This window comes from Ensifer meliloti, assembly GCF_030064585.1.
GTDB classification, from domain to species: domain Bacteria; phylum Pseudomonadota; class Alphaproteobacteria; order Rhizobiales; family Rhizobiaceae; genus Sinorhizobium; species Sinorhizobium meliloti.
Genome location: NZ_CP120365.1, coordinates 2,447,197 through 2,560,654, shown reverse-complemented (window position 1 = coordinate 2,560,654; position 113,458 = coordinate 2,447,197). Strand labels below are relative to the sequence as shown.

General features: G+C 63.9%; 105 protein-coding genes, 1 tRNA gene and 1 pseudogene (1 of these 107 cut by a window edge). 47 read left to right on the top strand and 60 right to left on the bottom strand.

Going from position 1 to position 113,458, the window contains the following annotated elements:
• On the top strand, nt 1-225 hold the 3' portion of the coding sequence (locus PZL22_RS19195) for an HIT domain-containing protein (protein ID WP_003533416.1). The gene continues 222 nt to the left of window position 1, outside the view; only the last 225 of its 447 coding nucleotides appear in the window; the start codon falls outside the window, past its left edge; the stop codon is at nt 223-225.
• A gap of 2 nt (nt 226-227) precedes the next feature.
• A complete protein-coding gene (gene nudC, locus PZL22_RS19190) occupies nt 228-1,208 on the top strand; it encodes an NAD(+) diphosphatase (protein ID WP_284718537.1) in 981 nt (326 codons plus the stop codon).
• A 136-nt stretch (nt 1,209-1,344) separates the two neighbouring features.
• Here nudC and PZL22_RS19185 read toward each other — a convergent pair whose 3' ends face one another.
• The 3 genes from PZL22_RS19185 to PZL22_RS19175 form a co-directional block, all read right to left on the bottom strand.
• Complete coding sequence (locus PZL22_RS19185; protein WP_003533421.1) at nt 1,345-1,482, bottom strand: DUF1127 domain-containing protein; 138 nt, start codon at nt 1,480-1,482, stop codon at nt 1,345-1,347.
• 170 nt (nt 1,483-1,652) lie between these two features.
• Complete coding sequence (locus PZL22_RS19180; RefSeq protein ID WP_284718536.1) at nt 1,653-2,507, bottom strand: prephenate dehydratase; 855 nt, start codon at nt 2,505-2,507, stop codon at nt 1,653-1,655.
• Between the two features lie 24 nt (nt 2,508-2,531).
• Nucleotides 2,532-3,284, bottom strand: coding sequence for a 3-deoxy-manno-octulosonate cytidylyltransferase (locus PZL22_RS19175; protein ID WP_003533424.1), 753 nt, complete (start codon nt 3,282-3,284; stop codon nt 2,532-2,534).
• A 155-nt stretch (nt 3,285-3,439) separates the two neighbouring features.
• On the opposite strand from PZL22_RS19175, the gene PZL22_RS19170 reads away from it, so the two are divergent.
• Together PZL22_RS19170 and PZL22_RS19165 are read left to right on the top strand one after the other, a co-directional pair.
• Entirely contained in the window at nt 3,440-4,219 is a 780-nt protein-coding gene (locus tag PZL22_RS19170) for a c-type cytochrome (protein WP_003533426.1), read from the top strand.
• A gap of 171 nt (nt 4,220-4,390) precedes the next feature.
• A complete protein-coding gene (locus tag PZL22_RS19165; RefSeq protein WP_003533428.1) occupies nt 4,391-5,488 on the top strand; it encodes a branched-chain amino acid aminotransferase in 1,098 nt (365 codons plus the stop codon).
• Nucleotides 5,489-5,710: 222 nt separating this feature from the next.
• Here PZL22_RS19165 and PZL22_RS19160 read toward each other — a convergent pair whose 3' ends face one another.
• Nucleotides 5,711-6,655, bottom strand: a complete 945-nt coding sequence (locus tag PZL22_RS19160) for an AEC family transporter (RefSeq protein WP_284718535.1) — start codon at nt 6,653-6,655, stop codon at nt 5,711-5,713.
• A 203-nt stretch (nt 6,656-6,858) separates the two neighbouring features.
• Between PZL22_RS19160 and PZL22_RS19155 the strand changes: the two genes are divergently transcribed.
• Nucleotides 6,859-7,128, top strand: a complete 270-nt coding sequence (locus PZL22_RS19155; RefSeq protein WP_003533432.1) for a BON domain-containing protein — start codon at nt 6,859-6,861, stop codon at nt 7,126-7,128.
• A 13-nt stretch (nt 7,129-7,141) separates the two neighbouring features.
• Here the strand turns inward: PZL22_RS19155 and PZL22_RS19150 are convergent, their stop codons facing one another.
• Nucleotides 7,142-8,068: a LysR family transcriptional regulator gene (locus tag PZL22_RS19150; protein WP_003533433.1), complete on the bottom strand. Its 927-nt coding sequence runs from the start codon at nt 8,066-8,068 to the stop codon at nt 7,142-7,144.
• Between the two features lie 132 nt (nt 8,069-8,200).
• Here PZL22_RS19150 and PZL22_RS19145 point away from each other — a divergent pair, with 132 nt between their 5' ends.
• Nucleotides 8,201-9,679: an MFS transporter gene (locus PZL22_RS19145; protein WP_033049031.1), complete on the top strand. Its 1,479-nt coding sequence runs from the start codon at nt 8,201-8,203 to the stop codon at nt 9,677-9,679.
• An 86-nt stretch (nt 9,680-9,765) separates the two neighbouring features.
• On the opposite strand, the gene PZL22_RS19140 is transcribed toward PZL22_RS19145, so the two are convergent.
• The 5 genes from PZL22_RS19140 to PZL22_RS19120 all read right to left on the bottom strand — a co-directional run bounded on the left by PZL22_RS19140 (nt 9,766) and on the right by PZL22_RS19120 (nt 16,091).
• Nucleotides 9,766-10,926 (bottom strand): FAD-dependent monooxygenase, encoded by a 1,161-nt coding sequence (locus PZL22_RS19140; protein WP_003533436.1) that lies wholly within the window; start codon nt 10,924-10,926, stop codon nt 9,766-9,768.
• An 11-nt stretch (nt 10,927-10,937) separates the two neighbouring features.
• Nucleotides 10,938-11,168: a TonB-dependent receptor gene (locus PZL22_RS19135; RefSeq protein ID WP_088194600.1), complete on the bottom strand. Its 231-nt coding sequence runs from the start codon at nt 11,166-11,168 to the stop codon at nt 10,938-10,940.
• A gap of 53 nt (nt 11,169-11,221) precedes the next feature.
• Nucleotides 11,222-12,481, bottom strand: a complete 1,260-nt coding sequence (gene ltrA, locus PZL22_RS19130) for a group II intron reverse transcriptase/maturase (protein ID WP_127634456.1) — start codon at nt 12,479-12,481, stop codon at nt 11,222-11,224.
• Nucleotides 12,482-12,993: 512 nt separating this feature from the next.
• Nucleotides 12,994-14,670 (bottom strand): TonB-dependent receptor, encoded by a 1,677-nt coding sequence (locus tag PZL22_RS19125; protein WP_284718534.1) that lies wholly within the window; start codon nt 14,668-14,670, stop codon nt 12,994-12,996.
• Between the two features lie 146 nt (nt 14,671-14,816).
• On the bottom strand, nt 14,817-16,091 hold the full coding sequence (locus PZL22_RS19120; RefSeq protein WP_284718533.1) for an MFS transporter: 1,275 nt from the start codon (nt 16,089-16,091) through the stop codon (nt 14,817-14,819).
• A gap of 86 nt (nt 16,092-16,177) precedes the next feature.
• On the opposite strand from PZL22_RS19120, the gene PZL22_RS19115 reads away from it, so the two are divergent.
• The gene (locus PZL22_RS19115; RefSeq protein ID WP_244422799.1) at nt 16,178-16,735 is read left to right on the top strand and encodes a hypothetical protein; all 558 of its coding nucleotides are present in this window, start codon (nt 16,178-16,180) and stop codon (nt 16,733-16,735) included.
• The gene (locus PZL22_RS19110) at nt 16,732-17,199 is read left to right on the top strand and encodes a helix-turn-helix domain-containing protein (protein ID WP_244422800.1); all 468 of its coding nucleotides are present in this window, start codon (nt 16,732-16,734) and stop codon (nt 17,197-17,199) included. Before PZL22_RS19115 ends, PZL22_RS19110 begins: the two co-directional genes overlap by 4 nt.
• Before the next feature lie 18 nt (nt 17,200-17,217).
• Here the strand turns inward: PZL22_RS19110 and PZL22_RS19105 are convergent, their stop codons facing one another.
• Complete coding sequence (locus tag PZL22_RS19105; RefSeq protein ID WP_017264514.1) at nt 17,218-17,439, bottom strand: hypothetical protein; 222 nt, start codon at nt 17,437-17,439, stop codon at nt 17,218-17,220.
• Between the two features lie 17 nt (nt 17,440-17,456).
• Here PZL22_RS19105 and PZL22_RS19100 point away from each other — a divergent pair, with 17 nt between their 5' ends.
• Entirely contained in the window at nt 17,457-17,621 is a 165-nt protein-coding gene (locus PZL22_RS19100) for a type II toxin-antitoxin system HicB family antitoxin (protein WP_010968426.1), read from the top strand.
• 89 nt (nt 17,622-17,710) lie between these two features.
• On the opposite strand, the gene PZL22_RS19095 is transcribed toward PZL22_RS19100, so the two are convergent.
• A tRNA-Ser gene (locus PZL22_RS19095) sits at nt 17,711-17,800 on the bottom strand.
• Nucleotides 17,801-18,029: 229 nt separating this feature from the next.
• Between PZL22_RS19095 and PZL22_RS19090 the strand changes: the two genes are divergently transcribed.
• From PZL22_RS19090 to PZL22_RS19080, 3 genes are all read left to right on the top strand, one after another.
• The gene (locus tag PZL22_RS19090) at nt 18,030-18,347 is read left to right on the top strand and encodes a membrane protein (protein WP_003533439.1); all 318 of its coding nucleotides are present in this window, start codon (nt 18,030-18,032) and stop codon (nt 18,345-18,347) included.
• 52 nt (nt 18,348-18,399) lie between these two features.
• Entirely contained in the window at nt 18,400-19,053 is a 654-nt protein-coding gene (gene msrA / locus PZL22_RS19085) for a peptide-methionine (S)-S-oxide reductase MsrA (RefSeq protein ID WP_003533440.1), read from the top strand.
• Nucleotides 19,054-19,337: 284 nt separating this feature from the next.
• Nucleotides 19,338-20,330, top strand: a complete 993-nt coding sequence (locus tag PZL22_RS19080; protein WP_003533441.1) for a BMP family lipoprotein — start codon at nt 19,338-19,340, stop codon at nt 20,328-20,330.
• Between the two features lie 75 nt (nt 20,331-20,405).
• Here the strand turns inward: PZL22_RS19080 and PZL22_RS19075 are convergent, their stop codons facing one another.
• Together PZL22_RS19075 and PZL22_RS19070 are read right to left on the bottom strand one after the other, a co-directional pair.
• On the bottom strand, nt 20,406-20,615 hold the full coding sequence (locus tag PZL22_RS19075; protein ID WP_003533442.1) for a SlyX family protein: 210 nt from the start codon (nt 20,613-20,615) through the stop codon (nt 20,406-20,408).
• Between the two features lie 79 nt (nt 20,616-20,694).
• Nucleotides 20,695-21,429, bottom strand: coding sequence for a sulfate transporter family protein (locus tag PZL22_RS19070; protein ID WP_003533444.1), 735 nt, complete (start codon nt 21,427-21,429; stop codon nt 20,695-20,697).
• Nucleotides 21,430-21,814: 385 nt separating this feature from the next.
• Between PZL22_RS19070 and PZL22_RS19065 the strand changes: the two genes are divergently transcribed.
• The 3 genes from PZL22_RS19065 to PZL22_RS19055 are packed head-to-tail and all read left to right on the top strand — an operon-like array spanning nt 21,815 to nt 24,818.
• Entirely contained in the window at nt 21,815-23,176 is a 1,362-nt protein-coding gene (locus PZL22_RS19065) for an amidase (RefSeq protein ID WP_284718532.1), read from the top strand.
• Nucleotides 23,173-24,084: an ROK family protein gene (locus tag PZL22_RS19060; RefSeq protein WP_003533447.1), complete on the top strand. Its 912-nt coding sequence runs from the start codon at nt 23,173-23,175 to the stop codon at nt 24,082-24,084. Before PZL22_RS19065 ends, PZL22_RS19060 begins: the two co-directional genes overlap by 4 nt.
• Nucleotides 24,081-24,818 (top strand): copper homeostasis protein CutC, encoded by a 738-nt coding sequence (locus PZL22_RS19055; RefSeq protein ID WP_003533449.1) that lies wholly within the window; start codon nt 24,081-24,083, stop codon nt 24,816-24,818. The genes PZL22_RS19060 and PZL22_RS19055 overlap by 4 nt, the downstream gene beginning before the upstream one ends.
• Nucleotides 24,819-25,101: 283 nt before the next feature.
• On the opposite strand, the gene nagA is transcribed toward PZL22_RS19055, so the two are convergent.
• The 4 genes from nagA to PZL22_RS19035 form a co-directional block, all read right to left on the bottom strand.
• The gene (nagA, locus tag PZL22_RS19050; protein WP_003533450.1) at nt 25,102-26,262 is read right to left on the bottom strand and encodes an N-acetylglucosamine-6-phosphate deacetylase; all 1,161 of its coding nucleotides are present in this window, start codon (nt 26,260-26,262) and stop codon (nt 25,102-25,104) included.
• Nucleotides 26,259-27,281, bottom strand: coding sequence for an SIS domain-containing protein (locus tag PZL22_RS19045; protein WP_033049033.1), 1,023 nt, complete (start codon nt 27,279-27,281; stop codon nt 26,259-26,261). The genes nagA and PZL22_RS19045 overlap by 4 nt, the downstream gene beginning before the upstream one ends.
• A 93-nt stretch (nt 27,282-27,374) precedes the next feature.
• On the bottom strand, nt 27,375-28,139 hold the full coding sequence (locus PZL22_RS19040; protein WP_003533454.1) for a GntR family transcriptional regulator: 765 nt from the start codon (nt 28,137-28,139) through the stop codon (nt 27,375-27,377).
• Nucleotides 28,136-29,020 (bottom strand): glucosamine kinase nucleotide-binding domain-containing protein, encoded by an 885-nt coding sequence (locus tag PZL22_RS19035; protein ID WP_033049034.1) that lies wholly within the window; start codon nt 29,018-29,020, stop codon nt 28,136-28,138. The genes PZL22_RS19040 and PZL22_RS19035 overlap by 4 nt, the downstream gene beginning before the upstream one ends.
• 199 nt (nt 29,021-29,219) lie before the next feature.
• Here PZL22_RS19035 and PZL22_RS19030 point away from each other — a divergent pair, with 199 nt between their 5' ends.
• From PZL22_RS19030 to PZL22_RS18990, 9 genes are all read left to right on the top strand, one after another.
• Nucleotides 29,220-30,116 (top strand): N-acetylmuramic acid 6-phosphate etherase, encoded by an 897-nt coding sequence (locus PZL22_RS19030; protein WP_003533457.1) that lies wholly within the window; start codon nt 29,220-29,222, stop codon nt 30,114-30,116.
• Nucleotides 30,117-30,171: 55 nt separating this feature from the next.
• A complete protein-coding gene (locus PZL22_RS19025) occupies nt 30,172-31,431 on the top strand; it encodes an ABC transporter substrate-binding protein (protein WP_010968416.1) in 1,260 nt (419 codons plus the stop codon).
• Nucleotides 31,432-31,699: 268 nt separating this feature from the next.
• Nucleotides 31,700-32,647 carry a carbohydrate ABC transporter permease gene (locus tag PZL22_RS19020; RefSeq protein ID WP_003533462.1) on the top strand — a complete coding sequence of 316 codons (948 nt, stop codon included), beginning with the start codon at nt 31,700-31,702 and terminating at the stop codon, nt 32,645-32,647.
• Nucleotides 32,648-32,659: 12 nt separating this feature from the next.
• Nucleotides 32,660-33,499: a carbohydrate ABC transporter permease gene (locus PZL22_RS19015; RefSeq protein ID WP_003533465.1), complete on the top strand. Its 840-nt coding sequence runs from the start codon at nt 32,660-32,662 to the stop codon at nt 33,497-33,499.
• Nucleotides 33,496-34,560 (top strand): Gfo/Idh/MocA family protein, encoded by a 1,065-nt coding sequence (locus PZL22_RS19010; protein WP_003533467.1) that lies wholly within the window; start codon nt 33,496-33,498, stop codon nt 34,558-34,560. The genes PZL22_RS19015 and PZL22_RS19010 overlap by 4 nt, the downstream gene beginning before the upstream one ends.
• A gap of 16 nt (nt 34,561-34,576) precedes the next feature.
• The gene (locus PZL22_RS19005; protein ID WP_003533469.1) at nt 34,577-35,587 is read left to right on the top strand and encodes an ABC transporter ATP-binding protein; all 1,011 of its coding nucleotides are present in this window, start codon (nt 34,577-34,579) and stop codon (nt 35,585-35,587) included.
• Between the two features lie 488 nt (nt 35,588-36,075).
• Complete coding sequence (locus tag PZL22_RS19000) at nt 36,076-37,287, top strand: efflux RND transporter periplasmic adaptor subunit (protein WP_481133378.1); 1,212 nt, start codon at nt 36,076-36,078, stop codon at nt 37,285-37,287.
• A 10-nt stretch (nt 37,288-37,297) separates the two neighbouring features.
• On the top strand, nt 37,298-40,444 hold the full coding sequence (locus PZL22_RS18995) for a multidrug efflux RND transporter permease subunit (protein WP_003531890.1): 3,147 nt from the start codon (nt 37,298-37,300) through the stop codon (nt 40,442-40,444).
• A 61-nt stretch (nt 40,445-40,505) separates the two neighbouring features.
• A complete protein-coding gene (locus tag PZL22_RS18990; protein ID WP_003531892.1) occupies nt 40,506-41,156 on the top strand; it encodes a TetR family transcriptional regulator in 651 nt (216 codons plus the stop codon).
• Here PZL22_RS18990 and PZL22_RS18985 read toward each other — a convergent pair.
• The 3 genes from PZL22_RS18985 to recF are packed head-to-tail and all read right to left on the bottom strand — an operon-like array spanning nt 41,149 to nt 43,554.
• Nucleotides 41,149-41,619, bottom strand: a complete 471-nt coding sequence (locus PZL22_RS18985; RefSeq protein ID WP_003531894.1) for a GNAT family N-acetyltransferase — start codon at nt 41,617-41,619, stop codon at nt 41,149-41,151. The genes PZL22_RS18990 and PZL22_RS18985 overlap by 8 nt on opposite strands.
• 7 nt (nt 41,620-41,626) lie before the next feature.
• Nucleotides 41,627-42,403: a molybdopterin-synthase adenylyltransferase MoeB gene (locus PZL22_RS18980; protein WP_003531896.1), complete on the bottom strand. Its 777-nt coding sequence runs from the start codon at nt 42,401-42,403 to the stop codon at nt 41,627-41,629.
• Nucleotides 42,404-42,429: 26 nt separating this feature from the next.
• A complete protein-coding gene (gene recF, locus PZL22_RS18975; RefSeq protein WP_003531898.1) occupies nt 42,430-43,554 on the bottom strand; it encodes a DNA replication/repair protein RecF in 1,125 nt (374 codons plus the stop codon).
• Nucleotides 43,555-43,788: 234 nt separating this feature from the next.
• On the opposite strand from recF, the gene PZL22_RS18970 reads away from it, so the two are divergent.
• The 4 genes from PZL22_RS18970 (at nt 43,789) to PZL22_RS18955 (ending at nt 47,075) form a co-directional block, all read left to right on the top strand.
• A complete protein-coding gene (locus tag PZL22_RS18970; RefSeq protein WP_003531900.1) occupies nt 43,789-44,433 on the top strand; it encodes a DUF47 domain-containing protein in 645 nt (214 codons plus the stop codon).
• Nucleotides 44,433-45,437, top strand: a complete 1,005-nt coding sequence (locus PZL22_RS18965; RefSeq protein ID WP_003531901.1) for an inorganic phosphate transporter — start codon at nt 44,433-44,435, stop codon at nt 45,435-45,437. The genes PZL22_RS18970 and PZL22_RS18965 overlap by 1 nt, the downstream gene beginning before the upstream one ends.
• A 113-nt stretch (nt 45,438-45,550) precedes the next feature.
• Complete coding sequence (locus PZL22_RS18960; protein ID WP_003531903.1) at nt 45,551-46,186, top strand: DUF1326 domain-containing protein; 636 nt, start codon at nt 45,551-45,553, stop codon at nt 46,184-46,186.
• A 4-nt stretch (nt 46,187-46,190) separates the two neighbouring features.
• On the top strand, nt 46,191-47,075 hold the full coding sequence (locus PZL22_RS18955) for a DUF2182 domain-containing protein (RefSeq protein ID WP_003531905.1): 885 nt from the start codon (nt 46,191-46,193) through the stop codon (nt 47,073-47,075).
• Nucleotides 47,076-47,247: 172 nt separating this feature from the next.
• Here PZL22_RS18955 and dnaJ read toward each other — a convergent pair whose 3' ends face one another.
• The 3 genes from dnaJ to PZL22_RS18940 all read right to left on the bottom strand — a co-directional run bounded on the left by dnaJ (nt 47,248) and on the right by PZL22_RS18940 (nt 53,065).
• Nucleotides 47,248-48,387, bottom strand: a complete 1,140-nt coding sequence (gene dnaJ / locus PZL22_RS18950; protein ID WP_003531907.1) for a molecular chaperone DnaJ — start codon at nt 48,385-48,387, stop codon at nt 47,248-47,250.
• 274 nt (nt 48,388-48,661) lie between these two features.
• A complete protein-coding gene (dnaK, locus tag PZL22_RS18945) occupies nt 48,662-50,587 on the bottom strand; it encodes a molecular chaperone DnaK (RefSeq protein ID WP_003531910.1) in 1,926 nt (641 codons plus the stop codon).
• Between the two features lie 216 nt (nt 50,588-50,803).
• Nucleotides 50,804-53,065 (bottom strand): transglycosylase domain-containing protein, encoded by a 2,262-nt coding sequence (locus PZL22_RS18940; protein WP_003531912.1) that lies wholly within the window; start codon nt 53,063-53,065, stop codon nt 50,804-50,806.
• 502 nt (nt 53,066-53,567) lie between these two features.
• On the opposite strand from PZL22_RS18940, the gene PZL22_RS18935 reads away from it, so the two are divergent.
• Together PZL22_RS18935 and PZL22_RS18930 are read left to right on the top strand one after the other, a co-directional pair.
• Nucleotides 53,568-54,491, top strand: a complete 924-nt coding sequence (locus PZL22_RS18935; RefSeq protein ID WP_033048914.1) for a DMT family transporter — start codon at nt 53,568-53,570, stop codon at nt 54,489-54,491.
• A 98-nt stretch (nt 54,492-54,589) separates the two neighbouring features.
• Nucleotides 54,590-55,081, top strand: coding sequence for a hypothetical protein (locus PZL22_RS18930; protein ID WP_003531916.1), 492 nt, complete (start codon nt 54,590-54,592; stop codon nt 55,079-55,081).
• A 66-nt stretch (nt 55,082-55,147) separates the two neighbouring features.
• Here the strand turns inward: PZL22_RS18930 and PZL22_RS18925 are convergent, their stop codons facing one another.
• The 3 genes from PZL22_RS18925 to PZL22_RS18915 form a co-directional block, all read right to left on the bottom strand.
• Nucleotides 55,148-56,095 (bottom strand): lysylphosphatidylglycerol synthase transmembrane domain-containing protein, encoded by a 948-nt coding sequence (locus PZL22_RS18925; protein ID WP_003531919.1) that lies wholly within the window; start codon nt 56,093-56,095, stop codon nt 55,148-55,150.
• Nucleotides 56,096-56,458: 363 nt separating this feature from the next.
• On the bottom strand, nt 56,459-57,853 hold the full coding sequence (locus PZL22_RS18920) for a M20/M25/M40 family metallo-hydrolase (RefSeq protein ID WP_013844983.1): 1,395 nt from the start codon (nt 57,851-57,853) through the stop codon (nt 56,459-56,461).
• A gap of 97 nt (nt 57,854-57,950) precedes the next feature.
• Nucleotides 57,951-58,394: a MarR family winged helix-turn-helix transcriptional regulator gene (locus PZL22_RS18915; RefSeq protein WP_003531925.1), complete on the bottom strand. Its 444-nt coding sequence runs from the start codon at nt 58,392-58,394 to the stop codon at nt 57,951-57,953.
• A gap of 473 nt (nt 58,395-58,867) precedes the next feature.
• On the opposite strand from PZL22_RS18915, the gene polA reads away from it, so the two are divergent.
• Nucleotides 58,868-61,882: a DNA polymerase I gene (gene polA / locus PZL22_RS18910; protein WP_003531927.1), complete on the top strand. Its 3,015-nt coding sequence runs from the start codon at nt 58,868-58,870 to the stop codon at nt 61,880-61,882.
• 140 nt (nt 61,883-62,022) lie between these two features.
• On the opposite strand, the gene PZL22_RS18905 is transcribed toward polA, so the two are convergent.
• Nucleotides 62,023-63,027, bottom strand: a complete 1,005-nt coding sequence (locus tag PZL22_RS18905; protein WP_003531928.1) for a 2-hydroxyacid dehydrogenase — start codon at nt 63,025-63,027, stop codon at nt 62,023-62,025.
• Nucleotides 63,028-63,279: 252 nt separating this feature from the next.
• On the opposite strand from PZL22_RS18905, the gene PZL22_RS18900 reads away from it, so the two are divergent.
• The gene (locus tag PZL22_RS18900; RefSeq protein WP_227692134.1) at nt 63,280-63,783 is read left to right on the top strand and encodes an SH3 domain-containing protein; all 504 of its coding nucleotides are present in this window, start codon (nt 63,280-63,282) and stop codon (nt 63,781-63,783) included.
• A 20-nt stretch (nt 63,784-63,803) separates the two neighbouring features.
• On the opposite strand, the gene PZL22_RS18895 is transcribed toward PZL22_RS18900, so the two are convergent.
• From PZL22_RS18895 to PZL22_RS18885, 3 genes are all read right to left on the bottom strand, one after another.
• The gene (locus PZL22_RS18895; protein WP_003531930.1) at nt 63,804-64,319 is read right to left on the bottom strand and encodes a P-loop nucleotide/nucleoside kinase family protein; all 516 of its coding nucleotides are present in this window, start codon (nt 64,317-64,319) and stop codon (nt 63,804-63,806) included.
• A gap of 37 nt (nt 64,320-64,356) precedes the next feature.
• Complete coding sequence (locus PZL22_RS18890) at nt 64,357-65,349, bottom strand: adenosine kinase (protein WP_003531931.1); 993 nt, start codon at nt 65,347-65,349, stop codon at nt 64,357-64,359.
• A 140-nt stretch (nt 65,350-65,489) separates the two neighbouring features.
• Entirely contained in the window at nt 65,490-65,915 is a 426-nt protein-coding gene (locus PZL22_RS18885; protein WP_010968401.1) for a VOC family protein, read from the bottom strand.
• A gap of 67 nt (nt 65,916-65,982) precedes the next feature.
• On the opposite strand from PZL22_RS18885, the gene PZL22_RS18880 reads away from it, so the two are divergent.
• On the top strand, nt 65,983-66,576 hold the full coding sequence (locus PZL22_RS18880; RefSeq protein ID WP_003531933.1) for a TetR/AcrR family transcriptional regulator: 594 nt from the start codon (nt 65,983-65,985) through the stop codon (nt 66,574-66,576).
• A gap of 76 nt (nt 66,577-66,652) precedes the next feature.
• Here the strand turns inward: PZL22_RS18880 and nth are convergent, their stop codons facing one another.
• On the bottom strand, nt 66,653-67,444 hold the full coding sequence (nth, locus tag PZL22_RS18875; RefSeq protein ID WP_003531935.1) for an endonuclease III: 792 nt from the start codon (nt 67,442-67,444) through the stop codon (nt 66,653-66,655).
• A 22-nt stretch (nt 67,445-67,466) separates the two neighbouring features.
• Between nth and PZL22_RS18870 the strand changes: the two genes are divergently transcribed.
• Nucleotides 67,467-67,964, top strand: coding sequence for a DUF2244 domain-containing protein (locus PZL22_RS18870; protein WP_003531937.1), 498 nt, complete (start codon nt 67,467-67,469; stop codon nt 67,962-67,964).
• Between the two features lie 76 nt (nt 67,965-68,040).
• Nucleotides 68,041-68,913 carry a methylated-DNA--[protein]-cysteine S-methyltransferase gene (locus PZL22_RS18865; protein WP_003531939.1) on the top strand — a complete coding sequence of 291 codons (873 nt, stop codon included), beginning with the start codon at nt 68,041-68,043 and terminating at the stop codon, nt 68,911-68,913.
• A 429-nt stretch (nt 68,914-69,342) separates the two neighbouring features.
• Here the strand turns inward: PZL22_RS18865 and PZL22_RS18860 are convergent, their stop codons facing one another.
• The 6 genes from PZL22_RS18860 to mepA all read right to left on the bottom strand — a co-directional run bounded on the left by PZL22_RS18860 (nt 69,343) and on the right by mepA (nt 75,408).
• On the bottom strand, nt 69,343-69,978 hold the full coding sequence (locus tag PZL22_RS18860; RefSeq protein WP_003531941.1) for a 2,3-bisphosphoglycerate-dependent phosphoglycerate mutase: 636 nt from the start codon (nt 69,976-69,978) through the stop codon (nt 69,343-69,345).
• Between the two features lie 30 nt (nt 69,979-70,008).
• The gene (dapB, locus tag PZL22_RS18855; protein WP_003531943.1) at nt 70,009-70,827 is read right to left on the bottom strand and encodes a 4-hydroxy-tetrahydrodipicolinate reductase; all 819 of its coding nucleotides are present in this window, start codon (nt 70,825-70,827) and stop codon (nt 70,009-70,011) included.
• A 17-nt stretch (nt 70,828-70,844) separates the two neighbouring features.
• On the bottom strand, nt 70,845-72,650 hold the full coding sequence (locus PZL22_RS18850) for an ABC transporter ATP-binding protein (RefSeq protein WP_003531944.1): 1,806 nt from the start codon (nt 72,648-72,650) through the stop codon (nt 70,845-70,847).
• A gap of 108 nt (nt 72,651-72,758) precedes the next feature.
• Nucleotides 72,759-73,778: a glucokinase gene (locus tag PZL22_RS18845; protein ID WP_003531954.1), complete on the bottom strand. Its 1,020-nt coding sequence runs from the start codon at nt 73,776-73,778 to the stop codon at nt 72,759-72,761.
• 61 nt (nt 73,779-73,839) lie between these two features.
• Nucleotides 73,840-74,220, bottom strand: a complete 381-nt coding sequence (locus tag PZL22_RS18840; RefSeq protein ID WP_003531955.1) for a methylglyoxal synthase — start codon at nt 74,218-74,220, stop codon at nt 73,840-73,842.
• Between the two features lie 120 nt (nt 74,221-74,340).
• Nucleotides 74,341-75,408: a penicillin-insensitive murein endopeptidase gene (gene mepA, locus PZL22_RS18835; RefSeq protein ID WP_284718531.1), complete on the bottom strand. Its 1,068-nt coding sequence runs from the start codon at nt 75,406-75,408 to the stop codon at nt 74,341-74,343.
• A 292-nt stretch (nt 75,409-75,700) separates the two neighbouring features.
• Between mepA and PZL22_RS18830 the strand changes: the two genes are divergently transcribed.
• From PZL22_RS18830 to PZL22_RS18810, 5 genes are all read left to right on the top strand, one after another.
• Nucleotides 75,701-77,560 carry an extracellular solute-binding protein gene (locus PZL22_RS18830; RefSeq protein WP_003531957.1) on the top strand — a complete coding sequence of 620 codons (1,860 nt, stop codon included), beginning with the start codon at nt 75,701-75,703 and terminating at the stop codon, nt 77,558-77,560.
• Between the two features lie 180 nt (nt 77,561-77,740).
• Nucleotides 77,741-78,823, top strand: a complete 1,083-nt coding sequence (locus tag PZL22_RS18825) for a microcin C ABC transporter permease YejB (RefSeq protein WP_003531958.1) — start codon at nt 77,741-77,743, stop codon at nt 78,821-78,823.
• On the top strand, nt 78,823-79,956 hold the full coding sequence (locus PZL22_RS18820; protein WP_003531959.1) for an ABC transporter permease: 1,134 nt from the start codon (nt 78,823-78,825) through the stop codon (nt 79,954-79,956). The genes PZL22_RS18825 and PZL22_RS18820 overlap by 1 nt, the downstream gene beginning before the upstream one ends.
• Before the next feature lie 8 nt (nt 79,957-79,964).
• Complete coding sequence (locus PZL22_RS18815; RefSeq protein WP_003531960.1) at nt 79,965-81,593, top strand: ABC transporter ATP-binding protein; 1,629 nt, start codon at nt 79,965-79,967, stop codon at nt 81,591-81,593.
• A gap of 10 nt (nt 81,594-81,603) precedes the next feature.
• Entirely contained in the window at nt 81,604-82,563 is a 960-nt protein-coding gene (locus PZL22_RS18810) for a 2-hydroxyacid dehydrogenase (protein WP_003531961.1), read from the top strand.
• 192 nt (nt 82,564-82,755) lie between these two features.
• On the opposite strand, the pseudogene PZL22_RS18805 reads toward PZL22_RS18810, so the two are convergent.
• The 4 genes and pseudogenes from PZL22_RS18805 to PZL22_RS18790 form a co-directional block, all read right to left on the bottom strand.
• Nucleotides 82,756-83,919, bottom strand: a pseudogene (locus PZL22_RS18805) (IS4-like element ISRm16 family transposase).
• A 188-nt stretch (nt 83,920-84,107) separates the two neighbouring features.
• Complete coding sequence (locus tag PZL22_RS18800) at nt 84,108-84,962, bottom strand: C40 family peptidase (RefSeq protein WP_003537744.1); 855 nt, start codon at nt 84,960-84,962, stop codon at nt 84,108-84,110.
• Nucleotides 84,963-84,970: 8 nt separating this feature from the next.
• Complete coding sequence (locus tag PZL22_RS18795) at nt 84,971-85,315, bottom strand: MarR family transcriptional regulator (RefSeq protein ID WP_003537743.1); 345 nt, start codon at nt 85,313-85,315, stop codon at nt 84,971-84,973.
• An 88-nt stretch (nt 85,316-85,403) separates the two neighbouring features.
• Nucleotides 85,404-86,795 carry a leucyl aminopeptidase gene (locus PZL22_RS18790; protein ID WP_003537742.1) on the bottom strand — a complete coding sequence of 464 codons (1,392 nt, stop codon included), beginning with the start codon at nt 86,793-86,795 and terminating at the stop codon, nt 85,404-85,406.
• 130 nt (nt 86,796-86,925) lie between these two features.
• On the opposite strand from PZL22_RS18790, the gene PZL22_RS18785 reads away from it, so the two are divergent.
• Entirely contained in the window at nt 86,926-87,735 is an 810-nt protein-coding gene (locus PZL22_RS18785; protein ID WP_003537741.1) for a tetratricopeptide repeat protein, read from the top strand.
• A gap of 280 nt (nt 87,736-88,015) precedes the next feature.
• Here the strand turns inward: PZL22_RS18785 and PZL22_RS18780 are convergent, their stop codons facing one another.
• From PZL22_RS18780 to PZL22_RS18740, 9 genes are all read right to left on the bottom strand, one after another.
• Nucleotides 88,016-88,999, bottom strand: a complete 984-nt coding sequence (locus tag PZL22_RS18780) for a type II secretion system F family protein (protein WP_003536171.1) — start codon at nt 88,997-88,999, stop codon at nt 88,016-88,018.
• A 7-nt stretch (nt 89,000-89,006) separates the two neighbouring features.
• Entirely contained in the window at nt 89,007-90,017 is a 1,011-nt protein-coding gene (locus tag PZL22_RS18775) for a type II secretion system F family protein (RefSeq protein ID WP_003536169.1), read from the bottom strand.
• 58 nt (nt 90,018-90,075) lie between these two features.
• Entirely contained in the window at nt 90,076-91,545 is a 1,470-nt protein-coding gene (locus tag PZL22_RS18770) for a TadA family conjugal transfer-associated ATPase (protein ID WP_003536162.1), read from the bottom strand.
• A 60-nt stretch (nt 91,546-91,605) separates the two neighbouring features.
• Complete coding sequence (locus PZL22_RS18765) at nt 91,606-92,892, bottom strand: CpaE/TadZ family protein (RefSeq protein WP_003536160.1); 1,287 nt, start codon at nt 92,890-92,892, stop codon at nt 91,606-91,608.
• Nucleotides 92,893-92,914: 22 nt separating this feature from the next.
• On the bottom strand, nt 92,915-93,595 hold the full coding sequence (locus PZL22_RS18760; protein WP_164817858.1) for a CpaD family pilus assembly protein: 681 nt from the start codon (nt 93,593-93,595) through the stop codon (nt 92,915-92,917).
• Nucleotides 93,596-93,651: 56 nt separating this feature from the next.
• Nucleotides 93,652-95,187 carry a type II and III secretion system protein family protein gene (locus tag PZL22_RS18755; protein WP_003536158.1) on the bottom strand — a complete coding sequence of 512 codons (1,536 nt, stop codon included), beginning with the start codon at nt 95,185-95,187 and terminating at the stop codon, nt 93,652-93,654.
• A gap of 13 nt (nt 95,188-95,200) precedes the next feature.
• Complete coding sequence (cpaB, locus tag PZL22_RS18750; protein ID WP_003536157.1) at nt 95,201-96,010, bottom strand: Flp pilus assembly protein CpaB; 810 nt, start codon at nt 96,008-96,010, stop codon at nt 95,201-95,203.
• Nucleotides 96,011-96,131: 121 nt separating this feature from the next.
• Complete coding sequence (locus PZL22_RS18745) at nt 96,132-96,644, bottom strand: A24 family peptidase (RefSeq protein ID WP_003536156.1); 513 nt, start codon at nt 96,642-96,644, stop codon at nt 96,132-96,134.
• A gap of 94 nt (nt 96,645-96,738) precedes the next feature.
• The gene (locus tag PZL22_RS18740; RefSeq protein ID WP_003536155.1) at nt 96,739-96,948 is read right to left on the bottom strand and encodes a Flp family type IVb pilin; all 210 of its coding nucleotides are present in this window, start codon (nt 96,946-96,948) and stop codon (nt 96,739-96,741) included.
• Nucleotides 96,949-97,200: 252 nt separating this feature from the next.
• Here PZL22_RS18740 and PZL22_RS18735 point away from each other — a divergent pair, with 252 nt between their 5' ends.
• The 6 genes from PZL22_RS18735 (at nt 97,201) to upp (ending at nt 102,221) form a co-directional block, all read left to right on the top strand.
• Nucleotides 97,201-97,617 (top strand): pilus assembly protein N-terminal domain-containing protein, encoded by a 417-nt coding sequence (locus PZL22_RS18735; protein WP_003536154.1) that lies wholly within the window; start codon nt 97,201-97,203, stop codon nt 97,615-97,617.
• 246 nt (nt 97,618-97,863) lie between these two features.
• A complete protein-coding gene (locus PZL22_RS18730) occupies nt 97,864-98,478 on the top strand; it encodes a TadE/TadG family type IV pilus assembly protein (protein ID WP_003536153.1) in 615 nt (204 codons plus the stop codon).
• A 7-nt stretch (nt 98,479-98,485) separates the two neighbouring features.
• The gene (locus tag PZL22_RS18725; RefSeq protein ID WP_003536152.1) at nt 98,486-99,070 is read left to right on the top strand and encodes a TadE/TadG family type IV pilus assembly protein; all 585 of its coding nucleotides are present in this window, start codon (nt 98,486-98,488) and stop codon (nt 99,068-99,070) included.
• 219 nt (nt 99,071-99,289) lie between these two features.
• Nucleotides 99,290-100,510, top strand: a complete 1,221-nt coding sequence (locus tag PZL22_RS18720) for a phosphopentomutase (RefSeq protein WP_003536151.1) — start codon at nt 99,290-99,292, stop codon at nt 100,508-100,510.
• Nucleotides 100,507-101,481, top strand: a complete 975-nt coding sequence (locus PZL22_RS18715) for an adenosine deaminase (RefSeq protein ID WP_003536150.1) — start codon at nt 100,507-100,509, stop codon at nt 101,479-101,481. The genes PZL22_RS18720 and PZL22_RS18715 overlap by 4 nt, the downstream gene beginning before the upstream one ends.
• Nucleotides 101,482-101,591: 110 nt before the next feature.
• Complete coding sequence (gene upp, locus PZL22_RS18710; RefSeq protein ID WP_003536149.1) at nt 101,592-102,221, top strand: uracil phosphoribosyltransferase; 630 nt, start codon at nt 101,592-101,594, stop codon at nt 102,219-102,221.
• A 103-nt stretch (nt 102,222-102,324) separates the two neighbouring features.
• Here upp and deoA read toward each other — a convergent pair whose 3' ends face one another.
• From deoA to PZL22_RS18665, 9 genes are all read right to left on the bottom strand, one after another.
• The gene (gene deoA / locus PZL22_RS18705) at nt 102,325-103,647 is read right to left on the bottom strand and encodes a thymidine phosphorylase (protein WP_003536148.1); all 1,323 of its coding nucleotides are present in this window, start codon (nt 103,645-103,647) and stop codon (nt 102,325-102,327) included.
• Nucleotides 103,648-104,445: a purine-nucleoside phosphorylase gene (locus tag PZL22_RS18700; protein ID WP_003536147.1), complete on the bottom strand. Its 798-nt coding sequence runs from the start codon at nt 104,443-104,445 to the stop codon at nt 103,648-103,650.
• Nucleotides 104,442-104,861 carry a cytidine deaminase gene (locus PZL22_RS18695; protein WP_153318859.1) on the bottom strand — a complete coding sequence of 140 codons (420 nt, stop codon included), beginning with the start codon at nt 104,859-104,861 and terminating at the stop codon, nt 104,442-104,444. Before PZL22_RS18695 ends, PZL22_RS18700 begins: the two co-directional genes overlap by 4 nt.
• 42 nt (nt 104,862-104,903) lie before the next feature.
• Nucleotides 104,904-105,875, bottom strand: a complete 972-nt coding sequence (locus tag PZL22_RS18690; protein ID WP_003536145.1) for an ABC transporter permease — start codon at nt 105,873-105,875, stop codon at nt 104,904-104,906.
• 4 nt (nt 105,876-105,879) lie between these two features.
• A complete protein-coding gene (locus PZL22_RS18685) occupies nt 105,880-107,013 on the bottom strand; it encodes an ABC transporter permease (protein ID WP_003536144.1) in 1,134 nt (377 codons plus the stop codon).
• Nucleotides 107,010-108,545 (bottom strand): ABC transporter ATP-binding protein, encoded by a 1,536-nt coding sequence (locus tag PZL22_RS18680; RefSeq protein ID WP_088217841.1) that lies wholly within the window; start codon nt 108,543-108,545, stop codon nt 107,010-107,012. Before PZL22_RS18680 ends, PZL22_RS18685 begins: the two co-directional genes overlap by 4 nt.
• A gap of 270 nt (nt 108,546-108,815) precedes the next feature.
• A complete protein-coding gene (locus tag PZL22_RS18675) occupies nt 108,816-111,047 on the bottom strand; it encodes a heavy metal translocating P-type ATPase (protein WP_284718530.1) in 2,232 nt (743 codons plus the stop codon).
• Nucleotides 111,048-111,283: 236 nt separating this feature from the next.
• Nucleotides 111,284-112,573 (bottom strand): Gfo/Idh/MocA family protein, encoded by a 1,290-nt coding sequence (locus PZL22_RS18670; RefSeq protein ID WP_033048964.1) that lies wholly within the window; start codon nt 112,571-112,573, stop codon nt 111,284-111,286.
• Nucleotides 112,574-112,630: 57 nt separating this feature from the next.
• Nucleotides 112,631-113,455 carry a sugar phosphate isomerase/epimerase family protein gene (locus tag PZL22_RS18665; protein ID WP_003532465.1) on the bottom strand — a complete coding sequence of 275 codons (825 nt, stop codon included), beginning with the start codon at nt 113,453-113,455 and terminating at the stop codon, nt 112,631-112,633.
• Between the last annotated feature and the right edge of the window lie 3 nt (nt 113,456-113,458).

Sequence of the window (113,458 nt, the reverse complement as noted above, 5' to 3'; positions counted from 1 at the left end):
TTCGAGACCAATCTGGTGGCGGCGGGCCTGAAGAAGGCGACCGGCGCCGAAAAGATCAATATCGGCGCGCTCGGCAACATCGTCCGGCAGCTTCACGTGCATGTCATCGCCCGCCGCGAAGGCGATCCGAACTGGCCGGGCCCGGTCTGGGGCTTCGGCAAGGCCGAGCCGTGGCCGGAGGAGGAGCATAGGACATTCGCAGCACGCATCATGGAAAATCTCTGAGCATGACGAAAACGATCTTCGATCTTCACAGCCCGCACCCCGAGCCGAGCACGCTCGTCGCCTTCGCGGAGAACCACCTGGATCGCAAGTCCGAGCATCGTCCCGACGATTGCATCGAGGCGGCGCTCAAGCATCCCGGCGCGCATTTCCTGGCTTTCGCCGGGGCGAAGCTGATCGTCAAGCACGACGAGAAGATCATCGATCCGCTTTTCGCGCCCTATGAACTGGCGGGGCTCGAGCCGACCATGGACGATGCGGTCCTGCTCGGCTTTCTGCCGAACGGCGAGCCGCGTCTTGCCGTGCCTTCGGGGCTGACGGAGGAGACGGTGCCGGAGCCCTTCAAGATCGCCGATGCCCGCATGCTCTATCGCCAGCAGATGCTGCCGGAGAACCTGCTGGGACAGTTTGCGCAAGCGTCGAGCCTGATCGTCTGGAACGCCGGCAACCGGTTCTGCGGCCGCTGCGGCGGCCCGATGGACGGTGCGGCCGGCGGCTACAGGCGCATCTGTACGGCCTGCGGGCACATGGTCTTCCCGCGTACCGATCCGGTCGTCATCATGCTGACGATCGATATCGAGCGCGATCAATGCCTGCTCGGCCGCAGCCCGCATTTTACGCCGGGCATGTATTCCTGCCTCGCCGGTTTCGTCGAACCGGGCGAGACGATCGAAAATGCGGTGCGGCGGGAAACGCTGGAGGAGTCCGGCATCCGGATCGGGCGCGTGCGCTATCATGCGTCGCAGCCCTGGCCGCTTCCCCATTCGCTGATGATCGGCTGCTATGCGGAAGCGAAGTCGACCGCCATCAAGCGCGACGAACAGGAACTGGAAGACGTCCGCTGGTTCACGCGGGCGGAAACCGAGGCGATGCTGGAGCGTGCCACGGGCGTCGCCGACACCGGAGACGAGCACATTCCGCCGCCGAAGGGCGCCATTGCGCACCAGCTCATGCGCGACTGGCTCGCCTGGCCCGAGCGCAGCTGAGGGTTCGTATCGCCAAAACAGGCTTGAACGCCCGTAAGCAACCGTGCGTATAAAACGCTCACACCCCCGCACGGAGGCGGGGTGTGGAAGACTTCGGATGTCGCGCGGTCAAATGCGGCGCGCGGTCATCCCGGTATTAGCGGCCGTAAACGGCAGCCTGAATCTGGGAACGGGAAATACCGATATCGCTCAGGGCGTGATCGTCGAGGGCGTTCAGCTCGCGGACCGCACGGCGCATCTTTACGTATTCCGTAATCTTCTGACGGATTTTCATCTTTTTAGCTCCTTCTTTGTACGAGAGCTAAATAGGCATTTGCCCAAGATTTAAGTAGTTCCATGATTGCAAATTAGGCATGCACTGGACGCGTAGCCGGTTAACGAGTTTTGCCATTTTCTTGTGCCGCCCCGAAGGTGGCGTGGGTCGGTCGAAACCGCACCGCGTGGTCAGAGCACGCCGCGCATCGGATGCGCCGGATAGGTGCCGAGGATGCGCACATTTTCCGAGAAGAAGCGCAGCTCGTCCATCGCGTGGCGCACGCCTATATCGTCCGGATGCCCCTCGATGTCCGCATAGAACTGGGTCGCCACGAACTTGCCGCCGAGCTGGTAGCTCTCGAGCTTGGTCATGTTGATGCCGTTCGTCGCGAAACCGCCCATCGCCTTGTAGAGCGCCGCCGGGATATTGCGCACGTTGAAGACGAAGGTCGTGATGATCAGTTCGTCCTTCGAGGTGCGGGCGACCCTGCTCTCCTCTCTGGACAGCACGACGAAGCGCGTTACGTTGCTGTTGGTATCCTCGACGTTCTCGGCAATGATGTCGAGGCCGTAGAGGTCGGCGGCAAGGCGCGGAGCAAGCGCCGCCATCGAGCGGTCGCCCACTTCCTTGACGAGCTTGGCGGCGCCGGCCGTATCGCCCGCGACCACCGGCTTCCACCCGTTGGCACGCACGATCTTGCGGCACTGGCCGAGCGCGTGGATATGGCTGTGCACGGTGCGGATTTCCTCGCGCCCGACGCCGGGCAGCACCATCAGCTGGAAGCGAATCGGCATGAAATATTCGCCGACGATATGCAGGCGCGATTCCGGCAGGAGGTGATGGATGTCGGCGACGCGTCCGGCAATCGTGTTCTCGATCGGGATCATGGCGAGATCGGCCTCGCCGTTTTCCACCGCCAGGAAAGCGTCCTCGAAGGTCTGGCACGGCAGCGGTTCCATCGACGGGAACATGTCGCGGCAGGCCATGTCGGAATTGGCGCCGTAGTCGCCCTGGAATGAAATCCGGTTGGTCTTGGCGGTCACTTTGGTCCCCTTGCTGTCGGAATGTCAGACGCGGGCGGAAAGGATGCGGCGGGCCTTGTCGAGATCGGCCGGCGTGTCGACCCCGAGCGGCACTGAGTCCACGATCTCGACATCGATGCGCATGCCCGCTTCGAGCGCCCGCAATTGCTCCAGCGATTCGCGCTTCTCGAGCGTCGACGGCTTCAGCGAAACGAAAGTCTCCAGCGCCTTGCGACGATAGGCATAAAGCCCGATGTGGTGATAGAGGGGCCCTTCGCCATAGGGTGCGGTGGCGCGGGTGAAATAGAGCGCGCGAAAGCGGCTGTCGGAAAGCGGGGAGCCGACGACCTTGACGACGTTGGGATTGGTCTTTTCGTGTTCGTCGGTGATCGCCACGGTCAGTGTGGCGATGTCGGTCGAGGGATTTTCCAGCGGCTTCAGCGCGGCACGAATCGGACCGGGCTCGATGGTCGGAAGATCGCCCTGCACGTTGATGACGATTTCCGCTTCGCCATGCGGATCGGCCTTCAGGAGCGCCTCGTGGATCCGGTCGGAGCCGGACTGGTGATCGACACGCGTCATGATCGCCTCGAAGCCGGCGCCGGTCACGGCCGCGAAGACATCGGGATGATCGACCGCCACCACGATCCGCCCGACCTCGGCTTCCGCCGCCCGCCTTGCCACCTGCACGATCATCGGCAGGCCGCAAATATCCGCAAGCGGCTTGCCGGGAAGGCGCGTCGAAGCCATGCGCGCCGGAATGAGTACGAGGGTTTTGCCCGATTGTTCACGATTCATCGTCCGGCCTTCAAAAACCCGGAGAAAGTGTCAAAACGTCTCACTCCGGGGTTGATAATCTCTGTTGCAACGCAGAGCCAAAAGACATAGGTTCCGCGCGATTTCAAGATGGGCCGGCTTTTTGTTTGTGCCGGTGGCTAAGGGAGCGTTTGCAGATGAATCCATATGTGAACATGGGTGTGGGTGCCTTGTTGGGTACGGTCTTCGTTCTGATGTCCGTATCCATTGCGTCGGAAGGCATTTTCCATTCCGAAGCTCCCGAGAAGGAAGGGTTCGCCATCGTCGCCGAGGAAACGGCAGGCGAGGCGGGTGCTGCCGGCGGCGAGGAAGCGAAGTCCGAGCCGATCGGGCCGCTGCTCGCCAGCGCCGATGCCTCCGCCGGCGAGGCCGTGTTCAAGAAATGCGCAAGCTGTCACACCGTGGAGAAGGGCGGACCGAACAAGGTCGGCCCGAATCTCTGGAGCGTCGTCAACCGCCCGGTCGCCTCGCATGAGGGCTTCAGCTATTCCGCGGGCATGCAGACCTTCGCAGAAGGCGGCAAGGTCGTGTGGGACTACGATCATCTGAGCTACTTCCTCGAAGCGCCGAAGAAGCACGTGCCCGGCACGGCGATGGGCTTCGCCGGCATCAAGAAAGTCGACGAGCGCGCCAACCTGATCGCCTGGCTGCGTGAGCAGGCGGACAGCCCGGCCCCGCTGCCGGACGCCGGCGCGGCAGGCTCGACCGAGGCGGCACCGGCTGCTGGTCAGGAGGGACAGGCCCCCGCCGCTGCCGAAGGTGCCGCAGCTCCCGCTCCAGCTGAAGGCGGTGCGGCCCCTGCAGCCACTGAAGCCAGCCCGGCCCCGGCCGAAGGCGGAGAAGCTCCCGCCCCGGCTGAAGGCGAGGCTGCTCCGGCAGGTCAGACCGGCGCTCCAGCGCCGGCTCCGGCAAACTGATTGCGGCCAGCACACGGCCAGTCTTCCTGAAAACCCGGTCGGTCGATCGGGTTTTTTCACATCCCGCAGGTGTGATGAGCCTGGCCGCATCATGATATAGAATGGCCTCCACCATTCGACATATGCAATGCGAGCGACACCAACCGCTCGGAACGAAGGAGCAGACGACAGATGACCGGTAGCGGTGAGCAGACTTTCCTGTTCGAGCAGAACCCGACCAGAGTGGCGACCAGCGAGCGCGATGCGCTGCTTGCGAATCCGGGCTTCGGGCGCGTGTTCACCGATCACATGGCGACGATCCGCTATTCCGAGGGGCGCGGCTGGCACGATGCGAAGATCGGCCCGCGGAAGGCGTTCGATCTCGATCCGTCGACACTGGTGCTGCACTATGCCCAGGAGATCTTCGAGGGTATGAAGGCCTATCGCCTGCCCGACGGCGGCGCCACGCTGTTTCGCCCCGATGCCAATGCGCGCCGTTTCCGCAACTCCGCCCTTCGGCTCGCAATGGCGCCGCTGCCGGAGGAGCTGTTCGTCCAATCCGTGCGCGAACTGGTTCGTATCGACCGCGACTGGATACCCGCCGGCGAAGGAGCCGCGCTCTATCTTCGGCCGTTCATGATCGCCACGGAAGTGCTCCTCGGCGTGAAGCCTTCGGCTGAATATCTCTACTGCGTCATTGCTTCCTCGGTCGGTTCCTACTTCAAGGGCGGCGCCCCGGCCGTTACCATATGGGTTTCGGAGAATTACACCCGGGCAGCGCCCGGCGGCACCGGCGAGGCCAAATGCGGCGGCAACTACGCCGCGAGCCTCGCGGCGCAGGCGGAGGCGATGCAGGAGGGCTGCGAGCAGGTGGTGTTCCTCGACGCGGTGGAACGCCGCTTCGTCGAAGAGCTCGGCGGCATGAACGTCTTCTTCGTTTTCCGCGACGGCTCCCTGCAGACGCCGCCGCTGACGGGCACGATCCTGCCGGGCATCACGCGCGATTCGCTGATCACGCTTGCCCGCGATATGGGGCTAACGGTGCGCGAAGAGCCCTATGCCATCGACCAGTGGCAGGCGGATGCGGAAAGCGGCCGCCTCACCGAGGCCTTCGCCTGCGGGACGGCTGCGGTCGTAACGCCGATCGGCAAGGTCAAGGGCCGCGAACACAGCTTCACCATTGGCGACGGCGGAGCCGGTCCGGTAGCCGGCCGCCTGAAGTCAGCCTTGCTCGACATCCAGAACGGCCGCGCGCCGGACCCGCATGGCTGGCTCGACCGGCTGTTCTGAGCGCAGCCTTCGGTCCGGAATGCCGCCCCTCATCCGCCTGCCGGCACCTTCTCCCCGCAGGCGGGGAGAAGGGACAAGCGGCGCCAACTGAACCCCGCATTCGCCGCCCGCCCGAGGGAGCGAGCGAGCGCGGCATATCCCTTCTCCCCGCCTGCGGGGAGAAGGTGGCGGCAGCCGGTTGAGGGGCAGGGGCAGAACTCGAGCAGGCGAGTGGGCACCCAGTCACATCAGCAGATAGGCCCATACCGACACGCTGACGACGCCGAGTGCGGTGGTCAGCGTGATGGTCGAGGAGGCGAGCGCGTGCCCGACATTGAAATGGTTGGCGATCAGCCAGGCGTTGACGCCGGTCGGGACGGATGAGGTGAGAACCAGCGCCGCGGTCCAGCTGTCGTTCAGGCCCAGCAGGTGGCAGGCGGCGAAGACGGCGCCCGGCAGCACCAGGAGCTTGAGGGTGCTCGTCACGGCCGCGAGCCCGGTATTGCCGGCAAGGCCGTATTTGTCGAGCGCCATGCCGATCGAAACGAGCGCTGCGGGCGCTGCCACGCCCGCAAGCTGATCGACCACGATCTTCACCGGCCCGCCGAGGGGTTGTCCGAGGAGATGGAAGAGAGCGCCGAAGGCAAGGCCGATCACGAGGGGATTGCGGACGAGATTGCGGGCAACTCCGCCCATGAGCTTCCAGATGCCCTGCCCCGGTGCACCGGTCGTCTGGCGTTCCGCACGCTCCATCATCACCGTTCCGGCAATCATCATGACCGGCAGATGGACGGAGAGCAGGATCGACAGCGCAACGATCCCGTCTTCCCCGACAAGGCGGGAAACAAGGGGCAGGCCTATGAAGACCGTATTGGCGAACGCTGACGAAACGCCTGCAAGCACGCCCATGCGCGCGTCCCGGGCGAAGCCGAGCGTCGCCGCCAGATGGCCGATGGTCCAGGTCACCGCGACGCCGGAGAAATAGGCGACCCAGAGCGGCCAGGGCGACCCTTCCTTGAAATCCGCCTCGGCGATGGTACGGAAGAGAAGCACCGGCACCGCGACGCGGAAGACGAAATCGCCGAGCGCCTCGCCGACGGCCGGCTTCAGGTAGCCGAGCCGGACGATGAGCCAGCCGGTCAGAATCAGGACGAAGATCGGTAGAACGTTCAGGAAGACGTCGGACATGGAAGAGCCTTGATGGGTTTCCAAGCCATAGCCCTGTTCGAGCCGCGGAAGCAAGGGAGGCGCATGCAGCAGGTCTCCTTGATTCGAGGACAACCCAAGCCAACATGCAGCAATTACAGATGAATCAGCGCGAGCGCGGTCATGCGCGACCGGAACATTCCGGGGCTGCCAAGCGTTGCGATCAAGGACGGGAACGACCAGAAATGCCGAGCGAATACCCGAACTATTCTCACAAGGACGACGATCCTCATCTGACCGATGACGATCTGGCGGAAAAAGTTCTGCACTTCCTTCGCTACGCGACTGCGATCGATACGAGCGATATGAAGGTGATCGCTTTAGGCAACATCGTCGTGCTCTCCGGTACGGTTGGAAGCGAAGCCGACATCGCCTCTGCCGGCGAGGCAGCCGCCTCGGTCATCGGTGTTTCGAGCGTGGAGAACGGCCTAAGGGCGCGCGAAGGTAGAAGTTGAAGCGCGCCGCTTCTCAACTTGCCGAGGCCGGCATGTCTGAGCCTTGCGCAATGCAAACCTCGCGAATGCAGCCGCGCAGCCAGCGATGCGCCGGATCGGCATCGAGCCGCGGATGCCAGAGCAGCGAAACCGTGATCTGCGGTAGGGAGAAGGGCAGCGGAAAGCTGTGCATTCCCTGACGCAGGGCGCTCGTGTGGCGTTCAGGAACGCTGGCGATCAGGTCCGAGGAACGAGCCAGCGCCAGGGCGCTCGAAAAGCCGCCTACGATGGTAACGATCTCGCGCTCCAATCCGATCGACCCCAGGGTATCATCGATGCCGACAGCCGCCTTCTCGGGCCCCCGCCGTGAAACAAGGATGTGTCTGCCGGCGGCGTAGCGGGCCGGCGTAACCTCGCCCCCGCTCAAAGCGTGGCCATTGCGCACAACGCCGATGAACCGGTCCCGGAACAGAGCCTGCGTCCGCAACTCCGGCCCTGTCGCCTCACCCACCACACCTGTCTCGAGATCGACGCTCCCGTCCCGAAGCGGGCCGCTGCCCTTGTCCGACTTCTGCACGAAGGCCAGGCGCACCCCGGGGGCTTCCGCGCCGAGCCGTGCAAGGAGGCACGGCCCGAAGTTTTCGACGAAGCCGTCGCTGGTTCGCAGCGTGAAGGTCCGGACGAGCCGTTTCAGATCGAGTTTCTCCTGCGGCCGCAGGACGGCTTCCGCCTCCTCCACCAGCCGGCCCACCTTCTCGCGCAGATCGAGGGCACGCGGCGTGGCAACGAGGCCGCGCCCAGCCCGAACCAGAAGCGGGTCGCCGGTCGTCTCGCGCAATCGCTGGAGAGCCCGGCTCATTGCCGAGGGACTCAAGCGCAGCCGCTTGGCTGCGCGCGCGACGCTGCCTTCTGCGAGCAGCACGTCGAGGGTGACGAGGAGATTGAGATCGGGCTTCGGCATGCAACGACAGTAGCACAGGTTTCATCCAGGCACGGCGTCAAATGCACGAGTGAAGTGCAAATCGTGCGTGTTCCGCCATGACGGTCGCGCGGCTAGCTTCTCCTCGGAATGCTTCAAGGTCCTCAGGAAGGAATGTTCATGCCGAAACCAGCCGTTGCCGCGGCAGACGATGCCGCCGGTGGAAATCCGCACACGGGCGCCTCGGCCGGATGGGCGCTCGCCAGTCTTTCGCTCTCCATGCTGCTGTCCTCGCTCGGCACCAGCATCGCGAATGTCGGCCTGCCGAGCCTCGCCACGGCGTTCTCCGCCTCGTTCCAGCAAGTCCAGTGGGTCGTCCTCGCCTATCTCCTTGCCATCACCACCCTGATCGTCGGTGTCGGCCGGCTCGGCGACATGGTCGGGCGCCGGCGGCTGCTGCTTGCCGGAATCCTGCTGTTCACGGTGGCTTCGGGGTTGAGCGGCGCTGCACCGAGCCTGCCGCTCCTCATTGCCGCCCGGGCGGTTCAGGGGCTCGGAGCGGCGGTCATGATGGCGCTCGCCATGGCCCTGGTCGGCGAGACCGTGGCGAAGGAAAAGACCGGTGGCGCCATGGGCCTGCTGGGCACCATGTCTGCGATCGGCACCGCGCTGGGGCCGTCGCTCGGTGGCGTTCTGATCGCCGGTCTCGGCTGGCAGGCGATCTTCCTCGTCAACGTGCCGCTCGGCGCCCTGGCCTTTCTTCTCGCTCGTCGCTCGCTGCCCGCCGATCGCCAAGGGTCTGCGGCGGAGCGCGCTGGCTTCGACGTTCCGGGCACGCTGCTGCTCGGCCTGACGCTCGCCGCCTATGCACTCGCCATGACGGTTGCGCACGACAGTTTCGGTCCGCTCAACATGGCGCTCCTGACTGCTGCCGTCGTCGGCGCCGGTCTCTTCGTACTGGCCGAGCGGAGAGCGACCTCCCCCTTGATGCGGCCCGAGGCTCTCCGTGACCCGGTGCTCGGTGCGGGGCTTGCCATGAGCGCACTCGTCTCGACGGTGATGATGGCAACGCTGGTGGTGGGGCCGTTCTACCTCTCGCGCGCGCTCGGGCTCGGCGAAGCGCTCGTCGGGATCGTCATGTCGGCGGGTCCGGTCGTCTCCGCCCTGAGCGGTCTGCCGGCCGGCCGTGCCGTCGACCGCCTGGGAGCCCCGTTCGTGATCGTCACAGGCCTCCTCGCAATGGCCGCCGGCTCATTCGCCCTGTCGGTGCTTCCGGAGATGTTCGGCGTCGCCGGCTACCTGGCCGCCATGCTCGTCCTGACCCCGGGTTACCAGCTGTTCCAGGCAGCCAACAATACGGCCGTGATGGTGGATGTCCGCCCGGACCGGCGCGGCGTCGTCTCCGGCATGCTCAATCTCTCGCGCAATCTCGGGCTCATCACCGGCGCATCGGTCATGGGAGCCGTCTTCGCCTTCGCATCGGCTGCACCCGACATCGCGGCCGCACCAGCCGTGGCCGTTGCCGCCGGCATGCGGATCACTTTCGCCGTCGCGGGCGCCCTGATCGTGAGCGCGCTCGTCATCGCGCTCCGGAGCCGCACTCTCTTCATGCGCGCTTGCGCCGGCGCGGCACTACGCGATGAAGGTAGGTGAGGTACGGTTGCCGGCACCATCTTGCTTCCTCCAGAGCGGCATGAAGCGCGTGCGGTTTTCCGCCTTCTTCTCGAACAGCCCGGCGCCTATGGCACATCCAGTTCGAGTTCCTCGGCCGACATCCGTCGTGCAAGAAATCCGGCAAACGGCCGCGAAAGAAGGAGCGGGAGGGTCCATGACTGGATGCGCAGGCCGAGCTTGCTTTCCGGTACGAAATGGCCACCGATGCGGCGCGACGTGGCCTGCATCCTCGTGACCATCGGTTTCAGGCGGGATTCGTAGGCCTCGAATGCCTGAGCATGCGGCTTTGCCGCCAACTCCGACGCGAGAATCCAGGCGCCGGCTAATGCGGTGGACGTTCCCTGACCGGACAGAAAGGTCAAACACCAGGCGGCATCTCCCAGAAGCACCACGCGGCCGCTCGACCATCGGGGCACCTCGATTTGTGCAATCGTATCGAAGAAACCCCGCTGCCAGTCGACCGGCGTCGAGAGCGCCAGCGAAACGGGATGAGACCATTGGCCGAAGCGCTCCATCAGCGTCTTCTGCCGCGCCTCCGGAGCCACGCGCCCGGTCGAGGAATCGCGCCAGCAGAACAGGGTCGCGGCAGTTCCGTCGCCAACCTCGTAGAGCCCGCCCTGGTGATCGACGTCCATCATGCCGACGAAGCTGGAGTCGAGCGGAGTGGCTAGCGGCATTCGCCATGCGGCCGCGCGAAAACCCAGAGGCCTCAGAAAGGTCTCATGCGGGCCGAAACACATCTGGCGGATCGCGCTGCGCCAGCCATCCGCTCCCACGACGATGTCGAAGCTTTCCGTCGAGCCTGTCGACAGCACGACATCGACACCGTCTTCCCTGTTTGCGAGCGCGGTCACCGTCGTCCCGTATCTCAGATCGGTGCGATCCCCAACGGCCTCGAGCAGGACGTCCTGTACGGCGTCCCGCATGATGGAAAACATCTTGCCGTTCACCGCCCGCGCCAGAGCATGATAACTATAGGAGAAGAGGCGCCGGCCCTCCGGGCTGCGATATTCCGCCGTGCCCAGGGAAACGGCGCGCGCCCTGAACGGGTCGAGAAGGCCCAGCCGTTCCGCCGCGTTCCAGCCATTGACGTGAACACCTATCGCATAGCCGGCGGCGCGGTTCTGCTCGACCCGTTCAACGACCACGGCCGTCATGCCATGTGCCCGCAATGCTGCAGCGAGGGCGAGACCCGCCGGTCCCGCGCCGACGATCAGGATACGCATCGTTTCTGCTTTCAGAACTTGAAGCTCACACGGCCGCCGAAGGCGCGCCCGGTGCCAAGCTGATAGAGATTCCCGTAGGTTGCTTCGGTGAAGCCGTAGACCGCATACGTCTCGTCGAAGACGTTGTTGACGAACACATCGGCGACCACCTGCTCACTCACTTTCCAGCTCAGGCCAAGATCGACCAGGAAGAACCCCTTCTGGCCAATGGTATTGGGGTGAGTAGGCCGGAGGGATTTCACCTGCCGGCCTCTCGTAGAACGGTGCGTGAACCTCTCGATTCACACCGCTCCCATCAGGCAAACAGGTTCGTTCCGAACGCCTGCCAGTGTACGAAGAGGCCCCGATTATCTCGAGCAAGTTGCCGCAGGAACTGCGAAGCCCGAGTTTTGTGGAACCGAAAGCGCTTGTACTTTCGCATAATCCAGGCCTTGAGCTTCCGATTGACGTAGTCAGCCAGAGAGAACAGGGCCGAACGACTGAACCGCCCATAATAGGCAATCCATCCCCGGAGGAGCGGATTGATCTGTTTGGCGATTTCAGCCAGCGTCCCCGGCGTTTGCCGCGGAATGTTCAAGCTCTTGATCGTGGCCCGCATCGACTTTAGCGCCGTCGGGCTGGCCGCCGGGGTGTAGCCGCAGAAGAACTCATCCTGCTGCGCCGTCGCCACCTGTCGCGGCCGGAATTGGTATCCAAGAAAGTCAAATTTGACGGTCGGATACCTTTTCCGACGCCGATTATCTTTGCAGTAGACGATCTGGGTCTTGATCGGATGCATCTGAAGTCCGCATGCTGCCAGCCGGGCTTGAAGCGCAGCCTTGAGGGCCTGTGCTTCTTGCTCGGTCCGGCAGTGCACGAGACCATCATCGGCATACCGACACCATGGAAGATCAGGGTGCGTCCGAGTCATCCAGACGTCGAACGCGTAATGCAGGAAGAGATTCGAGAGGATTGGGCTGACCACGCCCCCTTGCGGGGTACCACGTGTGCGCTCAATGACTGCTCCGTTCTTTTCCATGGGCGCGACCAGCCATCTTTCGATGTAGAGCAGAGCCCAGTTGCATTTGACGTGCTTTCTGACCGCCTTCAGCAAGAGATCATGCGGAAGATTGTCAAACAGCCCTTTGATGTCGAATTCCAGAACCCAATCGTACTTCCAGCACCGCTGACGCGTCACCCCAACGGCATCCAGCGCCGATTTTCCCGGCCTGTATCCGTAGGAGTCCGGAAGAAAGAGGGAATCCAAATCCGACTCAATCATCTGCTTGACCACCATCTGCGCGATCCGATCGCTGACCGTGGGCACACCCAAAACCCTTTCGCCACCAGTCTTCTTCGGAATGGAGACGGCGCGCACCGGTGGCGGAAAGTAGGTCCCGGACGACATCCGATTCCAGATCTTGTAGAGATTTCTCGCAAGGTCTTTCTCGAACATCTCCAAGGTCTCACCGTCCACTCCGGCTGCGCCATGGTTGGCTTTGACCGCTTTGTAAGCTTCGTACACTTGCCGCTTCTCAATTCGAAACGGCTTGTCTGTCGTATCTATCGAAGTCATCCTGTTTCCAGTTGTTCCAAGCATTACGACCACCTGATCCGACCCCTTTGCTCCGACCCCATTACAGGGCCCTCAACGCTCATACGGATCGGTCCGCCCCAGTCTCCTGCATCGGTACTCTCGCCTTGCGGTTTGCTCCGCTTGGGCTTCTCCCTTGGCATCAGGAGCCTGGTTCCTGCAGTTCCGCGTGAAAGCCTGTGTCCGACTCACGCCCCCTCTACGCCGGTCGCCGCCCGCCCAGTCATCAGGCGCCTGGCGGGCTTATCCCAGGATGACGAAACGGTCCTGGTTTCGACGACGCTTGAATTTCTTAACGACGCGTCTTCGGAGGGTTCACTTTCGTTCGTCTTTCGGACACGCACCTGCTCGGATCTCGTCCGAACTTTTCATCCGACGCTCACCACCACGGCTCTTTACCGCAGCAGCTCGGACTGGTTTGAGACCCGCTCCTGAAAGCCGATCCCGGAGGGCCATCCTCCATCATTCACACAGCTTTACGACACAGTGTCAGTTCATACTGAACTCCTTCCGTGCCTCTGCAGCACACTTTCGTCGAAGAACACTGATCCGGCATAGGTCATTCCCGCACGGGGAATGAGCTGTCCCCAGCCTTCGGCCAGATCGAATGCGTAGTCCAGCGCGAGATTTGCCGTGAATTCCGGTGCGTAAGGCACCCGATTACCGGTGTAGTCGATGCCAGGATTCACCGAGTTCTCGTATCTGGTGAACGTCGTGCGGTTGAAGCCGAGGCCTCCGGCGATGCCCAGCCGCTCGGTCGGATTGGCGCGGACGGCGAGATTGATGCCCTTCGCGGTGACTTCGCCTGCGTTCTGAAGGTACTTCAGGTACACATCGCCGACGAACAGCTGATAGTCTTTCGTCACATTGTAGTAGGCTGAAAGCGACGCCTCCAGCGATCCGTCGAGCGCTCTGTACTTGATGCCGGTTTCGCCATTGTAGGTGTTCTGCGGATCGTAGGTGAAGGCGATGTTCTCGGGCGTCACATTGCGGGTGAATCGGGCCTTGTAACCCGTCGAGAACAGGCCATGCACGCGCCATTCGTCGTCAAGCGCGTAGCTCGCGCCGAGCTTGGGCGAGACGCCGCCGAAGCTGCGCTCACCGGCGATCGTCACGGCGCCGTCGGCACGCGCCCATGCCTTTTCATAATCGAACCGGAGGCCCGGCGAGATGTCGAGCCTGTCTGTCGCATGCCACGCCAAGTCTCCGAATATTGCATAGGAATCGATCGTCTGCTGCGAAACCTGACCGATCAGCGGGGTCCGCCGCTCGAAATCGAGACGCTGCCCGTATACGCCAACCACATAGTCGAGCGCGTTGCCGAGTTCCGGATCGGAAGCGATACGCAATTCCTGGCTGAATGTCGTCTGGTCCTCGGGCGTCTGAAAACCGAGCGTGGTGCGGTCGAGCTTACGGTCCTGATAGCCGGTCAGCGCCGTGATGGTGGCGAAGTCAAGGTCGTAGGATGCATTGACCCCGAAGCTGGCGGTGTCCAGCCGGTAGCGTGAGTCGATAGGCAGTGCGATGCGGTCGTTGAACATCGATTCCATGACGAATTGCTCTTCGGTAGAATCGACGCGGCCGCGCTGGGTGCTCACCATGACATCCAGCGGGCTGTCATCGGGCGCGTAGCGCAGGCGGATGCGGCCGTTCAGGTCATCGGTTCCGCCGATCTCCTGTCCGCTGCCCAATAAGGTGTACTGGTCGGCCTCCCGTCGGAAGGTCAGGGCCGCGTCACCGTATATCACCCCGTCGATGATCGGCGTATTGAGCAGCAGGCTGGCGTCTCCTCCCTGCGTGTGCAGCGCCCCGGCGGTATCGACACGCAATTCATTGTCAGGCTTGCGCGTCACCACGTTGATGACCCCGCCGATCGCGCCGCGACCATAGAGCGTGCCTTGCGGCCCGTAGAGGAGTTCGACGCTGTCCAGACCGGCAGGGAGCAACTGGCTGAAGATCGAGGGGTCCTGGGGGAGGCCATCGACATAAAGCTGGACGCTCGGCTCATAGTAATCGACCGAGGACTGCCCACGAACGGTGACGTTGGTATAGGCGCGGTTGGAGCGGGACCGGATGTTGGTATCGACAAAAGCCCTGTCCAGTTCGCCGGCGCTGGCAATCCCTCGATCCTGCAATTCCTGCGCCTCGACGATCGCGACCGTGGCCGGCACCTCGAACGCTTCCTGCACGCGCTTCGTGGCCGTGACCGTAATAGGTTCCAGAACGGTGGTCTCCTCTTTCTGCTGCGCGCCGGCAATGCCGGGCTAGGCGAGAGAGGAAAGCGCCAAGACGGATACGCTGGCGAGAAGGGTTCGGCTCATGGGCGGGACTCCTGAACGGGTAGGGATGGGACGACGGCCGTCGACGAATGGCGCGGAAGGAGGATGTCGATGGATCGGGCGCGTCTCAGCGAGCGCCACGCGGCAAAAGCCAGGAGCAGGGCCGTTGCCGCGAACACGACGCCATAGCCGGCGTGCTGGGCGATGACGCCGGCAATCACTCCCATCGCAACGGCGAGGGCCGCATCGAGGCTTTGCAGAACCGCAAAATCCGTCGCTGCCTGCTCGGTGTCGGACCAGTTCATCATCATCGCGTAGAGCGCGACAAAGGACATCGCGACGGCGGCGGCCTGGACCAGCAGCAGGACAATGGCGGCGATGTCCCCCTGCCAGATGCCGAAGGCGAACAATGCGAGACCCGCAAATGCAAGAAGATTGACGGCGGCGAACGCAGCAAGCGTTCTTCCTGATCCGAATCGCTGGACGAGGGCGGCGCCGGCCAGCGCCCCGATGAGCCCGACCACAGCGCCACCGGCGCCCCTGACCCAGCCGATCGTCGCCACAGGGAAGCCGATATCCACCATGAACGGGCTGAGCATCGACGTACCGAGGCGTACGCCGCATTGATAGAGGATAAGAAAGCCGATGCCGCCGACCAGCGGCCGGTTGGAAAGGACCGCGCGGAACCCTCGCCGCCCGCGCGGTCGGGACGCATGGCGTCCAATATGGGTAGCGGCGAGCGTCGGCAGCGTAAGCACCGCGATGAAGCTGGCCATTGCCCACATCGAAGCGGCCCATCCGGCATAGGCATAGATCGGCAGCCACAAACCGCTGCCGATCAGGAATCCAAGATAGCCGCCGCCGGTGCTTGCCCCGCTGGCCTTGCCGCGGGTCTCCTGCGTCGTGGCATGAACGGCGAGAGAATCGGTTGCAACGTCTTGGGTCGCGGCAACGAAAGCCATCGCGAGGAGAACAATGGAAAGCGACGGCAGATGGGTCTCAGGGGGAAGACGGGCCGCAACGCCGAAAAAGACGATCAGGGCAAGCTGGCAGACCAGGATCCAGTTGCGCTGTGTCCCAAACCTGTCGACAAGCGGAGCCCAGAGAAACTTGAGAGCCCAGGGCATTATCAGGATGGCGAGAAAGCCGATCCGGTCGAGCGACACACCGGTATCGCGCAATGCGACGGGGAGCGCCGTCTGCACCATGCTTCCCGTCGCGGACTGGGCAGCGTAAAGCCCGCTCAGCAATCCGAGAACGATGTAGGGCGTGGCCCGTGTGCTCTGTTCGGCTATTCCAGTCAAGTGCAGCATTCCTGTTCGGCAAACTTGACTATTGCATTCAGGGTTTCCGATAGTGCGATCCGGTCCGTTATTTTTGCGATGACACAGAATCCGGTATGACATTCCATATCCAGCGCCGCACCCTGATCCAGTCCGAGTTGGAATCGGCCGCCTCGATCGGCGTCGATCCCGCCGACGTGGCATCGGCGCAGTTGGTATCGGGCGGCCTTTGCAAGGTGTTCGGGATTCATGCCGGGCTGAATTTGACAGTCTTCGACGTCATCGCAGGAACAGCGCTGGGGGAGCCCGTGCGGAGCGCCCCTTGCTTGGCGATCGACATTCTGTTCAATGCAACCGGACGTGGATGGATATCGCCGCCGGACGGCGGAGAAGACCTGTCCATACCCTACCGGCGGGGAATGATGTATCTCACCTTCGCGCCCCCGGGAGCCACGGGCAGATACGATGTTCCCGCGGGAGCACGGTTTCATGGAATCGACATACGCATTGGGCTCGATTTCCTGGAGCGCTTGGGATGGCTCGGGGCCTTCGCCGTCCTGACCCGAGGGCATCCGCACCATGTCGCTTCCTGCGGCGCCTGCTGGATCGGCGCGCTATCTCTGCCGGAGCGCATCGCAGGACAGGCGAAAGCCTGCTCGACAGCAGTCTTTTGAACGAGAACGATCTGGCGATGGAGGCGCGTTGCCTCGACATCATCGACGCTGCGATCGCCTGCGTGTCCTCGCCGGCTCCGCTTCCGGCGCCGACCAATCGCGACCGCCGCCGTATCGAGGCCGCTCGCGATATCTTGCTCGATGAGCTTTCCCGGACATGGACCATCGCAGAACTGGCCCGGAGATGCGGTCTCAGCGAAAAGCGGCTCAAGGCAGGATTCCAGAAGGAGTTCGGAAAGCCGGTCTATCGCTATCTTCAACTCGCGCGACTGACCGAAGCCAAGCGCATGTTGGCCGAGACGGACAGAAATGTGACGGAGATATCACTTGAAGTGGGTTACACCAGCACGAGCCATTTTGCGCGTGTATTTTTGAGAGAGTTCGGTGTCCTGCCGTCGGCGATCAAGTCGGAAACCCGTAATTCATCGAAAACTCGGCGCCATCTGATCCAAACAGCGTGGTGATCAGACGAAGTGGGCGTCTTACACCGCCCTCATCAAAGGTGCGGCTGCCAGCGTCCGGAAATGGCTGGACGAACACGGAGTAAAGCCATGAACAATGTCGTCGAAATCAATGGCGAGAAGGCGGTTGTCGCTTTCGACCCCGAGATTCAGATGCTGCGCGGCGAGTTTGTCGGCCTGAATGGCGGTGCCGACTTCTATGCCGAAAGCGTCCACGATCGATCGAGGAAGGCCGTAGGTCACTGGACGTTTATCTCGAAATGTGCCGGGAAAAGGGCATCGAGCCACGCCGGAAATTCTCCGGCAAGTTCAATGTCCGCCTCGATCCCGAAGATCATGCCGCAGCGGCCGTCGCTGCCGCAGCAGCGGGCAAGAGCCTGAATGAATGGGTCATCGGAGCGATCAGGGAAGCCGCCGCTGAATAGCGGAGACGGGCGCTCGGCACTGGCAGATAGCGTCAAGAATGCTGGTGGCGAATAAAGGACTAACTCAGTGCCCACGCAGTGGACTGAAGTGGCGGACAGAGAGGGATTCGAACCCTCGATACGCTTTCACGTATACACGCGTTCCAGGCGTGCGCCTTCAACCACTCGGCCACCTGTCCATCCTTCTGCAGCCGGCGGTCGATCCGGCTGGATGGGGAAAAGCGAAGCTTCTCCGCGTCACCGGTGAAACCGGGAGACGGGCGCGATATATACCGATGATGCGCGCGGGATCAACTGGTTTCTGACATATTATTGACATGCCTTGAAAGGTGCTGCGGATGACCGGCCATTGCGCTTGCCCGCCCTTGCGCCTATCTCTTGCGCAGGACGAGCCGAAAGGGGGAGCGGATGCGGTTGCTGCTGCGGTTTGCGAGCTTTCTGGCGCTGATGGCTGCGGTCTTTGCAGGGACGATCGATTCCATTCAGTCGGTAGCGGCGTCGGAGCCGGTCATCACTTCGCTTGCCGACGGCATAGCTGCGATCGGATCCGATCAACTGAACTGGGTTCAGTCGCTGCAGCGGACCGGAGCCGGGCCGGCAATGTGGCTCAGGGCGCTGCACTGGGTTCTGGCGCAGCCCGCCTTTGCCGTATTCCTCGCCCTCGCCCTCCTCCTGTGGATGGCCGGATACAGGAAGAAACCCGCTGCCGGGCGCTTTGCCGCCTGAGCGCCGGAGCCGCACGGCTCGCTCCCATGAGCGCTGACGAAAGGAGCCTCAGATGTTTCTGATCGACATGTTCAACAAGAAGACCATCCTGCCCGATGCCGCAACGGCGCTGCCCGGCCGAGAGGAGGAGATCCCGACTGCGACGACGCATTTCGTGTCGGGGCGGCCGCTCAAGGGCCCTTATCCGGAGGGCATGAAGAAGGTCCTCTTCGGTATGGGCTGCTTCTGGGGGGCCGAGCGTCTCCTGTGGGAGATCCCCGGCGTCTACGTGACCGCTGCCGGCTACTCCGGCGGGCTCACGCCCAATCCGACCTATCAGGAGACGACGACAGGGTTGACCGGCCACACGGAGGTGGTGCTGGTGGTCTACGATCCGGCCAAGGTCTCGCTTCAGCGCCTGCTGAAGACATTCTTCGAGGAGCACGACCCCACCCAGGGCATGCGCCAGGGCAACGACGTCGGCACCACCTATCGCTCGGCGATCTACGTCTATGACGAGGAGCAGCTCGCCGAGGCGAATGCTGCGCGCAACGCCTTCCAGAAGGCGCTACGGGTCTACAACCATGATCGCGAGATCACCACCGAAATCGCGAAGGCGGGGCCATTCTACTTCGCCGAGGACTATCACCAGCAATATCTCGCCAAGAATCCGGACGGCTATTGCGGATTGCGCGGCACCGGCGTCAGCTGCCCGATAGGCGCCTGACCCCTCCGCGGCGCGCGAAGCCGACGCTCTCGACATGCCTACGATCTAATGGGGTGCGGACCTATGTCCGCTCCCCTTTTTTGCGCCGTGAGCCGCCTCCGCCGGCCATTTCAGCGGCCGGACTGCTTTTTTACCATCCGAAAAAATTTGGATGTTTTTTTGCCGAAGCCGTGCAAGGATGCGCCCACCCAAGCCTTAAAGAGAGGGGCGGGTTCCGCGGTGGGGGCCCCGTTCGGGACCGGCGGAAGACCCGAAAAGATCAATAGCGACAACAGGGCTTTACAATGAAAAAAACCATCCTCGGTCTCCTTGCATTCTCGATGATGTCCGCGACGGCACTGGCCGCCGACATCAAGCCGGCGATCATCTACGACCTCGGCGGAAAATTCGACAAATCCTTCAACGAAGCGGCCTTCAACGGGGCCGAAAAGTTCAAGACCGAAACCGGCATCGAATATCGCGAGTTCGAGATCGCCAACGACGCCCAGCGCGAACAGGCGCTGCGCCGCTTCGCCAGCGACGGCAACAGCCCGATCGTCATGGCCGGCTTCAACTGGGCCGCGTCGCTCGAGAAGCTCGCCGGCGAATATCCGGATACGAAGTTCGCGATCATCGACATGGTTGTCGAAAAGCCGAACGTCAAGTCGATCGTATTCAAGGAGCAGGAAGGCTCCTATCTCGTCGGCGTTCTTGCCGGCCTCGCCTCCAAGACCAAGACGGTCAGCTTCGTCGGCGGCATGGACATCCCGCTGATCCACAAATTCGCCTGCGGCTATGTCGGCGGCGCCAAGTCGACCGGCTCGGACGTAAAGGTGCTCGAAGCTTACACCGGCACCACGCCCGATGCATGGAACGACCCGGTCAAGGGCGGCGAAATCGCCAAGTCGCAGATCGATCAGGGCTCCGACGTCGTCTATCATGCTGCCGGCGGCACCGGCGTCGGCGTGCTGCAGGCGGCAGCGGATGCGGGCAAGCTCGGAATCGGCGTCGATTCCAACCAGAACATGCTGCAGCCGGGCAAGGTGCTGACATCCATGCTGAAGCGCGTCGACGTCGCCGTCTACGACTCCTTCATGGCCGCGAAGGACGACAAGTTCGAATTCGGCATCTCCAACCTCGGCCTCAAGGAAGACGGAGTCGGCTACGCGCTCGACGAGCACAACCAGGCGCTGATCACGCCGGAAATGAAGGAAGCGGTCGAGAAGGTGAAGGCCGACATCATCTCCGGCAAGGTCCAGGTTCACGACTATATGACCGACGAGACCTGCCCGTACTGATCGTCGCACATCAGACCGTATTCAAAAGCCTCCGGTTCATCCGACCGGAGGCTTTTTTCGTCGGATCATGAGGCATCAATAATGCGGCGGGCGCGTCACCGGAGTCGCATCTTGCGCCTGTTCTTCGAGGCTCAGGAACCGTTCGGTCAGACGATCGAGCTTGGCGCGCGTCTGCTCGACCACCTTCCATTGCTCCGCCAGTTGGTCCGAAAGCTCCTCGATGGTCTTCAATTGATGGGCCACCGTCTCTTCGAGCCGGGTGATCCGCTCTTCCGCATCGCGCATCATGCTTCTCCGTCGGTCGGGTTCAAAGTCGGGCGCAGAATGTCGGCGCGTGGCCGGGTGTCAAGGGACAGCGGTGCGATCAGCTTCTCGCAGCCGCAGCCGTGCCCGCAAAACCGGTGTCCCGCGCCGAGAGCATCTTGTGCAGGTGCACCATCATGCCGGCGGCAAAGAGCGGCGTCAGCAGGTTGAGCAGAGGCACGGCGAGGAAGGCCGCCAGCACTAGGCCGGCGAGGAATACGGTCGAACGGTGTTTGGCACGGAAGAGCCGCGCCTCCGCCGGCGGACGATGGCGCATGGCGGCGAACTCGAAGAATTCTCGACCGAGCAGATAGCCGTTGACGAGGAAGAAGGCGACAAGATTGACGCCCGGCACCAACAGCAGGAAGAGCGCGACGATGTTGCCGAGAATGACGACGCCGAGGAACTTCGCCGAACCGGTGATCGCCTCGGCGAGAGGCAGCGGCGTGCCGGGCGCCTCGCCGGGATAGTCCCTTTTCTCCACCACCTCGGCGACATCGTCGAGGAAGAAGCCGGCAATCAGCGCCGTCACCGGCGCCAGCAGCAGCGCCAGCGCGAGCGCGAGCCCCAGGCTCGCGAAGATGCCGACGACGAAAGTGAGCCACCCCGCCCAGTCGGGCGTGCCCGGCATCAGCGCATCGATCCAGGGGAGCGCAAGCCAGACGAAGAGCTCGCGCAGCGCGAACCAGAGCGCGACGAGCGCCAGCAGCGTCAGCCCGATGACCTTCCAGAAGACCGTGCGGGTCTCCGTCGCGAAAAGATTGGCGAAGGCAAGGCGCGCCGCATCGAGAATCATGACCGTCTCCCTGGCCGATAAGTGCAACCGGAAGGCATGTAGGCAGAGCGACCGGCAGGGGCAAGCCGGCCGGAGGCGGTTTTTGGGCCTGCTGCTGCTTCCTTCTGTAGCGACAGCCCTCAAGCCGCCGGTTGCCTTACCGTCGGAGAAGAGCCCCGCCAACTCTACCGCGATAACGAGGAGGGCATTGTCGTGTGCGTCGAACGAATGCGATATGCTGGAGCGGGATGAGGAAAAGTGTGTGCGGTTTTCCGCCGCATCCCCCGTCTCAACTTCTTGGAATCGATCACGTTCATGTTTTTAGGTCGACCCGACCTAAAAACATCGTGATCTAGGGGAAGGAAAATCGTATCCGAGCGCTGGAACGCCAGCCGGAAAAGGTGCCATGATCAACCAACGAACACTTGCGAGCCTCGCCGTTCTCGTGCAGTCCGGCAAGCTCGATCCCGTCGCGCTTGTCGCGGAAACCCTGACGCGGATCGAAGACCACCCCGACCGATCGATCTTCGTCGCGCTCACGCAGGAGCGTGCGGCGCGCGAAGCGAAGGCTGCCTCCGCGCGCATCAAGACCGGCCGCTCCCTCGGGCTGCTCGACGGCTTGCCCGTCGCCTGGAAGGACCTCTTCGATCTTGCCGGCAGCATCACGACCGCAGGTTCCGTCGTTCTGGCTGAAGGGTCGCCGGCCACCGCCGACGCAACGGTGGTCGCGGACCTCGGCAGCGCCGGCATGGTCAGCATCGGGCGGACCAATATGAGCGAATTCGCCTTCTCCGGCCTCGGTATCAATCCGCATTACGGCACGCCGCGCAATCCGAGGTCCGAGGATGTCCATCGTATCCCCGGCGGCTCCTCCTCCGGTTCCGCCGCTGCGGTCGCTGCCGGCCTCGTACCGCTGGCGATCGGCACCGACACCGGCGGCTCGGTCCGTATCCCGGCGGCAATGACCGGCATCGTCGGCTACAAGGCGACACGCGGCCGCTACGCGATGAAGGGCGTCTTCCCGCTCGCGCAAAGCCTCGATTCGCTTGGCCCCCTTTGCCAGACGGTGCAGGATGCAGTCTGGGCCGACGCCGCTATGCATGGGCTGACCGCGCCGGTGATCCGCCGCGCCGAGATCGCCGATCTTTCCATCGTCGTTCCCGAGACGATCGTCTTCGACGATGCCGAAGCGGAAGTCGTGGCCGCATTCGAGGAAGCGATCAAGCGCGTCGAAACGGCGGGCGCGAAGGTCCGGCGGCAGGCCTTCCCGAGCTTTGCGGAAATTTTCGAGCTTACCGCCCGCCACGGCGCTCTGGTGACGGCAGAGGCCTATGCGCTGCACCGGGAACGGCTGGCAGGGCCTGAAGCGGAGCGCATGGACCCGCGCGTCGTCGCCCGCACCCGCCTCGGCGAGAAGATCACCGTCAGCGATTACATCGCCCTCCTCGACGCCCGAGACCGGCTGATCCATGAGACCATCGAGACTCTCAAGGCCGGCGAACTGATTGCGCATCCGACCTTGCCGCATGTGGCGCCGCCGCTTGATCCGCTTCTTGCCGACGACGATCTCTTCTTCAAGGTCAATGCCAGGACGCTGCGCAATACCTCGATCGGCAACTTCCTGGATCTCTGCGGCGTCTCCATTCCCTGCGGGACGGGTGCGGCCGGCATGCCGGTCGGCTTCCAGCTTGCAGCACCTCATCACCAGGACGACCGCCTGCTTTCCGCAGCACTCGCCGCCGAGGCGACCATCCGGGGCGACGCATGATCGTCTGTTTCGACATCGGCGGCTCGGCGATCAAGGGCGCGATCACCCATTCGCCTGAGCGGATATTCCCGCTGCCACGGCGCGCGACGCCGCTCACGGATTTCGGCCGCTTCGTCGAGGCGATGGAATCCGTGCTCGACGAAGCGGGGGGCCTGCCCGAAAGGGTGGCGATCTCGATCACCGGGGTGATCGATCCGGAGACGCGCCGGATCAAGTGCGCCAACATTCCCTGCATCGACGGGCGTGAGCTCGTCGCCGAACTCGAAGCGGCACTGCACCTGCCGGTGGTGATCGCCAATGACGCCGATTGTTTCGCGCTTGCCGAAGCCGGTGTCGGCGCCGGGCGCGGCCATCGCATCGTCTTCGGTGCCATCCTCGGCACCGGCGTCGGCGGCGGGCTCGTGATCGACGGCCGGCTGATCAATGCCGATGGCGGCTTTGCCGGCGAATGGGGCCACGGCCCGGCCGTCGCGGCCGCGGCCGGACACCCGCCCATTGCCATACCGGCCTTTCCCTGCGGCTGCGGCCAGAGCCGCTGCGTCGATACGGTCGGCGGTGCACGCGGGCTGGAGCGGCTTCATGAAACGGTCAACGGCAAGGCGCTCTCCAGTCACGACATAATCGAAGGCTGGCAGAACGGAAACGCCGAGGCGGCGCGGACGATCGACGTCTTCGTCGATCTGGTGAGTTCGCCGCTGGCGCTCGTGATCAACATCACCGGGGCGACGATCGTGCCGGTGGGCGGCGGCCTTTCCAATGCCGAAGCGCTGCTCGCCGAGATCGACCGGGCGGTGCGGGCGCGCATCCTCAGGCGTTTCGACCGGCCGCTCGTCGTGCGTGGCGAGTGCCGGGTGGAGCCCGGCCTGATCGGCGCCGCCCTGCTCGGCTTCGGAGGGAGATCGGCATGAGCCGCATATCGCTGGAGGTCTGCGTCGACGATCCGGATGGTCTGGAGGCAGCCGTTGCCGGCGGCGCCGATCGCATCGAACTCTGTTCGGCACTTGGCGCCGGAGGGCTGACCCCAAGTCCCGGCCTGATGGCCGTCGCCGCTCCGCCGCCGGTGCCGGTCTATGCGATGATCCGGCCGCGGGCGGGCGATTTCATCTATCACAGGGCAGACCTCGAGGTCATGCGACGCGACATCGATGCGGCGCGGCATGCCGGGCTCGCAGGCGTGGTGCTCGGCGCATCGCTCGCCGACGGCCGCCTGGACGCGCGCATGCTGACGAAACTCGCCGGCCACGCGGCAGGGATGGGGCTCACGCTACACCGCGCCTTCGATCTGGTGCCGGATTTCGCCGAAGCGATGGAGATCGCCGTCGATCTCGGCTTCGAACGCATCCTGACCTCGGGCGGCGCGAAAACGGCACCGGAAGCGGCCGATACGCTGGAACGGCTCATCGAACTGGCGGCGGGACGGATCTCGATCATGCCCGGCTCGGGCATTACCAGCGACACGATCGAAGCGCTCGTCCCTCGGCTCGCCATCACCGAGGTCCATTCGTCCTGCTCAAGTGCTGAGCCGGCTACTGACATGCGGCTCATCGAGATGGGATTCGCCGCGCCGGAGCGCCGCCGCACGGACGCGGCAAAGATCAGGGCGATGCGGGCGCGGCTCGATGCGCCGGCGGCAAAGGCTTGAGAACAAAGGCTTCCGCCGGCGTCCGCCCCTCATCCCGCTGCCGCGACCTTCTCCCCGCAGGCGGGGAGAAGGGACAAGCGGCGCCGACTGAACCCCGCATTCACCGCCCGCCCGAGGGAGCGAGTGGGCGCGGCATATCCCTTCTCCCCGCCTGCGGGGAGAAGGTGGCGGCAGCCGGTTGAGGGGCAACCCCGACCGAGCGGGGTTGAGGCGGTTGGGTTCCCGAGGGATCCCGCCAGCGTTCCAGGGGCACGTCCTCTCGCCTGCGAGGAGCCAAAACAGCTCAAGCCGCAAAAACCGTCTCCCCGCCGATCCAGGTCGATTTCATTGCGAGTTCCGGCGTGAGCAGCACGAAATCCGCATCCGTACCCGGCAGGAGCCGGCCCTTGTGCGAGGCGATCCCCATGGCGTCGGCGGGATAGGCGGAGGCCATGCGGACCGCCTCCTCGATCGGCAGGCCAAGCTTTTGGTGGACGAAGCGGACCGACGAAAGCATGTCGATATCGGCGCCGGCAAGCGTGCCGTCGGCAAGCGTCAGGCGCCCGCCCTGGCGCAGGATTTCCCGTCCGTTCAGGAAGAAACTCGTCTGATCGGTGCCGATCGGCGACATGGCGTCGGTGACCAGAAAGATCTGTCCCGGGCCTTTCTTGCCGCGCAGCGCGATGCCCATCGAGGCCGGGTGAACGTGAAAACCGTCGGCGATCATGCCGGCGTGGAGCGTGCCGGTCGAAAGCGCCGCGCCGACCACGCCAGGCTCGCGATGGCCGAGTCCGCTCATGGCGTTGAAGAGATGCGTGACGGTCCGGGCACCCGCTTTGGCATAGGCGCAGGCGGTGTCGTAATCCACGTCGGTATGGCCGAGGCTCACCACGACGCCGGCATCGGCCAGCGCCCGCACCTGCTCCTTGGTGGCGTTTTCCGGGGCCACGGTGAGCATCAGGCAGCCGAGCGCCTTTGCGCAGGCGAGTATCTCGGCAAGATCATCATCGCCCATCGGACGGATCAGCGACGGATCGTGGGCCCCCTTGCGCGCGACGGAAAGATGCGGGCCTTCGAGATGCAGGCCTAGGAAGCCGGGAACCGCCGCGGCTTTCGCCTCGATGCCTGCGGCGATGGCCGCGGTCCTGACCGCGCGCGTGTCGGTGATCAGCGTCGGCAGCAGCGCCGTCGTGCCGAATTGCGCATGCGCCGCGCAGATCTGCCGGATACTTTCGAGGGACGGCTTTTCGTTCAGAAGCGCGCCGCCGCCGCCGTTCACCTGCAGATCGATGAAGCCGGGCACGAGAAGCAGGCCACGCGCGTCGATGGTCTCGCCACCGGCGGGGACGCTTCCCGCTGGCGCAATCGCCTTGACGTGTCCCGCCTCGATCACGAGGGCTGCCCCGTCGTGCCAGTCGATGCCGTCGAAAATCCGCGCTCCGCTGATCGTCTTCTTCGCAGTCATCGTGTCTCCGTCACCTTCTTGAGGTTCTCCGGTGCGTCGGGGTTCAGACCGCGAGAGCGGGACCAGGCCTCGACGAAGCCATAGAACGGCAGGATCAGCGCCAAGGCGTCGGTGAGCGGGTGCCCGGTCTCGACGAAGGGCAGGCGCTTTGCCTTGCCCGCGCGTGCCGAGGTCACGTGCACCACCGCGCCCTTGGCGCTCATGCCGTCCGCGATATCGGCGACCGAGGCCTCGGCAGCATCGCGGGCGGCCAGCACGAGCACCGGGAACCGGGGCCCGACCAGCGCCACCGGTCCGTGCAGCACCTCTGCCGCGGAATAGGCCTCGGCATGCATGCCGGACGTCTCCTTGAACTTCAGCGCCGCTTCGCTGGCGATCGCCAGCGCCGGACCGCGGCCCAGCACATAGAGCGATTCGGCTTCTGCGAGATCGCCGGCGAAATCCTGCCAATCGAGCTTCACGGCCTTGGCAAGCTGGTTCGGCAGATCGGCGACCGCGTGCTTGAGCGTCGCGTCGCCGGTCCACTCGCCGAGCACGGCAAGACCCGCGACGATCGAGTTAACATAGGACTTGGTCGCCGCCACGGCAATTTCGGGTCCGGCGAGAATGTCGAGCGGGTGGGTGCAGGCCTCGGCAATCGGCGACGGCAGCGTGTTCGTCAGCGCGATCGAAACGGCGCCGGCGCGCGTCGCGGCTTCGGCCATGGCCACGATGTCCGGGCTCTTGCCGGACTGCGAGATTGCAATCGCCGCCGCACCGCCGAGTTTCAGATCGGCACCGTAAATCGACGCCAGCGAGGGTCCGAGCGAGGCGACCGGACGGCCGGTCGTGAGCTCGATCGCGTATTTCAGGAACAGGGCGGCATGGTCGGAAGAGCCCCTGGCGATCGTTACCAGAAAGGACGGATTCTTGGCGCGCAGCGCCGCGCCCGCTTGCGCCAGCCCCGTGGCCGAGCGCTCCAGCAACCGGGCGGCGGCCTCGGGAATCTCGTCGATTTCTCGCCGCATGTTGGTCTGCATCGTCATATCCTTTCATCAAATAGGCGAGATGCGGGCGGAGAACCGCTTTACACTATTCCTCATCCCGCCCTTCCCTCGACCGGCCACGCCGGCTCAGTTTTCCGGGATCGTCAGCTCCGCAACGAAATCATAGGCATCGCCGCGGTAGAGCGACCGGGTGAATTCGACCACGCGCCCGGAGGCAAGATAGGAGACGCGCTCGATCGAAAGACCGGCGGCGCCGACGGCGACGCCGAGCATGGCCGCGTCCGGTTCCTTGATATTGCAGGCGGAGATCCGCTGCACCGCGCGCACCGGCCGAGCCTGTTTCTTCTCGAGCTCTGAATAGAGCGAGGAGGTGACGGCGAGCGGGTCGGGGACGAATTCCGCCGAAACGCAGGCGCGCTCGATCGCAAGCGGCATGTCGTCGGCAATGCGGAGCCGCCCGAGTCGCGCCACAAGCGCGTCGGCCGCAAGCCCGAGGGTCATCATCTCGTCGGGCGAGGGATGGAAGAGACCGCGCTCCAGCCATTCCGCACGCGTGTTGAGTCCGCGCCGGGCCATGTCCTCGGTGAAGGAGGTCAGGCGCGAGAGCGACTGCTCGACGCGCGAAACCGGCCGGACGACGAAGGTGCCGGAACCGTGGCGGCGCACGAGGAGCCCGTCACGCACGAGATCATCGACGGCTTTGCGGACGGTGACGCGGCTGACATTGGCGTAATCCGCGAGATCCCGCTCCGGCGGCAGCGCATCTCCGTGATTGAGCTTGCCCGACAGGATCGCCTCCTCGAGCGATTGCCTGAGCTTCAGATAGAGGGGACCGGCGCCCCCGGACTGCAGGGTTTCGAGCGGCAGAATGGCGGCGAGCTGCTGGTTCATGCCGATACCCCGGAATGGGAGCCGAAACGGGCCGCCGCGAGCGCGACGGCGCCGGTCAAAGCGTCGGCCCGCGCCTCGACGAAGCGCGGCTGATGCCGGTCGGCGAGCCAGCGGCGATAAAGCGGCGCCAATCCTCCGAGCAGGCACAGCTTCTCGCTCCCCCTCGAAACCACCACGTCGAGCGCCTCGTCCACCGTCGCGGCGGCAGCCTTCAACAGGCTGATCGCCACAGGGTCGCCGCGCTCGGCAAATTCGATGACGCGCGGCGCATAGCGGCCGAACTCGCCGGGCTTGGCGAGCCGTGCGAAATCGACGATGTCGCGCGGGTCGTCGTTGAACTCGGCAAGAACGGCATCCGTCACGCCCGAGCCTTGATGTATGCCGTCATAGGCAAGCAAGCTCTCCTGCAGCAGCGCGTGACCGATGCGTGCGCCGCTGCCGTGATCTCCGATCGTGAACCCCCAGCCGCCGACATAGCTGACCTCATCGCCCCGGCGCGCGATATAGATCGTGCCCGTCCCGAGTATCGCGACGGCCCCGTCCCCGTCGCCGAGAGCGCCCTGCAGCGCGATCAGCCCATCGGATTCGATATCGGCCTGAGCAAAGGGAAGCCGCCTCTTCACGTAATGAACGGCATCGCCCACATTGTGGCCGGCGACGCCGACGATCGCGCGCGATGCCCCGATTCCGGCCGGGTCGAGCCCCGCATCCCCGAAGGCGTCGCGCGCCGCATCCGTTATGTTCTGCAATGCTGTTTCCGGATCGGTAAGGATATTCGCGGCGCCCGCCTTGCCGCGGCCGAGAATACGGCCGTCGAGGGCTGCTACAGCCGCACGGCAGCTCGTTCCGCCGCCATCAATTCCGATCAGGTAAAACGTCATGGGCACCTCCGTCGTCACAAGATACCAAAAAAATACCATTAACCAAGCGAGATTTCCGACTACAGATCATTCCCCAGTCTATTTCCTTGAAAAGGCTGAACTTATTTCTGTACGCAGCGGTTTCTTGCGGTAAAAGTTAAATTTCTCCTAGACAAGTGGTATTTTTTTGGCATTAATTCCAGAAGAGGAGAACGACGCCATGCCGCCAGCCAAGACCGAAGAGCGCCGCGACAATGCCAAGGGCCTGGACGTCATGCGTCCGGAGCTCGCCCTTCGCTTGCTCGCAGCCGGCCAGCAGGAGGCGGCAAAGTCGGTGGAACAGGCGATCGAGCCGATTTCAGCGGCGGCCCGCCTTGCCGCGGACAGCCTCGCCTCCGGCGGCCGGCTTGCCTATGCCGGCGCCGGAAGCTCCGGGTTGATGGCGATGGCGGACGCACTCGAACTGCCTGGCACCTACGGCATAGCTCGGGAGCAGGTCGTCATTCTCATTGCCGGCGGCGCCGCAAGCCTCACCGATCTTGCCGGCGGCTATGAGGACGACATGGAACTTGCGCGCGCCGATGTGCGAAGTGCCGGCATCGGGGCGGGCGACTGCCTGATCTCGGTTTCCGCCAGCGGCTCCACGCCCTATGCCATCGCCGCTGCCGACGAGGCGGGGAAACGCGGCGCCCGCGTCATCGGAATGGCCAACAATGCCGGCGCACCGCTCCTTCTGAACGCCGACGTCTCCATCCTCCTGGAGACGCCTCCGGAAGTCGTGTCCGGGTCGACGCGAATGGGTGCCGGGACGGCTCAGAAGATCGCCTTCAACATGTTCTCGACCATGGTCGGCATCCATCTCGGCCACGTGCTCGATGGTCACATGGTCAATCTGCGTGCCGACAACATCAAACTGCGCGGCCGGGCGATCCGGATCGTCTCGGACATAGCCGGTATCGGCGCCGCCGACGCGGACAGGCTGCTCGGCCTTGCCGGCGGGTCGGTCAAGCTGGCGATCCTGCTCGCATCCGGAGCGAGGGACATCGCCTATGCCGAAGACGCGCTCGAGCGCGCCGATCAAAATTTGCGCCGGGCGATCGCCATCGTCGGGACGTGAGGGATAAACTGGGAATTCAAAACCGCGCGACACGCGCCTAAAGGGGAGAAACTGCATGACCCGCACTACAATGAAAGGCTTGCTGCTCGCATCGAGCATTCTCGGCTCGGCCGGGCTTGCGCAAGCCCAGGACGCAACGCTGACGATCGAAAGCTGGCGCAATGACGACCTGGCGATCTGGCAGGAAAAGCTGATCCCGGCCTTCGAGGCGAAGAACCCGGGCATCAAGGTGGTATTCGCTCCCTCGGCCCCCACCGAGTATAACGCCGCCCTCAACGCCAAGCTCGACGCCGGCTCCGCGGGTGACCTCATCACCTGCCGCCCCTTCGACGCCTCGCTCGAACTCTACAACAAGAAGCATCTTGCCGACCTGACCGGTCTTTCCGGCATGGAGAATTTCTCCGACGTCGCCAAATCCGCCTGGACGACCGACGACGGCAAGGCGACCTTCTGCGTGCCGATGGCTTCCGTCATTCACGGCTTCATCTACAACAAGGATGCCTTCGACCAGCTCGGCCTTTCCGTTCCGGCGACCGAGGAGGAGTTCTTCGCGGTCCTCGAAAAGATCAAGGCGGACGGCAACTACATCCCGATGGCGATGGGCACCAAGGATCTCTGGGAAGCCGCGACGATGGGCTACCAGAACATCGGCCCGAACTACTGGAAGGGCGAGGAAGGCCGTCTGGCTCTTCTGAAAGGCGAGCAGAAACTGACCGACGAGCCGTGGGTCGAGCCTTTCCGCGTACTGGCGAAGTGGAAGGATTATCTCGGCGACGGCTTCGAGGCACAGACCTATCCGGACAGCCAGAACCTCTTCACGCTCGGCCGGGCGGCGATCTATCCGGCCGGCTCCTGGGAAATCTCCGGCTTCAACACGCAGGCCGAATTCAAGATGGGCGCCTTTCCGCCGCCGGTGAAGAAGGCGGGCGATACCTGCTATATCTCCGACCACAACGACATCGGTATCGGACTGAACGCCAAGAGCAAGAATGCGGATGCCGCCAAGACCTTCCTCACCTGGGTGGCCTCGCCGGAGTTCGCGGAAATCTATGCGAACGCCCTGCCCGGCTTCTTCAGCCTGAACTCGACGGCGGTGAAGATGTCCGATCCGCTCGCCCAGGAATTCGTCTCCTGGCGGGAGAAATGCAAGCCGACCATCCGCTCGACCTATCAGATCCTGTCGCGCGGAACCCCTAACCTCGAAAACGAGACCTGGGTCATGTCGGCCAACGTCATCAACGGCACGGACACGCCGGAGGCGGCCGCCAAGAAGCTCCAGGACGGGCTCGACAGCTGGTTCAAGCCGGTAAAATAAGACCGAACCGGGGTGTGTGGACGCTGTCCGCGCACCCTCCCCGACATGTGCAAACGTATCGCATGCGGGACGGCGTCATGGATTGCTCGGGCACCGGCGCTACGGCGCCGCGCGCCCGTAACGGGCGGATCGAAGCGGCTTGCCGGCTCTCCGCTCCCGCGGGACGCCTGACGGAAGCACGGTGCACGGCAGGAAGCCGCGCCGCATTTCGAGCGAAATCGAGGCTGCGCCCTGAAGGCCAGCCGGTTTGAGAACGGGCCAGAGGCCGATGAACCCACGTGAAATCACGACCTACGTCACCGAGATCAAGCGCCCGCGGCGCTGGCACATCCTCGTCTTCCTGCTGCCGGCGCTCGTCGTCTACACGGCGGTGATGATCCTTCCGCTTTTCGAGACGCTGCGCCAGTCCTTCTACAACACGGTCGACGGTCAGTTGACCTTCGTGGGCCTGGGCAATTTCAAGGTTCTGTTCGGCGACCCTCGCTGGGCGGCGGATTTCTGGAACGCGCTCAAGAACAATTTCGTCTTCTTCCTGATCCACATGGCCGTGCAGAACCCGATCGGCATCGCGCTCGCCGCCATGCTGTCCGTCCCGAAGCTGCGCTTCGGCGCCTTCTACCGCACGGCTATCTTTCTGCCGACGCTGCTCTCCTTCGTCATCGTCGGTTTCATCTGGAAGCTGATCCTGTCGCCGATCTGGGGCGTCGCACCCTATCTTCTCGACACGGTCGGCCTGCGATCGCTGTTCGGGCCCTGGCTCGGCAAGCCGGACACCGCGCTCATCGCAGTCTCGCTGATTTCCGTCTGGCAATATATCGGCATCCCGATGATGCTGATCTATGCGGCGCTCCTCAACATTCCCGACGAGGTGACCGAGGCGGCGGAGCTCGACGGCGTCACCGGCTGGAGCCAGTTCTGGAAGATCAAGCTTCCGCTGATCCTGCCTGCCATCGGCATCGTGTCGATCCTCACCTTCGTCGGCAATTTCAACGCCTTCGACCTGATCTATACGGTGCAGGGGGCGCTGGCCGGCCCGGACAAGTCGACCGACATCCTGGGCACCCTGCTCTATCGCACCTTCTTCGGTTTCCAGCTTCAGCTCGGCGACCGTTCGATGGGCGCGACGATCGCCGCGATCATGTTCCTGATCATTCTCGCCGGCGTCGCGCTCTATCTCTTCGGCATACAGCGCCGCATGCGCCGCTATCAGTTCTAAGGAGGATAAAAGATGTCGAAAGCACGCGCCTCCTTCATGCGCACGGGCGCCGTTCACGCGGCTCTGATCGCCTACACGCTTATCGCACTCTTTCCGGTGTTCCTGACGATCGTCAATTCGTTCAAGAGCCGCAACGCGATCTTCCGGGAACCTCTGGCGGTCCCGACACCCGAGACCTTCAGCCTGATCGGCTACGAAACGGTGCTGAAGCAGGGCGACTTCATCGGCTATTTCCAAAACAGCATCATCGTCACCGTCGTCTCGATCGCGCTCGTCCTGCTGTTCGGCGCCATGGCCGCCTTCGCGCTTTCCGAATACCGCTTCCGCGGCAACACGCTGATGGGGCTCTATCTGGCGCTTGGCATCATGATCCCGATCCGGCTCGGAACGGTGGCGATCCTGCAGGGCATGGTGGCGACCGGTCTCGTCAATACGCTGACCGCGCTGATCCTCGTCTATACGGCGCAAGGCCTGCCGCTGGCGGTATTCATCCTGTCCGAGTTCATGCGCACCGTATCCGACGACCTGAAGAATGCCGGACGCATCGACGGCCTGTCGGAATATGCGATCTTCCTGCGGCTGGTGCTGCCGCTCATCCGCCCGGCCATGGCGACGGTCGCCGTCTTCACCATGATCCCCATCTGGAACGATCTCTGGTTCCCGCTGATCCTCGCACCCGCCGAGGCGACCAAGACCGTCACCCTCGGCTCGCAGATCTTCATCGGCCAGTTCGTCACCAACTGGAACGCGGTCCTCTCGGCGCTGTCGCTGGCGATCTTCCCGGTCCTCGTCCTCTACGTCATCTTCTCGCGGCAGCTGATCCGCGGCATCACGGCAGGAGCAGTCAAGTGAATTCATCCGCACCCCCGATCCGCGTGCTCAGCGCCGGGCTCGGCAATATGGGCCGCAGCCACGCGCTCGCCTATCATCAGAACCCCGGTTTCGAAATCGCCGGGCTGGTCAACCGCTCGAAGGTGGCGCTGCCCGAGGCTCTTGCAGGATACGAGATTCTGCCGTCCTTTCCGGAGGCGCTCGCCGAACTGGAGCCGGAGCTCTGCTCGATCAACACCTATTCGGACACGCATGCGGACTACGCCGTGATGGCGATGGAGGCGGGAGCCCATGTCTTCGTGGAGAAGCCGCTGGCAACGACGGTCGCCGATGCCGAGCGCGTCGTCGCCTGTGCGCGGGCCAATGGCCGCAAGCTGGTCGTCGGCTATATCCTGCGCCACCACCCGTCCTGGATGCGGCTGATCGCGGAAGCCCGCAAGCTCGGAGGGCCTTACGTCTTCCGCATGAACCTGAACCAGCAATCGAGCGGCCCGACCTGGGCGACGCACAAGTCGCTGATGCAGACGACACCGCCGATCGTCGATTGCGGCGTCCACTATGTCGACGTCATGTGCCAGATCACCGATGCCAACCCCGTCGAGGTGCGCGGCATGGGCTTGAGGCTCTCGAACGAGATAGCCGCGGATATGTACAATTACGGGCATCTGCAGGTGATCTTCGAGGACGGCTCGGTGGGCTGGTACGAGGCGGGCTGGGGGCCGATGATCTCCGAGACGGCCTTCTTCGTGAAGGACGTGATGTCTCCGAACGGCTCCGTGTCGATCGTCATGGACCAGAACGCCAAGTCCGACGACATCGACGTGCACACGAAAACCTCCGTCATCCGCGTGCACAGCGCCGCTACGGGACCGGACGGCCGGTTCCTGAAATCCGACGAGGACCTGGTGATGGAGGGCGAGCCCGGCCACCAGGAGCTTTGCGACCGCGAGCAGGCCTTCGTGCTCAAGGCCATCCGAGAAGACATCGATCTTGGCCGGCACATGGACGATGCGGTGCAGTCGCTGAAGATCTGTCTCGCCGCCGACGACAGTGTGCGCACCGGCAAGCCGGTCAAGCTTTAACCCAAGAGGGCGACACGTGGGATCACTTCAACTCAAAACCATCCGCAAGGCCTTCGGCAGTCATGAGGTGCTGAAGGGCATCGACCTGGACGTGAAGGACGGCGAGTTCGTCATCTTCGTCGGTCCGTCCGGTTGCGGAAAGTCGACGCTTCTGCGCACCATCGCCGGCCTCGAGGACGCGACCTCGGGCAGCGTACAGATCGACGGTGTCGAGGTCGGCCATGTGGCGCCGGCCAAGCGCGGCATCGCCATGGTGTTCCAGTCCTATGCGCTCTATCCGCACCTGACCGTCAAGGACAATATGGGCCTCGGGCTGAAGCAGGCGGGTGTGCCGAAGGCCGAGATCGAAGAAAAGGTCGCCAAGGCGGCCGGCATGCTGTCGCTCGAACCCTATCTCGCCCGCCGTCCGGCCGAGCTATCCGGCGGCCAGCGCCAGCGCGTGGCGATCGGCCGCGCGATCGTGCGCGAGCCGAAGCTCTTCCTCTTCGACGAGCCGCTGTCGAACCTCGACGCGGCGCTGCGCGTCAACACACGGCTCGAGATCGCCCGTCTTCACCGCAGCCTCAAGGCGACGATGATCTACGTCACCCACGATCAGGTCGAGGCGATGACGCTTGCCGACAAGATCGTCGTGCTGAATGCCGGCTGGATCGAACAGGTCGGCTCGCCGATGGAGCTCTACAATCGCCCGGCCAACCTTTTCGTCGCCGGCTTCATCGGCTCGCCGCAGATGAATTTCATCGAAGCCGCAAAGCTCGGCGACGGAGAGGCAAAGACGATCGGTATCCGTCCGGAGCATATCGGCCTCTCCCGTGAAAGCGGCGACTGGAAGGGCAAGGTGATCCATGTCGAGCATCTTGGCGCCGACACGATCATCTACATCGAATCGGAGACCGTCGGCCTGCTGACGGTGCGCCTCTTCGGCGAACACCGCTACGCTACCGACGACATCGTCCACGCGACGCCGGTAATCGGCAGCATGCACCGCTTCGATGCGGACGGGCGGGTGATCAAGTCGGGACAATAGCGGACGGAGCGCCTATGATTTGGCCCTCCTCGGGTTTAACCCCGAGGACCAGCCACCTGCCGGCGCGGGGAATTGCCCCTCACCCTGACCCTCTCCCCGCGCGCGGGGAGAGGGGACTTACGACGTGGAACGCCGAGGCATCGGGCCGCGGGCGGGTCCCACCTGCCCCTTCTCCCCGCCTGCGGGGAGAAGGTCGCGGCAGCGGGATGAGGGGCCGCTCGCCGAGCGTCCTAATCCAAATCAAATCTGCGTGACCCTGCCAAGCCGCGAGGCCGAACGCCTTGGTGATCTTCACTTTTTTGCCTCCCCTGCCGGCGCGTCGAAACTCTGTTGCACTGCGGCAGAAATTAACATACATTGGCGTCTGTATATTAGCTTTCCGGTATTTTCCACGCCGATACCGGCTCCGCTTCACCTCACTTTGGGACCGCGCAGCGCTTGCGAAACGCCGCGACTGCGGCCGGTCCTTTGACAATATGGACATTGCGATGCGCATGAACCGACCGATATTGGCCGCCGCGCTGGCATCCGTGATTTTTCTCGCGGGCTGCCAGAAGAATGAAGAACAGCAGGCAGCGGCTGCCGCCCCTCCGCCGTCGCCGGTCGCCGTCTTCACGACGAAGGCGGAACCGCTGCCGATCACCAACGAACTGCCGGGCCGCATCACCGCCACCCGCATCGCCGAAGTCCGCCCGCGCATCTCCGGCATCGTCGTCGAGCGGGTGTTCGAGCAGGGCACCATGGTCAAGGAAGGCGACGTGCTCTACCGCATCGACCCGGCACCGTTTCAGGTCAAGGTCGACAGCGCCGAGGCGACGCTGAAGCGCGCTCAGGCGGTGGTCGATCAGGCCAAGCGGACGGCCGACCGCCAGTCGCGGCTGAAGGAGGCGCAGGTCACCGCGGTGCAGCAGTACGACGATGCCATCGCGGCCCTCGCCCAGGCCGAGGCCGATGTCGGCATCGCCGAGGCAGGGCTCGCGGAGGCCAAGCTCAATCTGCAGTATACGAACGTCACGGCTCCGATCAGCGGCCGGATCGGCCGGGCGCTGATCACCGAAGGCGCGCTCGTCAACACCAACGATCCGCAGAACCTTGCGACGATCCAGCAGCTCGACCCGATCTATGCCGACTTCACCCAGTCGGCGACCGACCTGATCCGCCTGCGCAAGGCGCTGAAGGACGGCCAGTGGATGAGTGCCAAGAACGAGGCCGAGGTTCAGTTGATCCTCGACGACGGAACGCCCTACGCGCTCAAGGGCAGGCTGCTCTTCTCCGAAGCCGCCGTCGACGCGACGACGGGCCAGGTGACGCTGCGCGGCGAATTCCCCAACCCGAACAACGATCTGCTGCCGGGCATGTATGTCCGCGTCCAGATCCAGCAGGGTTTGGAAAAGGACGCGATCACCGTGCCGCAGCAGGCCGTGCAGCGCAACAATGCCGGCCAGTCGCAGGTCTATGTGGTGAATGCCGACAACAAGGTTGAATTCCGCAACGTCACGCTCGGACGCACCGTCGGCGAGCGCTGGCAGGTGACCTCCGGCCTCAAGCCCGGCGAAAAGGTCATTGTCGAGGGTTTCCAGAAGGTCGGCCCGGGCGCGCCCGTGCAGCCATCCGACTGGGACCCGAATGCAAAGCCCGCGCCCGAACAGGCCAGCGCTTCGGCGGATGCCGGCGAAAAGCCCGCCACCGAAGTGAAGTGAGACCCATATCATGCCCAGTTTTTTCATAGACAGGCCGATCTTTGCCTGGGTGGTGGCGATCTTCATCATGATCGCCGGCATCATCGCTATCCCGCTCCTGCCGGTTTCGCAGTATCCGGATGTCGCACCGCCGCAGATATCGATCAATACCAACTATCCCGGCGCCTCGTCGCAGGACACCTATCAGAGCGTCACGCGGCTGATCGAGGATGAGTTGAACGGCGTCGAGGGGCTGCTTTACTTCGAATCGTCGACCAGCTCCTCCGGCTCGGTCTCGATCGACGCCACCTTCCAGCCGGGCACCGATCCGAGCCAGGCCTCGGTCGACATCCAGAACCGGGTGCAGCGCGTCGAACCGCGCCTGCCCGATCCCGTCAGGCAGCAAGGCGTACAGGTGGACGAGGCCGGCGCCGGCTTCCTGCTGATCATCTCGCTGACCTCGACCGACGGTTCGATGGACGCGATCGGGCTTGGCGATTATCTCAGCCGCAACGTGCTCAGCGAAATCCAGCGCGTGCCCGGCGTCGGACGCGCCCAGCTCTTCGCGACCGAGCGCTCGATGCGCGTCTGGCTCGATCCCGACAAGATGCTCGGCCTCAACCTGACGGCGGCCGACGTCACGGCGGCGATCCAGGCTCAGAACGCGCAGATCGCCTCCGGCTCGATCGGCGCCCAGCCGAATCCGATCACGCAGCAAGTCACCGCTCCGGTCGTCATCAAGGGTCAGCTTTCGAGCCCGGAGGAATTCGGTGCCATCGTGCTCAGGGCGAATGCCGACGGCTCTGCCGTGCGGCTGCGCGACGTCGCGCGCCTCGAGATCGGCGGCGAAAGCTACACCTTCTCCACCCGCCTCAACGGCAGCCCCTCGGCGGCCATCGCCGTGCAGCTCTCTCCGAGCGGCAACGCGATGTCGACCTCGGCAGCGATCAAGGCCCGCATGGACGAGCTCGCGGAGTTCTTCCCGGAGGGGCTCGAATATTCGATCCCCTACGACACCTCGCCCTTCGTCGCGGTGTCGATCGAGAAGGTGCTGCACACCCTCGTCGAGGCCGTCGGCCTCGTCTTCCTGGTGATGTTCCTGTTCCTGCAGAACGTCCGCTATACGATCATTCCCACCATCGTCGTGCCGGTCGCCCTGCTCGGCACCTGCGCGGTCATGCTGGCGATGGGCTTCTCGATCAACGTGCTCACGATGTTCGGCATGGTGCTGGCGATCGGCATCCTCGTCGACGATGCGATCATCGTCGTCGAGAACGTCGAGCGCATCATGTCGGAAGAGGGCCTGACGCCGAAGGATGCCACCCGCAAGGCGATGAAGCAGATCACCGGTGCGGTGATCGGCATCACGCTGGTGCTGGCTTCTGTGTTCATCCCGATGGCCTTCTTCCCGGGCGCCGTCGGCGTGATCTATCGCCAGTTCAGCCTGACCATGGTCGTTTCGATCCTGTTCTCGGCGCTGCTTGCGCTCTCGCTGACGCCGGCACTCTGCGCGAGCTTCCTCAAACAGGTTCCGAAGGGTCACCATCACGCCAAGCGCGGCTTCTTCGGCTGGTTCAATCGCGGTTTCGACCGGACGTCGCACGGCTACACGCGCGCCGTCGGAGGCATCGTCAGGCGGACCGGCCGCTTCATGGTCATCTATCTGGCGCTGCTTGCCGGTCTCGGCTGGGCCTTTCTCCAGCTTCCTTCGTCCTTTCTGCCGGACGAGGACCAGGGCTTCGTCATCGTCATGATGCAATTGCCTTCGGAAGCGACTGCAAACCGCACCACGGAGGTGATCGAGCAGACCGAGACCATCTTCGGCCAAGAAAAGGCGGTCGACACGATCGTCGCGATCAATGGCTTCTCCTTCTTCGGAAGCGGGCAGAATGCGGGGCTCGCCTTCGTGACGCTCAAGGACTGGAGCGAGCGCGATGCAGACAACTCCGCCCAGTCGATCGCCGGTCGCGCCACCATGGCCATGAGCCAGATCAAGGACGCGATCAGCTTCGCGCTGTCGCCTCCGGCGATCCAGGGCCTCGGAACGACGGGCGGATTCTCCTTCCGCCTCCAGGACCGTGCGGGTCTCGGCCAGGCGGCACTCGCCGAAGCGCGCGACCAGCTTCTCGGCCTCGCTTCCCAGAGCAAGGTCCTGACCGGGGTCCGCTTCGAGGGCATGCCCGACGCGGCGCAGGTCAGCGTCAATATCGACCGCGAGAAGGCCAATACCTTCGGCGTGACCTTTGCCGACATCAACTCGACCATCTCGACCAATCTCGGTTCGTCCTATGTCAACGACTTCCCGAATGCCGGCCGCATGCAGCGCGTGACGGTGCAGGCGGACGAGACGAAGCGCATGCAGACCGCTGACCTCCTGAACCTGAACGTCCGCAACTCCAACGGCGGCATGGTTCCGCTCTCGGCCTTCGCGGACGTGGAATGGGTCAAGGCGCCGACGCAGACAGTGGGCTACAACGGTTACCCGGCGGTCCGCATCAGCGGCGAGGCCGCTCCCGGCTACTCCTCCGGCGATGCGATCGCCGAGATGGAGCGTCTGGTGGCTGAGCTTCCCGCGGGCTTCGGCTATGAGTGGACGGGACAGTCGCTGCAGGAAATCCAGTCGGGCTCGCAGGCGCCGCTCCTGATAGCACTCTCCTGCCTGCTCGTCTTCCTCTGCCTGGCGGCACTCTATGAGAGCTGGTCCATTCCGGTCTCGGTCATCATGGTCGTGCCGCTCGGCGTCATCGGCGCCGTGCTCGCCGTGACGATGCGCGACATGCCGAACGACGTCTACTTCAAGGTCGGCCTGATCGCGATCATCGGGCTTTCGGCGAAGAACGCGATCCTCATCATCGAGTTCGCCAAGGAACTCCGCGAACAGGGCAAATCGCTCATCGACTCGACGCTGGAGGCTGCGCATCTGCGCTTCCGGCCGATCCTGATGACCTCGCTCGCCTTCACCCTCGGCGTTCTGCCGCTGGCGATCGCGACGGGCGCAAGTTCCGGCAGCCAGCGCGCCATCGGCACGGGCGTCATGGGCGGCATGATCTCGGCGACGGTGCTGGCGATCTTCTTCGTCCCGGTCTTCTTCGTGTTCGTGATGAAGATCTTCGAACGCGGAAGAGCGGCGCCGGAGGCGGCTAAGCCCGCATCCGAAACCACCAGCCCGGCCGAGTAATATCGAAGACGGCCCGCCCACCTACGGCGGGCGGGCCGTCGCTCAAGGAGAATTTGAATAAATGCGCCGAACCAAGGCCGACGCCGAGGCTACAAGACAGAAGATCCTGTGCGCCGCCGAGCGGATGTTCTACAAGAAGGGCGTTCCCAACACGACGCTCGAGGAAGTGGCGAAGGAGGCTGGCGTCACCCGCGGCGCCATCTACTGGCATTTCGCCAACAAGACGGATCTTTTCCTCGCCCTTTACGAGGCCGTGCCGCTGCCCCACGAAGACATGATCGCACGCGAGATCGAAACGGAAGCCTTCGACACGCTCGCCATCGTCGAGAGCGCGACCAGCGACTGGCTGACGACCCTGGCCGCGGACGAGCAGCGGCAGCGCATTCTCGCGATCATGCTGCGCTGCGACTACGACAATGACATGTCCGCCGTTCTCGTGCGCCAACGCGAAATCGAGGAGCGCCACGATGCCCTTCTCGAGCTTGCCTTCGCCCGCGCACTGGAAAGGGGTCAGTTGCAGGAGCACTGGGCGCCGCCGACTGCGGCGCGGGCCCTGCGCTGGATGATGATGGGGCTCTGTACCGAATGGCTGCTCTTCGGCCGCCGCTTCGACCTCGTGGCCCAGGGGAGCGAAGCACTCCAGTCTCTCTTTGCGGGCTTCCGGCGGGTGCCGGCTCGCGGCGATACCTCCTCCCGCCTCGGCCCTAACTGAGTACTTTGCGCATCTCGACCGAGGTCGGGCGGGTGAAGCCGGGATGGGCGGTTCGCGCCATCTCCACGAAGCCCCAGGCCGCGAAAGTGGCTTGGTTTCCGGCGAGCTCGATGCGTGTCTGGAGCCTCAGCGCAGGCAGGCTCAGATCGCGCGCCGTTTCCTCGGCGGCGGCGATGAGCATCCGCCCTACTCCCTTTCCCTGGCGGCCGGGAGCGACGGCGAGTTTGCCGATATAGAGACAATCCGCTTCCGGCTTGCAGAAGATGCAGCCCAGGAGCTCGCGCCCGGCGACGGCCGCGAAGGCGATCTCGTCTCTTGCTTTCCGGTTGAGGGACGCCGCCGTCAGCGCATGGGCCGACGAGGGCGGATCGATACGGCCGTCCATATAGGCGAAGGACGCACGGATCAGCGACAGCAACTCCTCGTAACGGTCGAAGCCCTCGTCGATGCGGACGGTCTCCATGCCGTCCTCAGCGCGTGCCGCGCCGATAGCGGATCGTGTTGAATTGGGCGGCGAGCGCATCGTAGAGCAGCAGACGGCCGATCAGCGGCTCGCCGATGCCGGTGACGAGCTTGATTGCTTCCATCGCCTGCAGCGTGCCGATGACGCCGGTGAGCGCGCCTAAGACGCCCGCTTCGGCGCAGGTCGGTACGGTGCCCGGCGGCGGCGGCTCCGGGAAGAGATCGCGGTAGGAGGGGTTCGGGTGCCCCTCCGCATCGGTCCCGTAGGGCTTCAGCACGGTGACGGAGCCGTCGAAGCGTCCAACGGCACCGGTGACGAGCGCCACGCCTGCCGCCTCGGCCGTATCGGCGGCGAGATAACGCGTATCGAAATTATCCGACCCGTCGACGACGAGATCGTATTGCCGGAAGAGCGCATCGGCATTTGCGGGGCCGAGCCTGACCGGGTGCGCCACGACCTTCACATGCGGGTTGAGGGCGTCGATCGCCGCTGCGGCGCTCTCGACCTTCGGCCGCCCGATATCGGCGGTGGCATGGATCACCTGACGCTGCAGGTTCGACAACGAGACCACGTCGTCGTCGACGATCCCGAGCGTGCCGACCCCGGCGGCCGCCAGATATTGCAGAGCCGGCGCGCCGAGCCCGCCCGCGCCGATGACGAGCACGCGCGCGGCCTTGAGTTTCTGCTGCCCCGGGCCGCCGATCTCCGGCAGCACGATGTGGCGTGCGTAGCGCGCAATCTCCGAAGGAGCGAGCGTCGCATCGGTCGTCATGTGCGTCTCCATGTAATTTTCGCGCAGGGCGCTGCATGTCACCCCGAAACGCGGCCGTTTGCAACGGCCAGATATTGAGCGCGCTCGCCAAGGGCGTCGAACATCGCCCGGTCGGTGCCCGTCATGAAGGACTGGCCGCCGAGCCCATCGACCAGATCGAAGAGGGCGGCGCGGCGTCCCTGATCGAGATGGGCGGCGATTTCGTCGAGCAGCAGCACCGGGGCGTGGCCGGTCATATCCCCGACGAGCCGTGCATGCGCGAGCACCAGGCCGACGAGCAGCGCCTTCTGCTCGCCGGTCGAGCAACGCTCGGCCTCGATGTCCTTTTCCCGGTGGCGGATCAGGAGATCGCTGCGGTGCGGCCCGTCCAGCGTGCGGCCCGCGGCCGCATCGCGGGCACGGCCCTCGGCGAGCATTGCCAGATATCGCTCTTCGAGTTCAAAGGCGGGAATGCCGGCACAGTCATCGAGAAAGCCGGCGAGCGACAGGCTTGCGGACGGAAAGGTCCCATCGCTCCGGCTCCGCTCGACGAGGGCCGAGAGCAGGCCGAGCATCTCCTGACGGGCAAGCGCCATGGAGATGCCGAGCCCGGCCATTTCGCGCTCGATGGCCGACAGCCAGGCGGGATCGGGCCGGAATTCCGAGAGAAGCCGGTTGCGGCTGCGCATGGCGCGGTCGAACTCGCTGGCGCGGCGGCCGTGTTCGGGATCGAGCGACAGGACCAGCCGGTCGAGAAAGCGCCTGCGGTCGGCGGAAGGGCCGGTGAAGAGGCCATCCATCGCCGGAGTGAGCCACAGCACCCTGAGGTGATCGGTGAGTTCGTCGACCGTGCGGGCCGCAGTGCCGTTGATCCTGAGGCGCCGTGATTGCCCCTCCTCGGTCCCTTGAGTGCCCGTGCCGATCTCCACCGACCCTTCCATGCCATCAACGGCGGCGAAGACCGAGAAACCATCGGGGGCGCCGACGCGGGCGACATCCGCATAGGCAGCGCGCCTCAAACCGCGCCCGGGCGAAAGAAAGGAGACCCCCTCCATCAGATTGGTCTTGCCCGCACCGTTCTCGCCGGTCAGCACCACATGGCGCTGGTCGAGGTCGAGCGCCAGCGTTGCATAGTTGCGGAAGTCGCTCAGTTTCAGGCGTGTGAGAAAGACCTTGTGGGGCATTGCAAGTCCGATATCGACGTTGCTGTCAGGTAGGATGAAAGCCCGGCCAAGGCAAGGCGGAAAGGGTGTTCTGTCCGCCTCTCCCCCGCCTGCGGCGATTCCGTATCCGGGCTGCGCATTTCCGCCCCAATCGCCTGTGGGAAAGCCGTTTTTTTCGGCCGCATCGGAACTTTCCCCGAGCGCGCAAGTACAATATGACAACTGCGTGACAATCGACAGTTGGATGGATCGCTGATGCTCGGCCTGTTTCGCAAGCTCCTCCCCCGGGAAGACCGTTTCTTCGACCTCTTCGCCGATCATTCGCGCACCGTCATGGGTGCGGCGGAGGCACTGAACGCGTTGCTTGCCGGCGGCCCGGACATCGAAAGCCATTGCGACCGCATCGTCGCGCTCGAGAACGAGGCCGACGAGATCACCCGCGAGGTTCTGCTGGCCGTCCGCCGCAGCTTCATCACCCCCTTCGACCGCGGCGACATCAAGGATCTCATCCAGTCGATGGACGATGCGATCGACATGATGCACAAGACGGTGAAAACCATCCGTCTCTACGAGCAGAAGAGCTTCGATCCCGGCATGCAGGCCATGGGTGCGGCGGTCGTCGAGGCCGCCCATCTCGTCGCCGAGGCCATTCCGCTCCTCAGCCGGATCGGTGCCAATGCTCATCGCCTCAGCGCCATCGCCGAGGAGGTGACGCATGTCGAGGATAGATCCGACCAGCTGCACGAGCAGGGCCTGAAGGATCTCTTCCGGCGCCATGGCGCTTCCAACCCCATGGCCTATATCATCGGCAGCGAGATCTACGGCGAACTGGAAAAGGTCGTCGACCGCTTCGAGGATGTGGCAAACGAAATCAGCGGCATCGTGATCGAGAACGTCTGATGGATGCGACGCTCGCCTTCCCGCTGCTCGTGGGGCTCATCGCCGTCGCGCTTTTCTTCGACTTCCTCAACGGGTTGCACGACGCGGCCAATTCGATCGCGACCATCGTATCGACCCGCGTGCTCCGGCCGCAATATGCGGTCTTCTGGGCGGCGTTCTTCAACTTCATCGCCTTCCTCTTCTTCGGGCTGCACGTCGCCGAAACGCTCGGAACCGGCATCATCGATCCGGGTATCGTCACGCCGCAGGTGATCTTCGCGGCGCTGATGGGCGCCATCACCTGGAACATCGTTACCTGGGTCTTCGGCATCCCGTCGAGTTCCTCGCACGCGCTCATCGGCGGTCTCGTCGGCGCCGGCCTGGCCAAGACCGGTTTCAGTTCCATCGTCTGGCAAGGCCTGCTGAAGACGGCCGGCGCCATCGTCATGTCGCCGGGCATCGGCTTCGTTCTGGCGCTGCTGTTGGTGCTGATCGTCTCCTGGCTGTTCGTTCGCCAGACACCCTTTGCCGTCGACAGCACCTTCCGGGTGCTGCAATTCGTTTCGGCTTCCCTCTATTCGCTCGGCCATGGCGGCAACGATGCGCAGAAGACCATGGGCATCATTGCCGTGCTTCTCTTCTCGCAGGGCTATCTCGGCTCGGAATTCTACGTGCCCTTCTGGGTGGTCATCACCTGCCAGGCGGCGATCGCGCTCGGCACGCTCTTCGGCGGCTGGAGAATCGTCCACACGATGGGCTCGAAGATCACCAAGCTCAACCCGATGCAGGGATTCTGCGCCGAGACGGGCGGCGCCATCACGCTGTTCGCCGCGACCTGGCTCGGCATTCCGGTTTCGACCACCCACACAATCACCGGCGCGATCATCGGCGTCGGCGCGGCGCGGCGCGTATCGGCGGTGCGGTGGGGGCTTGCCGGCAACATCGTCGTTGCCTGGGTGATCACCATGCCGGCGGCAGCGTTGATCTCGGCGCTCTGCTATTTCGCCGCGGACCTCGTCGCCTGACGCTTTCGCCGGGCACCCCGTTGGCATTGCCGGCGGCGGGGAGTATATTTCCGCGATCTAATGGAATTGCATCCGGAGAAGAGTGAACTTCCATCGTATCTGGGGAGGAAACGATGACGGACGTCGAGTGGACGATCAAGGGCCGCGAATTCATCCATTGCAATTGCGCCTATGGCTGCCCGTGCCAGTTCAACGCACTGCCCACCGAGGGGCATTGCCGCGCGATCGGGATCGTCGACATCGACGAGGGGCACCATGGCGATACCCGGCTCGACGGCCTGAGGTGCGGCATGATCGTATCCTGGCCCGGTGCCATTCACGAGGGCAGGGGCGCGGTGGTTCCGATCATCGACGAGCGTGCCTCCGACGAGCAGCGGGAGGCGCTGCTGCGGATCATGAGCGGCCAGGACACCGAGCCCGGCGCCACCTTCTTCCAGGTGTTCGCGACGACTTTCGAGACCTTCCACGATCCGGTTTTCGCGCCGATCGATTTCGAGATCGACGTCGAAAGACGCTCGGCGCGGGTCAATATTCCGGGATGGATGGAGGCTCGCGGCGAGCCCATCGTCAATCCGGTGACCGGTGAGGAGCATCACGCGCGCATCAACCTTCCGCACGGGTTCGAATATGACCGCTGCGAGGTGGGGCGCGGCTGGGCCGAGACGAGCGGGCCGCTGGCAGTTTCGCTCGCCGATTCGCACGCCCACTTCGCCAGACTGCACATGACCGGAAGCGGCGTGGTTCACTGACGCCATGCCGCCCGACACCGCGCTTGAAAGCTTGCTGCGACGGGATCGGGCAATCGTGGCAGCGTCGCTCGTCGCATTGACGGTGGTCGCCTGGACATACACGCTCTGGCTGGCGGCAGCCATGAACATCGACGGCATGAGCATGTCTGCCCCCGGCATGGAAGCGGACATGAAGATGGACCCTGCCATGGATATGGATGGCATGGAGATGGGATCCCGTGGCGCCCTGTCGCTCGGCACCGTCCTCGGCATCTCGCCGCGTCCCTGGAGTTCCGTGGAAGCCGGCGTCACCCTGACCATGTGGATCGTGATGATGGTCGGCATGATGCTGCCTTCGGCAACGCCGATGATCCTGCTCTACGCCCGGGTCGGCCGGCAAAGCCGGATAGCGGGCAAGCCCTTCGCCGCGACCGGTTTCTTCGCCGGCGGCTATCTCCTTGCCTGGGCGGGATTCGCGCTCGTCGCGACGCTTGGACAATGGCTCATGGAGGGAACCCTGCTGACGCCGGCGCTGGCAAGCGCCAGTCGCATCTTCAGCGGTGTCGTGCTGGTGATCGCGGGTCTCTACCAATGGACGCCGCTCAAGGATGCCTGCCTCAGCCAATGTCAGACGCCGATCGTCTTCCTGCAGCGGCACGGCGGTTTTCGCCGCGATCCCGCGGGAGCCGTCGGACTGGGCCTGCGCCACGGGGTCTATTGCATCGGCTGCTGCTGGGCGCTGATGACGCTTCTTTTCGTCGGCGGCATCATGAATGTGCTCTGGATTGCGGCAATCGCCATCTTCGTGCTCGCGGAGAAGGTGATACCGACCGGCCGCGTTCTCTCACGCGTCGCCGGATCTCTGCTCGCGGCGTTCGGCCTTTGGCAGCTCATTTCGGCTTCGATTTAAGTGATGGCGCCGCGGCTTGGCCCCTCATCCGCCTGCCGGCACCTTCTCCCCGCAAGCGGGGCGAAGGGGACTGGTAGCGCCGCCGCTTGTCCCTTCTCCACGTCAGAACGGGGAGAAGTTCGCGGCAGCGGGATGAGGGGCTGCGCGCGGCGTAATCGCCCAGAGCATTGGCTCACTCGCTCAACGTGTCGAAGAAATCCTTCATCCGGGAGAAGAAGCCCGTCGATTCGGGATTGTTCTCCTTGGACGAGATCTGCTCAAATTCCTGCAGCAACTCGCGTTGGCGCTTGGTGAGCTTCTGCGGCGTCTCGATTTGAATCTGGATATAGAGATCGCCGGTCTGGCTGGAGCGCAGCACCGGCATGCCCTTGCCCTTGAGGCGGAACTGCTTGCCGGCCTGCGTGCCTTCCGGCACGGTGACGCGCGATTTGGTGCCGTCGAGGGTGGTGACGTCGAACTTGCCGCCGAGCGCCGCCGTCGTCATAGAGATCGGCACGGCGCAATAGAGATCAGCGCCGTCGCGCTGATAGAATTCGTGCGGCTTCACTGAGAGGAAGATGTAGAGGTCGCCCGCCGGGCCGCCGCGAAGGCCGGCCTCACCCTCGCCGGAAAGCCGGATGCGCGTGCCGTCCTCGATACCGGCCGGAATGTTGACCGAGAGCGTCCGCTCCTCCACGACGCGGCCCTGGCCGTGGCATTTGGTGCAGGGGTCGGCGATCGTCTGGCCGCGGCCGCCGCAGGTCGGGCAGGTCCGCTCGATCGAGAAGAAGCCCTGGGCCGCGCGGACGCGGCCGGTGCCCTGACAGGTGCCGCAGGTCTTCGGGCTGGTACCGGGCTTGGCGCCCGTGCCGGTGCAGACGTCGCAGGTGATGGACGTCGGCACGCGGATCTGCGCCGTCTTGCCGGAATAGGCCTCCTCGAGCGAAATCTCCATGTTATAGCGCAGGTCCGCGCCGCGCTCGCGTCCGCCTGACGAGCGGCGCTGACGGCCACCCATCATCTCGCCGAAGATGTCCTCGAAAATATCGGAGAAGCCGTGCGCTCCGCCGCCGGCGAAGCCGTTGCCGAAGCCTGCGCCCATGCCGCCCTGCTCGAAGGCCGCATGGCCGTAGCGGTCATAGGCCGCGCGTTTCTGCGGATCCTTCAGCGTCTCATAGGCTTCGTTGATTTCCTTGAAGGACTTTTCCGACTCCTGGTCGCCGGGATTCCTGTCCGGGTGATATTTCATCGCGAGTTTGCGAAAGGCGCTCTTCAGCTCCTTTTCGTCCGCGTTTTTTTGAACGCCAAGCGTTTCGTAAAGATCACGTTTCATGCTTCAAAGATCGTCCTGTTATCAGCGACAGGGCTTGCCAGCGCGAAGGATCCGACGGCTGCCTGATTATCTTGCCACAGGATTTAGTAAACCTTTAAGCGCGATACCATAGCCAAGTCGGGGCGGAAGCGGTTTTTTGTCGGAAAACGGCGGTTTCGCAGCCACTTTCCTCCGCAGGGTCGGTTCGCTTCCGCGCCTTGGGACTGCAGCCGGTGAACCATCTATGAAAAAGCCCGGGATCGCTCCCGGGCCCGTTCATCGAAAGGCGAAGCCGTCAGGCCGACCGCTTACGGTCGTCTTCGTCCTTGACTTCCTCGTAGTCGGCGTCGACCACGTCATCGCCGGAGCGCTTGGCGTCGGCGGCGGCATCCGCATGGGCGGCGTCCGTCTGCTGAGCCTCATAGATCGCCTGACCGAGCTTCATGGAGACTTCCATGAGGGTATTGGTCTTGGCCTTGATGTCCTCGGCGTCCGGCTCGGAAACTTCGACGGCGCTCTTGAGCGCTGCGATTGCATCCTCGATCGCCTTGCGGTCCGTCTCGGAAACCTTGTCGCCATGTTCCTGGAGCGACTTCTCCGAAGAATGGACCAGGCTTTCGGCCTGGTTCTTGGCCTCTACGCCTTCGCGGCGCTTCTTGTCGGCTTCCGCATTGGCTTCGGCATCCTTGACCATCTTCTCGATCTCGGCGTCGGAAAGACCACCGGAGGCCTGGATGCGGATCTGGTGCTCCTTGCCTGTGCCCTTGTCCTTGGCGGACACCTGCACGATGCCGTTCGCATCGATGTCGAACGTGACCTCGATCTGCGGCACGCCGCGCGGTGCCGGCGGAATGCCGACGAGATCGAACTGGCCGAGCAGCTTGTTGTCGGCCGCCATTTCACGCTCGCCCTGCGAGACGCGGATCGTCACGGCGGACTGGTTGTCGTCGGCCGTCGAGAAGACCTGGCTCTTCTTCGTCGGGATCGTGGTGTTGCGCTCGATCAGGCGGGTGAAGACGCCGCCAAGCGTTTCGATGCCGAGCGATAGCGGGGTGACGTCCAGCAGCAACACGTCCTTGACGTCGCCCTGCAGAACGCCGGCCTGGATCGCGGCGCCCATGGCAACCACTTCATCCGGGTTGACACCCTTGTGCGGCTCCTTGCCGAAGAGCTGCTTCACCGTCTCCTGAACCTTCGGCATGCGGGTCATGCCGCCGACGAGAACGACTTCGTCGATCTCGGCAGCCGAAACGCCGGCATCCTTGAGCGCGGCTTTGCAGGGCGCGATGGTCTTCTGGATCAGGTCTTCGACCAGGCTCTCGAATTTGGCGCGGGACAGCTTCATCGTCAGGTGCTTCGGACCGGAAGCGTCCGCCGTGATGAACGGCAGGTTGATTTCGGTCTGCTGCGAGGACGAGAGCTCGATCTTCGCTTTTTCGGCAGCTTCCTTCAGGCGCTGCAGCGCGAGCTTGTCGTTCTTGAGGTCGATGCCCTGCTCCTTCTTGAACTCGGAGGCAAGATATTCGACGAGGCGCATGTCGAAGTCTTCACCGCCAAGGAAGGTGTCGCCGTTGGTCGACTTCACTTCGAAGACGCCGTCGCCGATTTCCAGAACCGAGATGTCGAACGTGCCGCCGCCAAGATCGTAGACGGCGATCGTCTTGCCTTCCTTCTTGTCGAGGCCGTAGGCAAGTGCCGCTGCGGTCGGCTCGTTGATGATGCGCAGCACGTCGAGACCGGCGATCTTGCCGGCATCCTTCGTGGCCTGGCGCTGTGCGTCGTTGAAGTAGGCCGGAACGGTGATGACGGCCTTTTCGACCTTTTCACCGAGATAGGACTCGGCCGTTTCCTTCATCTTCTGAAGGATCATCGCGGAGATCTGCGACGGAGAGTAGCTGGTGCCGTGGGCTTCGACCCAGGCGTCGCCATTGTCGGCCTTGACGATCTTGTAGGGGACCATCCCCTTGTCCTTCTGGGTCGTGGGATCCTCGAAGGTGCGGCCGATCAGGCGCTTGATCGCAAAAAGCGTGTTCTCTGGATTGGTCACCGCCTGGCGCTTGGCCGGCTGGCCGACGAGACGTTCGCCGTCTTCGGTGAATGCCACCATGGAGGGGGTCGTGCGCGCGCCCTCCGCGTTCTCGATCACCTTCGCGTCCTTGCCGTCCATGACGGAGACGCAGGAGTTGGTCGTTCCCAGGTCAATACCAATAACTTTAGCCATGTCGTTCTCTCCTTGCAGCGGACTGTCGGAACCCGGTCAGGCATTCGTGGGACAGCCCCTAACGGGATGGTCTTTGTGTCTCATCGCAGCCGCGGCTGCATCGATGCGGCGTATATAAGGACCGGCGTTTCGGACTGCAAGGCATTCTGCGGGGGGATCGACGGCAAATGCAAGCCGTCTTCCACAAACACCCGGCGGCGGCCCGCTGCCGCTGGTTCAGCCGCCGGTCAGCAGGTCGAACAGCGTCGTTCGGCGGGTTCCACCGGTGGTCTCTCCGACGCCGGCCGGCGGGATTGGCCCTCCGGCCTGTTCTGCAGGCCGGACCTGATCGACGGCGGCCATGCCGTCCATGCTTTCGACGCCGTCCATGCCTGCCGGACGCTCGGGGAAGACATCGGGACTACCCGCGTCGAAGCCATCGGCCGGCATTTCGCCGGCAGCAGCGATGCCGCCCTCGTCAAAGACCGGCTGCACGCCCGTCGTGCCGAAGAGCGGCGAGGGCGAAAGGCCCTCATGCGCCGCAACCATGAAATCGTGCCAGGCCCTGGCGGGAAGGCCGCCGCCGGTGACCTTTTTCATAAATTTTCCGTCGTCGTTGCCGAACCAGATGCCGGTCGCGAGGTTGGAGGTGTAGCCGACGAACAGCGCGTCGCGGAAGGACTGCGTCGTTCCGGTCTTCCCTGCCGCCTCCCAGCCCGGCAGGCGCGCATTTTTGCCGGTGCCGTCCGTCAGCACGCGCACCATCATACGGTTCATCTCGCTGACGATCGCCGGATCGAGCACCCGCGGCGGGTTGTCGTAGGTGTTCTCGTAAAGCACGGTGCCATCGGCGGTGGAGATGCGCCGGATGACGTGCGGCGTCGCCTTGAAGCCGCCATTCATGAAGGGCGCATAGGAGGACGTCAGCTCCACCAGCGTCACTTCCGACGTGCCGAGCGCGATCGATGCATTGGCCTGCATGTCGGAATCTATGCCCAGCCGGTGCGCGAGCTTGACCACGTTCTGCGGCCCGACCTCCATCACGAGCTGGGCGGCGATGGTGTTCAGCGAATTGGCGAGCGCATCGGCGAGCGTCACCTCGCCGCGGTACTTCTGATCGTAGTTCTCAGGTGTCCAGTTGCCGATCCGGACCGGCGCGTCGTTGCGCACGGACATCGGCGTGCGGCCGATCTCGAGCGCCGCCGCATACACGAAGGGCTTGAAGGCCGAGCCCGGCTGGCGCTTCGCCTTGGAGGCGCGGTCGAACTGGCTTTCGGCATAGTCCCTGCCGCCGACGAGCGCCCGGATGGCGCCTGTGCCGTCGATCGAGACGAGCGCCGCCTGGGAGGCGTTGAGCTTGCCGCCTTCGGTCTCGAGCCTCTCGGCGAGCACCTCCTCCGCCTTCTTCTCGAGCGTAAGGTCGATGGTCGTATCGATGACGAGATCTTGCGTGACTTCGCCGATCATGCCGGGGACCTGGTCCATCACCATGTCGGCGACATAGTGCTCGGCGCCGGACCAGAAGCTCTTTGCCCGTGTCGGTGCCTGCGACATGGCCGTCTTGATCTCGGAATCGCTGATGAAGCCTTCCTCGCGCATTGCGCCGAGCACGAGCTGTGCGCGCTCCTCCGCCGCTTCGGGGTCTCGGGCCGGCGACAGCCGTGAAGGAGCCTTCAGAAGGCCCGCGAGCAGCGCCGCTTCGCCGAGATTGACGTCGCGCGCCGACTTGTTGAAGTAGCGCCGCGAGGCCGCCTCGACGCCATAGGCGTTCGACCCGAAGAAGACGCGGTTGAGATACATCGCCAGGATCTGGTCCTTGGTGTATTTCTGCTCCAGCCAAAAGGCGAGCAGCACCTCCTGCACCTTGCGCTCCAGCGTCCGCTCCGGCGAGAGAAACAGGTTCTTGGCAAGCTGCTGGGTGAGCGTGGAGCCGCCCTGGACCATGCGGCCGCTCATGACGTTCGTGAGCATGGCGCGCGCCAGCCCCAGCGGATCGACTCCGAAGTGCGAATAGAAGCGGCGATCCTCGATGGCGATCACCGCCTGCGGGATATAGGGCGACATGTCTTCGAGAGCGACCGCCTCGCCGCCGGTCGCGCCCCTGTTGGCGATTATGTCGCCATTCGCCGCGAGAATCTTGACGTTGGGCGGCCGTTCGGGGATCGACCAGCTCGTCGCGCTCGGCATGCGCGCGCCGTAATAGAGCACGAGCCCGCCGACGCCGATCGCACCCCATATGCCGAGCACGACGCACCAATAGGCGAGCCGCCGGACGAGGCCGAAGAACCCGCCGCCGGAACCACTTCTCCCGGAGCCGCGGCCGCCGGCGCGCCTGCCGCGCTTTTCTCGCTTGGCGCCGCGTTCGGGCGACTTGGCGCGCCTCGGCTTGCTGCCGCCGCCCGCGACGCGATCGCTCGCATCGACGCGCAGGTCGCCGCCGTCGCCGTCGTTACCGCCGAAGGAAGGCTCGATCCGCTGTCCTGATTTGCCGCTCGCCATGCCGGAAGGAAATATCCCTTTGGGGCCGGACCGGGTGCCCATCGCCCGCAAGCGATCCCGGCCGTGCCGTTGTCGTGCGGGAGGCTCCACCCCCTCCGCTGGTGCCGATCCGTTGTACTTTAAATGCGGCAATTTAAGGGGGAGTTAAGAGCTCTCTTGCGAAAAAGGCAGATTGTTCAAAACCTTGCATCGGCGCTGGCTTCCCGGGTCCGGACCTTTGGAAGGCTGAACGCCGTCTTGCATCTGGTGCAATGCTGCAATGCAACATTCGCACTATTACCTCAGCGAGAATGATCTATCCTCCTCCTTGTCGAAGCGCTGTACCTCCTCCCACGGCGCCCGGCATTCGGTCGGTTCACTCCTCCTCCCAGAACCGATCAAGTTTAAGACCCCGAGCCACCTCCTCCCGGCTCGGGGTCTTTCTGTATCTGGCGATGCCTAAAACGCGTGGCGTTCGCGCGACGCGCTTCGGGTCAGGCGAGATGCATAGGGCGAAAAACTCGTGGCTGCGGCCGCAAAGCGCGTGTATCACCACCCCATGAGATCCAAGACAAACGGTTACGTCTTCGCACTTCTGGCGATCGTCATCTTCTCGATCCAGGACGGCATCTCGAAGCATCTGGGCGCCATCTACCCGCCGGTCTTCGTGGCAATGATCCGCTACTGGGCCTTTGCCGGGTTCGCTGCGGCCATCGCGGCGCGGGCGCCAGGCGGTTTTGCCGCGACCGCGGTGACGAGAAAGCCGCTCATTCAGCTCCTGCGGGGCGTCCTGTTGCCCGTGCAGATCGTCGTGGTGATCACGTCCTTCACCATCGTCGGGCTGGCGCATTCGCAGGCGATCCTCGCCGCCACCCCGCTCTTCGTGGCGCTCCTGTCGATGCCGCTGCTCGGCGAACGGGTCGGATGGCGGCGCTGGTCGGCGATTGCCGTCGGACTCCTCGGCGTTCTTCTGATCCTGAGGCCGGAAGACGGCTCGTTCGACCTGAACTTTCTGCTGCCGCTGGCCGCAGCCGTGATGTTCGCCTTCTATGTCATCACCACCAGGCTTGCCAGCCGTGAGGACTCGGCGATGACCAGCTTCTTCTACACCGGCATCGTCGGTGCCTTCGCGATCAGTCTCGTCGGGCCCTTCTTCTGGGCGACGCTTTCGGGGGCGGACTGGGTCTGGATGGTGCTGCTCTGCATCACCGGCACGTCGAGCCATTATTTTCTGATCCGCGCCTACGACATACTCGATGCCGCCGCGGTTCAGCCGCTTACCTACCTGCAGCTCGTCTTCGCCTCCATCATGGGGGTGACCATCTTCGGCGAGACGCTGACGACTGGCATGATCATCGGCTCGGTGCTGGTGGTCGCCGCCGGCATCTTCACCCTCTGGCGCGAGCATGTCGTCGGCCGGCAGAAATCCCGCCTGCCGCCGCGGTAAGGTCTTCTCCTTCGACTCAAAATCGTCGGGTTCGTGCCGGACACTCGCGATCGCGCCGGCTTCTCGGCCGGCGGGCTCGTCGTTCGAAAGGAGAGAGTATGAGGATTCGCTGCACCGCGCTGATTGCCCTTGCCGCCCTTGCCGCGCAGGGTATCGAGGCCAGGGCACAGGAAGAATTCCCCTATGTCGACGACCGCTCCGACGGCGCGGCGCTCGTCCGCTCGCTCTACAACGCGATCAATCGGAAGGAATATGCCAGAGCCTACGGCTACTTCGGCGCGTCGAGGCCCGTCGGCGAATTCAAAGCCTTCGCGGACGGTTACGCGAAGACGGTGTCAGTGGAAGCGAAGTTCGGCAAGGTCCTCACGGAGGGCGCTGCCGGCAGCATCTATTCTGCCGTTCCGGTCGCGATCAAATCCATCGAAGAAGGCGGAAAGGCCCGCTTCTTCTCCGGCTGTTACGTGACGAGGATCATCAATCCGTCGCTGCAGGTGCCGCCCTTCACGCCCTATCAGATCGAGACGGCGCGGCTCGACGAAGCCGAAGGCCCCATCGAGGAGGCGATCCCCGCCACCTGCAACGTCCCCTGATGCCTCGAGCAATTCCGGGAAAAGTGCGTAGCGGTTTGCTGGAGGCGCTCTAGCACAATCGAAACCCTACGGCTCCTTCGCGCCACGCTCGGCCAGAAAGCGGGAATGCTCGAAGACGAGGATGACGACGAGCGCCATCACGAAAGGCACGAGGAGGTAGAGCAGCCGGAAAATGGCAAGCGCGGCCAGAACGTCGGCCGGATCCATTTCCGGCAGCGCCGCGATGAAGACGAACTCAAGCACACCGATTCCGCCCGGCGCATGGGAGAGCAGCGCAGCGGAGAAGGATGCGAGGAAGATGCCCAGAATGACCACATAGCCGGGATTGCCGGCTTCCGGCAGCGCGAAATAGATGATGCCGGCAGCGCCCAGGAGCTCGACGGGGGCTATGATCAATTGCCTAAGCACGATCGAGGGCCGCGGGTAATGCAGCTGGAACCAGCGCGTGCGCAGCGGCCGCATGCCGACCAGGCTGCCTAGGACGTAGAGCGCGATGAGCGCGAGAATGAGGCACCCCGTCGTCAAGGACATTTCGATCGGCAGGAACTCCGAAAATCTCTCGATGATATTCGGCCTCAGGAGCAGCACGATGGCCGAGAGCATCAGCGTGCCGAGCGTGAAGGTGAAGGAGCAGAAGGCGACGAGCACGCCCACCTCTCCGGGCGTCAGGCCCTTCGACCGATAGGCGCGGTAGCGCACCACCGCGCCGGAAAAGACAGAGGCGCCGAGATTGTGCGAAAGCGCATAGGTGGTGAACGAGCAGAGGGTGATGAACCACAGCGAGATGCGGTGGCCGAGATGATCGAGCGCCAGCCGGTCATAGGCGGCAAGCGCCGCATAGGCGACAAGCGTCGAACCGATCGCGAGCAGCCAGCTTTCGAGCGATATGGCCTGGAAGCTCGCCAGGAATTCGTTGAGAGACAGGCCGCGCAGTTCATCGACGAGCGCGCGCACCGAAATCAAAATCGCCGCCAGCCCGACGACGGGCCAGAAATATGCCTTGAGCCGTTTCATGCCGGGGCTTCTGCGCGATTCCCCGGCGGAAATCGATTTACAAGCGAAGTGTCGCGGCGATGCGCGTGTCCATCAGCAGCGGCCGGTTGGAGGCACGCCAAGCGCATCGCGGTTCCGCCGAGGTGGCGATGCCCATTCTGCGTATTGAAAGAAACATGCTCGGGACGAGGCGTCCCGATCCTTGCACTTGCCAACAGCCCATTTCCCACTTTGATTTGTTTTCAAAAAGGGAAGCATCCCAAGGCAGGCAGGTCAAGCAAAGTCGACTTGATATCCGTCGAGCGGGTGCGATTTGTCATTCAGGGCTGAAGGCGGTGGACAATGGCCGAACGGTGTTCACCATAGCCCCCCGCCTGCAATGCCTTACCGCGTGCCGAGTGCGTCGAGAATGCGGACCCACGAGCGGATGCCCTTGTGGAAGGACGTGAGCTCGTATTTCTCGTTGGGCGAGTGGATGCGGTCGTCGGAAAGACCGAACCCGACGAGCAGCGATTCCATGCCGAGCATCCGCTGGAAATCGCCGACGATCGGTATGGAGCCGCCCATGCCGATGACCACGGCGGGCTTCGGCCATTCATCCGAAAGTGCCGCCTTCGCCGTGGTCAGCAGCGCCGAATCATAGGGCAGATGAATAGCCGGCGAACCGCCATGCGCATGAAATTCGACGGAGCAGTCCGCCGGGATTTTCGAGCGCACATAGGCGCGGAAGCTTTCGCGGATCCTGGCCGGGTCCTGCTTGCCGACGAGGCGGAACGAAACCTTGGCGGAGGCTTCCGCGGCGATCACCGTCTTGAATCCTTCGCCGGTATACCCGCCGGTGATGCCGTTGATCTCCGCGGTCGGCCGCGCCCAGGTGAGTTCGAGCACGGAGCGGCCCCTTTCGCCGGAAGGGATCGAGAGGCCGATCTCGCCGAGGAATTTCTCGGCGGTCTGGCCGAGCGTTTCCCACGTAGCCTTGATCTCCGCCGGCGTCTCCTCGACGCCTTCGTAGAAATCGTCGAGCGTCACGCGGCCGGTCTCGTCGTGAAGGCCGGCGAGAATCTCGGCCAGGATGTGGATCGGGTTCGCCGCCGCGCCACCGAAATAACCGGAGTGCAGGTCGCGGTCCGCCGCCTTGACGACGACCTCCTCGCCGACGAGGCCCCGCAAGCCTGCCGAAATCGCGGGCGTCTCCCGGTCCCACATGCTGGTGTCGCAGACAAGCGCGTAGTCGGCCTTGAGTTCCCCGGCATTGGCTTCGAGGAAGGGCTTGAGCGACGGAGAGCCGGATTCCTCTTCGCCCTCGAAGAGAATGGTGATGCGGCAGGGCAAGACACCACGGGCTTCCTTATAGGCGCGCACTGCCTCGACGAAGGTCATCAACTGGCCCTTGTCGTCGGCCGTACCCCGGCCGGTAATGATCTTGCGGCCGGGCTCGACCTCCTTGACGGAGGGCTCGAAAGGCGGCGTCTCCCAGAGGTTGAGGGGATCGACCGGCTGCACATCGTAATGGCCGTAGAAGAGCAGATGCGGAGCGTCCGCCTTCTCGGCAGCGTGATGGGCGACGACCATCGGATGGCCGGGCGTGTCGCGCACCGAGGCTTCGAATCCAAGCGTTCCGAGTTCCGCCACCAGCCACTCGGCAGCCTTGCGGCACTCCGCCTTGAAGGCGGGATCGGTGGAAATCGACTTGATGCGGACGAGGTCGAAGAGCCGCTCGAGGCTCTGCGGGAGATTTGCGTCGGCTCGCTCGAGAACCGGGGTGATATCTGCCATCATGCGAATCCTTTTTGGTTTCGCGGCAAAACTAGAATCGAAACCCGGCGGCTTTAAGCGAAAACTTTTGATGCAACGATAAATTGTCAGATGAAGAGAATCAGGAGGCGTCGCCGTGGCGCGCCGTATTCGCGAGCGCCATGCGCATATATTGGAGCATGAGTTCTTTCTCGAAGCGGCGAAAGCCGGAAAGCAGCGACTGCTCCGCTGCTGCAGCGGCCTCCTTCGCAGCGGCCTCCATCTTACGGGCTCGTTCGGTCAGGAATATCTGCTGCGAACGCTTGTCGTTCGGATGCTTGCGGCGGACGATAAGGCCGTCGCGCTCCATTCGGGCGAGCGTATTGGCCATGGTTGCCTGCTCGATGTCGAGCCGGTCGAGAAGCTGTCTCTGCGTCAGCCCTTCCTCGGACCATAATTCCAGGAGGACCGGGAATTGCCCGGGAGCAAAGCCGAGTTTCTGACCGCGCTCCTGCAGGGCGCGCGAGAAACCCCTCGCCAACAAGCTGGCCAGGTAAGTCGCAGATTCCATACGATTGAAGGCCATGCCTATGCCTACGCGGGAAGGAGCACGAAGACAAGTTACAATGCCTGCAATGAAGCCGAACTGCGCCGACTTCACGGGGATTTGAGACTGCGTGGCGATACGTTTTCGACTGGCGGGCAAAGGCAACAAAAAAACCGCCACGGCGCGGAGGCTGCGCCGTGGCGGCTCTTTGAAAGCGGGACAAAGGCCCGGAGAGGGGGATGAGGCCTTTGTCCTCATCTGGTGCGGGCGGGGGACAGGCCAATCACCAGACTCACGGCATTGTATGAGTGCCGCTCGACATGATTTGTGGATTGAAATGTGGCATTTCAAGGATAGGCCGACCGAATCGCGCATTACAAATGCGTAACGTTTGCGTGAGTGTTCGGCGCCGAACTTCGGGGCTCCGGCAAGGCCTTTGCCGCTCGACTTAATAGGGTAGTGCGGGAAAAGCGCAATGGACCTTTCCCCTGCCTCGCGCTATCCATGGCCGCATGAAAAACGGTGATCATCTCTTCCTCGTCGACGGCTCGGGCTTCATCTTCCGGGCGTTCCACGCCATCCCGCCGCTCAACCGCAAGTCGGACGGACTTCCCGTCAATGCGGTCGCGGGATTCTGCAACATGCTCTGGAAGCTTTTGACCGACGCGCGCGACACCTCCGTGGGCGTGACGCCGACACATCTGGCCGTGATCTTCGACTATTCCTCGAAGACCTTCCGCAACGGGCTCTACGACCAGTACAAGGCCAACCGGACAGCGCCGCCGGAGGATCTGATCCCGCAGTTCGGGCTCATCCGCCACGCCACCCGCGCCTTCAACCTGCCCTGCATCGAGAAGGAAGGCTACGAGGCCGACGACCTCATCGCGACCTATGCGCGGCTTGCCGAGGAGGCGGGCGCCGACGTGACCATCGTTTCCTCCGACAAGGACCTCATGCAGCTCGTCACGCCGAAGGTGTCAATGTACGACAGCATGAAGGACAAGCAGATCACCGTTCCGGACGTGATCGAAAAGTGGGGCGTGCCGCCGGAAAAGATGATCGATCTCCAGGCCATGACCGGCGATTCGACCGACAACGTGCCGGGCATCCCCGGGATAGGGCCGAAGACGGCAGCCCAGCTCCTCGAAGAGTATGGCGATCTGGACACGCTGCTTGCGCGGGCCGGCGAGATCAAACAGCAGAAGCGGCGCGAGTCCATCATCGCCAATGCCGATCTGGCGCGCCTTTCGCGTGAGCTCGTGACGCTGAAGAAAGACACGCCGCTCGACGTTCCGCCCGAGGACTTCAGGCTCGATTCGCAGGACGGCCCGAAGCTCATCGCATTCCTGAAGGCGATGGAATTCACCACGCTCACGCGCCGCGTCGCAGCGGCGACGGATACGGATGCAGAAGCGATCGAACCGGCTCATGTGCCGGTCGAATGGGGCGCGCAAGCGCATGGGCCGGATTTAGACGTCGGAGAGGCCGGCGGCCCGCCGCCGTCGCCGCAATCATCGAGCGCGACGCCGCCTAGGGGAAATGCGGCCAGGGCGGCTGTCTCGTTCCTCTCGTCCGGCCAGGATGCCGATACGACCGGCGCGACGCCCACCGGCCTCGCCGAGGCGCGTGCGGCCTATTTCGGCAAAGCCCCGTTCGACCATTCCGGATGTCGCACCATCCGCGATATCGATACGCTCGAGCGTTGGATCGCAGACGCCCGCGAGGCGGGGCTCGTCGGCTTCGATACCCAGGCGACGTCGCCCGACGCCATGCGCGCCGACCTCGTCGGCTTTTCGCTCGCGGTCGCCGATTACGCGAACGACCCCTCGGGCTCGAGGATCAGGGCGGCCTACGTGCCGCTCGCCCATAAGAGCGGCGTCAGCGACCTCCTGGGGGGTGGACCTGTCGACAGCCAGGTCCCGGTCCGGGAGGCCCTAAGCCGGCTAAAGGAGCTGTTGGAGGACCCGTCCGTCCTGAAGGTGGGGCAGAACCTGAAATACGGCTACCTCGTGATGAAGCGGCATGGCATCGCCATGCGAAGCTTCGACGACACGATGCTGATGTCCTATGTGCTCGATGCCGGCAACGGCGCCCACGGCATGGATTCGCTTGCCGAGCGGTGGCTTGGCCACACGCCGATCGCCTATAAGGACGTCACCGGCACCGGCCGGTCTTCGCTCACCTTCGACTTCGTCGACATCGACAAGGCGACGGCCTATGCGGCGGAGGATGCGGATATCGCGCTGAGGCTTTGGCATGTGCTGAAGCCCCGGCTCGCCGCCAAGGGGTTGACGCGCGTCTACGAGCGGCTGGAGCGGCCGCTGATCTCCGTCCTTGCCGGGATGGAGGAACGCGGCATAACCGTCGACCGGCAGATTCTGTCACGCCTCTCCGGCGAGCTGGCGCAGGGGGCGGCGGCGCTCGAAGACGAGATCTATCGCCTCGCCGGCGAGACATTCACCATCGGCTCGCCGAAGCAGCTCGGCGACATTCTCTTCGGCAAGATGGGTCTTCCGGGCGGCTCCAAGACCAAGACCGGGCAATGGTCGACCTCCGCGCAGGTGCTCGAGGACCTCGCGGCCGCCGGACACGACTTGCCCCGCAAGATCGTCGACTGGCGGCAGCTGACCAAGTTGAAATCGACCTATACCGACGCCCTGCCCGGCTTCGTGCACCCGGAGACGAAGCGCGTCCACACCTGCTTTGCAATGGCTGCGACGACGACGGGGCGGCTTTCCTCCTCCGATCCGAACCTGCAGAACATTCCGATCAGGACCGGCGAAGGCCGCAAGATCCGCACGGCCTTCGTGGCGACGCCGGGACACAAGCTTGTCTCGGCGGACTATAGCCAGATCGAGCTGAGAGTGCTCGCCCATGTGGCCGACATCCCGCAGCTGCGCCAGGCTTTCGCCGATGGCGTCGACATCCATGCGATGACAGCTTCCGAAATGTTCGGCGTGCCGGTGGACGGCATGCCGAGCGAAATTCGCCGCCGCGCCAAGGCGATCAATTTCGGCATCATCTACGGCATCTCCGCCTTTGGGCTCGCCAACCAGCTTTCGATCGAGCGTTCGGAGGCGGGGGATTACATCAAACGCTATTTCGAGCGCTTCCCCGGCATCCGGGACTATATGGAGAACACCAAGGCCTTTGCCCGCGAGAACGGCTATGTCGAGACGATCTTCGGCCGCCGGGCTCACTACCCGGACATCCGCTCGTCCAATCCGTCGATGCGCGCCTTCAACGAGCGCGCTTCGATCAACGCCCCCATCCAGGGCTCGGCCGCCGACATCATCCGCCGCGCCATGGTCAAGATGGAACCGGCACTCGAAGCGGCGAAGCTCTCCGCGCGAATGCTGCTTCAGGTCCATGACGAGCTGATCTTCGAGGTGGAGGATGGCGAGATCGAGCGGACCATTCCGGTGATCATCTCGGTGATGGAGAACGCCGCGATGCCCGCGCTCGACATGAGGGTGCCGCTCAAGGTCGATGCGCGCGCGGCACACAACTGGGACGAGGCGCATTAAGGCCTGTCGAGATTCGGGGTACCCGCAGCGGCTTGTTCGATTACCTCATCCTGTGCTCGTCACAGGGATGAGGTAAGAGGAGACTGCAGTTCTCCGATACGTTTCCTACAGCGCTGCGCGTCCTATCGGACGCGCAAGGTTCAGTCCCGCCCCGGCAGGACCCTGTCCGGCGGGCGATGGCCGTCGAAGAAGGTGCGGATGTTGATCACCACCTTCTCGCCCATGTCGATACGGCCTTCCAGCGTCGCCGAGCTCATATGCGGCAGGAGCACGACCTTTCCCTCGCCGGCAAGCTTGATGAGCTTAGGATTGACGGACGGCTCGTTCTCGAACACGTCGAGCCCGGCGCCGGCGATCTTGCCTTCGCGGAGGCTCTTGATCAGCGCCGCCTCGTCGATGATGCCGCCGCGCGCGGTGTTGACGATGTAACTGTCGGGCCGCATCAGCGCCAGCCGCCGGGCCGAGAGCAGATGATAGGTCGCCGGCGTCGACGGGCAGTTGACGGAGACGATGTCGACTCGGGCGAGCATCTGATCGAGGCTGTCCCAATAGGTCGCCTCCAGCATCTCCTCGGTTTCCGGTTTGACGCGGTGGCGATTGTGATAGTGGATCGAAAGCCCGAAAGCCTTGGCACGGCGGGCGACGGCGGTGCCGATCCTCCCCATGCCGACGATGCCGATGCGTTTGCCGGCAATGCGCCGGCCCAGCATCCAGGTGGGAGACCAGCCGGCCCACTCCCCCTTGCGGTCGGTCAGCACCTGCGCACCTTCGGCGAGCCGGCGCGGCACCGCGAGGATCAGCGCCATGGTCATGTCGGCCGTGTCCTCGGTCAGGACGTTCGGCGTGTTGGTGACGGTTATGCCCTTGCGCGCGGCCGCATCCACATCGATGTTGTCGACGCCGTTCGAGAAGGCGGCAATGAGCTTCAGCTGCGGCCCGGCCTGCTCGATCAGCGCCGCATCGATCCGGTCCGTCACCGTCGGCACGAGCACGTCGGCCCGCTTGACCGCGGCGACCAGCTCCGGCTGGCTGCGCGGCGTGTCATCGATGTTCAGCTCCGCGTCGAAGAGCTCACGCATCCTGGTTTCGACGACATCCGGCAGTTTGCGGGTGATGTAGACCGTTGGCTTTTTCTTGCTTGTCATTGCTGTGAGCGGCGCCCTCGTTGACGGGTCCTTAACCAAGTCGGGTGATAGTTCTCCCCATAGCCGCAATTTCTACCAGACCCGGTGGGGAACACAATTGAAAGTCGCCGCCCCGTGCGGGGATTTGAAAAGTGCGGGGATTTGAAAGCGACTGGCCGGTCAGCACCGCAAGGGCTTTCGCCAAGCCCTGCTTACGTTCGGAAGATGAGCTTCGTCATGCGTCACTTCATTTCACGAGTTTCCACCCTCACGATGGCAGCCTTGCTCGGAGTGGTCTTGACGGCCGGCACCGCCCAGGCGCAGGCGGCGAAGGGGCCGAGCGGCCTTCCCCTCCCCCGCTTCGTCAGCCTGAAGGCGAAAAGCGTGAACTTGAGAATCGGCCCGAGCGTCGACTATGCCGTCGCTTTCCGCTATCTCAAATCCGGCGTGCCTGTCGAGATCATCCAGGAATATGACAATTGGCGCCGTATCCGCGACGCCGACGGAACCGAGGGCTGGGTCAACCAGGCGCTTCTGTCCGGCGACCGCACGGCGCTGGCGGCCCCGTGGATGCGCAGCAAGGGAGAGGGTGTTTTCGTCAACATGCGGCGCGATCCGCAGGGGACGGCGTCGATCGTCGCGCGCGTCGAACCAGGCGTCATGCTGCACATCGGCGAATGCAACGGCGACTGGTGCCACGCCGAAACTCAAGGGGTCGAAGGCTGGATTGCCCAGAGCGAGATCTGGGGCGCCTATCCCGGCGAGGCCTTCAAGTAAGCGGTTCGGGCGGGACGGCGTCAGCTCCCTGGTTTTTGGCGTTCGAGCTTCGAAATGAATTCGGCGACGAGCTCGTCGGGGCTCTTCTTCGCGGTGTCGATGACGAAGGGTCGCGACCCCCAATCTTCGTAAACGCGATTGGTGATCTCTTCCCAGGTTGGTTTCGTCAGACCCGGTACGTCGGAAAGCCGGGTTTCCGCGCGACGGCGATGTTCCGCCTTGTCCGAGCAGACGACCTCCAACTCGACGGCCGGCGACGCCGACCGGTCTGCTACCGCGAGCCAGGCGGCTCGCGTCACACCCAGGCCATTGACGGAATCCGCGATGACGGTGTGGCCGAGCGTGAGGTTGTCTTCAGCCACCCCGTAGGCCGCTACATATCCTGCGGCGCCGACGACGGAACCCGGTACGCCCGAAGCCCGAATGCATTGCTCGATCGTATCGACGCGCACATGCACCGCGCGTAATCGCTTCGCCAAAGCGCGAGCAATTGTCGTCTTCCCGGATCCGGGCAAGCCTCCCAAGATGATGAGCATCAACGCGTGCTTTCGATTCGTCGCTCGGACGAGAGCCTCAGACGAGAGCTGCCTGCCGGGCGGCGGTTGCAAGCGAGACCAGCGGCCGCGGGCCGATCTGGCCAATGACGATACCGGCGGCCAGATTGCCGAGCTTGCTGCACTCCTCGAGCGAGCGGCCGCTGGTATAGCCGAAGAGGAAGCCGGCGGCATAGAGATCGCCGGCGCCGGTGGTGTCGACCACCTGCTCCAGAACGCTCGCACCGACGCGTACGCGCTCAGCGCCGCGCACCACGACGGAGCCTTCCTCGCTCAGCGTGACCGCCGCAAGCTTGCAGTCCTTGGCCAGCAGCTCGAGCGCGCGATCGAAGTCCTCGGTCTCGTAAAGCGCGAGCGCCTCCTGCCGGTTGGCGAAGACGATATCGACCGTGCCCGAGCGCATGAGCTCGAGAAACTCGCTCCGGTAGCGATGCACGCAGAAACTGTCGGACAGCGTCATCGCCGTTTCCCGCCCATGGGCATGGGCGATGCGCGCCGCTTCGCGGATCGCATCCTTGGCGCGTGGCGGGTCCCAAAGATAGCCTTCGAAATAGGTAACCTTCGACTGGGCGACGACGTCGTCCTCGACATCCTCCGGGCCGAGCTCGACGCAGGCGCCGAGATAGGTGTTCATCGAGCGCTCGCCGTCCTCGGTCACGAAGATCATCGAGCGGGCCGTCGGGGGATGGCCGTCGAGCGGCTTCGTCTGGAAATGGACGCCCTGTGCGCGGATGTCATGGGTGAAGATTTCGCCGAGCTGGTCGTCGGCGACCTTGCCGAAATAGGCGGCGCGGCCGCCGAGGCTCGCGACGCCTGCCGCCGTATTGCCGGCGCTGCCGCCGGAGGCTTCGACCGCCGGTCCCATTCTCGAATAGAGCAACTCGGCGCGATCGGCATTGATGAGGTTCATCGCGCCCTTGATGATGCCGTTTTCTTCGAGAAAGCTGTCATCGCAGCGCGCAATGATATCGACGATCGCGTTGCCGATCGTCAGAACGTCGTATTTTGCCATGAACTCCGTCCGGGTTTCCTTAGTGACCGGTGTTCGTTAATAGCGGTTTTCCGGCCATTTGGAAGACGCAACAGCGTTATGCATCTTTTCAAATGCAGTAAGGCTCCCGTATGCAGCGGAAATTCCGGGGATGCCGACGATCACGTCGGCAACGCCTTTGCGTCATAGGCGGCGGCGAACTCGGCGCTCGGCGGGATCGGCTTGATGATGTCGATCATCACGCCGTTCGGATCGGCCGTGATGAAATGACGCTGGCCGAAGTCTTCGTCGCAGATCGGCTTGAGGATGGGCAGGCCCGCTTCACGCATCTGGGTATAGAGCCGATCGGGATCTTCCACCTCGAAATTCAGGAGCAGGCCCTGCACCGGCGCCCGGTGCCGTTCGGGCACCGTCTCATGACGGTAATCGAGGACCGCGAGCGTCACATGTTCGTTCTCGGTCGACTGGAGGTGCATGTACCAATCGCTTACGAAAAGCGCCTCGAAGCTTAGATGCCTGACGTAGAAGTCCGCCGTCTGCCGAACGTCCTGCGTCATGATCACCGGATAATAGCTTGTGGATTTCATCCTTTCCCTCCGTTGTTCGATCACATACAATCTGCATGTATCCTTCAATAACATACAGGCTGCATGTATGCAACAGAGAGAAACAAGACGCTCCAACCGGGAGCGCTCCGATGCAACCCGCACGGCGATCCTCGATGCCGCACGCGCGCTCTTCGTCTCCAGGGGCTACGCCGAAACCGCGACGCCGGACATCGTTGCCGCAGCCGGGCTTACGCGCGGCGCGCTCTATCATCACTTCGAGGACAAGAAGGCGCTGTTTCGGGCGATCGTAGAACGGGAAGCACGTGAGGTCGCGGCGATGATCGAGCAATTGGCCGGTGCTCCCCTCCCACCCCGCGAGGCACTGCTTGCAGGAGCGGCGGCCTATTTCGACGCCATGGCTGTTCCGGGCAGGGTACGCCTGCTGTTGCTCGACGGGCCGGCCGTGCTGGGCGTCACCGAAATGGCGGCTCTCGACGCCGCCCATGGCGGCAGAACGCTGGAGGAAGGCCTCGCCGCCGCCATGGCTCCGCACCGCCTGGAGGAGAAGACGGTCAAGGCGATGGCATTCCTGTTGTCCGCCGCCTTCGACCGCGCTGCGCTCGAGATCGATGCGGGCGCTGCACGGGCCGACTATGCTTACGCCATCGACAGGCTGATCGACCGCCTGATCGCTCAATGAGGAAAGTGATTGAGATCGGATGAGGAAAAGTGTGTGCGGTTTTCCGCCCGTGATTTTAGGTCGACCCGACCTGAAATCATCGTGATCTGGCGGCGACGGAGATCGCCTGCGGCGGCAATTCCACGAGCGGGGCCGGGATATCGCAGGTCTTTTCCGGCGATTTGCAGAGGTCCGCTATCACGCAGCGCTCGCATTCCGGCCGGCGCGCCTTGCAGACATAACGGCCGTGCAGGATCAGCCAGTGATGGGCATGGAACAGATAGTGCTCGGGGATCACCCGCAGGAGGTGCGCTTCCACCTCGTCCGGCGTCTTGCCCGGCGCAAGACGGATGCGGTTGGCAATGCGGAAGATATGGGTGTCGACGGCCATCGTCGGCTGACCGAAGGCCATGGAGAGCACGACATTGGCGGTCTTTCGCCCGACGCCGGGCAGCGTCACGAGCTCCTCGCGCGTGCGCGGCACCTCGCCGCCGAAGTCGGTGATGAGCTTCTCGGAGAGGGCGATGACGTTTTTCGCCTTGTTGCGGTAGAGGCCGATCGTTTTGATATAGTCGCGAACCCGTTCCTCGCCGAGCGCCAGCATCTTCTCCGGCGTATCGGCGACAGCGAAGAGCTGCCGGGTCGCCTTGTTGACGCCGGCATCCGTCGCCTGCGCCGAGAGAGCGACCGCCACGACGAGCGTGAACGGATTGACGTGCTCGAGCTCGCCCTCCGGCTCCGGACGCTGCACCGAAAAGCGGCGGAAGATTTCCTCGACTTCCGCGGTGCGGTAGGCACTGCGTGGCCCCGTGCGGCCTCCCGTGCGGCGCGTTGTCGCTTTCGCCGGCTTTGGCTCTTGTGGTGGCGATTTGAGCTTCACGTTTTTCATGCTGCATCTATAGTCAAGGGTCATGATCAAAGGCAACGCCGCGCCAAACATCGATGACGAGCCGATCTTTGCGGCCGAACTCACCCCCTACCGCTCGCTGGGATACAGGGGCTTCAAGATTTTACTGATGATCGCCGGCATCATGAGCCTGATGCACATCGTCGTGTTTCTGGTCATCGGCGCCTGGCCGATCGTCTTTTTCTTCGGCCTCGATTTGATCCTGCTCTTCGGTGCCTTCTGGCTCAACTACCACGCTGCGCGGGCCCGCGAGGAGGTCAGCGTTTCGCGCACCGACGTTTCGGTCAGGAAGTTCGCGCCGTCGGGGAGGATGATCGAACACCGCTTCAACACCTTCTGGGCGCGCTTCAGCATCAAGCGTCATCAGGAGATCGGCATCGTGTCGATGAAGATCAGTGGCGGCGGCCGGCAGACCGATATCGGCTCCTTCCTCAACCGCGACGACCGCGAAACCTTCGCCGCCGCCTTCGCACGGGCGCTGGCGACCGCCAGGTCGCGCTGAGCCGGCCGGCCGACCGACAAGAATCGGGTGGTTATAGGATCGCCCGCATGATTATCTGTGGCACAAGGAGATGATCATGAACGTCGTTACATCCATTCCCACCGACATCACCCCGGAAGGCACCGACTACGACACGGTCCGGCGTGTGATCGCGATGCTGACCGAAGATTATCGCGAGCAGCCGTCGCTCGAGTCGCTCGCCCGGCGCCTCGGCCAGTCGCCGACGCAGCTCCAGAAGGTCTTCACCCGTTGGGCCGGTCTTTCGCCGAAGGCCTTCCTGCAGGCGGTCACCCTCGATCACGCCAAGCGCCTCCTGCGCCAGGAGGACATGCCGTTGCTCGAGACCAGCATCGAGGTCGGTCTTTCAGGTCCGAGCCGGCTGCACGATCTCTTCGTCACCCATGAGGCCATGTCGCCCGGCGAGTGGAAGGCGCGCGGCGCCGGCCTCACCATCCGCTACGGCTTTCACCCCTCGCCCTTCGGCACGGCCCTGGTGATGGTGACCGATCGCGGCCTCGCCGGCCTTGCCTTCGCCGATTCGGGCGAGGAGCGCGCGAGCTTCGAAGACATGGCCGCCCGGTGGCCGAACGCCACCTATGTCGAGGACAGCGCGGCGACGGCGCGCTATGCGGCACGCATTTTCGACCCCGACCGCTGGTGCGCGGAAGAACCGCTCCGGATTTTCCTGATCGGTTCGGATTTCCAGATCCGCGTATGGCAGACCCTGCTGCAGATTCCGCTCGGCAAGGCCACGACCTATTCCAGGATCGCCGAAAACCTCGGCCAGCCGACGGCCTCGCGTGCGGTCGGCGCCGCGGTCGGGCGCAACCCGATCTCCTTCGTCGTGCCCTGCCATCGTGCGCTCGGCAAGACCGGCGATCTCACCGGCTATCACTGGGGATTGACGCGCAAGCGCGCGATCCTCGGCTGGGAGGCGGGGAAGGCTTGAGGGGTTGCCCTACAGCGCCGCGCGTCTTATCAGACGCGCAAAGGTCGCTGTAGCACTTTGATCTGCTGCATGTTTTTGTCCTTTAATCGGATACGATTAAAGGAAACATGCAGTAGATTGCCCCTCATCCGCCTGCCGGCACCTTCTCCCCGCAAGCGGGGCGAAGGGACAAGCGGCGCCGACTGAACCTCGCATTCACCGCCCGCTCAAGGGAGCGAGCGGGCGCGGCATATCCCTTCTCCCCGCCTGCGGGGAGAAGGTGGCGGCAGCCGGTTGAGGGGCAATCCCTTCCCTCGAACCCGCCAGGTCTGCAAAGGGCAGATCTCGAGGATGACGACCGAGGGAGGTTAGGGCGGTTGGGTTCCCGAGGGATCCCGGGATCCATTCATCAGCAGTATCCGCCGCACCAGCCCGCAAGAGATGTGTGCCTCAATGCGCCCCGGACATATCGCCGAGCACTTCCTTCGAAGCGACGGTCGAATCCGCGTTCAGCTTGTAGACCATCGGCACGCCGGTCGCGAGATTGAGCTTGAGGATCTGCTCCTTGGTCAGCTTGTCCAGCACCATGACGAGGGAGCGCAGCGAGTTGCCATGGGCGGCGACGAGCACCTTCTCGCCCGAAAGCACGCGCGGCAGGATGTCGGTCAGGTAATAGGGCCAGACGCGCGCGCCGGTGTCGCGCAGGCTCTCGCCGCCGGGCGGCGGCACGTCGTAGGAGCGGCGCCAGATATGGACCTGCTCTTCGCCCCATTTCGCCCGCGCATCGTCCTTGTTGAGACCGGAGAGGTCGCCGTAGTCGCGCTCGTTCAGGGCCTGGTCGCGGATCGTTTCGAGCGACGACTGGCCGACGGCGTCGAGGACGAGCTGGCAGGTACGCTGGGCCCGGATGAGGACGGAGGTGAAGGCGATGTCGAATTTGATGCCGTAATCGGCAAGCGCCTTGCCGCCGGCCTTTGCCTCCTCGATGCCGAGTTCGGTGAGGTCGGGATCGCGCCAGCCGGTGAAGAGGTTCTTCAGGTTCCAGTCGCTCTGGCCGTGCCGGACAAGGACGAGGGTGCCGCTCATTTCGATTTCCTCTTTGTGAATTATCGGATGTCAGTCGAGCCCGAGAACGTCGAGCATGGAGTAGAAGCCTGGCTTCCGGCTCCGCCCCCAGAGGGCGGCAGCGACGGCGCCGCGGGCGAAGATGGAGCGGTCGGTCGCACTGTGCGAAAGGGTGACCATTTCACCCTCTCCGGCAATCACAACCGAGTGCTCGCCGATGACGGAGCCGCCGCGGAGCGTCGCAAAGCCGATTGACCCTTCGGGCCGCGCACCGGTGTGGCCGTCGCGGACCCGCACGGAGTGATCCGCAAGATCGATGCCGCGCCCCCTGGCCGCCGCTTCGCCGAGAAGCAGCGCCGTGCCCGAGGGCGCATCGACCTTGTGTTTGTGGTGCATTTCGAGGATCTCTATGTCCCACCCCCCGGCCGGAAGCGCACGCGCCGCCTTTTCCGTGAGCATGCCGAGCAGGTTGACGCCAAGGCTCATATTGCCCGACTTGATGACGCGGGCGTGACGGGCGGCGGCGCGGATCCTCGCCTCGTCATCCGCCGAGCAGCCGGTCGTGCCGACGACGTGGACGATGCGCGCCTGCGCCGCGAGGCCGGCGAATTCCACCGTGGCGGCGGGCGCCGTGAAATCGAGGACGCCTTCGGCCTCGACGAAGGCTTCGAGCGGCTTGTCGGTAACGGCGACCCCCATCGGGCCGGCGCCGGCAAGCTCGCCGGCATCGCGGCCGATAAACGGCGAGCCGGTCCGCTCGATCGCGGCATGAAGGCGCACGCCGGCGGTCTCGTGAATGATCCGGATCAATGTCTGGCCCATACGGCCGGCCGCGCCGACCACAACGAGCTTCATGTCCGTTTCGTTCATCGTGCAATTCCCTTGTGCTACAGGATCTGTGCCTCGGCGACCGTATCCGCTCCGCTGCCCTGGAGATTGTGGAGGCGAGCGTAAAGACCGTCCGGACGCCGCGCAAGCTCCTCATGGGAGCCTTCCTCGACGACGATGCCTTCCTTCATGACGACGATCTTGTCGGCATTCACGACGGTGGAGAGCCTGTGCGCGATGACGATCACGGTGCGGCCGCTCATCGCCTCTTCGAGTGCCTTCTGAACGGCGGCTTCCGACTCGGTGTCGAGCGCCGAAGTCGCCTCGTCCAGAAGCAGGACGGGCGCGTTGCGGACGAGTGCGCGGGCAATCGACAGGCGCTGACGCTGGCCGCCGGAAAGCGTCACGCCATGCTCGCCGACGGGCGTGTCATAGCCCTGCGGCTGCGCCAGGATGAAATCATGCGCGTAGGCCAGCCGCGCCGCTTCCTCGATCTCGTCATCGGTCGCATCGGGCCGGCCGTAGCGGATGTTGTCGCGGATCGAGCCTTCGAAGAGATAGGGCTGCTGCGAGACATAGGCGAGGCCGGCACGGAGCGACTGCTTTGTGACGCCGGCGATATTCTGGCCGTCGATCAGGATCTCGCCGGACAGGGGATCGTAGAAGCGCGGGATCAGGCTGATGATCGTCGACTTGCCGGCACCCGAGGGGCCGACGAGCGCAGTGGTCTTGCCGCCCTCCGCACGGAAGCTGACGCCTTTGAGGATCTCCTCGCCGGTGCCATAGGCGAAGCGCACGTCGCGCAATTCGACGGTCGCCTCGCCGAGCCTCAGCTCGGTGGCGTCCGGACGGTCGCGCTGGTGCGGCACCGTGTCGAGAATCTCGTAGATCATGCGGGCATTGACGGCCGCGCGCTCCATCGAAACCTGCAGGCGCGCCAGACGCCGAGCCGGATCATAGGCCATGAGCAGGGCGGTGACGAAGGCGAAGAACGCTCCGGGCGGCACGTTGTGATAGATCGTGCGGAAGGCCGCATAGGCAAGCACGCTGGAGATCGCCAGTCCCGCGAAGGTCTCGGTCATCGGCGCCGTGCGCTCGCTCAGGCGCGCGATGCGGTTTGCCCGGTTCTCGGCACGATCGATGATCGACTCGACCTTGCGCCGCAATTCGTTCTCCATCGTGAAGGCCTTGACGATGGTGATGCCCTGGATCGTCTCCTGCATGGCGCCGAGAACCCGGCTGTTGACCTCGACGGCCTCGCGCGTCGCCAGGCGCAGGCGCCTGGAAATGTAGCGGAGCCCGAGGAGCAATGGCGGTGCGACGAAGAAGACGATCAACGACAGGAGCCAGTCCTTGCTGAACATGACCACGACCAGGCCGATCAGTGTCAGGAGGTCGCGGGCGATAGACGTGACCGTCATGTTGAGCACGTCGCGGATGCCGCTGACGTTCTGGCTGACTTTGGCGGCGAGCTGGGCCGAGCGGTGCTCGTGGAAATAGCCGACGCTGAGCGCCATCAGATGCGCATAAAGCCGGCGCTGATAGCGCGCCACGATGTTGTTGCCGATCTTGGAAAGGGCGACCGCCTGCCCGTAGGTCGCAAGCCCCCTGAGGACGAAGGCGGCGAAGATCGCACCGCAGATCAGGAGCACGATGTCGGCGCGCCTGTTGGCGAAAGCCTCGTTGACGACCGCCTCCATGATCCAGGCGGTGAAGCCGGTCGTCGCCGCCACCACGACAAGGCATGCGATTGCGAAAGCATAGCCGCGAATGTGGTCGCGGCCGTTTTCGGCGATGACGCGCTTGAGGATTCCCGTGATCGTTTCGGAATCGACTGCGCGCTTGTTTCTATCCTTGGCGTTCAATAAGCCCGTCTTCCCTGAGCCCGCTCGCGTACCGCACCCCGGCATCGCTTTCGGGGGCTCTATAGTGCTTTGCTGCCGTTTTGGCGAGTCTCTGCGCCGGCCGCAGCGTCACCTTCTCCAACGGCGTCCCTCCATTGCAACACCGAAGTCCCTCGGCGTGCGGGCAAAGGCCGCGAGGCCGGAGAGCGCCGCCATGGGGTGAATGACGGCGAAGGTCGGAATCGTCCGCATCAATGCCGAATGCGGCGCCTTGTCCTCGAAGGCAGCCCGAAATTCGGGCTTCGTCAGTGCCGGCAGTATCTTCTGCGAAATGCCGCCGGCAAGGAATACGCCGCCGCGCGCCATGAAGATCAGCGCCATGTCGCCGGCAACGCGCCCGAGATAGGTCGCAAAGAGCGACACGGTTTCGACCGCCGCCGCATCGACGCCGGAGAGCGCGCTCGTCGTCACTGCCGCCTGATCCGCAAGAGCCGCTTCCTCGCCATTGGCCGCGCAGACCGCGCGATAGAGATTCATGATGCCGCGGCCACACAGGATCTGCTCGCCGGCCATGCGTCCCTCGATCGGTTCGAGGAAGGGCCAGATCCGGAAGTCGCGCTCCGTCCGGGGACCTATATCGACATGACCGCCCTCGCCGGGCACGGGTATCCAGGTATGCTGCGCATAGACCAGTCCGGCGACGCCCAGACCTGTTCCCGGGCCGAGCACGACGCGCGAATGGAAGGGCCGGACGGCGCCGCCGCCGATCTGAACGACATCCTGATCGGCCGGCGCGGCGATGGCGAGCGCCTGGGCCTCGAAGTCGTTGATGACCAGCACATCCTCCAGCCCGAGGCTCGCCAGCATGTCCTTCGGGCGAATCACCCAGCCGGCATTCGTCAGCGGTATCTCGTCGCCCTTGATCGGCCCGGCCACGGCGAGGATCGCCGAGCGCGGCTGGACGGAGGTCTTGTCGAGGATGCTTTTCTGCATCGCCTCCTCGATCGTGGCGAAATCGCCCGTTCTGATCGGGGCCAACTGCTTCGGTTCGCCGTAGGCGTCGGTGAGCAGTGCGAAGCGGGCATTGGTGCCGCCGATGTCGCCGATCAGGATCGGAAAGGGAAAGCTGTGTTCACTCGCATTGGGCATGGAAGAAGTCCGTCCTGGTCGCGGTGTGCGTGTCGCGGCGTGAAGGTCCCGGGATTATGTATCAGTTGCGCCTGAAGTCGATCAACTGCTCGGCAGTCGCGCGGTTGAGCGCCATTGGGATGTCATAGACGATCGCCAGGCGCATCAGTGCCTTGACGTCGACGTCGTGCGGCATGGCCGTCAACGGATCGACGAAGAAGATCAGGCAGTCCACGTCGCCCGTGGCGATCAGCGCGCCTATCTGCTGGTCGCCGCCGAGCGGACCGCTCTTCAACCGGACGATGTCGAGCGCCGGACACACGTCGAGAACACGGCCGCCGGTGGTCCCCGTGGCGACGATCTTCCACTTGGACAGGACCGCCTCGTTCGCCTTTGCAAAAGCCGCGAGGTCATCCTTCTTCTGATCATGGGCGATCAGGGCGAGACATTTCCGATCTGCCATGCGAGAGCCCCCTCGGCGAAAGTACATGGAGCGGTTGGGCGGCTCGATTGGCGCGCGCAAACGAACCGTTTAAATCGATTTGAAGGGCCTATACATGAGCACCGTGAATTTGCAAAGGCGCTATTGCAGCCCGGGCCGCGGCGAGGGTACCGGAATGTTTGCGAGGGGCGCTTCGCCGGCCGCCTCGATCACGGCCTCTATGCTGGTCGCGGCAGCGGGAATTGCGGCAGGGGCGCGATAGGCGGTGCCGTAGGTAGCCTCCTGTTCGGAAGCGGGTGCGGGGCCGTTCAGCACCAGCGCGCAGGCCTTCGGCAGATCGGCAAGCTTCGCGAATTTCGGCTTCGGCGGCTTCGCTCCGGGTTTCTGCTTCGGCTTTGCCCAGGGCTCGTCCGTGAACCACCAGGCGAGCGACCTGTCGCAGCCGTCACCCGCCGGAACCACGGCCTGGTCCTTGCAGCCCTTGGAACCTGGAGGGCATTTGATCCGGATGTGGAAGTGATAGTCGTGGCCGTAGATCGGCCGGACCTTGCCGAGTGCGGCGCGGTCGCCGCGCCAGGTGTCGCAGAGCTTCTTCTTGATGGCGGGATTGACGAAGACCCGTTCGACCTGCGGGTAGCTCGCCGCCATCATGATCAGCCGGGCGTGAGAGGGTGTCCAGATGGAGGGATCGACCGTCAGGAACTTGCTCTTGTCGAGCATGGACGTCGCGGAAATCGTCTCGCGTTCCTGGTAGCTCAGCATTCTTTGCGGCATCGGCGTCAGCCAGATATCGGCATCGAGCCCGATCTGATGCGAAGCGTGACCCGAAAGCATCGGACCGCCGCGCGGCTGCGAGATATCGCCGAGCAGAAGGCCGGGCCAGCCGATCTTCTCGACGGCATCGTGGGAGAAGCGCTCGATCAGCGCGATCATCGCGGGATGCCCCCAGCGGCGGTTTCGCGAGAGGCGCATCGCCTGCCATGTCGGGCCGTCGGTGGGGATGGCGACCCCACCGGCAAGGCAGCCCTTGGAGTAGAACCCGAACGAAGCCGGCGCCGCCTGCATCGGCAAGTCCTTGGCGCCGAAGAGCTCCTTGGCCGGGGGAGCGTCGTTCGCAGCCGCCTCGGCGGAGACGAGGCTCACCCCCATGATCAGAGCCAGGACGGTCGAACCGCAGCGCCGAAGCGCAGCACGCGCATCAAATTTCATTCCATTCCCCATGACCTTGCTTGCTGCATGTTTTCTTGCTCGTCCCGATCAAAGGACAAAACATGCAGCAACCTGAAGCGTTGCAGCGACCTCTGCGCCTCTGACAGGACGCGCGGCGTCCTCAGTCCGCTGCCCTCTCCTATCCTGATTCGCCGCGGTTGCAGCAGCCTTGCGACTCACCGGGATGTGACCGAAGAATTTCGCCTGATTTTGGGCAAGTCCTGTCAATTGCCCTGATTTCGCCTATGTTCGTTAAAAAAGAACATTGAGACAAAAAAGGGGTACCGGCCGGATGCCAAACTTCTGCAGGACCGTGAAGCCTGGCCTCGCGGCCTCGCTTCTGACAGCAGCGCTTCTCCTCCTTCCTCCTGCGTCCAATGCCGAGGAACAACCCGTCTGGCACCACGCTACGTCGTCGATCGGAGAACCCAAATACAAGGACGGCTTCGCGCGCTTCGATTACGTCAACCCGGATGCTCCAAAGGGCGGAGAACTGCGGCTCTCGGAGAGCGGGACGTTCGACTCGTTCAACCCGATCCTCGCCAAGGGCGAGGTGGCAACGGGCGTTTCTTCGCTGGTCTTCGAAACACTCCTGAAATCCGCCGAGGACGAGATCACCACCTCCTACGGCCTGCTCGCAGAGGGCATCTCATATCCGGACGATATTTCCTCCGCCACTTTTCGCCTGCGGGCAGAGGCCAAGTGGGCAGACGGCAAACCGGTGACGCCGGAGGATGTCGTCTTCTCCTTCGATATGGTGAAAGAGCACAATCCGCTTTTTTCCAACTACTACCGCCACGTGATTTCGGCGGAAAAGACAGGCGAGCGCGACGTCACCTTCCGTTTCGACGAGAAGAATAACCACGAACTGCCGAACATTCTCGGCCAGTTTCCGATCCTGCCGAAGCACTGGTGGGAAGGGCAGGACGCCAAGGGCAGCAAGCGCGATATCAGCCGCACGACGCTGGAGCCGGTCATGGGCTCCGGCCCCTATAAGATCGCCTCGTTCCAGGCGGGCGGCTCGATCCGCTTCGAATTGCGGGACGACTATTGGGGCAAGGATCTCAACGTGAATGTCGGCCGATATAATTTCCGCACCATCAATTACGCCTTCTTCAGCGACAGGAGCGTGCAGTTCGAGGCCTTCCGTGCCGGCAATGTCGATTTCTATCAGGACAACAGCGCAAGCCATTGGGCCACGGCCTACGACTTTCCGGCAATGAAGGACGGCCGGGTGATCCGAGAGGAAATTGAAAACCCGCTGCGTGCTACCGGCATAATGCAGGCCTTCGTGCCCAATATGCGCCGCGAAAAATTCAAGGACCAGCGGGTGCGCCAGGCGTTGAACTATGCCTTCGACTTCGAGGATCTGAATCGCAGCCTCGCACACAATGCGTTTCAGCGCGTCGACAGTTATTTCTGGGGCACGGAGCTTGCCTCCTCCGGCTTGCCAGAAGGGCGCGAGAAAGAAATCCTTGAAGAACTGAAAGACAAGGTTCCTGCCGCCGTTTTCACCACGCCCTACAAGAACCCTGTCAACGGCGATCCGCAAAAGGTGCGCGACAACTTGCGCAAGGCGCTCGCACTCTTCAAGGAGGCGGGTTACGAACTGAAGGGCAGCCGATTGGTGAACGCGAAGACCGGCGAGCCGTTCAGCTTCGAGATCCTTCTGTCCAATCCTACCTTCGAGCGTACGGTCACACCGTTCGTGAACAGCGTGAGGAAGATCGGGATAGATGCTCGCATCCGCACCGTCGACGACTCGCAATACACCAACCGCGTCAGAAGTTATGACTATGACATGATCTACGGCATCTGGGCGCAAACGCTTGTGCCCGGCAACGAACAGAGCGACTATTGGGGTTCGGCCTCAGTCAACCAGCCGGGATCAAGGAACTATGCCGGCATCGCTGATCCGGCGATCGACGAACTTATCCGGAGAATTGTCTTCGCGCCGAACCGCGAAGAGCTGGTCGCGACGACACGGGCACTCGACCGCGTCCTTCTCGCGCATCACTACGTCGTGCCGCTCTTCTACTCGAAGGCCTTGCGCGTTGCCTACTGGAACCACCTGGCCCGCCCGAAGGAGCTTCCCTATTACGGGATGGATTTCCCGGATGCGTGGTGGTCGAAAAACACGGCTGCAAAATGAAGCTCTTGCGCTCAGGCGCTCTCTCGATTCCAAATGCGGGAAACGAATCACGAAACACGAACGGCTCCGCAGAGGCCGCAGCCGCTGGGAGATGCAGGATTTGAGGCACATTAGAGCAATTCCAGTCGACGCTGCGCCGGTCTGCTTCGCCAGCAATTCGTCGATCCAGAGGTTCGCCTGATGGGTGCCTATATCCTGCGCCGGCTCCTGCTGATGATCCCGACGATCGTCGGCATCATGGCGATCTCCTTCGCCGTCGTGCAGTTTGCGCCGGGCGGGCCGGTGGAACAGGTGATCTCCGACCTCACGAACGCGGCAGGCTCTGACAGGCTTTCCGGCAATGCCGGCGACCTCATGCCTGTCGGCGGTGGCGACGGCGGGCAGTATCGCGGGGCGCAAGGGCTCGATCCCGATTTCATCGCCAAGCTTGAGAAACAGTTCGGCTTCGACAAGCCGCCGCTCGAGCGCTTCGTCACCATGATGTGGGACTATATGCGCTTCGACTTCGGCGAGAGCTTCTTCCGCAATACGCCGGTCATCGACCTCATCATCCAGAAAATGCCGGTTTCGATCTCGCTCGGGGTCTGGATCCTCATTTTTTCCTATGCCATCTCGATCCCGCTCGGCATCAAGAAAGCGGTCTCCGACGGTTCGACCTTCGACGTCTGGACCTCGGGCGTCATCATCGTCGGCTATGCGGTGCCGAGTTTCCTCTTCGGCATTCTCCTGATCGTGCTTTTTGCCGGCGGATCCTTCTTCGACTGGTTCCCCTTGCGCGGCCTGGTCTCGGACAATTTCGATCAGCTTTCCTGGTACGAGAAGATAATCGATTATTTCTGGCACATGACGCTGCCGCTGATCACGCTTCTGCTCTCCGCCTTCGCGACCACCACGCTGCTCACCAAGAATTCCTTCATCGACGAGATCAAGAAGCAATATGTGACGACGGCGCGGGCCAAGGGTCTGACCGAGCGGCGCGTTCTCTACGGACATGTGTTCCGCAACGCGATGCTGATCATCATTGCGGGCTTTCCCGGCGCCTTCATCTCCGCCTTCTTCACCGGCTCGCTGCTCATCGAATACATCTTCTCGCTCGATGGGCTGGGGCGGCTCGGCTATGACGCGGTCGTCAAGCGCGACTATCCGATCGTCTTCGCGACCCTCTTCATCTACTCGCTGATGGGGCTTGTCGTGAGCCTCGTCTCCGACCTCATCTATACCTGGGTCGACCCGCGCATCGATTTCGAGCGGAGGGACGTCTGATGAGCACCGCTACCGCCTATGCCGGCGCGCCGGAAAAGGGCTGGCTTACGCCGATCGGGCGCCGCCGCTGGCAGAACTTCAAGGCCAACCGCCGCGGCTACTGGTCCCTCTGGCTCTTCCTCCTCCTCTTCGGCCTCAGCCTGTTTGCCGAGTTCATCGCCAACGACAAGCCGATCCTCGCCTCCTATAAGGGCGAGATCCTGGTCCCGGTGCTGTTCGATTATCCGGAAGAGAAATTCGGCGGCTTCCTCGCCGAAACCGACTATCGCTCCGACTTCATCCGCGACGAGATCGGGGCGAACGGCTGGATGATCTGGCCGCCGATCCGCTATTCCTACCAGACGGTCAACTCCAGCATCCCCCATTCGGCGCCCACGCCGCCCTTCTGGCTGATGAGCGAGGAGGAGCGCTGCTCCGCCTACCCGCAAGGGGCCGATGATCCCGGATGCATAGCCGGCAACCTGAACTGGCTCGGCACCGACGACCAGGCGCGCGACGTGATGGCGCGGATGATCTACGGGTTTCGCATCTCGGTCCTTTTCGGTCTCGCGCTGACAATCGCCTCGGCGGTCATCGGCGTTTCGGCCGGTGCCGTGCAGGGCTATTTCGGCGGCTGGACGGATCTGCTCATGCAGCGTTTCATCGAGATCTGGTCCTCGATGCCGGTGCTCTACATCCTGCTCATCATCGCCGCCATCCTGCCGCCGGGCTTCTTTATCCTGCTCGGCATCATGCTGCTCTTTTCGTGGGTCGGCTTCGTCGGCGTCGTCAGGGCCGAATTCCTGCGCGCCCGCAATTTCGAATATGTCAACGCGGCGCGCGCGCTAGGCGTCGGCAACGGCACTATCATGTACCGGCACCTGCTGCCGAACGCGATGGTGGCGACGCTTACCTTCCTGCCCTTCATTCTTTCGGGCTCGATCACCACGCTGACCTCGCTCGACTTTCTCGGCTTCGGCATGCCTCCGGGTTCCCCGTCGCTCGGCGAGATGATCGCGCAGGGCAAGTCCAACCTGCAGGCGCCCTGGCTGGGGCTGACCGCCTTCTTCGCCATGTCGATCATGCTGTCGCTTTTGATCTTCGTCGGCGAAGCGACGCGCGACGCCTTCGACCCGAGAAAGACCTTCCGGTGAGCGCGACGATGACAGATACTCTCCTCTCCGTGCGCGACCTCTCCGTCGCCTTTCACCAGGGCGGCGAAACGTCGCTTGCGGTCGACCGCATCTCCTTCGACATCAAGCGCGGCGAGACCGTGGCGCTGGTCGGGGAGTCCGGCTCGGGCAAATCGGTCTCCGCCAACTCGATCCTGAAGCTCCTGCCCTACCCCGCCGCAAGCCATCCGAGCGGCGAAATCCTCTTCAACGGGAAGGACCTTCTGAAGGCGAGCGACGACGAGCTCAGGCATGTTCGCGGCAACGACGTCACGATGATCTTCCAGGAGCCGATGACGTCGCTCAATCCGTTGCACACGATCGAGCAGCAGATCGGCGAAATCCTGGAGATCCATCAGGACCTCAAGGGTGCGGCCGCCCGCGCGAGAACGCTGGAGCTCCTGGAACAGGTCGGCATCCGCGAGGCGGAAAAGCGCCTCGGGGCCTACCCGCATCAGCTCTCGGGCGGCCAGCGCCAGCGCGTGATGATAGCCATGGCGCTTGCCAACCGTCCGGAGCTCCTGATCGCCGACGAGCCGACCACGGCGCTCGACGTCACGGTGCAGGCGCAGATCCTCGAGCTTTTGAAGTCGCTCAAGGACGAGCACGGCATGTCCATGCTGTTCATCACCCACGACCTCGGCATCGTCCGCAAGATCGCCGATCGGGTCTGCGTGATGACAAAGGGCAAGATCGTCGAGACCGGGCCGACCGCCGAGATCTTCGCCAATCCGCAGCACGCCTACACCCGCCACCTGCTTGCCTCCGAGCCGCGGGGCGAACCGCCGCCCTCGGATGCCTCGAGGCCGATCGTGATCGAAGCCAAGGATATGAAGGTCTGGTTTCCCATCAAGGCGGGCTTCCTGCGCCGGGTGGTCGACCACGTCAAGGCGGTGGACGGCATCGACCTGACGCTCCGCGCCGGTCAGACGCTGGGCGTGGTCGGCGAGTCCGGTTCCGGCAAGACGACGCTTGGCCTTGCGCTGACGCGGCTGATTTCGTCCAAAGGCCGGATCGCCTTCGTCGGGGAAGACATCGACGCCTACAGTTTCCGCGAGATGCGGCCGCTCAGAAACCGGATGCAGGTGGTCTTCCAGGATCCTTACGGATCGCTGAGCCCGCGCATGTCGATCGCCGATATTATCGGCGAGGGATTGAAGATCCACGAGAAGGCGCTGACGGACGGCGAGCGCGACCAGCGCGTCGCCGCAGCACTGGAAGAGGTCGGCCTCGATCCCGCAACGCGCTGGCGCTATCCGCATGAATTTTCCGGCGGTCAGCGCCAGCGCATCGCGATCGCCCGGGCGATGGTGCTGAAGCCCCAGTTCGTCATGCTCGACGAGCCGACCTCCGCCCTCGACATGAGCGTGCAGGCCCAGGTGGTCGATCTCCTGCGCGATCTCCAGCGCAAGCACAATCTCGCCTATCTCTTCATCAGCCACGACCTCAAGGTCGTGCGCGCGCTCGCCAACGAGGTGATCGTCATGCGGCTCGGCAAGGTCGTTGAACAGGGACCCGCCGGGCGCATCTTCGAGGCACCGACGGAAGACTATACCAAGGCGCTGATGGCCGCCGCCTTCAATCTCGAAGCGGTCAATCTCGCCGCCGTTCATCAGTAGAGTTGCGCCCATGTCCGCCAAGAGCCCCGTGATCGTCGACCTGAAATTCATTCCCGAGGAGGTCGAAGCCGCCCTTGCGGGCGCCTTTCCCGGCCGCGAGGTGATCGATCTCGCCGACCCGGCGCATCAGGAGCGTGACCTCTCCGGCATCGACTATGCGGTGGTCTGGAAATCCGCGCCCGACCTCTTCTCCCGCGCACCCGACCTCAAGGTGGTCTTTTCCGGCGGCGCCGGCGTGGACCACGTGCTGACGCTGCCGGGCCTGCCCGACGTGCCGCTGGTGCGCTTCGTCGACCGGACGCTGACGACAAGGATGAGCGAGTGGGTGGTGATGCAGTGCCTCCTGCATCTTCGCCAGCACCGCGCCTACGAGGCACTGGGAAAGAAGCACGAATGGCGCGACCTCAGCCAGCCGGAAGCAGCCGACGTGACCGTCGGCATCATGGGCATGGGCGTGCTCGGCCAAGACGCCGCCCGCAAGCTTGCCATGATGGGCTTCAAGGTGATCGGCTGGTCGCGAAGCAAGCGGGTGATCGAGGGTGTTGAGACCTACGACGCCGCCGGACTGGACGCATTCCTCGGCAGGACGGATTTTCTCGTCGGCCTGCTGCCGCTGACGCCGGATACCAGGGGTATCTTCAACGCCACCCTCTTCGCCAAGCTCAGCCGGAACGGGCCGTTCGGCGCGCCCGTTTTTATCAATGCCGGTCGAGGCGGCAGCCAGGTCGAGGCCGACATCCTGGAGTGCCTCGATTCCGGTGTTCTGGGAGGCGCCTCGCTCGATGTCTTCGAACGGGAGCCGCTCTCCCCGGAAAGCCGCTTCTGGGACTTGCCGAACGTCTATGTGACGCCGCATGTCGCCGCCTCGTCCGACGTCAGGGCGCTCTTCGTGCATGTGGAGCACCAGATCGCGCGCTTCGAGAGCGGGCTGCCCCTGGAGCATGTAGTGGATAAGGTAGCCGGCTACTGATTAGGCGCGCAGCGATCGCCGCTCACCCTAACCTTCTCCCCGCACGCGGGGACGACCGCCCCTCACCCTAACCCTCTCCCCGCATGCGGGGAGAGGGGACGTACGCCACGGCGCGCCTGCGTGTGGAGATGGTGCGAAGGCGAACCCGCGATTCCCTTCTCCCCGCATGCGGCAGGGCTGTCCGGGGAAAATTCATGCATAGCGGAAGACCATTTGGTTTGGGATGGTCCGGGGTTTTGGTCGGCTTGGATTGACCTGCGGCGGCTTGTGGATTTCGGCGATGCTTTTGCGCTGGAACAGGCACTGGGTGACGAGGTCGGTGAGGCGCAGGATCGGTAGAGGGACGCGGGCGAGGCGGGCGGCGATGCGCAACAGTGCATAGGCGATCATCGCCGCGAAGATCTGCAGGCGGATGGCGTTGTCGTTGTTGCCGAGGAACTTGCGGATCTTGAGGTGCTGTTTGATCCAGCGGAACAGAAGCTCGATCTGCCAGCGATCCTTATAGAGCCGGCCGATCTCGACGGCGGAGCGCTCGAGGTCGTTGGTCAGAAGCGTGATCGTATCGCCGTCCTAGCGCTTGACGATTACCCGGCGCAAGCCGATCGGCAGCTTGGAATCGCCCTTGCTGGCGAGGCTGACCTGGCTGTCTTCGAGGACCAGGAAGCCATCGCCTTGAGGTTGCTCAACGGGGCGTTCAGCGACCAAAGCCAGTCCCATGTTGGTCTTCGGCCGGGTGACGAAACTGGCGCCGGCTTCGGCGATCGCCGTCCACCAGCCGTAATGGCAGTAGCCCTTGTCGAAGACATAGGTTGCGCCCTTTTCGATGGTGATCGTGCGGCCGATCTGGGCGTCGTTGACGTTGGCGTCGGTGATGTCGAGGATGCCTGGACAATCGGCCTTGGGATCATAGACGACATGCAGCTTCATGCCGCGGATGCGGCCGTTCGACTTGGCCCAATCGTACAGCTTACCCAGCGGGATCGGGGTCGAATCGATCAGCCGCAGCATCTTGGTGCCCTCCCGGCGCGTCTGCCGGTCGAGCTGACCGGCCAGAAGCGCGAAGGTCTCGGCGAAGACGGCGACCGGGCGGCGGCGGTTGGCGTCCGACAGCGTCGAGCGCATCAGCCGGCCACTGCCGAGATGGTAATGATGCTGACTGTTGGCGTTGAAGCTCGCCTCCAACCCGCGCAGGCTGGTCGTGGCGCTCAACTGGGCATAGATCAGTGCCACCAGATGATCCCAGCTGGTAAAGCACTTGTCGTAGGCATCCCCGGCATGACGATCCACAATCGCCTGAAAGCTGCGGCGATCAATCGCTTTCAGCAGCTGGGCGAAAATGCTAGGGGTGAACCGCATGCTCCGTCTCCTTTTCTGAGTCTCGACAACCAGAAAATAGACGGAAAAACGCCGTCTGACGGGGCATGCGCCTGCGACATTTCGATTCACCCGGAACTTTCCCCGGACAGCCCTGCACATGCGGGGAGAAGGTGCCGGCAGGCGGATGAGGGGCGGCTGCGGCTCAAGAAAGCCGCAAAATCCGGGGATCAAGGCCGCCGGTACCCCGTCGGCTGCGCATACAGCCAGCCGATGCGCCGGATGGCGTCTTCGAGGCCTTCGCGCGCCACCGTCATCGTGTGTCCGTTGGCATGCACCAGGGTCTTCTCGTCCTCCATGATCGCCACATGGCCCTTCCAGAAGACGAGGTCGCCGCGCGTGAGTTCCTCGCGCTCGATGGCGCGGCCGAGGCCGCTTGCCTGCATGTCGGAATCGCGCGGCGCGTTGCGTCCGGCCATCTGCATCGCGAGTTGCACGAGGCCGGAACAGTCTATGCCGAAGCCGGAGCGGCCGCCCCAGAGATAAGGCGTTTCAAGAAAGCGGGCCGCGATTGCGACATAGTCTTCCGTGAGCGCGCCGGCTGCGGGAATGCAATGATCGGCGACGATCGCCAGCCCGCCATCCAGCAGAAAATAGCGCGTGCCGCGCGTCTCGGCCTCGCCGACGACGGCAATCCGGCTTCCCATGGAAAGGGCAAAGGCCTGGGGAAAGCGCAGATCCGCGCCGCGATAGACGAATGTCCGCGGCACCGCCACGAGATGGGTCGCCGGCGCTTGCGGGGGCTGCACGACATCCTCCGGTACGTAGCCGACATAGCCATCGAGGTCGGACCTGACCCACGCCCATCCGTCGGCGACGTCGAGCACGCGCACCGTCTCGCCATAGAGAAGCTCCGTATCCGTGCCGCAGCCGGCCTCCGGCCTCACCCGCAGCGGCGTCACCGGAACGGATACGGCCGCCGGCTTTCCTTCAACGAAGCGCTTTGCCTCGACGAGACCGCGCAGACGTGCCTCGGCGATATCCTCGCGATAGGCATTGAGTCGGCGGTCGAGGACTTCTGGCATGGATAAGCTCACATTTTCCGGCCCTGATTGATGATCAGATCGCCGAATTTTTCAAGATAAAGCGCGCCTTCGACGGTGCGCTTTATGATGACGTTGCGCCTGTCGCGCTCGTCGCGGATCCGGTCGACCAGGCCGAGCGCACCCATGGTGTCGAGCGCGCGCGTGATCACCGGCTTCGTCACGCCGAGCGACGCTGCGAGGCCGCGCACCGTATGGGGCGGCGGCACGAGGTAGATCTGTAACAGGATCGCCATCTGGCGCAAGGTCAGATCGCGGCTGTCGACGCGCACCTGTTCGAGCGACACGGCATGCCAGAGCCCCAGCGCCTGAGAAGGGGTAAGTTCGACCGGCAAAGGAAACTCCTGCGTGGATCACGTGTCCGGGAGCATAGCCGGCGACCGTTACGCAAGCGTTTCTTTTGCAGCTCGATTGCGCGAACAGCTACCCCGCCATCCTTCCGATGTGATGATAAAGCGCCCGGATCGCCTGAGCTTCACCGCCGATCGGCGAATGCGGGCGCTCGGACTGCGCCCAGCCGAAGATGTCGAAATGGACCCAGCTTTTCGCGTTCGTGACGAAACGCTTGAGGAACAGCGCCGCCGTGATCGAGCCGGCCATGCCGCCCGAAGGCGCGTTGGTGAGATCGGCGATGCGGGCGGAAACATCCTTGTCGTAGCCCTTGTAGAGCGGCATCCGCCAAACCGGATCGTCCACGGTCAGGCTCGCCTCGGCGAGATCGCGGGCGAGATCATCGTCATCGGTGAAGAAGGGCGGCAGGTCCGGGCCCAGCGCCACACGGGCGGCGCCCGTCAGGGTCGCCATGTCGACGACGAGGTCCGTCTTCTCCTCGTCCGCATAGGCGAGCGCATCGGCGAGGATAAGCCGTCCCTCCGCGTCGGTGTTGTCGATCTGAACCGTCAGGCCCTTGCGGCTCTTGTAGATGTCGCCGGGACGGAAGGCATTCGCCGAGATCGAGTTCTCGACCACGGGAACGATGACGCGCAGGTCCACCTTGAGCTTTGCATCCATGATCATCAGCGCGAGACCCATGACGTTGGCAGCGCCGCCCATGTCCTTCTTCATGAGCAGCATCGACGCGGCCGGCTTGATGTCCAGCCCTCCGGTATCGAAGCAGACGCCCTTGCCGACGAGCGTCACCTTGCGGTGGCCCTTCCTGCCCCAGCGCATTTCAAGAAGCCGCGGCGCTTCGGCGCTGGCGCGGCCGACCGTGTGAACGAGCGGGAAGTTCTCGGCCAGCAGGGCTTCGCCGGAGATGACCGATACGTCGGCCTTGTAATGGGCGGCCAGCGCCCGGAATGCGGCCTCCAGCGCTTCCGGTCCCATATCGTTGGTCGGCGTGTTGATGAGGTCGCGGGCCAGGAACACGCCGGCGAGCTGCCGCTTGATATCGGTCGCATCCGAATCGGCCGGAATGAGCAGCGTCGGCGCGTCCGTCTTCGCCGATTTGTAGCGCTCGAAACGGTAGGAACCGAGGCCGTAGCCGAGAGCCAGCCGATTGGCGGTGAGCGGCGCCGTCTCGATATGCCATTTGCCGGCCGGAAGGGCCCGGGCGAGCTTGCCGGTCAGGAAAGGCGCGTCGGACGGATAGGCACCGAGCCCGAAAAGCGCGCCGCCGAGATGACCATCGGCCGAGGGGATGAGCAGCACTGCGCCGGATTCCGCCTTGAAGCCGGCTTTCTTCGCCCAGTCGAGCGCGATCGGATCGATGCTCCCCGTTTCGATATGCGCCGGCGTCACCGCAAAGATAGGCAGCGTCTTGCCGTTGCTGGTGTTGAACGGCGATTGCCGCTCGATGAACTGAAAGGGGGCCATGGGAATCCTCGACTGGCGGATACGAACAGGTGCGATTAACGCTCCGTTAGGGTTAACAGATTATTGCTGGAGTGAAAGTTGCGCCGCTTTTGTCTGGAGTTCCGGTGCAGGACTGGATGCTGGGGCTTCGATGACGATGCAAGACAATTTCTCCTCCTCTTTGCGCCGGCTCGCAACGGGAACTGCCGTTGCGATGGTGACGCTGTCGCTCTCCGCCTGCGCCGGACAACAGGGCAGGAAGGAGCTGACGACCGGATCCGTCCCGAAGCTCACGAGGCCGGTGCAGTCGATGAACGCGACTGAACTGGCTGCCGCCGCCGAACGCATCGGCCAGGCCTATGAGCGCAACCCGAAGGACCGGGAGGCCGGGCTCAACTACGCCAATCTCCTGCGCATGACGGGCCGCAACGAACAGGCGCTTGCCGTCATGCAGCAGGTGGCGATCTACCATCCGGCGGACCGCGAGGTGCTCGGAGCCTACGGCAAGGCCCAGGCCGCAGCCGGTCAGCTGGAACAGGCGCTCGCCACGATCAGCCGCGCCCAGACGCCGGACCGGCCCGACTGGAAGCTGAAATCCGCGGAAGGCGCCATTCTCGACCAGCTCGGCCGTTCCGCCGAGGCACGGCTGCGCTATCGCGAGGCTCTGGACCTCAAGCCCAACGAGCCTTCGGTCCTCTCCAATCTCGGCATGTCCTATCTGCTGACGAAGGATTTGCGGACCGCCGAGACCTACCTCAAATCCGCGGCGAGCCAACCGGATGCCGGCAGCAGCGTGCGCCAGAACCTCGCGCTTGCCGTCGGCCTGCAGGGCCGCTTCCAGGAAGCGGAAACCATCGCCCGCCAGGAACTGACATCCGAGCAGGCCGAGGCCAATGTCGCCTATCTGCGCTCCATGCTGTCGCAGCAGGGCGCGTGGAAGCAACTGGCGAAGGCGGATTGAAGGTTGATCGGCCGGCACTGCCACCCCGCACCGGGCGGCGGCACCCGCCCCACAGCGCCGCGCGTCTTATCAGACGCGCAAAGGTCGCTGTAGCACTTTGATCTGCTGCATGTTTTTGTCCTTTAATCGGATAGGATTAAAGGAAACATGCAGTAGGTCCCCTCTCCCCGCCTGCGGGGAGAGGGCTAGTCCTCGGGTTAAACCCGAGGAGAGGGGCCAGCACAGCCGGCAAGAGGCGGCAATACCTTCAAGGGCGGGTAAACCACCCTCGCCTTTCACCCTAAAACTTGTCCGCCACCTGTATCCCCGCGGGGCCGAGGATGACGGCGACGAGGACCGGCAGGAAGAACAGGATCATCGGCACCGTCAGCTTCGGCGGCAGTGCGGCCGCCTTTTTCTCGGCGGCGGTCATTCGCTGGTCGCGGCTTTCCTGCGCCAGCACGCGCAGCGCCTGGGCGACGGGCGTGCCGTAGCGGTCGGCCTGGATCAGCGCCTGCGTCACCGATTTCACCTCGTCGAGGCCGGTGCGAAGGCCGAGATTTTCGAGCGCGATGCGCCTTTCGGGCAGGAAGGAGAGTTCCGCGGTCGTCAGCACCAGTTCCTCCGCCAGCGGCTGCGACTGCACGGCTATCTCGTCGGCGACGCGGCGCATGGCGAGCTCCATCGAGACGCCCGATTCGACGCAGATGAGCAGGAGATCGAGCGCATCCGGCCAGGCGCGGCGAATGGACTGCTGGCGCTTGGAGATCGCATTGGCGATGAAGATGTTCGGCGCGTAGAAGCCGACATAGGCAAATCCGATGGCGAAGGACACCCTGACCATGATCGGCTTGTCGGCGAAATTCCCGAGCACGAAAATATAGAGAACCACAACCGTCAGAAACAGGAACGGCAGGCAGAAGCGGGCGAAGAGGAAGGTGTTGAGCGCGTTTTGCGAGCGGTAGCCGGCCGTCTTCAGGCGGTTGACGGTGTTGTCGTCCACCAGAGCCTTTCTGAGGTTCAGCCGCTCGACGATCTCCCGGACGGAGGTGTTGTCCTGTGCCCTGAGGCTTGCCCTGCCGGTCGTCGCCTCGGCATTGAGCCGGGCGCGCTCGCGGGCGCGTATCTGCTCCCGTTCGGTGGCGACCGATTTCATCCGCTTCGCGAGGTCTCCCCGCTCGAGCAAGGGCGCCACGAGCGAATAGAACGTGGCGAGCACGGCCATCGAGACGAGCGCCGCGACGAGGATGTTCGGATCGGTAAGCGTCTCTATCCAGCCGGCCACGGGATCCTCAGATGTCGAAGTTGATCATGTTGCGCATTACCCAGATGCCGATGCTCATCCAGACGGCGGAAGCGCCCATGATCATGTGGCCGCGCGGGTCGGTGAAAAGAATCATCATGTAGTCCGGCGAAGTCAGATAGACGAGGGTTGCGACGATGAAGGGCAGCGCGCCGATGATGCAGGCGGACGCCTTGGCCTCCATCGACAGCGCGCTGACCTTCGCCTTCATCTTCCTGCGTTCGCGCAGCACCTTGGAGAGATTGCCGAGCGCTTCGGACAGATTGCCGCCCGCCTGCGCCTGAATGGCGATGACGATCGCGAAGAAGTTCACTTCCGGCAGCGGGATGCTGTGAATCATGCGGGCGCAGGCTTCGGGAACGTTGAGGCCCACCTGCTGGGACTCGACGACACGGCGGAATTCCGTCCGGACCGGCTCCTGCCCGTCGCTCGCGATCAGCCGCAAGGCGTCGTTCAGCGGCAGCCCCGACTTGATCGAACGGACCATGACATCGAGCGAATTCGGAAACTCGTCGAGAAACTTTCTGCAACGGCGTTTGACCATGGAGCCGACGATCCATCGCGGTAGGCCGGCCGCGCCTATCAGAGCAACGCCCGCGGCAATGAGCAGCCCCGCCCCTGCCAGGAGGACGACAAGGAAGGCGAACAGTCCGAAAAGCGCGCTGAACAGGTAGAACTGCGCGAGCGATATCGAAAGACCGGCCTGCAGCAGGCGCTTCTTCATCGAAGGCGCCGTATTGGCGGATTTTTCCTGCTGCTTTTTCTCGAGTTCCTTCAGCGAATCCTGAACGGATTTGCGTCGCTTCGACATCTCGTTGACGCGGTCGCGCGCCGCCTTGATCTTGGTGCGGTCCGTCTCGGAGGCGCTGACGCGGCGCAGGCGGCCCTCCGCCTTCTTCTCGGTCTCGATCTGGGGGTAGAGCACACCATAGGCGAGTGCTGCCGCCGCCAGGGCGACGAGGCCGGCCAATCCCAGGACGGTGATGTCTATGCCGAACATCGCTCGGTCTGTCCCTTCGCGTCGAAGGCATGCGGAACCGCAGCCTGCCTGTACCGCTCTATTGTTGCTTTTCCATCGCGTCGAGGGTCGCAGCGAGCCGCTTGTCCTCGTTGAAATAACGGGCCCGGTCCCAGAAATGCGGCCGGCCGATGCCGGTCGAGACATGGCGGCCGACGATCCGGCCATTGGCGTCCTCGCCGTCGATCTCGTAGCGCATCAGGTCCTGGGTGATGATCACGTCGCCTTCCATGCCGGTGACCTCGGTGATGTGGGTGATCCGGCGCGATCCGTCACGCAGGCGCGAGGCCTGGATGATCACGTCCACCGAGCCGGAGATGATCTCGCGAACGGTCCTGGCCGGCAGGGTATAGCCGCCCATGGCGATCATCGATTCCATGCGGCTCAGGCATTCGCGCGGGGTGTTTGCGTGGATCGTTCCCATTGAGCCGTCATGGCCGGTGTTCATCGCCTGCAGCAGGTCGAAGACTTCCGGGCCGCGCACTTCGCCGACGATGATGCGCTCCGGGCGCATGCGCAGGCAGTTCTTCACGAGGTCGCGCATGGTGATCTCGCCCTCGCCCTCGATGTTCGGCGGGCGCGTCTCGAGCCGGACGACGTGCGGCTGCTGCAGTTGCAATTCGGCCGAGTCCTCGCAGGTAATGATCCGCTCGGTGCTGTCGATATAGCGCGTCAGGCAGTTGAGCAGCGTCGTCTTGCCGGAGCCGGTGCCGCCGGAAATGACGATGTTGCAGCGGACGCGGCCGATGATCTGCAGCAGGACGGCGGCCTCGGGCGTGATCGAGCCGAAACGCACCAGCTGCTCCAGCGTCAGCTTGTCCTTCTTGAACTTGCGGATGGTGAGCGCCGTACCGTCGATCGCGAGCGGCGGCGCGATGACGTTGACGCGTGACCCGTCCGGCAGACGCGCATCGCAGATCGGGCTCGATTCGTCGACGCGCCGGCCTACCTGGCTGACGATGCGCTGGCAGATCGACAGCAGTTGCCCGTTGTCACGGAACCGGATCTCCGATTCCTCGACCTTGCCGCCCACTTCGATGAAGATTTGCCCGGCGCCGTTGACCATGATGTCGGCGATGTCGTCGCGCGCGAGCAACGGCTCCAGCGGCCCGTAACCGAGCACGTCGTTGCAGATGTCGTCGAGCAGTTCCTCCTGCTCGGAGATCGACATGGCGAAGTTCTTGATGGTGATGATATCGTTGACGATGTCGCGGATTTCCTCGCGCGCGCTCTCGATATCGAGCTTGGAGAGCTGCGACAGGTCGATCGTGTCGATCAGCGCGGAGAAGACCTGCGATTTCGTGTCGTAATAATCTTCCGCCCTCGGCGCGCGGCGCCGCTGGGGCGGCGCTGCCGCCTGCGGGCGGGATGGCGCAGCGACCGTCTCGCCGAGGACGGGCGCGGCGGAACGCTCCACCGGTACCGGCTGGACGGCGGGCATCGGGGACGCCGGCGAGAAACCGCGCGCACCACCCTTGCCAGAACCTTCATTTCCGCGTTTGCCAAACATCACTTCATTCCAGTTGCTTCATCGATCCGGCCGTGCGGGTGCAGGATCGGAAATATTCCGCTACCGCCTGCCGAGCTTCGCCAGAACCTTGCCGAGCCCCCCCCGGCGCGCCTTCTTTATGGCGGTGCGCCCGGTCAAGAGGTGGGACAGCTGCGCGAAAGTCTCGGCGGCCGGCGACTTCCGGTCGATCTCCGCGATCATGCGGCCGCTGTTGGAGGCATTGCCGAAGAGGACCGCATCGAACGGAATGATCGCGGCGGCCTCGATCTCCAGCGACGCGCAGAACTCGTCGGGAGCGATCTCCGGACGCTTGGGCACGCCCACCTGGTTGAGCACGAGATGCGGCACCTTGTCGTTCGGCCTCAGTTTCTTCAAGGCATCGAGCAGGTTCTTCGCGTTCCTGAGGCTTGCCAGATCCGGGGCGGCGGTGATGACCACCTCGTCGGCCGCCGAAAGCACCGAGCGGGTCCAGTCGGTCCAGCCATGCGGCAGGTCCAGGACGGATACCGGCGCACTGCGCTGGAGGATTTCCAGGATCGGCTGAAAGGCACCCGTCTCGAAATCATAGGCGCGGTCGAGCATGGAGGGCGCCGCCAGCAGCGACAGATGCTCCGAGCACCTGGTCAGGAGCCGGTCGAGAAAGACCTCGTCCAGCCGCTCCGGCGCGAATACGGCCTCGGCGATCCCCTGTGGCGGGTCCTGGTCGAAGTCGATATTGGCTGTTCCGTAAGGCAGATCGAGATCGGCAAGGATCGTCTCGGTCGAGAAAAGATTGGAAATGCCCCAGGCGCAATTATGGGCGATGACCGACGAGCCACAGCCGCCCTTTGCGCCGATGAAGGCAAGGCTGCGTCCGAGCGGCTCCGCCTCTGGGTCCACGAAGATCGCCGAGACGGCGCTCAGCATATCGGCCATCCCGACCGGCGCGACCATATATTCGGAAATGCCGTTGCGGATCAGCTCGCGATAGAGCGCGATGTCGTTGTGACGCCCGATGACGATGACCCTGGTGCTCGGATCGCAGACCTCGGCGAGCGGCGCCAGCTCCGAAAGCAGCGCGCCGGGCTCGGTGGCGGTTTCGAGGATGATCAGATTGGGCGTCGAGACGCCCGCGAAGGTATTCGCGGCGGCTGCGATGCCGCCGCCGGTAACCCGCAGGCTCACCTTCGCCATGCGGCGGTCCTGGCCGCAGCGCTCCATGAGCCGCTGCACGGCTTCGCTCTCGCAGAAGGCATGGATCGAGATGCGCGGCAGGGGCCGGAGCTGCTCGAGGTCGCCGGGGCGCGTTCCGTCCGCGGGCCAATCGCCGGTTCCGCCGCTGTCGATCGTGTATTCAATGGCGTTCATCGTTTTTCCTTGAAGGCCCGTATCAGTTGAAGACGATCGTCGTTCCGCCGTCGCCCTTATCCGTGCCGCGCCAGCTGTCGATCACCTGGCCCCGCTGCTCGGCATCGATCGGCGACATCTGGCGCGGGCCGACGAGATCCGTCGGGTTGGCGATCTGTGCCGCGAGATTGGACTGGGTGGCGCAGCCGAAATTGTAGTAGTTGCGGTTTTCCAGCGTGTTCAGCGCCAGATCTTCCGGCCACGCGCCGCAGGGTGCGGTCTGCGCAGTTATCGCGACATAGCTCAGGCGGATCGGTGCGGCGTCGCCCGTCACGGAGGCGTCATAGGTCGTTTCGATCATCTTCTTCGGCGATACGCCGCTGGCCGCCAGCAGGCGGCGGATGTCCTTGCGGACGATCTGCGCGGCATGGCCGTTCACCGATCCGCGCGGCAGCATGATCTGAATGACGCCGCTCGAGGCATTGCGATATTCGGCGGCAAAGCCGCGAATGACGTCGCGCGTCCCCTGGGTGAGCCGCGTATCGCCCGAGGCGACGGGAATGTCGATCGTCCGCTCGCCTTCCGTCAGCACGATCGGATGCCGGGTGCGGTAATCGTCCGGAAGAGCACCGGTCGCGAGCTTGTCCTTGCTGGCGCAGCCTGCCATAAGGGCGGCGACGATCGCATACAGGGCCACACGATGCGGCAAGCGGTTCAGGGCCATCGGGGGCTGCCTTTCAAGACTGTTTCGAGCTGCGCTTCGCTTCTGCATGGCCCTGCCTATTTGTAGATGAAGCCGACATTGCCGTGGTAGCGGCCGGCGGGCGGCTGCGCCTCGGGGCGCCCATAGATCCGGTTGACCCGGCCGAGGAAAAAGCTTTCGAGATCGTTCGCCGGGTTGAAGTTGTCGTCCGGGCGCGAGATCGCACTGCGGGCGACGGGCCGCACGAGATAAGGCGTTGCGATGATGACGAGCTCCGTCTCGCTGCGCTGGAAGTCCTTGCTGCGGAAGAGCGTGCCGAGGATCGGGATCTTCGAGGCGGCGGGCAGGCCCGACATCGCCTGGCGGACATTGTCCTGGACGAGGCCGGCGATCACGATCGAGCCGCCGGACGGCAGTTCGACGCTGGTCGAGGCTTCGCGCCGGCGGATGCCGAGGAAGGTGTTGCCGGGAATGCTGGCCATCCCATTCCCGGTGACCACCGAACCTTCATAGGTCGGCTCGGAAACATCCGTTTCGATCTGCAGGCTGATACGGCCGGGACCGAGAACCACAGGCTTGAAGTTTAGCCGAATGCCGTATTCAACGTCATTCACTTCGCGCGAGACGGTTGGTTCCCCCGTTTCCTCGTCCGCCGAAACCTCCTGCACGCCGGCAAGTCGGAACTCGCCACCGACATAGAACTTCGCCTCCTGGCCTGAAATGGCCGTCAGGCTCGGCTCGGCGAGGGTGCGCATCACGCCGGCCTGCTCCATCGCGTTGATATAACTCGATACGGTGGTGCCGCCGATCGAACCCTTGATGAGGGCATTCGTGCCGACGGCGATCGCGTCGCCGAGATTGGCCGGGTTACGGAAGCTGATGCCGCTTTCGCCATCGGAGACGCGGCCGTTGAAGCCGAGCTGCTTCAGTACCTGGCGGCTGACCTCGGCCACGGTGACTTTCAGCGTCACCTGATCGTCGCCCTCGATCGTCAGCAGATTGACGATCTGCGAGTTCTGCCGGTCCTCGGCAAAGATATCGGCATCGCCGTTATTGCCCTGCGCGGTGATGTTGCGCGTGGTCGCCTCGCCGCCCTTCAGGAAGGCGCGTGCGAGATCGACGGCCCTGGTCGAGTCGAGGGGCGTGCGGACCGTGCCTGTCAGCACCACGTTGTCCGAGATGATTTCGACATTGATATCAGCATCGGGAATGAAGCGACGCAAATTGGATTCGAGACCGGCGACGTCGCGCTCGACGGCGACCTCCAGGCTGACGATCTCCTCGCCTCCCGGTCCGAAGACGAAGATGTTCGTCTGGCCGACCGACTTGCCGAAGAGATAGATGCGGCGCGAGGTGCGGGTGATCGCGTCGGCGAGCGAGGGATCCGCGACGAGGATGTCGTGAGCGTCGCTCGGCAGATCCACGACGACCGCCTTGTTGAGACCGAGATTGATGGTCTTTCGGGCGCCCGGACCGCTATCGACGATCCTCACGACCGAGGAGGAGGCGGCCTCGGCGACCGGGAGGGTCGGCGACGCCATGCCGGAAAAGGCCAGACAGAAGGATAGGCCGGCTGCGAGGGACGACCGAAACTTTTTTGCGATCCGTTTCACCTTGCGCCCCGTCCTACTTCTGGTTCTGGAGGGCCACACCGTCGCCCTTGACGATGGAGCCCGACTTGATGACCTGAATGCTCGGCCGGCCGTCGCCGTTGAGAAGGTAGTCGGCAGCCGTGGTGTCCGGCTCCTGCGCGTCGGCGACGCTGCGCAGAGCCAGCGAGATGCGGTCCGCCATCTGCTGCGCGACGGTCATGACCTTCGATTGATCCGGCGTCAGCTCCAGCGTCGCGGTCGTACCGACGACCGCTTTCGAGCCGTCTTCCTTCTCCTCGATCTGCTGGTCGATCGCCAGCACGCGGACATTGCTCAGCACGGTTTCGGTCAGATAGAGATCGCCGTCGGACTTGCGCACCATGATCACGTCGACGCGATCGTTCGGCAGGATGAAGCCGCCCGCCCCGGTCGCGACCGTGATCTCCGTGGCGACCGCACGCTTTCCGGCCGGAAGCAGCGACGACATGATCCGGTTCGATGCGTCGGCGATCTTTTCCTGACGCACCGGCTCCCCGGTGAAGATCGGCAGGCGGACCACCGCGCCGGCAAGATCTTCGACGGCGGCGGGACGGTTTTCCTCTGTTATCATGCCCTCGGCGACACCGTCCTTCGGCCAGGCCTTCCAATGGATGGAATCGGCGCCGAGACGGGAGCCGACCGGCAGGCTCTTGCCGGCGACGAGCACGTTGATGGTCGGTGCCTGCTCGATGACGGGCTCCGCCGTCTGCGGAGCGGGCGCGCGGGTGAGCTTCATCGCCAGCAGCCCGGCCATGGCAGCCGAGCCGACGGCCACCGCCAGAATGATAATGCGCACCGGTCTCATGATCGCCCCAAACCCCCGAGAATTGCCCGGGATCAGGTTGATCAGTAATTGGTGTAATTATGGTTAACGGATTGCTTATGCAGATGGTTACCGGAAGGCGGCACCCCTTCACGAACGTACGTCAGGAGAGTTGCGCGAAGGCCAGTTGCATCAGTGGCGAAGAGGGGTAGGCGGCGAGCCCGCCGAGAGCGATGGCGATGCCGTAGGGGACTTTCTTTGCCGTGAGCAACAGTCGAGGAACCGGGATGCGAGCGGCAAGAATCAAGTTCTCTTGACTGCGCAAGAGCAGGACGAGCAGTGTCAACAGCCCGCCGAATACCGAGACATACAAAAGGAAAGCAGCGAGCGAGGCGTTGAAGCCGAACCAGACGGCACTGGCAGTCAGGAGTTTTGCGTCCCCGCCGCCCATCACGTTTGCAGTAAACAGACAGAAGCAGACGGCAAAGACAGCCGCCGCCGCGGCGATATGAAAGCCGATCTGCACAAGATCAAAGCCCACAAGGGAGGCCATCAGAAGAAATGAGACAAAGAGCACCGCCGAAACGCGATTGGGGATTGTCATCGTAAGCAAATCTGAGAAAGCCGCGAGTGCCAGACAAGATGGGAAAAGCACAAAGATGGCTGCGTCGATCATCCAAGTTTTCCTCTTTCCTTCGATCAGCGTCGGCTCGGCTGGGCAAAGAAAAGGCCGCCCTGCGGCGAAGGCGGCCGATTACCCGCGGCTCCGATTACTCAGACGGCGCCGCAGGAGGAGTGCCACCGCTTTTCTGCGTGACGTCCAGGTAAGAACCTAGGTTAGTAAACTGAGTATTCAGTTTACCACCGAGAGCCTGCGCGCCGCCGATCAACGCCACCGAGATCAGAGCTGCGATCAGGCCGTATTCGATTGCGGTTGCGCCGGACTCGTCCTTCATCAGGCGTGCAAAAATGGTCTTCATGACTATTCTCCTCAAACTTCACTTGTTGTTCAGCACGTCCGTCAAACTGTTGCCGTTGATCGGATACCCTGAATTTAGCGGGGGCTAATTGCTTTCCGCTTAAGGAAACCGGTTACCGTGACGTTAAGGGAAACTCGCTTTTTCCTGGGGTAAATGTGCAGAAAAAGGACGCCTTAAATTGCTCTGCATCGCCGTAACCATTCATTCACCAAAAGGCGCCAAGATGCGGCAGATAGACCGTCAGGACGCGCCATGAACATGCCCTCAGCGGCCCCGCGGGCCGCACTGCTTGCAACCACTGCACTTCTGGCGATCGCCGCACCGGGCGGAGCCCGCGCGGCCGAAGAAATGATGCGCGTCTATATGGACCACGCCCGCGTGCTGAAGCTCGACCGGCCGGTCAGCAAGGTGATCATCGGCAATGCGGAGGTTGCCGACGCGACCGTGGCGGATGCGAAGACCATCGTGCTGACCGGGCGCAATTTCGGCACCACCAATCTCGTCATCCTCGACCAGGACGGCAACGCCATGGTCGACGAGCGCATCCTGGTATCGATCGACGAGGGCAACACCGTACGCGTCTACAAGCAGACCGTCCGCACCGTTCTCTCCTGCACGCCCAATTGCGAGCGTGCGGAACGGCAGGCTTCCGCTTCGAGCGGCAATTAATACCGGGAAATTCGCCCTGCCCCTCACCCTAACCCTCTCCCCGCAAGCGGGGAGAGGGGACTTGAGCCGCAAAGCGAGCCGCTTGTCCCTTCTCCCCGCTTGCGGGGAGAAGGTCGCGGCAGCGGGATGAGGGGCCCTTCCGGCCTCTGCTTCAGAACCACTAAAATTCTTCGGGTCCTCGAAAACGAATCTTCAACAGTCGCCGTGTATTTTTGCGCCAACCAGTTGACATGATGGAACGGCGCGATGTCGATCGACGAGAAAGCATCCACTCCCCGGGCGCCCTTGCCGCGCGGCCTGTTTCGGCGCCTCATCGGCGACCGGAAGGGCGCGACGGCGATCGAATTCGCGATCCTTGCGCTGCCCTTCTTCATCGTCGTCTTCGCCTCGATCGAGACATTCATCGCTTTTGCCGGCGAGCAATTGCTGGCCAATGCGACGGATACGCTGGCGCGGAAAATCCGCACGGGTGAGATCACCACCGATATCGGCAAGCCCGGCTACACGACAAAAACCCAGTTCCGTCAGGCTTTCTGCGACGAAATCGCGATCATGATGACCTGTTCGGCGACCGAGGCGGAGCAAGCCTCGAAACTCCATCTCGATGTCCGCAAGCTTCCCGCCGATCTCAGCGCGTTTCCGAAAGCGGTGCCGCGGAACGGCTCCGATCTCGACACCAGCGGCTTCACGTTCGCGCCGGGCGGCCCGAACGACTACACCATGGTACGGGCCTATTACCGCTGGACCGTCATCACCGATCTCGTTCGCCCCCTGGTGACCAAGCTCAGACCCGCCGGCGACAGCATGCCGCGCGACTATCTGATGGTCTCCACCGCCACCTTCCGCAACGAAAACTATTGAGGCAGCCATGGACCGCCTTCACACGCGCAAACAGCACCTGTGGGGAGCCTTCCACGGCCTGTTGCGGGACCGGCGCGGCGCCGGTGCCGTCGAATTCGCCATTGTCGCGCCGCTTCTGATCGCTGCCTATGTCGGCGCTTTCGAGCTTTCTCTGGGGTTCACGGTCGCGCGCAAGGTCGGGCGGGCCTCGAGTGCGGTGAGCGATATCGTCACCCAGGAGCAGCAGGTGAACAAGGCCTTTCTCGACGGCATGCGAAACGTCGCGAGGAACATGCTCGTCCCCTATGACGGCTCCGACTACGACCTCAAGATCACCGGTATCCAGGTGAACGGCACGACGGAAGGCAAGGTCGCCTGGTCCCGGGGCTGGTCGGACGCGAGCGAGGGCGCCACGGTTCCCTACGCGGTCAATTCCGTCGTCAGCGTTCCGGCCGATCTCGACGCGGTGAATGCCTTCGTCGTGCGCACCGAACTCGTCGTCAACCACCAGCTTTCCCTGTTCGGCTCGGACGCCGGCGGCACGATCCCGCTCTCCAGGATCTCCTATTACCGCCAGCGCTTCGGCACGACCATCAACTGCACGGATTGCTGACCGGTCTGGAGCGGGATGAGGAAAGTGTGCGCGGTCTTCCGCCCGCCACCCCCTCTGGCCGGCAGGCCAGAGGGGGTGCGCCTCAGACGACATGCATCAATTGCAATGGACAAGGCGGCGCGCTATTTCTGCCGGATTGTGCGGCGACGGCCGCGAAAGTCTTAATGGCACCGGCTCGCCGCATATCGCGCTCGCGCCCGGGATCAGTCAGGGTGTTTCATGGCGCGTGCGTTTCTTTTCGTCCTCGATTCCTTCGGCATCGGCAATGCGCCGGATGCGGAGGCTTTCGGCGATCTCGGCGCCGATACGCTCGGACACATCGCGGAGTTCTGCGCGGCGGGAGCCGCCGACCGGGCGGGCCTCAGGGAAGGGCCGCTCCATCTGCCCAACATGTCGGCGCTCGGCCTCATGCATGCGGCGCGGCTCGCCACCGGGCGGCTGCCCGCCGGCATGGCGCTGCCGGAACGCGTCTATGGGATCTACGGCGCGGCAAGCGAAGTCTCGCGCGGCAAGGACACGCCGTCCGGCCATTGGGAAATCGCCGGCACGCCCGTGACCTTCGACTGGGGCTATTTTCCGGCCGAAGGCGACGCCTTCCCTCCCGAGCTCGTCGAAGCGATCTGTCGCGAGGGCGACGTGCCCGGCATTCTCGGCAATTGCCATGCCTCGGGTACCGACATCATCGCCCGCCACGGCGAAGAGCATATGCGGAGCGGCAAGCCGATCTGCTACACCTCGTCCGATTCCGTCTTTCAGATCGCCGCGCATGAACAGACCTTCGGGCTGGAGCGCCTGCTGAACCTCTGCGAGACCGTCCGCCGGCTCGTCGACGACTACAATATCGGCCGCGTGATCGCACGGCCCTTCGTCGGCAGCGACCCGGGCAGCTTCACGCGCACCGGCAACCGTCGCGACTATTCGGTGCTGCCGCCGGAGCCGACCGTTCTCGACCGGCTGCAGGATGCCGGGCGCACGGTGCACGCGATCGGCAAGATCGGCGATATCTTCGCCCATCAGGGTGTGACCAGGCTCACCAAGGCCAACGGCAACATGGCGCTGTTCGACGCCAGTCTGGAAGCCATCGAAGAGGCCGAAGACGGGGCGCTCGTCTTCACCAATTTCGTGGATTTCGACATGCTTTACGGCCATCGCCGCGACGTGTCCGGCTATGCCGCCGCGCTCGAAGCCTTCGACGCACGCCTGCCGGATCTCGACCGCCGGCTGAAACCGGGCGACATGGTGATCCTGACCGCCGACCATGGCTGCGATCCGACCTGGCGCGGCACCGACCACACGCGCGAGCGCGTGCCGGTCCTGATGTTCGGCCCGACGCTTCGCAGCCGCTCCTTCGGCATCGCCGACAGCTTCGCCCATATCGGCGAAACCGTCGCAAGACATCTCGGCATTGGCGCCGGCCCACATGGGAGAAGCCTCATTTGACCGCTCATCTGAAGAAAGCCGAACTGCATTGCCATATCGAAGGCGCGACGCCGCCGGAACTGGCGCTGAGGCAGGCCAGCAAATACGGCGTCGACACCAGCGCGATCATCCGCGACCGGGCCTATGTCTGGGAGGATTTCACCAGCTTCGTAAGGTGTTACGACGCCGTCGCCTCGCTTTTTCGCACCGAGGGTGATTATGCGCTTCTCGCCGAGACCTATCTGACGGAGCTTGCCGAAGCGGGTACGATCTACAGCGAGATCATCGTCTCGCCCGACCACGGCGAAACGATCGGACTCGGCGCCGATGCCTATATCGAGGGCCTCGCCGCCGGCATGGAGGCGGCGAGGGCGAAGACCGGCATCGAATCCCGCATGCTGATCACCGGCATCCGCCATCTCGGTCCCGACTCGGTCATCAGGACCGCCGAATATGCAGCGATGCGCCGGCATCCGCTCGTGACCGGCTTCAATCTGGCCGGCGAGGAGCGCATGCACAGCGTCGCGGAATTCTCCCGCGCCTTCGACATCGTCCGCGATGCCGGCCTCGGCCTGACCATCCACGCCGGCGAGCTTTCCGGCGCATTCAGCGTGCGCGATGCGCTGGACCATGTCCGCCCGGCCCGCATCAGCCACGGGGTCCGGGCGATCGAGGACGACGATCTCGTGAAGCGCCTTGCCGACGAGGGCGTCGTGCTCGAAGTCTGCCCGGGCTCGAATGTCGCGCTTCAGGTGTTCCCGGACTTCGCCTCGCATCCGCTGCGGCGGCTTTACGAAGCCGGCGTCCACGTGACGCTCAATTCCGACGATCCTCCCTTCTTCCACACGTCGCTCGCTCAGGAATACGAAATCGCCTTCCACGCGATGGGCTTCTCGGACAGCGAGATCGACCGGATGACGAAGACCGCGATTGAAGCCGCCTTCGTGGACGAGCCGACGCGAGAGAAGTTGCTGGCTGCGTTACATATCTAGTTGCGCGGATGAGAGGGCGCAGCTGCACAAGTTCCACCTACACCCTTGCGGCCCCCGCCCTTTCCATGGAAAAGAGGGTGGATAGCCAATTTTCGCGGGGAAGATGAGCCATGGACGGCGTAACGGTGATCGGTCATCCGCTGGTGCAGCACAAGCTGACCATCATGCGCAAGAAGGAAACGTCGACTGCGGGCTTTCGCCGGCTGCTCAAGGAAATCTCGACGCTGCTCTGCTACGAGGTCACGCGCGACCTGGAGCTGACGACCGAACGGATCGAAACGCCTCTCGTGGAAACCGACGCGCCGGTGCTCGAGGGCAAGAAGCTCGTCTTCGCTTCCATCCTGCGCGCCGGCAACGGCCTGCTCGAGGGCATGCTCGAATTGGTACCCTCGGCGCGCGTTGCGCATATCGGCGTCTACCGGGACCACGAGACTCTGCAGGCGGTCGAATATTTCTTCAAGGCTCCGGACAACATCAACGAACGCCTCGTCATCGTCGTCGACCCGATGCTCGCCACCGGCAATTCCGCGATCGCGGCCATCGAGAAGCTCAAGGAGCGCGGTGCGCGCAACATCCGCTTCCTTTGCCTGCTTGCCGCTCCGGAGGGTATCCGGAACTTCCAGGGCGCCCATCCGGACGTGCCGATCTTCACGGCCTCGATCGACAGCCATCTCAACGAGAAGGGCTATATCGTGCCGGGCCTCGGCGATGCGGGCGACCGCATGTACGGAACGAAGTAGGGCTTTCGGCCTGCCGTCCTGTCGCCTCGGAAAACGGCGCTGCACCTCGTCAACGAGTCTGATAAGTTGCGGGATGCGGGCGTAAAACCGCACACACTTTTCCTCATCCCGCTCTGAGCTTCGAAACGATCACCGGCCGTCGCCCCGGCTCCTCGTCTGCGATCGCATAGAGCGTTGCGACCCGTTTTGCGATCGCCTCGGCCCGGCTTCGGTCGGCAGCATGGACGAAGGCGATCGGCTCGCCCTTTTCGACTTTCGTTCCGAGCGGCCTCAGGCCGGTAAGACCGACGCGGTGATCGATCCGGTCATCCGGGCGGATGCGCCCGCCGCCGAGCTCGATGACCGCCATTCCCAGTTCGCGCGTCTCGCAGGACGTGAGATAACCATGCCGGCCCGCCGGCACGGCAAGGATCGCAGGTGCCTTGGCAAGATGAGCGCCCGGGCGATCGACAAAATCGGCAGGGCCGCCGAGCCGATGCACCATGAGGCCGAAGCGCTCCATCGCCTCCCCGCTCCCCAAAACGCGCCGCGCCATGGCTTCGGCTTCGGCTTCGTGAGCCGCAATACCCGCTGCAACGAGCATCTCCGCAGCCAAGGCCATCACGACCTGATCGAGGCGGGTTCCCGCTTTCTCGCCGCGCAGATAAGCCAGGCAGTTCTCGATTTCGAGCGCGTTGCCAGCCGCGTCCGCCAGCGGCTCGTTCATGTCGGTGATCAGCGCAGAGGTGCGCACGCCCGCACCATTGGCGACCTCGACAAGCGAACGCGCCAGGACTTCGGTTTCGGCAGGATCGGTCATGAAGGACCCGTTGCCGAGCTTGACGTCGAGCACCAGCGACCGTAGCCCTGCGGCGAGCTTTTTCGACAGGATCGATGCGGTGATCAGCGGCACCGAATCGACCGTCGCCGTCACGTCGCGGATCGCATAGAGGCGCTTGTCGGCCGGCGCCAGATCGGCCGTCTGGCCGATGATCGCGCAGCCGACCTCGTCGGCCACGCGGCGGAACAGTTCCGGCGAAGGCTGGATGTCATAGCCGGGGATCGATTCGAGCTTGTCGAGCGTCCCGCCGGTGTGGCCGAGCCCCCGGCCCGAAATCATCGGCACGGCCGCACCGCAGGCGGCGACGATCGGCGCCAGCATGAGCGAGACATTGTCGCCGACGCCGCCCGTCGAGTGCTTGTCGACAATGGGGCGTGCGAGATCGCTCCAGTCGAGCGTTTCCCCGGAATCGCGCATCGCCAACGTCAGCGCCACGCATTCGTCGCGATTCATGCCGGAGAACCAGACCGCCATGGCGAAGGCGGCCGCCTGCCCTTCCGAGACCGAGCCATCGGTCACGCCCGCGATGAAACCGGCGATCTCCGCCGGATCGAGCCGATCGCCGTCCCTTTTCTTTCGTATGATTTCCTGCGGAAGCATGGCCATTCAGCCTTCGCTCGAGATCATCTCTTTCAGGATTGCCGCCAGCCGCGTGCCGCCGAGCGGCGCCATTTGCTTGGTTTCTTCATGGCTGAGTTCCGACCCGGTCATGCCGGCGGCGAAATTGGTGACGACGGAGGCGGCGGCGACCTTGAGCCCGAAGAACCGGGCGAGAATGACCTCCGGCACCGTGGACATGCCGACCGCATCGGCACCGAGGATGCGGGCCATGCGGATTTCGGCCGGCGTCTCGAAGCTCGGCCCGGAGAACCACATATAGACGCCGCGCGCGAGCGGGATGCCGAGGCGTTCGGCGGCCTCCTCCATCCCTATGGCCAGCGCCGCGTCATAGGCATTTGTCATGCCGACGAAGCGCTCATCGCTTTCGACGCCGATCAGCGGATTGGCGCCGGCAAAGGCGATGTGATCGGCAATGCGCATGACCGAGCCCGGCGGCATGTCTTCGCGCAGCGACCCGGCGGAATTGGTGAGGATCAGGTTCTCGACGCCGATCCGCTTCAGCGTTTCGATCGGCACGCGCATGGCATTGGCGTCGCCGCGTTCGTAATAATGGGCACGGCCGGAAAGCACGGCGACGGGAGTGTCGCCGATCCTGCCCGCCACGAACTCGCCGGCATGGCCGGAAACGCTGCTCACCGGAAAGCCCGGTATGTCCGCATAGGGGATGCGCAGCGGCTCCGCCACCGCGTTGACGAGAGAGCCGAGGCCGGAACCGAGCACGATCCCGTAGCGGGGCGCAAGCGCTCCGAGCCTGCCCTTGAGGAAGTCCGCCGCCGCCGTCATCCGAGAATCTCCGTCTCGAAGCTGTGCGGCAGCAGGTCGGAGAGCGCCAGCGTCTTCCTGATCCCCGTTTCGTCGCAAAGATAGATGCGGGTGCTCGCACCGGAAAATTCCGCCAGCCGCTGGCGGCAGCCGCCGCAGGGCGGGCAGAGCGCGAGTTTCTCGGCCACCACCGCGACTTCCGTGATCTTGCGCTGGCCGGCCATCACCATATGGCTGATCGCCGTCGTCTCGGCGCACCAGCCCTCCGGAAAGGACAGGTTCTCGATGTTTGCGCCCGTATAGATCCTGCCGTCCTCGGCGCGAATGGCGGCGCCTACCGGAAACTTGGAATAGGGCGCGTGCGCCTTTGCCATGGCTTCACGCGCCGCGACAAAGAGTTCGTCCTTGGACATGGGTTTTTCCTTATAGTTATGCATATCGTTATCCCGAAACCGCTGCGCACTTTCGGGCGACATGCATTAGCGCTCCTTCACATAGGGTACGCCGCCCGCCTTCGGCGGAATGGCCTTGCCGATGAAGCCGGCAAGCAGGATGACGGTGAGGATATAGGGCAGCGCCTGCATGAGCTGCACCGGAACCTGGCCGACAAGCGGCAAGGGCGTGCCCTGCAGACGGATGGCGAGCGCGTCGAGGAAGCCGAAGAGCAGGCAGGCAAACATGATATTGAGCGGGCGCCATTTGGCGAAGATGAGCGCCGCGAGCGCGATATAGCCCTTGCCCGCCGTCATGCCCTTGACGAAGCCCGCCGTCATCGCCAGCGACAGATAGGCGCCGGCAAAGCCGCAGAGAATGCCGCAGCAGATGACCGCGCGATATCTGAGCCAGATCACCGAGATGCCGGCGGTATCGACCGCGCCCGGATTCTCGCCGACGGCGCGCAGCCTCAGGCCGAAACGGGTGCGGTAGAGAATCCACCAGCTGATCGGCACCATCGCGAAGGCGAGATAGGTGAGCAGGAAATGGCCGGACAGAAGGTCCGCATAGACCGGCCCGAGGACGGGGATCTCGCGGATCATGTCCGCGTCGGGGAAGTTGATCGTCTGGAATCGCGCGCCTTCGGCGAGCGCCGGCGTGCGGCCGCCCTGCCGGAACCAGGCCTCCCCCAGGATCACGGTGGAACCGGCGACGATGAAGTTGATCGCCACACCCGAGACGATCTGGTTGCCGCGCTGGGTGATCGAAGCATAGCCGTGGACGAGCGACAGGGCCACGGAAACGAGGATCGCCGCACCGAGCCCCACCCAGACGGACTGCGTGACGGCTGCCGCCGCACCGGCGGCAAAGGCCGCACCGAGCATCTTGCCCTCGAGGCCGATGTCGAAGACGCCGGCGCGTTCGGTGAAGAGGCCGGCAAGGGCTGCGAAGACCAGCGGCACGGAGACGCGGATCGTCGATTCCAGGAGCACGACGAGAACGTGGAAGAAATCCATGGTTTCAGGCTCCCTTGGTCTGAACGACGGCGGCCGCGCGCTGGCCCCGCGCCGCGAAGGCGCGCGTGATCGCCGGCCGGAACATGTTCTCGAGCGCCCCGGCAAAAAGGATCACGAGACCCTGGATGATGACGATCATGTCCCGGGAGATCGAAGGCATCTCGAAGGCGATCTCGGCGCCGCCCTGATAGAGCACGCCGAAAAGGATCGCGGCGGGAATGATGCCGCCCGGATGCGAGCGCCCCATCAGCGCGACCGCGATGCCGACGAAGCCGGCGCCTTGCACGAAATCGAGCTGCATGCGGAACTGCTCGCCCATGATCGGGTTCAGCGCCATCATGCCGGCAAGACCGCCTGATATCATCATGGCGACGACGGTGATGCGGCTTTCGCTGATACCGGCATAGCGCGCGGCAGACGGGCTATGGCCCATGGTGCGCATCTCGTAGCCGAGCCTGGTGCGCCAGATCAGCACCCAGACCGCGAAGGCGGCCGCCAGCGCCAGGAGGAAGGAGATGTTGAACGGCGCCGTGCCGATATTGAGGCCGAAGATCGACAGCAGCCAGTCGAGCTTCGGCAATTGCCCGCCCTCGGCGAAGGTCCGCGTCTGCGGCGCCATGGAGCCGAGCGGCTTCAGCACGCGGGTCAGCAGATAGACCATCAGGCTCGAGGCAATGAAATTGAACATGATGGTGGTGATGACGATATGGCTGCCGCGTTTGGCCTGCAGCCAGCCGGGCAGGAACGCCCAGAGCGCGCCGAAGAAGGCGGACCCGACGATGGCGAGCGGGAAGACCACGTACCAGGGCATCGTCTGGTCGAGCCAGAGGCAGGCGAGCGCCACGCCGATGCCGCCGACATAGGCCTGCCCCTCGCCGCCGATGTTGAAAAGACCGGCATGAAAGGCGACCGCCACCGCGAGCCCGGTGAAGATGAAGGTCGTCGCGTAATAGAGCGTGAAGCCGATATATTCGCCGCGGCCGAAGGCACCGTTGATGAGATGATAGGCGGCTTCGAGCGGGTTTTCGCCGACGAGGAGAACGACGAGGCCGGCGACGAGGAAGGCGACGGCAAGATTGATCAGCGGGATGAGGCCATATTCCACCCATCCCGGGAGTTTCGCATAGGGCGTACTCATTCTGCGGCCTCCTTGCGGCCTTCGACGCCGGCCATCAGCAGGCCGAGCTCGCCCTCGGTCGCCTCGGGGCTGCGTTCGCCGACGACGCGTCCGGCGAACATCACGAGGATGCGGTCGGAAAGGGAACGGATCTCGTCGAGTTCCACCGAGACCAGCAGAACGGCCTTGCCCTGATCGCGCATCTCGATGATCCGCTTGTGGATGAATTCGATCGCGCCGACATCTACGCCGCGGGTCGGCTGGCCGATGATGAGGACGTCCGGATCCCGCTCCATCTCGCGCGCAAGCACGACCTTCTGCTGGTTGCCGCCGGAGAAGTTGGCCGTCCTCAGCCGCGCATTCGGCGGGCGAATATCATATTTGGCAATCTTCTCCTCGGCATCCTTGCGGATCGCATCGATGTTCAGGAACATGCCGTTGGCGAAGCGCGGGTCATGGTGGTAACCGAGGATCGCGTTTTCGCACTCCTCGAATTTGAGCACGAGCCCGACGTGATGCCGGTCTTCTGGCACATGCGCCAGTCCGCGACCCCTGAGTTCGGCCGCGTCTGCGTTGCCCGTCACGTCCACCGGCCTGCCGTTGAGGAGAACCGTCCCGGAGGCGGCCTTGCGGATGCCGGCGATCGCTTCGAGCAGTTCCGACTGGCCGTTGCCGGCCACGCCGGCGATGCCGACGATCTCGCCTGCACGAACCTCGAAGGAGACGTTGTCGACCATGGTCACGCCGCGGCTGTCCTTGACCGTCAGCCCCTGGACGGCGAGCTTCACGTCACCGGGATTGCTCTCGCCCTTCTCGACACGAAGCAGCACGCGCCGGCCGACCATCAGCTCGGCCAGCTCCTCGACCGAGGTTTCACGCGTCGTGCGCGTCGCCACCATCTCGCCGCGGCGCATGACCGAGACCTCGTCGGTGATCGCCATGATCTCGCGCAGCTTATGGGTGATGAGGATGATCGTCTTTCCCTGAGCCTTGAGCTGCCCGAGGATGCGGAACAGGTGGTCCGCCTCGGCCGGCGTCAGGACGCCGGTCGGCTCGTCGAGGATCAATATATCGGCCCGGCGATAAAGCGCCTTCAGGATCTCCACGCGCTGCTGCAGGCCGACCGGCAGCTCCTCGATCAGGGCGTCCGGATTGACCTCGAGGGCATATTCCTTCTCCAGCCGTTTCAGCTCCTGCCGCGCCTTGGCGATGCCCTTGTTGAGGATCTGGCTGTCTTCGGCGCCCAACATGACGTTTTCGAGCACGGTGAAGTTCTCGACCAGCATGAAGTGCTGGTGGACCATGCCGATCCCCACGGAGATCGCCGCATTCGGATCGCGAATGGAAACAGGCTTGCCGTCGACCAGGATCTCACCGTTGTCGGCCTGATAGAAACCATAAAGGATCGACATCAGCGTCGACTTGCCGGCACCGTTTTCCCCGATGATGCCGTGGATCGTGCCCTTGCGAACCCTGAGATTGATGTTCCTGTTGGCGTGGACCAGCCCGAAGCTCTTGTCTATTCCACGCAATTCGATGGCAATATTGTTCATATTGGCCTGCGATCCCCTTTTTGCCCGCTTCGGCTCATCGCAGAAACCGTGCCGACAATTTTTTTACCATTTGGTATAAGTTTATCATCGATTTTCAGGCGCGAAAGCCTGGGCGACGAGATCTCCTTATACTTTCATAGGATCGCTGGTGAGAGTCCAGCGCGAATATACACAGGGGAGATTGCAGCCGATGGGCACGGTTGCATGGCGTGTCTCGCGCTTCCCCTCCCGCAAGGGCGGCAGGGAGGGGTCTTGTCAGCGCTTGGACAACTAACGCAGCAGCCTCAATGCGTTGACCGTCACCAGGACAGTCGCGCCGGTATCGGCGAGGATCGCCGGCCAGAGACCCGTCACGCCGGCGATCGTCGTTGCCAGGAACACGGCCTTGAGGCCGAGCGCGATCGCGATGTTCTGGTGAATGTTGCGCATCGTCACCCGCGACAGCTTCACCATCGCCGCGACGTCCGAGACGCGGGCATGGAGGCTGGCGGCATCGGCCGTTTCCAGCGCCACATCGGTGCCGCCGCCAACGGCTATACCGACATCCGCCGCCGCGAGAGCCGGCGCGTCGTTGATGCCGTCGCCGACCTTCGCCACCACGAGACCCTCGGCCCTGAGCCTGCTTACGATGCGCTGTTTGTCCTCCGGCAGAAGCCTGGCATGCGCCTCGATGCCCCCGATCCGGCCGGCGATCGCCTCGGCCGTCGCCCGGTTGTCGCCGGTGAGCATCACCACTCGCAAACCCTGATCGGCGAGCGCCCTCAGGCCCGCCGCGGCATCCGCACGCGGCTCGTCGCGCATGGCAAGCGCTCCGGCTGCCCTCCCGCCGACGACGAGCACGGAGACGGTCTTCCCCTCACCCTGCAGGGTTTCAATCCGAGCCAGGTCTTCCGCCGCCAGCGGCGCGCGCTCCCGGGCCGCCTCGGGCGAGCCGAGGAAAAGCTCGACGCCGTCTGCGGAAGCGGCAACACCCTTGCCGCCGATGGCCCTGGCGCCTTCGACGGGAAGGAGCGCCAAGCCATCGGCTTCGGCACGCGACAGGACGGCACGGGCCAGCGGATGGCTGGATCCCTGTTCGAGCGCAGCGGCGTAGCCGAGGATCTCCGCCTCCGATCTGCCGAAGCCGACGATGTCGGTCAGCTTCGGCCTGCCTTCGGTGAGCGTTCCGGTCTTGTCGAAGGCGACGGCTGTGATCCTGCCGAGATTTTCGAGGACGGCGCCGCCCTTGATCAGAAGACCGCGGCGTGCACCTGCCGAAAGGCTCGCGGCGATCGCGGCCGGCGTGGAGATGACGAGGGCGCAGGGGCAACCGATCAGGAGAAGCGCGAGCCCTTTATAAATCCAATCCTGCCACAGGCCGCCGAAGAAGAGCGGCGGGATGACCGCGACCAATGCCGCGACGAGCACCACGCCCGGCGTGTAATAGCGGGAGAAGCGATCGATGAAACGCTCCGTCGGCGCCTTCTTCTCCTGCGCCTCTTCGACAAGCCTGATGACGCGCCCGATGGTATTGTCGGCCGCCGCGGCGGTGACGCGCACCCGCAGCGCGCCGTCACCATTGACGGTTCCGGCAAAGACATTCGCGCCGGCTTCCTTCAGGACGGGCGTGCTCTCGCCGGTCACCGGCGCCTCGTCGACGCTGCTCTCGCCGGAGACGATGATGCCATCGGCCGGGAGCCGGTCGCCGGGACGGACGAGGACGATGGCGCCAGGGGCCAGGCTTTCGGCGGGAACCTCCACAGTCCTGCCGTTTTCTTCGAGGAGCGCCGATTTCGGCACGAGCGCCGTCAGCGCCTGTATGCTCGCCCGCGCCTTGCCCGCGGCAACGCCCTCCAGCAGTTCCCCGATCAGGAAGAGGAAGACGACCATGGCCGCTTCCTCGCCGGCGCCGATGAAGACGGCACCGGCGGCCGCAATGGTCATCAGCATCTCGATCGAGAAAGGTGTGCCGGAAAGTGCTGCCATGAGCGCACGTCTTGCGATCGGCAACAGGCCGACGAGCATGGCGAGGGTGAAAATCCAGGGCTCGGTGGCGGGAACGAACTGGCCGATCGCATAGGCTGAGGCAAGGGCAACGCCACAGGCGAGCGTGAGCTTGCCTTTTGCCGTTCGCCACCATGGCAACGGCGCCGTGAAACGGGAGGACGGCTTCGTGCTTGCCGGAAGGGCGGTTGAATGCCCGTGATCGTGACTCGCTTCGCCATGCGCAGAGCCCGCGGCATGGTCGTGGCCGCAGCAGGCGTGCTCGCTCTGAGCCGGCTGCCGTTCCGCCGCAACGTCAAGCGGCGAAAGACCGTAGCCGAGGACACCGACCTTCCGCATCACCTGCGCGCCGATATCGTCGCGCGCCGCATGCCGGACGGTCATGGTGCCGGCGGCCACCGAGACATTGACGTCCTCGACCCCTGCAACCCGCCTTACGGCCGTGTCGATCTTGGCAGCGCAGGATGCGCAATCCATCCCATCGACGCGAAATCTCGTTTCCCGAAATATGCCTGTCATTCCATGCTCCTTACGAAACCGGAAGCAGGCTAAGTCCTCTAGCGGCTAGAGGTTCAAGAGGGAAAATGTGCAGGTCAGACTTCCGACTTTGACGCGGTTAGCGCCTACTGCATGTTTCCTTTAATCGTATCCGATTAAAGGACAAAAACATGCAGCAGATCAAAGTGATCTAACGCACTTCCGGACGGAAAACCGTTACACACTTTTCCTGGAAGTACTCTAACCCCGACTACGCCCTACCCGGCATTCGCCGCGAGCTTGCGCATCGGCTGCGCCCCGTCGGTGAACAATTCCGGCATCAGATCAGCCAGGCGGACGATCTTGCCGGTACGCGAACTCTGAAGCGCCGCAATGCCGCAAAGGACCGACATGGCACCGGCCCGCGCGCCGGCGCGCTGTCCCAGCGGATCCTTCGCATCCGGCTCGAAGAGCGTATTCCGCAGCCGGTCGTCGCCGCCATAGTGCCCGCCGGGAAAATGCGGCACCGTGATCCGTTCCATCGCCGGCTTGCCCTTCGGAAAGTTGCGGACGAGCAGGATCTCGTCCTCGGGCGGCGTCTCCCAGGGCTGGTCCTCGTACTGGCGAAGCTCGATCCTGCCCTTCGTACCGTTGAAGGCGATGTGATGGCCTTCAATCGGCTGGAAGGTATTGAGCGAATAGGAGACGTGGACGTCGTTGCGGTAGCGGATATTCGCGACCATCGTGTCGGGGATGTCGATGTCCTCGCGGAAGACGCAGCCGTCGCGGAAATAGCTGTCGATTTCGGAAGGTTCCTCATAGAGCGAGTCGAGAAACGGATCGGCTTCGAGATCGAGGTAGAAGTCGCACTCGCTCTTGTGAGGACAGAGCTTGCAGCGCGGCCCGCGAAACGGTCCCCTGCGGCCGTACATCTGCAGGTCGGCAATGGCGCTGACCGCCTCCGGATCGCTGTCGAGATACCAGTTCAGGAGATCGAAATGGTGTGTCGCCTTATGCACGAAGAGGCTGCCCGAGTGTTCCGCATAGGCGTGCCAGCGGCGGAAATAATCGGCGCCGTGGCGCGTATCGAGATACCAGTGGAAGTCGACCGAGGTGACGCGGCCGATCTCGCCGGCATTGAGGAGTTCCTTGATGCGCGCTGCGGTCGGCGCGAAGCGGTAGTTGAAGGAAACGTCCACCCGCCGCCCGGTCCGCTTCTCCGCGTCGAGAATGCGGCGGATCTTCTCGACCGTGGTCGACATCGGCTTTTCGGTGATGACGTCGGCGCCGGACTCCAATGCGCGCACGACGAAATCGTCATGCGTGTCGTCCGGCGTGCAGACGATGACGAGATCGGGGCGCGTTTCGGCAAGCATCGCATCGACATTGCCGTAAACAGGCGCATTGGTGGCGATCATCGTGCGGGCGCGCTCGGCCCGCAGCGCGTTCGTATCGGCAATGGCGACGAGATCGACGAGGCCGCGCCAGCCGGCCAGAAGATCCCTGCCCCACATGGTGGTTCCGCGGTTGCCGGTGCCGACCAGCGCAAAGCGACGCTTGTTGTCCATCATACCCTCACGCAATCCCTGTCATGTCTTGTAGGAGAAACATCCTGCCCCAGCATATCAGCAGCAATTCCGGTAGCGTTCCACACAGGTCGCGATCACCTCGTCGGCCGGGCGCTTCCACCAGTTGTCTGCGGAGAATATCTCGACCTCCTGCGCCCCGTGGAAGCCGGCCGCCTCGATCCGCCGCCGGATGCCCTTGAGATCGATGACGCCGTCGCCCATCATGCCGCGATCCGTCAGCATGTCCTTCGTGGGCACGAGCCAATCGCAGATGTGGTGAGCGAGGATCGCCTTCATTTTGCCGGCCCGCGCGATCTGATTGGCCAGATCGGGGTCCCACCAGACGTGATAGACGTCGATCGCCACGCCGACGCCCGGGCCAAGGGTCTCGCAGATGTCGAGAGCCTGGCCGAGCGTGTTCACGCAGGCGCGGTCGGCGGCATACATCGGATGCAGCGGCTCGATCGCAAGCGGCACGCCGGCCGCGCGCGCATGCGGCAGCACTGCCGCGATCCCTTCCACAACCATCCGGCGGGCCGCGTCGATGTTCTTCGAGCCGCCCGGCAGGCCGCCGGCGACCAGCACCAGACAGTCGGCGCCGAGCTCCGCTGCCTCGTCCACCGCGCGCCTGTTGTCATCGATCGCCTTCTCCCTGCCTGACGCGTCCGGCGCCGGAAAGAAGCCGCCGCGGCAGAGCCCGGTCAGCTTCAGCCCGTTGGCCCGGACGATACGCCCGGCCTCGCCGAGGCCGATCGCCGCCACCTGGTCGCGCCAGGGCGCGATCGCCGTGATGCCGTGCTTCAGACAGATATCCACGGCTTCGGCGAAGCCGCATTGCTCCCGGATCGTCGCCAGATTGATGGAAAGCCCCTCGACCTGCATATG

Coding starts and splice junctions, on each gene's coding strand:
- PZL22_RS18665 (WP_003532465.1), bottom strand. CDS start 113,455: ATGCAGGTCGAGGGGCTTTCCATCAATCTGGCGACGATCCGGGAGCAA.
- PZL22_RS18760 (WP_164817858.1), bottom strand. CDS start 93,595: ATGGCCCTGAACCGCTTGCCGCATCGTGTGGCCCTGTATGCGATCGTC.
- PZL22_RS18825 (WP_003531958.1), top strand. CDS start 77,741: ATGGGTGCCTATATCCTGCGCCGGCTCCTGCTGATGATCCCGACGATC.
- PZL22_RS19120 (WP_284718533.1), bottom strand. CDS start 16,091: ATGCTGCACTTGACTGGAATAGCCGAACAGAGCACACGGGCCACGCCC.
- PZL22_RS18735 (WP_003536154.1), top strand. CDS start 97,201: ATGAACATGCCCTCAGCGGCCCCGCGGGCCGCACTGCTTGCAACCACT.
- PZL22_RS18915 (WP_003531925.1), bottom strand. CDS start 58,394: ATGGCCTTCAATCGTATGGAATCTGCGACTTACCTGGCCAGCTTGTTG.
- PZL22_RS18685 (WP_003536144.1), bottom strand. CDS start 107,013: ATGAGTACGCCCTATGCGAAACTCCCGGGATGGGTGGAATATGGCCTC.
- PZL22_RS19025 (WP_010968416.1), top strand. CDS start 30,172: ATGACCCGCACTACAATGAAAGGCTTGCTGCTCGCATCGAGCATTCTC.
- nagA (WP_003533450.1), bottom strand. CDS start 26,262: ATGACTGCGAAGAAGACGATCAGCGGAGCGCGGATTTTCGACGGCATC.
- PZL22_RS18895 (WP_003531930.1), bottom strand. CDS start 64,319: ATGCTCATCATCTTGGGAGGCTTGCCCGGATCCGGGAAGACGACAATT.
- PZL22_RS18880 (WP_003531933.1), top strand. CDS start 65,983: ATGCAACAGAGAGAAACAAGACGCTCCAACCGGGAGCGCTCCGATGCA.
- nudC (WP_284718537.1), top strand. CDS start 228: ATGACGAAAACGATCTTCGATCTTCACAGCCCGCACCCCGAGCCGAGC.
- PZL22_RS18965 (WP_003531901.1), top strand. CDS start 44,433: ATGGATGCGACGCTCGCCTTCCCGCTGCTCGTGGGGCTCATCGCCGTC.
- dnaJ (WP_003531907.1), bottom strand. CDS start 48,387: ATGAAACGTGATCTTTACGAAACGCTTGGCGTTCAAAAAAACGCGGAC.
- PZL22_RS18925 (WP_003531919.1), bottom strand. CDS start 56,095: ATGAAACGGCTCAAGGCATATTTCTGGCCCGTCGTCGGGCTGGCGGCG.
- PZL22_RS19170 (WP_003533426.1), top strand. CDS start 3,440: ATGAATCCATATGTGAACATGGGTGTGGGTGCCTTGTTGGGTACGGTC.
- PZL22_RS18745 (WP_003536156.1), bottom strand. CDS start 96,644: ATGATCGACGCAGCCATCTTTGTGCTTTTCCCATCTTGTCTGGCACTC.
- PZL22_RS18905 (WP_003531928.1), bottom strand. CDS start 63,027: ATGACAAGCAAGAAAAAGCCAACGGTCTACATCACCCGCAAACTGCCG.
- PZL22_RS19185 (WP_003533421.1), bottom strand. CDS start 1,482: ATGAAAATCCGTCAGAAGATTACGGAATACGTAAAGATGCGCCGTGCG.
- PZL22_RS18840 (WP_003531955.1), bottom strand. CDS start 74,220: ATGGCAGATCGGAAATGTCTCGCCCTGATCGCCCATGATCAGAAGAAG.
- PZL22_RS19015 (WP_003533465.1), top strand. CDS start 32,660: ATGTCGAAAGCACGCGCCTCCTTCATGCGCACGGGCGCCGTTCACGCG.
- PZL22_RS18775 (WP_003536169.1), bottom strand. CDS start 90,017: ATGTTCGGCATAGACATCACCGTCCTGGGATTGGCCGGCCTCGTCGCC.
- PZL22_RS19075 (WP_003533442.1), bottom strand. CDS start 20,615: ATGCGCGATGCGGAAGAGCGGATCACCCGGCTCGAAGAGACGGTGGCC.
- PZL22_RS19060 (WP_003533447.1), top strand. CDS start 23,173: ATGATCGTCTGTTTCGACATCGGCGGCTCGGCGATCAAGGGCGCGATC.
- PZL22_RS19030 (WP_003533457.1), top strand. CDS start 29,220: ATGCCGCCAGCCAAGACCGAAGAGCGCCGCGACAATGCCAAGGGCCTG.
- PZL22_RS18930 (WP_003531916.1), top strand. CDS start 54,590: ATGAGGATTCGCTGCACCGCGCTGATTGCCCTTGCCGCCCTTGCCGCG.
- PZL22_RS19035 (WP_033049034.1), bottom strand. CDS start 29,020: ATGACGTTTTACCTGATCGGAATTGATGGCGGCGGAACGAGCTGCCGT.
- PZL22_RS19165 (WP_003533428.1), top strand. CDS start 4,391: ATGACCGGTAGCGGTGAGCAGACTTTCCTGTTCGAGCAGAACCCGACC.
- PZL22_RS18730 (WP_003536153.1), top strand. CDS start 97,864: ATGTCGATCGACGAGAAAGCATCCACTCCCCGGGCGCCCTTGCCGCGC.
- PZL22_RS19040 (WP_003533454.1), bottom strand. CDS start 28,139: ATGAACCAGCAGCTCGCCGCCATTCTGCCGCTCGAAACCCTGCAGTCC.
- polA (WP_003531927.1), top strand. CDS start 58,868: ATGAAAAACGGTGATCATCTCTTCCTCGTCGACGGCTCGGGCTTCATC.
- mepA (WP_284718531.1), bottom strand. CDS start 75,408: ATGAAATTTGATGCGCGTGCTGCGCTTCGGCGCTGCGGTTCGACCGTC.
- dnaK (WP_003531910.1), bottom strand. CDS start 50,587: ATGGCTAAAGTTATTGGTATTGACCTGGGAACGACCAACTCCTGCGTC.
- PZL22_RS18865 (WP_003531939.1), top strand. CDS start 68,041: ATGAACGTCGTTACATCCATTCCCACCGACATCACCCCGGAAGGCACC.
- PZL22_RS18900 (WP_227692134.1), top strand. CDS start 63,280: ATGGCAGCCTTGCTCGGAGTGGTCTTGACGGCCGGCACCGCCCAGGCG.
- nth (WP_003531935.1), bottom strand. CDS start 67,444: ATGAAAAACGTGAAGCTCAAATCGCCACCACAAGAGCCAAAGCCGGCG.
- msrA (WP_003533440.1), top strand. CDS start 18,400: ATGTTTCTGATCGACATGTTCAACAAGAAGACCATCCTGCCCGATGCC.
- PZL22_RS18990 (WP_003531892.1), top strand. CDS start 40,506: ATGCGCCGAACCAAGGCCGACGCCGAGGCTACAAGACAGAAGATCCTG.
- PZL22_RS18680 (WP_088217841.1), bottom strand. CDS start 108,545: ATGAACAATATTGCCATCGAATTGCGTGGAATAGACAAGAGCTTCGGG.
- PZL22_RS19140 (WP_003533436.1), bottom strand. CDS start 10,926: ATGCGTATCCTGATCGTCGGCGCGGGACCGGCGGGTCTCGCCCTCGCT.
- PZL22_RS19000 (WP_481133378.1), top strand. CDS start 36,076: ATGCGCATGAACCGACCGATATTGGCCGCCGCGCTGGCATCCGTGATT.
- PZL22_RS18955 (WP_003531905.1), top strand. CDS start 46,191: ATGCCGCCCGACACCGCGCTTGAAAGCTTGCTGCGACGGGATCGGGCA.
- PZL22_RS18670 (WP_033048964.1), bottom strand. CDS start 112,573: ATGGACAACAAGCGTCGCTTTGCGCTGGTCGGCACCGGCAACCGCGGA.
- PZL22_RS19080 (WP_003533441.1), top strand. CDS start 19,338: ATGAAAAAAACCATCCTCGGTCTCCTTGCATTCTCGATGATGTCCGCG.
- PZL22_RS18720 (WP_003536151.1), top strand. CDS start 99,290: ATGGCGCGTGCGTTTCTTTTCGTCCTCGATTCCTTCGGCATCGGCAAT.
- PZL22_RS18770 (WP_003536162.1), bottom strand. CDS start 91,545: ATGTTTGGCAAACGCGGAAATGAAGGTTCTGGCAAGGGTGGTGCGCGC.
- PZL22_RS19055 (WP_003533449.1), top strand. CDS start 24,081: ATGAGCCGCATATCGCTGGAGGTCTGCGTCGACGATCCGGATGGTCTG.
- PZL22_RS18980 (WP_003531896.1), bottom strand. CDS start 42,403: ATGGAGACGCACATGACGACCGATGCGACGCTCGCTCCTTCGGAGATT.
- PZL22_RS19070 (WP_003533444.1), bottom strand. CDS start 21,429: ATGATTCTCGATGCGGCGCGCCTTGCCTTCGCCAATCTTTTCGCGACG.
- PZL22_RS18830 (WP_003531957.1), top strand. CDS start 75,701: ATGCCAAACTTCTGCAGGACCGTGAAGCCTGGCCTCGCGGCCTCGCTT.
- PZL22_RS19145 (WP_033049031.1), top strand. CDS start 8,201: ATGTTCATGCCGAAACCAGCCGTTGCCGCGGCAGACGATGCCGCCGGT.
- PZL22_RS18995 (WP_003531890.1), top strand. CDS start 37,298: ATGCCCAGTTTTTTCATAGACAGGCCGATCTTTGCCTGGGTGGTGGCG.
- PZL22_RS19100 (WP_010968426.1), top strand. CDS start 17,457: ATGTGCCGGGAAAAGGGCATCGAGCCACGCCGGAAATTCTCCGGCAAG.
- cpaB (WP_003536157.1), bottom strand. CDS start 96,010: ATGAGACCGGTGCGCATTATCATTCTGGCGGTGGCCGTCGGCTCGGCT.
- PZL22_RS19150 (WP_003533433.1), bottom strand. CDS start 8,068: ATGCCGAAGCCCGATCTCAATCTCCTCGTCACCCTCGACGTGCTGCTC.
- PZL22_RS18675 (WP_284718530.1), bottom strand. CDS start 111,047: ATGACAGGCATATTTCGGGAAACGAGATTTCGCGTCGATGGGATGGAT.
- ltrA (WP_127634456.1), bottom strand. CDS start 12,481: ATGACTTCGATAGATACGACAGACAAGCCGTTTCGAATTGAGAAGCGG.
- PZL22_RS18765 (WP_003536160.1), bottom strand. CDS start 92,892: ATGAACGCCATTGAATACACGATCGACAGCGGCGGAACCGGCGATTGG.
- PZL22_RS19115 (WP_244422799.1), top strand. CDS start 16,178: ATGACATTCCATATCCAGCGCCGCACCCTGATCCAGTCCGAGTTGGAA.
- PZL22_RS18870 (WP_003531937.1), top strand. CDS start 67,467: ATGATCAAAGGCAACGCCGCGCCAAACATCGATGACGAGCCGATCTTT.
- recF (WP_003531898.1), bottom strand. CDS start 43,554: ATGCCCCACAAGGTCTTTCTCACACGCCTGAAACTGAGCGACTTCCGC.
- PZL22_RS18890 (WP_003531931.1), bottom strand. CDS start 65,349: ATGGCAAAATACGACGTTCTGACGATCGGCAACGCGATCGTCGATATC.
- PZL22_RS19090 (WP_003533439.1), top strand. CDS start 18,030: ATGCGGTTGCTGCTGCGGTTTGCGAGCTTTCTGGCGCTGATGGCTGCG.
- PZL22_RS18810 (WP_003531961.1), top strand. CDS start 81,604: ATGTCCGCCAAGAGCCCCGTGATCGTCGACCTGAAATTCATTCCCGAG.
- dapB (WP_003531943.1), bottom strand. CDS start 70,827: ATGAACGAAACGGACATGAAGCTCGTTGTGGTCGGCGCGGCCGGCCGT.
- PZL22_RS18820 (WP_003531959.1), top strand. CDS start 78,823: ATGAGCACCGCTACCGCCTATGCCGGCGCGCCGGAAAAGGGCTGGCTT.
- PZL22_RS19175 (WP_003533424.1), bottom strand. CDS start 3,284: ATGAATCGTGAACAATCGGGCAAAACCCTCGTACTCATTCCGGCGCGC.
- upp (WP_003536149.1), top strand. CDS start 101,592: ATGGACGGCGTAACGGTGATCGGTCATCCGCTGGTGCAGCACAAGCTG.
- PZL22_RS19020 (WP_003533462.1), top strand. CDS start 31,700: ATGAACCCACGTGAAATCACGACCTACGTCACCGAGATCAAGCGCCCG.
- PZL22_RS19065 (WP_284718532.1), top strand. CDS start 21,815: ATGATCAACCAACGAACACTTGCGAGCCTCGCCGTTCTCGTGCAGTCC.
- PZL22_RS18860 (WP_003531941.1), bottom strand. CDS start 69,978: ATGAGCGGCACCCTCGTCCTTGTCCGGCACGGCCAGAGCGACTGGAAC.
- PZL22_RS18740 (WP_003536155.1), bottom strand. CDS start 96,948: ATGAAGACCATTTTTGCACGCCTGATGAAGGACGAGTCCGGCGCAACC.
- PZL22_RS18700 (WP_003536147.1), bottom strand. CDS start 104,445: ATGACGGCGGCGGCGGACTTCCTCAAGGGCAGGCTCGGAGCGCTTGCG.
- PZL22_RS18985 (WP_003531894.1), bottom strand. CDS start 41,619: ATGGAGACCGTCCGCATCGACGAGGGCTTCGACCGTTACGAGGAGTTG.
- PZL22_RS18960 (WP_003531903.1), top strand. CDS start 45,551: ATGACGGACGTCGAGTGGACGATCAAGGGCCGCGAATTCATCCATTGC.
- PZL22_RS18690 (WP_003536145.1), bottom strand. CDS start 105,875: ATGGATTTCTTCCACGTTCTCGTCGTGCTCCTGGAATCGACGATCCGC.
- PZL22_RS18970 (WP_003531900.1), top strand. CDS start 43,789: ATGCTCGGCCTGTTTCGCAAGCTCCTCCCCCGGGAAGACCGTTTCTTC.
- PZL22_RS18815 (WP_003531960.1), top strand. CDS start 79,965: ATGACAGATACTCTCCTCTCCGTGCGCGACCTCTCCGTCGCCTTTCAC.
- PZL22_RS19045 (WP_033049033.1), bottom strand. CDS start 27,281: ATGCAGACCAACATGCGGCGAGAAATCGACGAGATTCCCGAGGCCGCC.
- deoA (WP_003536148.1), bottom strand. CDS start 103,647: ATGGCCATGCTTCCGCAGGAAATCATACGAAAGAAAAGGGACGGCGAT.
- PZL22_RS18885 (WP_010968401.1), bottom strand. CDS start 65,915: ATGAAATCCACAAGCTATTATCCGGTGATCATGACGCAGGACGTTCGG.
- PZL22_RS18845 (WP_003531954.1), bottom strand. CDS start 73,778: ATGCCCAATGCGAGTGAACACAGCTTTCCCTTTCCGATCCTGATCGGC.
- PZL22_RS18920 (WP_013844983.1), bottom strand. CDS start 57,853: ATGATGGCAGATATCACCCCGGTTCTCGAGCGAGCCGACGCAAATCTC.
- PZL22_RS18725 (WP_003536152.1), top strand. CDS start 98,486: ATGGACCGCCTTCACACGCGCAAACAGCACCTGTGGGGAGCCTTCCAC.
- PZL22_RS18790 (WP_003537742.1), bottom strand. CDS start 86,795: ATGGCCCCCTTTCAGTTCATCGAGCGGCAATCGCCGTTCAACACCAGC.
- PZL22_RS18800 (WP_003537744.1), bottom strand. CDS start 84,962: ATGCCAGAAGTCCTCGACCGCCGACTCAATGCCTATCGCGAGGATATC.
- PZL22_RS18695 (WP_153318859.1), bottom strand. CDS start 104,861: ATGCATAACTATAAGGAAAAACCCATGTCCAAGGACGAACTCTTTGTC.
- PZL22_RS19160 (WP_284718535.1), bottom strand. CDS start 6,655: ATGTCCGACGTCTTCCTGAACGTTCTACCGATCTTCGTCCTGATTCTG.
- PZL22_RS19155 (WP_003533432.1), top strand. CDS start 6,859: ATGCCGAGCGAATACCCGAACTATTCTCACAAGGACGACGATCCTCAT.
- PZL22_RS18940 (WP_003531912.1), bottom strand. CDS start 53,065: ATGGCGAGCGGCAAATCAGGACAGCGGATCGAGCCTTCCTTCGGCGGT.
- PZL22_RS18785 (WP_003537741.1), top strand. CDS start 86,926: ATGACGATGCAAGACAATTTCTCCTCCTCTTTGCGCCGGCTCGCAACG.